102 protein-coding genes and 1 other RNA gene (2 of these 103 only partly in view) are annotated in these 115,343 nt (G+C 57.8%); 46 read left to right on the forward strand and 57 right to left on the reverse strand.

Going from position 1 to position 115,343, the window contains the following annotated elements; genetic code table 11:
- The 6 genes from folC to G5367_RS02450 form a co-directional block, all read right to left on the reverse strand.
- On the reverse strand, positions 1–106 hold the 5' end (the start) of the coding sequence (gene folC / locus G5367_RS02425; protein ID WP_337072092.1) for a bifunctional tetrahydrofolate synthase/dihydrofolate synthase. Its footprint begins 1,154 nt before the window's first position; only the first 106 of its 1,260 coding nucleotides appear in the window; its start codon is at positions 104–106; its stop codon lies beyond the left edge, outside the window.
- A gap of 2 nt (positions 107–108) precedes the next feature.
- Positions 109–972 (reverse strand): acetyl-CoA carboxylase, carboxyltransferase subunit beta, encoded by an 864-nt coding sequence (gene accD, locus G5367_RS02430; RefSeq protein ID WP_005344944.1) that lies wholly within the window; start codon positions 970–972, stop codon positions 109–111.
- 119 nt (positions 973–1,091) lie between these two features.
- Complete coding sequence (gene truA, locus G5367_RS02435; protein ID WP_421243730.1) at positions 1,092–1,901, reverse strand: tRNA pseudouridine(38-40) synthase TruA; 810 nt, start codon at positions 1,899–1,901, stop codon at positions 1,092–1,094.
- Positions 1,902–2,089: 188 nt separating this feature from the next.
- Entirely contained in the window at positions 2,090–4,282 is a 2,193-nt protein-coding gene (locus tag G5367_RS02440) for a FimV/HubP family polar landmark protein (RefSeq protein ID WP_216978585.1), read from the reverse strand.
- 271 nt (positions 4,283–4,553) lie between these two features.
- Positions 4,554–5,570, reverse strand: a complete 1,017-nt coding sequence (locus G5367_RS02445) for an aspartate-semialdehyde dehydrogenase (protein ID WP_216978584.1) — start codon at positions 5,568–5,570, stop codon at positions 4,554–4,556.
- Positions 5,571–5,763: 193 nt separating this feature from the next.
- Complete coding sequence (locus tag G5367_RS02450; RefSeq protein WP_421243731.1) at positions 5,764–6,885, reverse strand: 4-phosphoerythronate dehydrogenase; 1,122 nt, start codon at positions 6,883–6,885, stop codon at positions 5,764–5,766.
- 246 nt (positions 6,886–7,131) lie between these two features.
- Here G5367_RS02450 and G5367_RS02455 point away from each other — a divergent pair, with 246 nt between their 5' ends.
- From G5367_RS02455 to G5367_RS02580, 26 genes are all read left to right on the forward strand, one after another.
- Positions 7,132–7,875: a phosphatase PAP2 family protein gene (locus G5367_RS02455; RefSeq protein ID WP_216978582.1), complete on the forward strand. Its 744-nt coding sequence runs from the start codon at positions 7,132–7,134 to the stop codon at positions 7,873–7,875.
- Between the two features lie 99 nt (positions 7,876–7,974).
- Positions 7,975–8,652, forward strand: a complete 678-nt coding sequence (gene rnt / locus G5367_RS02460) for a ribonuclease T (RefSeq protein WP_005344934.1) — start codon at positions 7,975–7,977, stop codon at positions 8,650–8,652.
- Between the two features lie 262 nt (positions 8,653–8,914).
- A complete protein-coding gene (locus G5367_RS02465) occupies positions 8,915–10,237 on the forward strand; it encodes a Na+/H+ antiporter family protein (RefSeq protein WP_421243732.1) in 1,323 nt (440 codons plus the stop codon).
- 364 nt (positions 10,238–10,601) lie between these two features.
- Positions 10,602–11,360, forward strand: a complete 759-nt coding sequence (locus G5367_RS02470) for a flagellar motor protein (RefSeq protein ID WP_335843154.1) — start codon at positions 10,602–10,604, stop codon at positions 11,358–11,360.
- A complete protein-coding gene (locus tag G5367_RS02475) occupies positions 11,335–12,213 on the forward strand; it encodes a flagellar motor protein MotB (protein WP_421243733.1) in 879 nt (292 codons plus the stop codon). Before G5367_RS02470 ends, G5367_RS02475 begins: the two co-directional genes overlap by 26 nt.
- 162 nt (positions 12,214–12,375) lie before the next feature.
- Entirely contained in the window at positions 12,376–14,514 is a 2,139-nt protein-coding gene (locus tag G5367_RS02480; protein WP_421293811.1) for a TonB-dependent hemoglobin/transferrin/lactoferrin family receptor, read from the forward strand.
- On the forward strand, positions 14,514–16,520 hold the full coding sequence (locus tag G5367_RS02485; RefSeq protein ID WP_421293812.1) for a prolyl oligopeptidase family serine peptidase: 2,007 nt from the start codon (positions 14,514–14,516) through the stop codon (positions 16,518–16,520). The genes G5367_RS02480 and G5367_RS02485 overlap by 1 nt, the downstream gene beginning before the upstream one ends.
- Positions 16,517–18,964, forward strand: a complete 2,448-nt coding sequence (locus tag G5367_RS02490) for a proprotein convertase P-domain-containing protein (RefSeq protein WP_421293813.1) — start codon at positions 16,517–16,519, stop codon at positions 18,962–18,964. The genes G5367_RS02485 and G5367_RS02490 overlap by 4 nt, the downstream gene beginning before the upstream one ends.
- A 59-nt stretch (positions 18,965–19,023) precedes the next feature.
- A complete protein-coding gene (locus G5367_RS02495; protein WP_421249190.1) occupies positions 19,024–20,463 on the forward strand; it encodes a DUF1566 domain-containing protein in 1,440 nt (479 codons plus the stop codon).
- 13 nt (positions 20,464–20,476) lie between these two features.
- Positions 20,477–21,046, forward strand: coding sequence for a DUF1566 domain-containing protein (locus G5367_RS02500; RefSeq protein ID WP_270817114.1), 570 nt, complete (start codon positions 20,477–20,479; stop codon positions 21,044–21,046).
- A 376-nt stretch (positions 21,047–21,422) separates the two neighbouring features.
- Entirely contained in the window at positions 21,423–21,827 is a 405-nt protein-coding gene (locus G5367_RS02505; RefSeq protein ID WP_337072084.1) for an NADH-quinone oxidoreductase subunit A, read from the forward strand.
- Positions 21,828–21,856: 29 nt separating this feature from the next.
- A complete protein-coding gene (locus G5367_RS02510) occupies positions 21,857–22,531 on the forward strand; it encodes a NuoB/complex I 20 kDa subunit family protein (RefSeq protein ID WP_005344917.1) in 675 nt (224 codons plus the stop codon).
- A 2-nt stretch (positions 22,532–22,533) separates the two neighbouring features.
- Entirely contained in the window at positions 22,534–24,339 is a 1,806-nt protein-coding gene (gene nuoC / locus G5367_RS02515) for an NADH-quinone oxidoreductase subunit C/D (RefSeq protein WP_420924928.1), read from the forward strand.
- Between the two features lie 80 nt (positions 24,340–24,419).
- Positions 24,420–24,962 (forward strand): NADH-quinone oxidoreductase subunit NuoE, encoded by a 543-nt coding sequence (gene nuoE / locus G5367_RS02520; protein ID WP_005337236.1) that lies wholly within the window; start codon positions 24,420–24,422, stop codon positions 24,960–24,962.
- Positions 24,959–26,344 carry an NADH-quinone oxidoreductase subunit NuoF gene (nuoF, locus tag G5367_RS02525; protein WP_421243738.1) on the forward strand — a complete coding sequence of 462 codons (1,386 nt, stop codon included), beginning with the start codon at positions 24,959–24,961 and terminating at the stop codon, positions 26,342–26,344. Before nuoE ends, nuoF begins: the two co-directional genes overlap by 4 nt.
- 41 nt (positions 26,345–26,385) lie before the next feature.
- Positions 26,386–29,142 carry an NADH-quinone oxidoreductase subunit NuoG gene (nuoG, locus tag G5367_RS02530; RefSeq protein ID WP_421243739.1) on the forward strand — a complete coding sequence of 919 codons (2,757 nt, stop codon included), beginning with the start codon at positions 26,386–26,388 and terminating at the stop codon, positions 29,140–29,142.
- On the forward strand, positions 29,139–30,107 hold the full coding sequence (nuoH, locus tag G5367_RS02535; RefSeq protein ID WP_005337244.1) for an NADH-quinone oxidoreductase subunit NuoH: 969 nt from the start codon (positions 29,139–29,141) through the stop codon (positions 30,105–30,107). The genes nuoG and nuoH overlap by 4 nt, the downstream gene beginning before the upstream one ends.
- 10 nt (positions 30,108–30,117) lie before the next feature.
- Positions 30,118–30,660: an NADH-quinone oxidoreductase subunit NuoI gene (nuoI, locus tag G5367_RS02540; RefSeq protein WP_005337245.1), complete on the forward strand. Its 543-nt coding sequence runs from the start codon at positions 30,118–30,120 to the stop codon at positions 30,658–30,660.
- Between the two features lie 10 nt (positions 30,661–30,670).
- On the forward strand, positions 30,671–31,222 hold the full coding sequence (gene nuoJ / locus G5367_RS02545) for an NADH-quinone oxidoreductase subunit J (RefSeq protein ID WP_005359828.1): 552 nt from the start codon (positions 30,671–30,673) through the stop codon (positions 31,220–31,222).
- Complete coding sequence (nuoK, locus tag G5367_RS02550; RefSeq protein WP_005337247.1) at positions 31,219–31,527, forward strand: NADH-quinone oxidoreductase subunit NuoK; 309 nt, start codon at positions 31,219–31,221, stop codon at positions 31,525–31,527. Before nuoJ ends, nuoK begins: the two co-directional genes overlap by 4 nt.
- Positions 31,524–33,371 (forward strand): NADH-quinone oxidoreductase subunit L, encoded by a 1,848-nt coding sequence (nuoL, locus tag G5367_RS02555; protein ID WP_421243740.1) that lies wholly within the window; start codon positions 31,524–31,526, stop codon positions 33,369–33,371. Before nuoK ends, nuoL begins: the two co-directional genes overlap by 4 nt.
- A 99-nt stretch (positions 33,372–33,470) precedes the next feature.
- A complete protein-coding gene (gene nuoM / locus G5367_RS02560; protein ID WP_421243741.1) occupies positions 33,471–35,015 on the forward strand; it encodes an NADH-quinone oxidoreductase subunit M in 1,545 nt (514 codons plus the stop codon).
- Entirely contained in the window at positions 35,012–36,475 is a 1,464-nt protein-coding gene (gene nuoN / locus G5367_RS02565; protein ID WP_421243742.1) for an NADH-quinone oxidoreductase subunit NuoN, read from the forward strand. The genes nuoM and nuoN overlap by 4 nt, the downstream gene beginning before the upstream one ends.
- 191 nt (positions 36,476–36,666) lie before the next feature.
- Positions 36,667–37,797: an FIST signal transduction protein gene (locus G5367_RS02570; protein WP_421243743.1), complete on the forward strand. Its 1,131-nt coding sequence runs from the start codon at positions 36,667–36,669 to the stop codon at positions 37,795–37,797.
- Complete coding sequence (locus tag G5367_RS02575; protein WP_216978568.1) at positions 37,794–39,224, forward strand: HD domain-containing phosphohydrolase; 1,431 nt, start codon at positions 37,794–37,796, stop codon at positions 39,222–39,224. Before G5367_RS02570 ends, G5367_RS02575 begins: the two co-directional genes overlap by 4 nt.
- Before the next feature lie 16 nt (positions 39,225–39,240).
- The gene (locus G5367_RS02580; protein ID WP_421243744.1) at positions 39,241–40,776 is read left to right on the forward strand and encodes an HD domain-containing phosphohydrolase; all 1,536 of its coding nucleotides are present in this window, start codon (positions 39,241–39,243) and stop codon (positions 40,774–40,776) included.
- Positions 40,777–40,840: 64 nt separating this feature from the next.
- Here the strand turns inward: G5367_RS02580 and purL are convergent, their stop codons facing one another.
- Complete coding sequence (gene purL / locus G5367_RS02585) at positions 40,841–44,764, reverse strand: phosphoribosylformylglycinamidine synthase (RefSeq protein WP_421243745.1); 3,924 nt, start codon at positions 44,762–44,764, stop codon at positions 40,841–40,843.
- Positions 44,765–44,913: 149 nt separating this feature from the next.
- Here purL and mltF point away from each other — a divergent pair, with 149 nt between their 5' ends.
- Complete coding sequence (mltF, locus tag G5367_RS02590; RefSeq protein WP_421243746.1) at positions 44,914–46,398, forward strand: membrane-bound lytic murein transglycosylase MltF; 1,485 nt, start codon at positions 44,914–44,916, stop codon at positions 46,396–46,398.
- A gap of 176 nt (positions 46,399–46,574) precedes the next feature.
- A complete protein-coding gene (locus G5367_RS02595) occupies positions 46,575–46,721 on the forward strand; it encodes a hypothetical protein (protein ID WP_227273859.1) in 147 nt (48 codons plus the stop codon).
- Positions 46,722–46,771: 50 nt separating this feature from the next.
- On the opposite strand, the gene G5367_RS02600 is transcribed toward G5367_RS02595, so the two are convergent.
- The 20 genes from G5367_RS02600 to trmJ form a co-directional block, all read right to left on the reverse strand.
- The gene (locus G5367_RS02600; protein ID WP_139734364.1) at positions 46,772–46,996 is read right to left on the reverse strand and encodes a zinc ribbon domain-containing protein; all 225 of its coding nucleotides are present in this window, start codon (positions 46,994–46,996) and stop codon (positions 46,772–46,774) included.
- Between the two features lie 123 nt (positions 46,997–47,119).
- Positions 47,120–48,616 carry a ribosome biogenesis GTPase Der gene (gene der, locus G5367_RS02605; protein WP_421243747.1) on the reverse strand — a complete coding sequence of 499 codons (1,497 nt, stop codon included), beginning with the start codon at positions 48,614–48,616 and terminating at the stop codon, positions 47,120–47,122.
- A gap of 74 nt (positions 48,617–48,690) precedes the next feature.
- A complete protein-coding gene (gene bamB / locus G5367_RS02610; protein ID WP_216978565.1) occupies positions 48,691–49,875 on the reverse strand; it encodes an outer membrane protein assembly factor BamB in 1,185 nt (394 codons plus the stop codon).
- The gene (locus G5367_RS02615) at positions 49,868–50,518 is read right to left on the reverse strand and encodes a YfgM family protein (protein ID WP_421243748.1); all 651 of its coding nucleotides are present in this window, start codon (positions 50,516–50,518) and stop codon (positions 49,868–49,870) included. Before G5367_RS02615 ends, bamB begins: the two co-directional genes overlap by 8 nt.
- Before the next feature lie 3 nt (positions 50,519–50,521).
- Entirely contained in the window at positions 50,522–51,799 is a 1,278-nt protein-coding gene (gene hisS, locus G5367_RS02620) for a histidine--tRNA ligase (protein WP_421243749.1), read from the reverse strand.
- A gap of 138 nt (positions 51,800–51,937) precedes the next feature.
- Positions 51,938–53,053, reverse strand: a complete 1,116-nt coding sequence (gene ispG / locus G5367_RS02625) for a flavodoxin-dependent (E)-4-hydroxy-3-methylbut-2-enyl-diphosphate synthase (RefSeq protein WP_005333801.1) — start codon at positions 53,051–53,053, stop codon at positions 51,938–51,940.
- 10 nt (positions 53,054–53,063) lie between these two features.
- On the reverse strand, positions 53,064–54,035 hold the full coding sequence (rodZ, locus tag G5367_RS02630; protein WP_216977893.1) for a cytoskeleton protein RodZ: 972 nt from the start codon (positions 54,033–54,035) through the stop codon (positions 53,064–53,066).
- The gene (gene tapF, locus G5367_RS02635; protein ID WP_216953941.1) at positions 54,025–54,816 is read right to left on the reverse strand and encodes a type IV pilus biogenesis/stability protein PilW; all 792 of its coding nucleotides are present in this window, start codon (positions 54,814–54,816) and stop codon (positions 54,025–54,027) included. The genes rodZ and tapF overlap by 11 nt, the downstream gene beginning before the upstream one ends.
- 11 nt (positions 54,817–54,827) lie before the next feature.
- Entirely contained in the window at positions 54,828–55,931 is a 1,104-nt protein-coding gene (locus tag G5367_RS02640; RefSeq protein ID WP_005344856.1) for a bifunctional tRNA (adenosine(37)-C2)-methyltransferase TrmG/ribosomal RNA large subunit methyltransferase RlmN, read from the reverse strand.
- Between the two features lie 167 nt (positions 55,932–56,098).
- Positions 56,099–56,527: a nucleoside-diphosphate kinase gene (gene ndk / locus G5367_RS02645; RefSeq protein ID WP_005333805.1), complete on the reverse strand. Its 429-nt coding sequence runs from the start codon at positions 56,525–56,527 to the stop codon at positions 56,099–56,101.
- A gap of 267 nt (positions 56,528–56,794) precedes the next feature.
- Positions 56,795–58,078, reverse strand: coding sequence for an aminopeptidase PepB (gene pepB, locus G5367_RS02650; protein WP_005359802.1), 1,284 nt, complete (start codon positions 58,076–58,078; stop codon positions 56,795–56,797).
- Positions 58,075–59,379 (reverse strand): aminopeptidase PepB, encoded by a 1,305-nt coding sequence (gene pepB, locus G5367_RS02655; RefSeq protein ID WP_216978559.1) that lies wholly within the window; start codon positions 59,377–59,379, stop codon positions 58,075–58,077. The genes pepB (G5367_RS02650) and pepB (G5367_RS02655) overlap by 4 nt, the downstream gene beginning before the upstream one ends.
- 173 nt (positions 59,380–59,552) lie before the next feature.
- A complete protein-coding gene (gene fdx / locus G5367_RS02660) occupies positions 59,553–59,891 on the reverse strand; it encodes an ISC system 2Fe-2S type ferredoxin (protein ID WP_005333808.1) in 339 nt (112 codons plus the stop codon).
- A gap of 1 nt (position 59,892) precedes the next feature.
- Positions 59,893–61,740: a Fe-S protein assembly chaperone HscA gene (hscA, locus tag G5367_RS02665; RefSeq protein ID WP_288728017.1), complete on the reverse strand. Its 1,848-nt coding sequence runs from the start codon at positions 61,738–61,740 to the stop codon at positions 59,893–59,895.
- Between the two features lie 28 nt (positions 61,741–61,768).
- Entirely contained in the window at positions 61,769–62,287 is a 519-nt protein-coding gene (gene hscB, locus G5367_RS02670; protein ID WP_167569478.1) for a co-chaperone HscB, read from the reverse strand.
- A gap of 118 nt (positions 62,288–62,405) precedes the next feature.
- Complete coding sequence (gene iscA / locus G5367_RS02675) at positions 62,406–62,729, reverse strand: iron-sulfur cluster assembly protein IscA (RefSeq protein ID WP_005333812.1); 324 nt, start codon at positions 62,727–62,729, stop codon at positions 62,406–62,408.
- A gap of 15 nt (positions 62,730–62,744) precedes the next feature.
- The gene (gene iscU, locus G5367_RS02680) at positions 62,745–63,128 is read right to left on the reverse strand and encodes a Fe-S cluster assembly scaffold IscU (protein WP_005333813.1); all 384 of its coding nucleotides are present in this window, start codon (positions 63,126–63,128) and stop codon (positions 62,745–62,747) included.
- A gap of 41 nt (positions 63,129–63,169) precedes the next feature.
- Complete coding sequence (locus G5367_RS02685) at positions 63,170–64,384, reverse strand: IscS subfamily cysteine desulfurase (RefSeq protein ID WP_013723838.1); 1,215 nt, start codon at positions 64,382–64,384, stop codon at positions 63,170–63,172.
- Positions 64,385–64,437: 53 nt separating this feature from the next.
- Positions 64,438–64,941: a Fe-S cluster assembly transcriptional regulator IscR gene (iscR, locus tag G5367_RS02690; RefSeq protein WP_026035025.1), complete on the reverse strand. Its 504-nt coding sequence runs from the start codon at positions 64,939–64,941 to the stop codon at positions 64,438–64,440.
- A gap of 92 nt (positions 64,942–65,033) precedes the next feature.
- Positions 65,034–65,756, reverse strand: coding sequence for a tRNA (cytosine(32)/uridine(32)-2'-O)-methyltransferase TrmJ (gene trmJ / locus G5367_RS02695; RefSeq protein WP_421243750.1), 723 nt, complete (start codon positions 65,754–65,756; stop codon positions 65,034–65,036).
- Positions 65,757–65,943: 187 nt separating this feature from the next.
- Here trmJ and G5367_RS02700 point away from each other — a divergent pair, with 187 nt between their 5' ends.
- Positions 65,944–66,360 (forward strand): hypothetical protein, encoded by a 417-nt coding sequence (locus tag G5367_RS02700; protein ID WP_421243751.1) that lies wholly within the window; start codon positions 65,944–65,946, stop codon positions 66,358–66,360.
- On the opposite strand, the gene ubiT is transcribed toward G5367_RS02700, so the two are convergent.
- Positions 66,313–66,846: a ubiquinone anaerobic biosynthesis accessory factor UbiT gene (gene ubiT / locus G5367_RS02705; protein ID WP_421243752.1), complete on the reverse strand. Its 534-nt coding sequence runs from the start codon at positions 66,844–66,846 to the stop codon at positions 66,313–66,315. The genes G5367_RS02700 and ubiT overlap by 48 nt on opposite strands.
- A 189-nt stretch (positions 66,847–67,035) precedes the next feature.
- On the opposite strand from ubiT, the gene ubiU reads away from it, so the two are divergent.
- Together ubiU and G5367_RS02715 are read left to right on the forward strand one after the other, a co-directional pair.
- Positions 67,036–68,031, forward strand: a complete 996-nt coding sequence (gene ubiU / locus G5367_RS02710) for a ubiquinone anaerobic biosynthesis protein UbiU (protein WP_159143912.1) — start codon at positions 67,036–67,038, stop codon at positions 68,029–68,031.
- A gap of 11 nt (positions 68,032–68,042) precedes the next feature.
- A complete protein-coding gene (locus G5367_RS02715; RefSeq protein ID WP_421243753.1) occupies positions 68,043–68,915 on the forward strand; it encodes a U32 family peptidase in 873 nt (290 codons plus the stop codon).
- An 83-nt stretch (positions 68,916–68,998) separates the two neighbouring features.
- On the opposite strand, the gene ppsA is transcribed toward G5367_RS02715, so the two are convergent.
- Positions 68,999–71,371: a phosphoenolpyruvate synthase gene (gene ppsA, locus G5367_RS02720; RefSeq protein ID WP_421243754.1), complete on the reverse strand. Its 2,373-nt coding sequence runs from the start codon at positions 71,369–71,371 to the stop codon at positions 68,999–69,001.
- Between the two features lie 347 nt (positions 71,372–71,718).
- On the opposite strand from ppsA, the gene ppsR reads away from it, so the two are divergent.
- On the forward strand, positions 71,719–72,531 hold the full coding sequence (ppsR, locus tag G5367_RS02725) for a posphoenolpyruvate synthetase regulatory kinase/phosphorylase PpsR (RefSeq protein WP_421243755.1): 813 nt from the start codon (positions 71,719–71,721) through the stop codon (positions 72,529–72,531).
- Between the two features lie 239 nt (positions 72,532–72,770).
- Here the strand turns inward: ppsR and G5367_RS02730 are convergent, their stop codons facing one another.
- A complete protein-coding gene (locus G5367_RS02730) occupies positions 72,771–73,067 on the reverse strand; it encodes a hypothetical protein (protein ID WP_257492992.1) in 297 nt (98 codons plus the stop codon).
- A 386-nt stretch (positions 73,068–73,453) separates the two neighbouring features.
- Between G5367_RS02730 and G5367_RS02735 the strand changes: the two genes are divergently transcribed.
- Positions 73,454–74,836 (forward strand): amino acid permease, encoded by a 1,383-nt coding sequence (locus tag G5367_RS02735; protein WP_005352966.1) that lies wholly within the window; start codon positions 73,454–73,456, stop codon positions 74,834–74,836.
- Between the two features lie 100 nt (positions 74,837–74,936).
- Here G5367_RS02735 and G5367_RS02740 read toward each other — a convergent pair whose 3' ends face one another.
- Positions 74,937–75,263: an ArsR/SmtB family transcription factor gene (locus G5367_RS02740; RefSeq protein ID WP_128815807.1), complete on the reverse strand. Its 327-nt coding sequence runs from the start codon at positions 75,261–75,263 to the stop codon at positions 74,937–74,939.
- 105 nt (positions 75,264–75,368) lie between these two features.
- Here G5367_RS02740 and G5367_RS02745 point away from each other — a divergent pair, with 105 nt between their 5' ends.
- Complete coding sequence (locus G5367_RS02745) at positions 75,369–76,439, forward strand: permease (RefSeq protein ID WP_421243756.1); 1,071 nt, start codon at positions 75,369–75,371, stop codon at positions 76,437–76,439.
- Between the two features lie 126 nt (positions 76,440–76,565).
- On the opposite strand, the gene G5367_RS02750 is transcribed toward G5367_RS02745, so the two are convergent.
- A complete protein-coding gene (locus G5367_RS02750; RefSeq protein ID WP_421243757.1) occupies positions 76,566–77,276 on the reverse strand; it encodes an HAD family hydrolase in 711 nt (236 codons plus the stop codon).
- Between the two features lie 203 nt (positions 77,277–77,479).
- Here G5367_RS02750 and G5367_RS02755 point away from each other — a divergent pair, with 203 nt between their 5' ends.
- Positions 77,480–79,033: a methyl-accepting chemotaxis protein gene (locus tag G5367_RS02755; protein ID WP_421243758.1), complete on the forward strand. Its 1,554-nt coding sequence runs from the start codon at positions 77,480–77,482 to the stop codon at positions 79,031–79,033.
- A gap of 90 nt (positions 79,034–79,123) precedes the next feature.
- Here the strand turns inward: G5367_RS02755 and gcvP are convergent, their stop codons facing one another.
- From gcvP to gcvT, 3 genes are all read right to left on the reverse strand, one after another.
- Positions 79,124–82,000 carry an aminomethyl-transferring glycine dehydrogenase gene (gene gcvP, locus G5367_RS02760; RefSeq protein ID WP_421243759.1) on the reverse strand — a complete coding sequence of 959 codons (2,877 nt, stop codon included), beginning with the start codon at positions 81,998–82,000 and terminating at the stop codon, positions 79,124–79,126.
- A gap of 298 nt (positions 82,001–82,298) precedes the next feature.
- Positions 82,299–82,688 carry a glycine cleavage system protein GcvH gene (gcvH, locus tag G5367_RS02765; protein ID WP_005333898.1) on the reverse strand — a complete coding sequence of 130 codons (390 nt, stop codon included), beginning with the start codon at positions 82,686–82,688 and terminating at the stop codon, positions 82,299–82,301.
- 85 nt (positions 82,689–82,773) lie between these two features.
- Positions 82,774–83,871 carry a glycine cleavage system aminomethyltransferase GcvT gene (gcvT, locus tag G5367_RS02770; protein WP_201941542.1) on the reverse strand — a complete coding sequence of 366 codons (1,098 nt, stop codon included), beginning with the start codon at positions 83,869–83,871 and terminating at the stop codon, positions 82,774–82,776.
- On the opposite strand from gcvT, the gene G5367_RS02775 reads away from it, so the two are divergent.
- Positions 83,848–84,075, forward strand: coding sequence for a hypothetical protein (locus G5367_RS02775; RefSeq protein ID WP_265783502.1), 228 nt, complete (start codon positions 83,848–83,850; stop codon positions 84,073–84,075). The two genes, gcvT and G5367_RS02775, sit on opposite strands and share 24 nt — an antisense overlap.
- A 212-nt stretch (positions 84,076–84,287) precedes the next feature.
- Here the strand turns inward: G5367_RS02775 and G5367_RS02780 are convergent, their stop codons facing one another.
- From G5367_RS02780 to G5367_RS02790, 3 genes are all read right to left on the reverse strand, one after another.
- Positions 84,288–85,556 (reverse strand): FAD-dependent 2-octaprenylphenol hydroxylase, encoded by a 1,269-nt coding sequence (locus G5367_RS02780; RefSeq protein ID WP_421243792.1) that lies wholly within the window; start codon positions 85,554–85,556, stop codon positions 84,288–84,290.
- A gap of 136 nt (positions 85,557–85,692) precedes the next feature.
- Positions 85,693–86,916, reverse strand: coding sequence for a 2-octaprenyl-6-methoxyphenyl hydroxylase (gene ubiH / locus G5367_RS02785; RefSeq protein WP_421243760.1), 1,224 nt, complete (start codon positions 86,914–86,916; stop codon positions 85,693–85,695).
- A 177-nt stretch (positions 86,917–87,093) separates the two neighbouring features.
- Positions 87,094–87,663 carry a UPF0149 family protein gene (locus G5367_RS02790; protein ID WP_033138039.1) on the reverse strand — a complete coding sequence of 190 codons (570 nt, stop codon included), beginning with the start codon at positions 87,661–87,663 and terminating at the stop codon, positions 87,094–87,096.
- Between the two features lie 173 nt (positions 87,664–87,836).
- Between G5367_RS02790 and zapA the strand changes: the two genes are divergently transcribed.
- Positions 87,837–88,169: a cell division protein ZapA gene (gene zapA / locus G5367_RS02795; RefSeq protein WP_005333910.1), complete on the forward strand. Its 333-nt coding sequence runs from the start codon at positions 87,837–87,839 to the stop codon at positions 88,167–88,169.
- 16 nt (positions 88,170–88,185) lie between these two features.
- Positions 88,186–88,367: non-coding RNA, 6S RNA (gene ssrS, locus G5367_RS02800), on the forward strand.
- Positions 88,368–88,532: 165 nt separating this feature from the next.
- On the opposite strand, the gene G5367_RS02805 is transcribed toward ssrS, so the two are convergent.
- Together G5367_RS02805 and fdhD are read right to left on the reverse strand one after the other, a co-directional pair.
- The gene (locus G5367_RS02805; protein WP_421243761.1) at positions 88,533–90,824 is read right to left on the reverse strand and encodes an FdhF/YdeP family oxidoreductase; all 2,292 of its coding nucleotides are present in this window, start codon (positions 90,822–90,824) and stop codon (positions 88,533–88,535) included.
- Entirely contained in the window at positions 90,811–91,608 is a 798-nt protein-coding gene (gene fdhD, locus G5367_RS02810) for a formate dehydrogenase accessory sulfurtransferase FdhD (RefSeq protein ID WP_216978546.1), read from the reverse strand. Before fdhD ends, G5367_RS02805 begins: the two co-directional genes overlap by 14 nt.
- A gap of 161 nt (positions 91,609–91,769) precedes the next feature.
- On the opposite strand from fdhD, the gene G5367_RS02815 reads away from it, so the two are divergent.
- Positions 91,770–92,678, forward strand: coding sequence for a LysR family transcriptional regulator (locus G5367_RS02815; RefSeq protein WP_216978545.1), 909 nt, complete (start codon positions 91,770–91,772; stop codon positions 92,676–92,678).
- A gap of 84 nt (positions 92,679–92,762) precedes the next feature.
- Here G5367_RS02815 and emrD read toward each other — a convergent pair whose 3' ends face one another.
- The 3 genes from emrD to G5367_RS02830 form a co-directional block, all read right to left on the reverse strand.
- Entirely contained in the window at positions 92,763–93,959 is a 1,197-nt protein-coding gene (gene emrD, locus G5367_RS02820; RefSeq protein WP_005333920.1) for a multidrug efflux MFS transporter EmrD, read from the reverse strand.
- 261 nt (positions 93,960–94,220) lie between these two features.
- The gene (locus G5367_RS02825; protein WP_005333923.1) at positions 94,221–94,883 is read right to left on the reverse strand and encodes a glutathione S-transferase family protein; all 663 of its coding nucleotides are present in this window, start codon (positions 94,881–94,883) and stop codon (positions 94,221–94,223) included.
- Between the two features lie 148 nt (positions 94,884–95,031).
- A complete protein-coding gene (locus tag G5367_RS02830; RefSeq protein ID WP_042030005.1) occupies positions 95,032–95,487 on the reverse strand; it encodes a hypothetical protein in 456 nt (151 codons plus the stop codon).
- A 199-nt stretch (positions 95,488–95,686) separates the two neighbouring features.
- Here G5367_RS02830 and suhB point away from each other — a divergent pair, with 199 nt between their 5' ends.
- The 7 genes from suhB to pseC all read left to right on the forward strand — a co-directional run bounded on the left by suhB (position 95,687) and on the right by pseC (position 102,695).
- Positions 95,687–96,490 carry an inositol-1-monophosphatase gene (gene suhB, locus G5367_RS02835; protein WP_033137241.1) on the forward strand — a complete coding sequence of 268 codons (804 nt, stop codon included), beginning with the start codon at positions 95,687–95,689 and terminating at the stop codon, positions 96,488–96,490.
- 323 nt (positions 96,491–96,813) lie between these two features.
- Positions 96,814–97,746: a ZIP family metal transporter gene (locus G5367_RS02840; protein WP_005361496.1), complete on the forward strand. Its 933-nt coding sequence runs from the start codon at positions 96,814–96,816 to the stop codon at positions 97,744–97,746.
- Between the two features lie 166 nt (positions 97,747–97,912).
- Positions 97,913–98,605 carry a 5'-methylthioadenosine/S-adenosylhomocysteine nucleosidase gene (mtnN, locus tag G5367_RS02845; RefSeq protein ID WP_005333935.1) on the forward strand — a complete coding sequence of 231 codons (693 nt, stop codon included), beginning with the start codon at positions 97,913–97,915 and terminating at the stop codon, positions 98,603–98,605.
- Positions 98,602–99,564 (forward strand): cobalamin biosynthesis protein CobD/CbiB, encoded by a 963-nt coding sequence (locus G5367_RS02850; protein ID WP_421243762.1) that lies wholly within the window; start codon positions 98,602–98,604, stop codon positions 99,562–99,564. Before mtnN ends, G5367_RS02850 begins: the two co-directional genes overlap by 4 nt.
- Positions 99,557–100,402, forward strand: a complete 846-nt coding sequence (locus G5367_RS02855) for a cobalamin-binding protein (RefSeq protein WP_421243763.1) — start codon at positions 99,557–99,559, stop codon at positions 100,400–100,402. The genes G5367_RS02850 and G5367_RS02855 overlap by 8 nt, the downstream gene beginning before the upstream one ends.
- 155 nt (positions 100,403–100,557) lie before the next feature.
- Complete coding sequence (pseB, locus tag G5367_RS02860; protein ID WP_005346596.1) at positions 100,558–101,562, forward strand: UDP-N-acetylglucosamine 4,6-dehydratase (inverting); 1,005 nt, start codon at positions 100,558–100,560, stop codon at positions 101,560–101,562.
- Positions 101,559–102,695: a UDP-4-amino-4,6-dideoxy-N-acetyl-beta-L-altrosamine transaminase gene (gene pseC / locus G5367_RS02865; RefSeq protein ID WP_335832035.1), complete on the forward strand. Its 1,137-nt coding sequence runs from the start codon at positions 101,559–101,561 to the stop codon at positions 102,693–102,695. The genes pseB and pseC overlap by 4 nt, the downstream gene beginning before the upstream one ends.
- Positions 102,696–102,721: 26 nt before the next feature.
- Here the strand turns inward: pseC and G5367_RS02870 are convergent, their stop codons facing one another.
- The 14 genes from G5367_RS02870 to G5367_RS02935 all read right to left on the reverse strand — a co-directional run.
- Positions 102,722–103,996 carry a radical SAM protein gene (locus G5367_RS02870; protein WP_216978539.1) on the reverse strand — a complete coding sequence of 425 codons (1,275 nt, stop codon included), beginning with the start codon at positions 103,994–103,996 and terminating at the stop codon, positions 102,722–102,724.
- Between the two features lie 41 nt (positions 103,997–104,037).
- Positions 104,038–104,817, reverse strand: coding sequence for a cephalosporin hydroxylase family protein (locus tag G5367_RS02875; RefSeq protein ID WP_144715584.1), 780 nt, complete (start codon positions 104,815–104,817; stop codon positions 104,038–104,040).
- Positions 104,807–105,535 (reverse strand): WbqC family protein, encoded by a 729-nt coding sequence (locus G5367_RS02880; protein ID WP_216978538.1) that lies wholly within the window; start codon positions 105,533–105,535, stop codon positions 104,807–104,809. Before G5367_RS02880 ends, G5367_RS02875 begins: the two co-directional genes overlap by 11 nt.
- The gene (locus G5367_RS02885; RefSeq protein WP_216978537.1) at positions 105,535–106,221 is read right to left on the reverse strand and encodes a formyltransferase family protein; all 687 of its coding nucleotides are present in this window, start codon (positions 106,219–106,221) and stop codon (positions 105,535–105,537) included. The genes G5367_RS02880 and G5367_RS02885 overlap by 1 nt, the downstream gene beginning before the upstream one ends.
- The gene (locus G5367_RS02890; protein ID WP_337073744.1) at positions 106,218–106,910 is read right to left on the reverse strand and encodes a class I SAM-dependent methyltransferase; all 693 of its coding nucleotides are present in this window, start codon (positions 106,908–106,910) and stop codon (positions 106,218–106,220) included. The genes G5367_RS02885 and G5367_RS02890 overlap by 4 nt, the downstream gene beginning before the upstream one ends.
- Before the next feature lie 4 nt (positions 106,911–106,914).
- A complete protein-coding gene (locus G5367_RS02895; RefSeq protein ID WP_144715576.1) occupies positions 106,915–108,027 on the reverse strand; it encodes a DegT/DnrJ/EryC1/StrS family aminotransferase in 1,113 nt (370 codons plus the stop codon).
- The gene (locus G5367_RS02900; RefSeq protein ID WP_323930654.1) at positions 108,024–109,331 is read right to left on the reverse strand and encodes a class I SAM-dependent methyltransferase; all 1,308 of its coding nucleotides are present in this window, start codon (positions 109,329–109,331) and stop codon (positions 108,024–108,026) included. Before G5367_RS02900 ends, G5367_RS02895 begins: the two co-directional genes overlap by 4 nt.
- A complete protein-coding gene (locus G5367_RS02905; RefSeq protein WP_216978535.1) occupies positions 109,244–109,804 on the reverse strand; it encodes a dTDP-4-dehydrorhamnose 3,5-epimerase family protein in 561 nt (186 codons plus the stop codon). Before G5367_RS02905 ends, G5367_RS02900 begins: the two co-directional genes overlap by 88 nt.
- Positions 109,801–110,904 carry a CDP-glucose 4,6-dehydratase gene (gene rfbG, locus G5367_RS02910; RefSeq protein ID WP_319890029.1) on the reverse strand — a complete coding sequence of 368 codons (1,104 nt, stop codon included), beginning with the start codon at positions 110,902–110,904 and terminating at the stop codon, positions 109,801–109,803. The genes G5367_RS02905 and rfbG overlap by 4 nt, the downstream gene beginning before the upstream one ends.
- On the reverse strand, positions 110,865–111,638 hold the full coding sequence (gene rfbF, locus G5367_RS02915; RefSeq protein WP_216978533.1) for a glucose-1-phosphate cytidylyltransferase: 774 nt from the start codon (positions 111,636–111,638) through the stop codon (positions 110,865–110,867). The genes rfbG and rfbF overlap by 40 nt, the downstream gene beginning before the upstream one ends.
- A 5-nt stretch (positions 111,639–111,643) precedes the next feature.
- Complete coding sequence (locus tag G5367_RS02920) at positions 111,644–112,480, reverse strand: glycosyltransferase family 2 protein (RefSeq protein ID WP_216978532.1); 837 nt, start codon at positions 112,478–112,480, stop codon at positions 111,644–111,646.
- 57 nt (positions 112,481–112,537) lie between these two features.
- Positions 112,538–113,173, reverse strand: a complete 636-nt coding sequence (locus G5367_RS02925) for a class I SAM-dependent methyltransferase (protein ID WP_337073745.1) — start codon at positions 113,171–113,173, stop codon at positions 112,538–112,540.
- Positions 113,139–114,308: a glycosyltransferase gene (locus G5367_RS02930; protein WP_005346631.1), complete on the reverse strand. Its 1,170-nt coding sequence runs from the start codon at positions 114,306–114,308 to the stop codon at positions 113,139–113,141. The genes G5367_RS02925 and G5367_RS02930 overlap by 35 nt, the downstream gene beginning before the upstream one ends.
- Positions 114,309–114,386: 78 nt before the next feature.
- Positions 114,387–115,343, reverse strand: the 3' portion of a protein-coding gene (locus G5367_RS02935) for a glycosyltransferase family 2 protein (protein ID WP_421243764.1). Its footprint extends 231 nt past the window's final position; 957 of the gene's 1,188 nt are visible here — the last part of the coding sequence; its start codon lies beyond the right edge, outside the window; the stop codon is at positions 114,387–114,389.

Raw genomic sequence — 115,343 nt, forward strand, 5'->3', positions numbered from 1 at the left:
CGACCCGATCCAGTCCCATGTCGATATTGACCGGATGGATCTGCTCCAAATAAGAAAGCCAGTCGACAAGCGACCGGCTTTGGGATTGTTGCATGTTTGAACTCATCTTCACTCTTCGATGACGTGAGTATTCAGCATTTTGGCGAGCAGGCTGGCCAGACGGTTACGCATGTCGCGACGATCGATAATCAGGTCGATGGCACCCTTCTCCAGCAGAAACTCGGAACGCTGGAAGCCTTCCGGCAGTTTCTCGCGTACGGTCTGCTCGATAACCCGAGGGCCGGCAAAACCGATGAGCGCCTTGGGCTCGCCCACGTTGATGTCACCCAGCATCGCCAGACTTGCGGAGACCCCCCCCATGGTGGGGTCGGTCAGTACAGAGATAAAGGGCAGGCCAGCCTTGGAGAGTCTGTCCAGCGCCGCACTGGTCTTGGCCATCTGCATCAGGGAGAAGAGGGCTTCCTGCATGCGGGCACCACCAGAAGTGGAGAAACAGACCAGACCGCGGCCCTCCTTGATGCACTCCTCGACGGCGCGCACGAAGCGGGCACCGACCACGGAGGACATGGAGCCACCGATAAAGGAGAACTCAAAGGAACAGGCGACAACCGGCACTCCTTTGAGGGTCCCTTTCATTACCACCAGCGCATCTTTTTCTCCTGTCGCTTTCTGGGCGGCAGACAAACGATCCTTGTAGCGCTTGGAATCCTTGAATTTCAGTACATCCTGCGGCTCCAGCTCGGCACCGATCTCGGTACGACCCTGCTCGTCGAGGAAACTCTCGAGACGGGCGCGAGCGCTGATGCGCATATGATGATCACACTTGGGGCACACTTCGAGGTTGCGCTCCAACTCTGCCCGGTAGAGCACCTGTTCACAAGCACTGCACTTGGTCCACACCCCTTCCGGAATGTTGTGACGACGGGGTGCAGTGATCTTGCTCTTGGGAAGAATCTTCTCAAGCCAGCTCATGGAATTCCTTAATGCTTTTGTGCCTGACAAAACGCATCGAGCCTAGATTGTTCAATGACTTAATAGCTCGATGGCAACAAATGACGGGTCATTAAACCACAATTTTTCGGGCGCAGTTACTAAAAACTGGTCGTACCCGGTGCCGAGTCCGGCAGCCACAGCGGGCCGAGCGGCAACTGTGGCAGAGCAAACTCGGCCGGGTAATCCACGTCGACCAGATAGAGGCCACCGGCCTTGGCGGTCGGCCCGGCCAGATTGCGATCCTTGGCAGCCAGCACCTCGGCAATCCACTCCACCGGTTTGAGCCCCTGCCCCACCAGCAGCAGGGAGCCGGTGATGTTGCGCACCATATGGTGCAGGAAGGCGTTGGCCTTGATGTCGAGCACGATGTAGGGGCCGGAGCGGCTGACACACAGATGGGTCACATTGCGCCACGGGGTGTTGGATTGGCAGGCGACGGCACGGAAGGTGCTGAAGTCGTGCTCCCCGATCAGGCTCTGGCCCGCCTGGTGCATCAACTCGGCATCAATGGTCTCGTGATAATGACTGACGCCACTGCCCAGGATCGCCGGACGGAAGTTGTGGTTGTAGATGACATAGCGGTAGCGACGAGCGGTGGCACTGAAGCGGGCGTGGAACGTGTCGTCCACCTCCTTGACCCAGCGCACGGCGATATCAGGCGGCAGGTTGGAGTTGAGCCCCAGGGTCCAGGCACCTTCGGCACGGTTCGCCTCGGTATCGAAGTGGATCACCTGGCCGGTCGCATGGACACCGGCATCGGTGCGTCCGGCACACTGGATGGAAACAGGGTGGTTGGCGATCCGGCTGATGGCCTTCTCCAACTCCTCCTGCACGCTGATCACTTCACGCTGACGCTGCCAGCCGAAATACCGGCTGCCGTCATATTCAATACCTAGGGCAATTCGCATGGATAAACTTGTCTTGTTGTGAAACGCAGTGAAAGAAACGGGGCGGATTATACGCGCTCAGCTAGAAAAGTCCCATAAAGCGCACAATTGGCTGGCATGCCTGGCCTCAACCCCATCAAACATCACCATAAAGAAGAGGGCAGCCCACTGGCTGCCCTCGTCATGCTCATCTCGTTATGGAAGGTGACTCATCCCAGCCGTTTGAGCAGTTTCTCAGCCTCGGCACGCTGATGATCAGTTCCCTGCGCTGCCGCCTCTTGCAGCAATTCGCGGGCGCTGTCCTTGTCATCAATCTCGAGGTAGGCGCGGGCCAGATCCAGCTTGGCTCCCACACCACCGTCGTCGGCATCCACGTCAAACCCGGTGGATTCCGGCAGCACCTCGGGGAAGCCATCGAGCCCCACATCCAGCGAGAAGCCCTGATAAGGCTCCTGCTCAGTGGTGCTGGCATCGGCATCGGCCAGCAGCTTGTCGATCTCGACGTAGCCGCTCTCCTGCGCTTGCTCACGCGGCTGCACATCTGCCGGATGAGACTCCACTTCGGTAAAGGCATCCTCAAAATCGGAGAGCGCCAGTTCATTGGGATCCCACTCCAGATCCAGCTCGGTCTCCTTGCCTTTGGTTGACTCAAGCCCCAACTCGGCCAACATATCATCAGCCGAACCATCCACGCTCAAGTCGATGGCATTGTTGCCCTCGCCCGCAGCCGGTTCATCCACCTCGTGTTCAAAATCACCCAGATCAAAACTGGCCAGATCATCAGCAGCCGAACTCTTGCTGCTTGCACTCAACTCCGGTTCCAGATCAGCCGAAAGATCCGCATCAAGCTCGGCAAACAGGGCTGCCTGCAGCTCCTCTTCACTCATGAGCTCATCAGCCCCCCTGGACTTGGGGTTGAACTCGCTGGCCAGATCCATGTCGGGTTCATTGGCCAACGCGACAGGCTCATCCAGCGAGAGATCGAGATCCGGAACCAGATCAGGGTCGCGGCTGGTTGGCTGGGCAGCCATTCGCTCCGGCTCGAAACCTTGCAGATCTATCTCGCCATCGTCGCTGAAGACCAAGTCAACATCCGGCTTTTTAGCTGACGCATCGGGCTCGACCGGCATAAAACCATCAGGAGTATTGAGATCCGGCATCGGGCGCACCGGCTCGTTATCAGTCAAATCGACGCTTAACAGATCATCGAACTCGCTCTGCTCCTGATCCATCATCATGGCGGTGGATTCGGAGAGGCTCTTCTCCTGCTCCTCCAGCTCGCGACGAGCCCGAGCCCGCAGCCACAGGGTCACCAGCGCCAATACCAGCAGCACCGGCAACAGGATGATCATGGCGAGATTGAGCGGCGAGGATAGTAGCTCCATCAGCCAGTGCTGCTTGGGTTCAGGCTCTGCCACCACGGGGGGGACAGGTCTGGCCTTCAACTCGGCTAGCTCTTTTTGCAGCGCTGTCTGATCCTGCAACTGGGCCTTGAGGGTCTCGACCTCTTCGGTCAGGGATTGCAGGCGCAGTTTGAGCCTGTGGTTCATCTCGGTCACCTGACCGAGCTGGGCGTTGGCATCTTCCAGTGCCAACGCCATCTCGGTGGCCGGTTTGCCCACCGGTTTTTCAAGATCGGAAGGCAGAGGCGCCGGTGTGGTGTTTGCTGCGGCGCTCGTCGCCGGGACTGGGGCCACCGCCTCTTTTGACGCGGGCTCGCTCGCCTTGACAACATCTTTGGTTTCAGCAGACGGTTGCGGTGCTACAACAGGAGCAGGAATGGGGGCCGCTTTTGCCGCAGGCAACGGAGCTGGCGCGGTTTTCACCGGTTCGGCTTTGGCAGTCTCAACCTTCACGGGCTTGGCCGCCGGTTTGGCACCATGGGCCTGCTTCTCGGCGAGATACTTGGGACTCAGCCCCTTCCAGCTGGCGTTGTCACTGCGGAATCTGGCTCGCGCCTGGGCATCGGTGATGACGCTCGCTTCGGCCACGGTCGGCAGCAAAATGCGGGACCCCACCAGAATGTGGTTGATGTTGCCATCGGCAAAACTGCGGGGGTTTTTCTCGTAGATCGCTACCATGGTCTGGTAGACGCTGACATTACTGGAGGGGCGGTATTTGCTCGCCAGACTCCAGAGGGTATCGGTTGGACGAACAGGGCCATAACTACCGGCATTGGCCGTGACCTGACGAACCACAGGCTGGGCGGTTGCACGTACCGGTTGCGCAACGGGTCTGGCGACCGGCTGCGCCAGCGGTTGGGTATTGACGGCGGGAGGTACGGGCTCGTCAGGGCCTTTTAGCTCGACAAAAAAAGGCTCCCGCGCCGAATCTTCAGCCTGGACGTTGCCCAGCAGACCCAATGCGAAAAGCGTTGCCAATGTTATGCGGGAATGTCCCATATTCGTTCCTTCGTATGACGGCCCTATCACATTGAAAAATCTGGATAGTTACCCCAAAACAGTCGGTTCAATATAAATCAGGCTCGCGTCGCAAGCCAGTAGTCCGACACATTTAGCACCCGACTTGACTCTGAGTGTAGGAAAAAACTTAATCAGTTGATATCGCAACAGAATCTTGATGTAACGGAGTGCGGCATGGGTCACACCCCGGTTTGATCACAGGCCGGATGCGCAGCACTCCCTGCTGCGCATCTGTGACATCTCTCCAGCCTTACAGATAGTCGCGAACCAGCAGCTCGGCAATCTGTACACTGTTGGTTGCCGCGCCCTTACGAACGTTATCGGCCACGATCCACATATTGATACCACTCGGATGAGAAATATCCTGGCGCACCCGACCGACCAGCACCTCATCCTTGCCGGTGGCATCACGCACCGGGGTCGGATAGTCCCCTTCGTCATCAAACAGGGTCACGCCCGGTGCATTGCGCAGCAGGTCCTTGACCTGTTCGGCATCGAGCGGCTGGTGCAGTTCGACATGTACCGCCTCGGCGTGGCCGTAGAAGACCGGCACCCGCACGCAAGTCGGATTCACGGCAATGCTGGCATCGCCGAGGATCTTCTGGGTCTCCCACACCATCTTCATCTCTTCACGGGTGTAGCCGTTGTCGGTGAAGTTGTCGATCTGCGGGATCAGGTTAAAGGCGATCTGCTGCGGATAGAGGGTCGGTTCTACCGGACGACCGTTGAGCAGATGAGCGGTCTGTCCCGCCAGCTCGCTGATCCCCTCTTTGCCCGAGCCGGACACGGATTGATAGGTGGCAACATTGATACGGGCAATGCCCACTTCGTCATGCAGCGGCTTCAAGGCCACCAACATCTGGATAGTGGAGCAATTGGGGTTGGCGATGATGTTGCGATTGCGAAAATCGGCCAGCGCATCCGGGTTCACTTCCGGGATCACCAGCGGGATATCTTCGTCATAGCGGAAGCAGGAGGTATTGTCGATAACGATGCAGCCGTGCTCGGCAGCAATCGGTGCCCACTTGGCAGATGCCTCGGCACCGGCGGAGAAGAGTGCGATCTGCACCTGGCTCCAGTCAAACTCCTCCACATCGAGGATCTCGAGGTTCTTGCCGCCAAAACGCACGGTATCACCGGCACTGCGGCTGGAAGCCAGCGGATAGAGGGTCGCTACCGGAAATTCGCGCTCTTCCAGGATCTCGATCATCGCCTGACCCACGGCGCCGCTGGCACCCAATACCGCTACGTTAAACTGCTGGCTCATTCTGTTCTCCTCTGATAATGCTGCAATGGCGCCGACTGGCACCATGGTCGGCAGACTCTCGCGCTGCGAGATGACGCTGCCTGATATAGCTGAGTTGGCGCAGCAGGATCTGCGCCAACTCAGTAAAAAATGGTTTCAGTATGGCCAGTACGGCTCACCTCTTCCCGTTATCTTCCAACAGTTTGCCCCCTGTTCAGGAGCGTGACAGCGCAAATCCCAAGGCGCCGAGCGCCTGACAGGCAAAGGCCCCCTCAATCTGCAGGGAGGACAGTTCACGGCGCTCGGGATAGTGTTTGCGCTGCTCGTCAAAGCTGCCGGACTGGCCGAGTCGTACCCGAAAACGGGCATCATCGCGGCGCACGTCATAGACCAGATGCACCAGCTGCTTGATCAGCGCCTGATCCGGTATGCGGCCCGGCACCACTGCCTGCACATCGGGAGCTGGCAACAGCTGACTCAAATCCTGACGAGGCTCGCGCCCCAGCTGCTGGCAGAGCGCCTGATAGAGCATCCAGGTGCCACGCGCCTTCCCATCCAGGCTGTAACCGGCGATATGAGGGGTGGCAATCTCGGTATGGGGCACCAGCGCTGCCAGTGGCTCGGGCTCGTTCTCCCACACATCCATCACCAGTCGCAACGGCGCATCGCTCAACTGGCGTGCCAGCAGGGCCCGGTTATCCCACACCTCACCGCGGGATGCGTTGATCAGGATCTGCCCGGCAGGACGGACAGCTATCTGTTCTGCATCCAGCAGATGGTAGGTGGCATCCGGCCCTTCACGGGTAATGGGTACGTGAAAGCTGACAATATCGGCGTCAAGAGCGGTCTGATAGTCGACAAAACCCGCATCCGGATTATCCCGCGCCTTGGGCGGATCACAGCGCAGCACCTTCATGCCGAGCGCTTGGGCCTTGCCAGCCACGCACTCACCGGTATTGCCCGCGCCAATCACCGCCAGCGTCATCGCCGAGAGGTCGAGCTCGTAACGCTCCGCCAGTACCAGCAGAGCCGAGAGTACATAATCCCCCACCGAGTACTTGTTGCAACCGGGGGCGCTGAAGAAGGGAATATTGCGACTTGCCAGCAGGGCCTTGTCCACATGGTCGGTGCCGATGGTGGCGGTGCCGACAAACCCGAGTTTGGGGCTGGTTGCCAGCAAATCGCCGTTGACGCGGGTGACCGAACGCACCAGCAGCACATCAGCATCCAGCAGATCGCTAGCCTGCATCTGCCGTCCGGGCAAGGCGACTACCTCGCCAAATTCGGCAAACAGCTCAACGGCATGGGGCATATTCTCATCAACGACTATCTTCATCGGGCTCTCTTTGGTCACAACCGCCACGGGGGCGCCATTCTAGCGCAAAGCCGCCCGAGATTTCAGCCTGTGATGCAATCGGCAGAGAATCGGCATCCATTGCGCGGTGACGGCTCGATCCGACTGTTCAAACAGAATATTTCGCTACAAATGTGTAAGCAGAGGTAACAAACCCTCGGCTCGGCTTGGTCTGTACATGCCCCGATGGCACAATGCCTCCTCATTTTGCGATAGCCCATACTAGCCATGCCGCCACACTCATCATCGCTCTCAGCCCCAGTCCCATCACTCACGCGCAGTCAGGTGCTCGGGTTTAGCGCCCTATTGATCCTGCCGCTGCTGTTGCTCACTACGCTGCCCTGGCAGCCTTTTCTGATCGACTCCCTGCATTCAGGCTGGTTATGGTGGTCATACGCCCTGACCCGCATGGTCGATATTCCCGGGATCGGGGTCAGTGGCGCCCTCTTGCTGCTACTGACCCGCTACAAACTCAAACTGGAGTGGGCCTCCTTCATTGCGCTGGGGTGTGCACTGGCGGCCCTGCTTGCCAGCGACTGGGTGATCAAGAGCCTGGTCAAACACCTGACCGAAGAGCCCAGACCCTACCTGCTCTGGCTGGAGAGTCAGGGGCTGATCCCGGCCATTAAAAGCTTCTACGCCAGTAGCGTCGATGTACGCAGTGAGCAGGTGCATGCGGCCAGTCAGTTGCTGGCCCTGCCAGAGTGGCTCGGCCACCACTGGCAAAAGGAGGTGAATTACGCCTTCCCCTCTGGCCACAGTATCGCCGCCATCAGCCTGGCCCAATTCTTTGGCCTCATCTGGCTGGCCCGCGCCCCCACGGGCGTCTGGCTACTGCCACTGTGGGCCCTGGGGGTTGGTCTGTCGCGCATGGTAATGGGGATGCACTGGCCGGTGGATGTGCTGGCCAGCGCCCTGCTTGGCACTGTCACGGCGCTGATCGCCGCCCGCTGGTGGCTGCACAGATATTGAATCCAGCGCCATCTTGCACAGGCTTCCTGCGTGGGATGGGAGGACAAGCCAACGCTTTTTTGCCATAATGCCGCCTCATTTTATCCCGACCGAGATCCCATGACCGACGCAGTTCATACCCTCAAGGGCCGTTTCCGTGGTTTTTACCCCGTCGTCATCGATGTTGAAACAGCCGGGTTCAACGCCAAGACCGATGCTTTGCTCGAAATCGCGGCTTACACCCTGAAAATGGATGAGCAGGGCTGGCTCGTTCCCGACCAGGTGTTCCACTTTCATGTCGAGCCCTTCGAAGGGGCCAATCTGGAAAAGGCCGCGCTGGAGTTCACCGGCATAGACCCCTACAACCCGTTGCGTGGCGCAGTCTCGGAAAAAGAGGCATTGACCGAGATCTTCAAGGGGATCCGCAAGGGGATGAAGGAACAGGATTGCGGCCGCGCCATCATAGTGGCCCACAACGCCACCTTCGATCACGGCTTCGTGATGGCCGCCGCCGAACGAGCAGGCCTCAAGCGCAATCCGTTCCACCCGTTTGCCACCTTCGACACCGCCGCCCTCTCCGGGCTTGCGCTGGGTCAGACCGTGCTGGCCAAAGCGTGCCAGAGCGCCCGCATCCCGTTTGACAATAAAGAGGCGCACTCTGCCCTCTATGACACCGAGCGCACCACCGAGCTGTTCTGTCATATCGTCAACCGCTGGAAGAGCATGGGGGGCTGGCCGCCAGCGTATCCGGATGACGACACACCGGATACCCCTGCCGATGACGACGTGCAGACATAAACAAATGAAGGCTGCCACTGGCAGCCTTCGCTTTTTGCGAAACGGGTTTGAACGCACAGCGCACCGATAATCACTATCAACCGTTATGTATGCGATCTATGGAGACAAACAGGTCGGAAAGCCTCATGTTGATCAACCCGGCGCCACAAGCAGCAGTGATATGGCCGGCTTGACCGATTTTTTACTCGACATTTGTCACATTTTTCGCAAACTAACCCCCCTTCATATGACAGACAGCAATAACAAACTATAAGGAAATCAAATGAATCCTGTTGTTATCGCAGTCGGGCTGATGCTGGTGCTCAGTCTGCTGCGGATCAATGTGGTGGTCTCGCTGGCGCTGGGGGCCATTGCTGGCGGCCTGGTGGGCGGGCTGTCGTTGACCGATACCCTCACCACCTTCAGCGGTGGCCTGGGCGGTGGCGCCGAGATTGCTCTCTCCTACGCCATGCTGGGCGCCTTTGCGGTTGCCATCTCCCGCTCCGGGATCACCGACCTGCTGGCCCGCAAGGTGATCAGCCAGTTGGGCAAGGATGCCAGCTCGACCCGCATCATGTGGGTTAAAACCCTGCTGCTCTCTTCCGTGCTGGCCGTGGCCATCTCGTCCCAGAACCTGATCCCGGTTCATATCGCCTTTATTCCCATTCTGATCCCGCCGCTGCTGCATGTAATGGCGCAGATGCAGATCGACCGTCGTCAGGTGGCCTGTGTCATCACCTTTGGCCTGACCGCCACCTATATGGTGCTGCCGGTCGGCTTTGGCGGCATCTTCCTGAACAACATTCTGGCCAAGAACCTGATCGATAACGGCGTGCCCATCACCACCAGCCAGATCCCGCTGGCGATGGCCATTCCGGTTGCCGGTATGGTACTGGGCCTGCTGATTGCGGTATTCATCAGCTATCGCAAACCGCGCCAGTACGATCTGGCCAAGATCCTGGATGCCGAGCCCGAAGCGGTCGAGCTCAACCTCACTCATATCTGGGTGGCCCTGCTGGCCATTGGTGTAGCACTGGGGCTGCAGTTGATGACCAACAGCATCGTACTGGGTGCGCTGGCCGGTTTTGTCATCTTCACCTGCGGCGGCGTCATCAAGTTTCGCGAAAGCCAGGATGCTTTCACCCAGGGGGTGCGCATGATGTCGCTGATCGGCTTCATCATGATCTCCGCCGCCGGTTTTGCCGCGGTGATGAAGGCAACCCACGGGGTCGACTCTCTGGTAGAGGTGGTCGCCTCCGGCATCGGCCAGCACAAGGGGATCGCCGCCTTCCTGATGCTGCTGGTGGGCCTGCTCATCACCATGGGGATCGGCTCCTCCTTCTCCACCGTGCCCATCATCGCCACCATCTATGTGCCGCTCTGTCTGCAGCTCGGCTTCTCACCGATGGCGATCATCGCGCTGGTCGGTACCGCTGGCGCGCTGGGGGATGCGGGGTCACCGGCCTCCGACTCTACCCTGGGCCCGACATCCGGCCTCAACGCCGATGGCCAGCACGACCATATCTGGGACAGCGTGGTGCCCACCTTTATTCACTACAACATCCCGCTGGTGATCTTCGGCTGGATTGCAGCCATGGTGCTCTGATCGCCCCTCTGACATCGAGCCATATAATGCAAAATACGAAACAAGAAGGCGACCTGATGGTCGCCTTCTTGATGATGACGTCACCTAATCACCAGGATATGGTCCCGAGAGGAGAAGCTCTTTATTGTGCTTCATGGATTCCCGGCTCTGGATGATTGCGCACTATAGTAGCCGCAGACTGTTTCGCTCTTAGTCAGTCTCTCGCCACTGATGCCATAACAACGTTTGCCTCTCCCCGCTTTGTGCGCGACACCCGCAGCCACATACCACGCCGATTAATTGCTCAGCGATTGGATATCATTTTGAAAAACTGATACTTAACTAGCTACACTAGCCATTATCAACATACAGGGACGTGTAAAAAATGAGCTTGATTGGCTTGGTGCTGGCGTTGATCGCCATCCTTGGCGGCAACATGATCGAGGGTGGTCACCCCAGTGCACTGCTCGATCTGCCCGCATTCCTCATCGTGATCGGCGGCACCATAGGCGCTGCGCTGACCCAGTTCCCCTTCTCTGTCGTCGGTAGCACCATGAAGCGTTTCAAATGGCTGCTCTCTCCCCTCAAACTCGACATGCTGGAACAGGCCCAGTTGCTGGAGACCCTGGCAGGCAATGCTCGCCGCAGCGGCATGCTGGCGCTGGAAGGGATGATCGAGGAGATCAAGGATCCCTTCCTGAAGAAAGGGGTGCAGATGATGGTCGATGGCTACGAGAAGAACAAAATCCACGAGGTGCTGGAGAACGAGATCGAATTTGAACAGGAAGATCTCGAACAGACGGTCAAATTCTATGAAGCCATGGGAGGCTACTGCCCGACCATGGGGATCGTCGGCGCGGTATTTGGCCTGATCCACGCCATGGGTCTGCTGGATGCCCCCGACAAGCTGGGTGGCGCCATCGCGGTGGCTTTTATCGCCACCATCTACGGGGTATCCGCCGCCAACCTGATCTTCTTGCCGTTCGGCAACCGCTACAAGGGGTTTGCCCACCAGATCCGCCACTACAAGGAGATGACTCTGACCGGCATTCTCTGCATCGTGGATGGCGAGTCCCAAGCACGCCTGCAAGTGACCCTCGAACCTTATCTGGGAGGCCATGGTGGCGAAAAAGAAAAAGGCTGAAGCGCCGGAGAACCACGAACGCTGGCTGGTCTCCTATGCCGACTTCATGACATTGCTGTTCGCCCTGTTTGTGGTGCTCTACTCCTTTGCCATGGCCAAGCAGTCCGAAACCCGGGTGCTTATCCAGGGCTTTATCGAGTCGCTGGGTAAAATCGGCCTCATCTCCCCGCCTGCCGGCTCACCCTTGATGCAGGGGGGCACAGGGATTCTTGAACCGGAATCGAAGACCACGCCAAGCAGCCCGAAAGAAGAGACTGTGCTGGAGAAAGATGCCCCCATGGCGGCATCGGATCCATTCAACGAGACCATAGGTGCCTCGGAAAAGCCGAGCGCCACCGAATCCTGGCCCCACAAGACCCAGGAGCAGGAGTGGGTGCAGGTGACCAAGCAGAAGCTGGAGCAACAGCTCAAGGCCCAGATCGAATCGAAGGATCTGGAGGTCGAGCAGCTCGGTAGTCAGCTGGTGATCCGTATCGGCGAGAAAGCGCTGTTCCCCTCCGATTCGGCGTTCCTGCAGCCTCAGTTCGTCCCGCTGGTCCATAAGATCGCCGGCATTCTGGCCAATATCCCGGGGCAGGTAGTGGTCACCGGTCATACCGACAACTCCCAGGCGCCGGTGGAGCTCTATCGCAATAACTGGGAGCTCTCGGTGCTGCGGGCCTCTTCCATCGTGCAGACCATGCTGACCAACCCCCAGCTGGATGCCAGACGAGTCATCGCTCAGGGGGTTGCCGACACTCAACCCCGCTTTGCCAATGACACCCCTGAACATCGCCAGGCGAATCGCCGGGTCGATATCACCCTCTCTCAAGGCAAGGCCGCAGAAGAGTCGCTGCAACTGCTCAAGCCCTGATCCCCCCGCTCCTGCCTCGCGTGGGAGCCTCTTTTTAAAAACAAATAGCTCAATAATATCAACATCATAAGATCTTAATGATAATGATTGCCATTTATTGTCAAGTGGTCAGGCCTCTGCAATAATGCCGCCCCTCAGGCTTAAATAAAAACAATTATCATTATGAACAAACTGCTTCAGGCATGGCCGGCACTCCTTTGTGCCTCCGCTGGCGCGGCCGATCTTCCCCCTGTGGAGAAGGCTCGCAGCGACGACACCATCATTGTCACCGGGCAACGGGTACAACAGAAACTCTCCGATGTCTCCGGCTCCATCACCGTCATCACCCAGGAAGAGCTGGACCGTCAGGTCGCCAGCGAGCTGACTCATGTGTTTCGCAAGATCCCCGGTGTCTCGGTCACCGGCTCTGCCGGGCGACCGCAAAACATCAGCGTGCGCGGCATCGGTGGCAACCGTATCCTGCTGATCAAGGATGGGGTGCGCGTCAGTGACGGCTTTGGCGCCGACAACATCAATGACAAGGTGGGTCGCTTCAACTTCGATCTCGATGACATCAAACAGATTGAGGTGGCCAAGGGGGCGGGCTCCTCCCTGCATGGCTCCGATGCCATCGGCGGCACCGTGGTGATGAATACCAAGCAGCCAGAAGATTATCTGCAACAGCAAGATAGCTATCTGGCGGCCAAAACCCTCTACGGTGGCGACAGCAACAAGAAGAAGCTCAGCATGACCGGCGCGGTGCGGGCACTGGAGAGCGAACATCTGTTGCGCCTCTCCGGCTGGCGTGGCAACGAAACCGCCAACTTTGAGGAGAACCGCATTCCGGCTGATTTGGATGGCATGAGTGCCTCCACCAGCAGCCGCCTCCCCCTCAATGCCCATCACGCTCTGCGGCTGGAGCTGGACTATTACGAGGATCACGCCAAACGCCAGATGGGGCCCAAAGCGGTGCCCCAACCCGATGGCAGCTGGGACGTGGTCGGTTTTCAGGAAGATGGCGATCAGCGCACCCAGGGCGGCAAGTTCAGCTGGGAGGCCAGCAACCTGGGCATGGTCGATACCCTCAACTGGAGCCTGTTTGGCAACCAGTCACGCAACGAGGCCAACCAGCGCCAGCTGCTGCGCAACGATGCCCTGAGCGGCTATCCCAGATATCGCAGCCAGCGCACCCTCTCCACGTTCGAGGAGCTGCGCCTTGGCAGTGAGCTGGAGCTGCAGAGCAAGCTGAGCACCGGCTCGCTGGATCACACCTTCAGCTACGGTGTGGAGCTGGAGCAGGCCAACCACGAGCGGCCGGTCAGCAATCTGACACTGGAAGATGGCATCACCACCCAGGGACAGAAAGCTCCCTTCAGCAAGGCCGAGACCCGCCGCGATGGCATCTGGCTGAGCGATGTGATCGATCTGGGCAGCTGGCAGTTTACGCCGACCCTGCGCTTTGACCGCCAGCGCCTGCGCGCACCGGACAGCAATCTGGCCGAGAACCACAGCGATCACATCTCCCCCAGTGTGGCGGCCAGTTACCGCTTCAACGAAACATGGCGCAGCTGGCTCAGCTATGCCAACGGCTTCCGCGCTCCCGCTTACGATCAGGTTTACGGCAACATTCCTCACTACTTTGCCATGCCGCCGTTCGAGATCATTGCCAACCCCAACCTCAAGGAGGAGACCAGCCACAGTCTGGAGTGGGGAGTGAATGGCCAAAGCGACAACTGGAGCGTCAAACCGGCCGTTTTCTACAACCGCTACTACAACTTCATCGACTGGCGCCAGACCGGTTTTCGCCTCGATGACGGTGTCTTCCTGCGCCAATATCGCAACGTTGCCAAAGCAGAAACCTGGGGCGCCGAGCTGGCCGCCAGCCTCTGGCTGAGCGACGAGTGGGAGCTTTCGACCAATCTGGCCTGGATGGATGGCAAGGATCACCGCGGTGAGCCGCTGCGCACCCAGACACCGCTGGAAGGCAACACCACCCTGCGCTGGCAACAGCTCGACTGGGGGGTTGAGCTCAGTGGCAACTATGCCGCCGCCATGACCAAGGTGCCCCAGTGCGCCAATGCGCAGACTGGCTACAACGGAGCCTGCCAGAGCAGCGCAGGCTGGTTCAGCCTGGATCTCACCGGCGACTGGCAGATCACCGAGGCGCTCAAGGTCAATGCCACCATCGGCAACCTGCTCGATACCCGCTACGTCCGCTATCAGGATGTGGCCGGAATTCCGGCTGGCAGCGATACCTCCCTCTACAGCCAGAGCGGCCGCTACCTGTCAGCCAGCCTCAGCTACCGTTTCGTGGGGATGTGATGAAACATCATGCAATCATGGCAGCCCTGTTGGCCGCCCCGTTGGCGTGGGCGCAAGAGGCCCTGCCACCGCCGATCCCGTCCCAATCGCACCTGATTTCAGGCAATCCCGTACGCCAGGATCCCTACTTCTGGTTGCGGGACGAGAGCCGCAGCAACCCGGCCATTCTCGCCCTGCTCAAGCAGCAAAATCACTGGAGCGAGCAGCAACTCGCCGCGCAGCAGCCGCTGGAAGCAACCTTGCGCGCCGAATTTGCCCGTCATCCGGCGGGTGAACCCGTACCGGACAACTGGCTTGTCCGCGGCGATCAGGCATGGCAGCTGCGTCCGGATGGCTCACTCTGGCAACGCCACGGGGGCAAGGTGCAGCAGCGGCTTCCCGCCAGAGCGGTTGAGGGCTATTACGAAGCGGGCGGCTGGGCACTGAGCCCGGATAACCTCACACTGGCCATCGCCGAAGACAGGCGCGGCGATCTCGACTATCAGGTCACCCTGCTCGATCTCCAAAGCGGCAAGGCGCTGGCCAGTTTGGCGCAGCGCAGCGCTGATCTCGCCTGGTCACAAGATGGTCGCACCCTCTACACCATCGCCAACGAGCGTTACACCCTACGCCCCTGGCAGTTGCGCGGCTGGCAGGATGGCCAGGAGCAGACTCTCTATGAGGAGCAGGATCCCGCCTGGCTGCTCAGCCTCTATCGCACCACGGATGGCCAGCATCTGGTGTTGCAGGGCAACAACCACGACAGCTCGGAGCAGTACCTGCTCGACTCGGACAAGCCGCAGCAGATCAAACCCCGCCAGCGCGGGGTGGAATACTATCTGGACAGCCAGTCTGGCTGGGTGATCAAGAGCAACCGGGAGGGGGCATTTGCCCTCTACTCAGCCAACACGCCGCTCGGTGAGTGGCAGCGCCTGTGGCCCGCCAAAGGGGAGGATCTCGGCGATCCCGAGAAGTGGCGACTGTTTGATCGCCATCTGGTGGTGCAGTTTCGCCAGCAGGGGGAGGATTGGCTCGCCCTGCTCGACCGCAACGGCCATGAACGCCAGCGCCTGCCGCTGGCCAGTGGCGCAGGAACCGGCTGGCTGCAAGGAGAACATGACCCGGCCAGCGACCGCATTCTGGTGCGCAGTCAGGGCTTGAGCCAGCCCCCTGGCCAGCGCTGGCTGGATTTGACCAGCGGCCAGTGGATCAACGACCAGCACACCGCAGGCAATAAAGCATTGCCCTATCAGAGCGAGCGGCGCTGGATCACCTCTGCCGATGGCACCCGGGTGCCTGTCTCGCTGGTGTGGCGCAAGGATCTGGCCCCTCGCGCCGTGCTGCTCTACGGCTATGGTGCCTATGGCACGCCGATGCGCCCCTACTACCAGAAAGAGCTGTTAAGCCTGCTGGATCGGGGCTTTGTCTACGCCATCGCCCATGTGCGCGGCGGCGGCATGCTGGGGGAGCAGTGGACCCGCGACGGACGGGGCATACACAAGCAGAACGGCATCAGCGACTTTATTGCTGCCGGCAATACCCTGCGCCACTGGTCGCCCGACTCTGCTCCCCTGCCCCTGTTTGCCATGGGGGGCAGCGCGGGGGGCACGCTGGTTGCTGCGGCCCTCAACCAGCAACCGACGCTCTTTAGCGGCGCCGTGTTGCAGGTTCCCTTCGTCGATATGCTCGGCACCATGAGCGATCCCGCCCTCCCCCTGACCCGTCAGGAGTACCAGGAGTGGGGCAATCCGGCTAGGCCCGCAGAGTATCAGGCGATGCGTCGCATCAGCCCCTACGACAACCTGCACCGCGCCCCCTACCCGCCCCTGCTGGTCACTACCGCCCTGCACGATAGCCAGGTCCCCTACTGGGAGCCGGTCAAATGGCTGGCCCGCCTGCGGGAGCACAGCACGGGCTCCGGCCCCTACCTGCTGCTGACCGAACTGGAGGGAGGCCACCGCGCCGGTGGTGGCGATCGGGCTCGTGAATTTGCCTTCTTGTTGCATCTGGCGGGGATCAACCAATGACCCTGCCGCTGATTGGGAGTACCACTATGAAACCCCTGTTGCCCGCCCTCTTGCTGGGGCTGGCTGGCTTTGCCACCGAGGCCGCCGAACTGCGTTTTGTCGAACAGGACGCCCCGGCCGATCCCCGCCTCTGGCTCGAACAGCAGCTCGGCGTCACCCTGAGTGATGCCCCAGCCTACCAGCGCCAAGGCAAGCTGGGCCACTATCTGCATTATCGCCAGCAGCTCAATGGCGCACCGATCGCCGGTCTCATGGCTGCCGTCAGTCTCGATGAGCAGGGTCGCCCGTGGCGCCTTTATCACAATACCCGGCTGATGCAGGCACAGGCGGCTCCATGTGATGAAGCAAGCCGCGCCGGGGTGGATGCCTATACCGCCACGCTGGATGGCGCTGTGTGGCAATTCGCTGGCAGTGACGAAGCCCAGCCCTGGTACTGGCAGGATGGCGACACCCTGACCCCCGCCTGGCGCCTGCTGGCGGTGGAAAGCCAGCCGGGCAACAGCAAGAGCAGCCACTGGCAACTGTTTGTCACCTGCGATGGCAGCGCCCTGCTGGGGCGCACGCTGCAAGAGGCCAACACCCGTGCCGAAGCGGCACCGCTGGCAGGGGAAGCGGCCACGGTGCAGGCCCGCATCTTTGCCCTCGACCCACGCACTCAGCTGCAAGATGGCAATTTGCTGTGGCGCCACGATCTGGTACTGGACAACTGGGCCTATCGCACCGTGCCGCTCACGCTACAAAAGGTGGATGACACCTACCAGCTGAGTGGCCCACGCGCCCGGGTCGTGGATGGCACGGAGCCGGAAACTGCCCCCTTTAGCAGCCCTGATGCCGATGGCTTCCAGCTGGATCACCAGCAGCCCGCCTTCCTCGATATCAATGGCTACTACCATCTGGATCTGGCCCAGCGCCATGTGGAATCCCTTGGCTACCCGACGCTGATGGGCGGCCCCCTGGCCATCGATACCGATGCCGGGGAGCAGGACAACTCCCTCTATGACCCCTTCCTGCGCCGGTTGGAAATTGGCCGGATAGGGGTGCCCGACGCGGAAGATCCCATGGTGATCTGGCACGAGTTTGGCCATGCGGTGCAGCACCATATCCTGCCCGACATGGGAGAAGAGGGTGACTGGGGCGCCATCGGCGAGGGCTTTAGCGACTATCTGGCCGCCAGCTGGCGCCAGCGCAGTCCCGAAGCCCGCCAGTTCGAGCCTTTCATGGTCTTCAACTGGGATGCCAGGATCAGCGGCCGGACGCCCCGTCAGCTCGATGATCTGCGGGCGCGCTATCATCCGGGCTTCCTCTATCCGGCTCACCTCACCATCAACGGCAGCAACGGCGACCAGCTGTGGGGCACCCCGCTCTTCACCGCGCTGCGCCAGGCCGTTGAACAGTATGGCGAGGTAGCCCGTGACGAGTTCGATACCCTGCTGATTGAATCCCACTTCGGCCTCGGCCCGCAGGTGCGGATGCCCCAGCTGGCGCGGGTCACCGTGGATACCGCCAACCGCCTCTATCCGGATCGCAGTTATGGCAAGCTGCTGGAGCAGGCCTTCCGCCACCACGCCCTGCTGCCCACGCCCATCGCGGCCCGCCTTGCCGATGACAGCTACCTGTTGCCCGGGGAGAAAAAGAGCCTCGCCATCGAATTGACCAACCAGAGCGGCCGCCCCCTGACCGTGGCTGACGCCAGCCTGCTCCCGAGCAAGGGGCTCATGGGTGACGGTCACTGGCAGGGAGAGCTCAACGCCGATGGCAGCGCCCGCTGGACCCTGCCGCTGGAAGCGGCGAGCAACCTGACCTGTGGCGAGGCAGTCACCTTGCCGCTGCAGTTCCAGCTCACCCTGCCCAGCCCCACCGAGCGCCAGACCCGCCTTGACCTGCAACTGCCGATCGGTGAACCGCTCTGGCAGCGGGCCATCGGTCAGGGTGGCCAGATCAAGGATGCGGTGAGCGATGAGCGGCACGGCCTGTCCCGCTTCACTCTCACCCTGCCCGAGAGCAAGGCCCGCATCGACAGCGGATTCGTGGTTGCCCTCGATCTGGAGCACAGCAAGCTGGAGCAGCTGGAGATCTGGCTCACCTCCCCTTACGGCACCCGGATCAGCCTGTGGAACAAGGGCTACGCCAGTCATACCCGGCTTAAGGGGGAGTTTCCCCGTGAACTGGTACCGTTCGAATCGCTAGACAAGCTGCACGGCGAACCGCTCGCTGGCCGCTGGCTGCTGGAGATCAACGACACCAGCGCCGGTGACACCGGTCAGTTGCGCAACTGGCGGGTCGCCCAGCAAGTCGGCGCCCGCTGCGACAAGGATGAAGCCCTGCCCAACACCGGCATCATTCCCCTTGAGCAGGATGAAGGGGGTGGCGGCACGACTTCCCCCCTGCTGCTGTTGCTGACCCTCTGGCCCCGCCTCTGGCGCCGGAGCACCCCGCGCCGTTGAATCCTGTACCGCGGGGGTTACCGCCCCCGTGAACCTGTGACCGAATCAAGGAATGTGAAGTGAAACCATCCGTACTGGTTATTGCAACCCTCTCAGCCCTGCTCAGCGCCTGTGGCGGCGGGGAAGATAACGCACCACTGGCGATCCCGGACTACCGGGTCGATGTCGCCCTGCCGACTGCCGGTACCCTGTGCGCCGATCTGGATCAGAACTGGCAATGTGATCCTGCCGACCCTGCCGTCACCGGCGAAGGAGCTGTGGCCCTGGTCAGCCGTTCGGCCAACATCGTCAACTCGCCCCTGCTGTTCGTACCGAGGAGCGGAGGCCTTCTGCTGGCACACCCAGCCGCCAAAGGGGACCCACAACGGCTGCAACCGACCCTTCTCAGCACCCTATGGCAGAGCCGCATTGCCGAAGGGGTGGCCGCCGATCGCGCACTGACGCAGCTGCTGGCCGATCTCGCGCCGCTGCAACCGGGCAGCGACCGCGCGGCCCTCGCAGGTCTCGGCCAGTTTGATCAGGCGCTACAGCAGGTGGCGATCAGCTTGCAGCAACAGGCCCGCACACGCCTTGCCACCGCCAAGGAGACCCAGTTGCTCACCACCAGCTATCGCGCCATCAGCCTGATGCTGGCGCAATTGGCTCAGGAGTGGCAGCGTAACGGCCAGTTTGCCGAAGAGACCCAAAGCGAGCTACTGACCCTGCTGGTGCAGCAGCAGCCACGCAACCTGCTGACCGTCACCGGCGTCACCACCTTCAGCGATGGCAACGATCCGCTGCTGGAACAGGAGCCCGACGACTATCCGGGACAAGATGCCAGCTGGAATCGCACTCGTCCCCAGCTTGCCTATCGCAAACTCGATGATCGCGGTCAGGCGCTCCCTGACAACGCGCCGAGCTGGCAGTGCGTCAAGGATCTCAATACCGGTCTGGTGTGGGAGGTCAAATCGGACGATCCCTTGAGTCCGGCCTGGAAAAGCAGACCCTTTGCCTATGAGGATGAGCAGTTCAAGGCGACCGCAGGCGAGCAGCAAGCGGCCTACCAGCATATTCATAAGAGGATCGAACAGCTCACCGCCGAAGGAGATCTGGCGGCCCTCGCCCGGGCACAGGCGCTGACCACCATGCTGACCACCCGCGCGTATCAGCAGTGGCTCAATGGCGAGCAGCGCTGCGGCATCAGCCAGTGGCGGCTGCCCACCATGGGTGAACTGATGTCACTGATGCACTACGGTAGCCTGGCCAAGGACCCGCTGGGTCAGCGCATCATCGTGGATACCCGTTACTTCCCGGATATCGCCCCCTCGGAAGATGACACCTACCATGGCTACTACTGGAGCGCCACCAGCAACACAGCTCAGCGCTTCTCCGGTGGTCCCATCAGCAAACGCACAGTCCTGCTCCTGGGAGAAGATGCGGGCACCACCTATCCCGCGCTGGTGCAGCAAGATACCTATATCGAGCTGATGCAGGTACGACTGGTCGCCACTCCCCAATAACCCGAGGAATATCATGAGCCTTTATCGCTTTTCGTTCGCCATGCTGGCACTGATGGCCCCCCTGGCCCACGGTGCTGCCATCTGTGATGACACCATGGATCGCACCGCCCCCTCTGCCCGTTTTCTTGACCATGGCAACGGCACCGTCACGGATCAACAAACCGGCCTCACCTGGATGCGCTGCAAACTGGGACAGACATGGAGTGGCAGCAGTTGCCTGGGGGAACCGACCGTTTACTACTGGCAGCAGGGGCTGCAAGTGGCGGAGCGGATCCGCAGTGACAGCAGCCATGCTCTCTATCACTTCGGCGGTATCAGCCAGTGGCGCCTGCCCGACATCAAGGAGCTGGCGACCCTGGTCGAGCATGCCTGCTACAAGCCCTCTCTCAATGAAGCCATTTTCCCGCGCGCCATGGCGGGGGGCGGTAAAGAGGTCAATGAGGGTTATGTCTATCTGATGAGCAGCACGGTAACCTCCGCCAATGGTCAGCGGGCGTATCTGGATATTACCTCGGGAGATATCGGTCTTCGCTCCATTGGCGCCTACCCGGATCAGGTCTTGCTGGTCGCCAATAAACCCTGACCGCCCCACGCTCGAAACCGGAACGCGATGACAGGAGAGGCTTGAAAGCCTCTCTTTTTATTGCTCTTGCCGCCCCCTACCTCACCCGCCATCACGCTCTTCTCCCGCCTGTGCCCCCTGCCCGCGATACCGACCTGATCCTGCTCCGCACGCGACATACCCCTTTCAGGTGATGACGAGGTGCAGCTCTCTGCGCTTTCCAGGCCTTTCTCGCCCGCCATAACCAACAAAAAAGTGCGCTTCTTAACAAAATTTAATTACCAGTTAACCGATTAATAATTAACCCGTAAAAATGACATGTAAATCAGTGCGAAAGTGTCATAATGCGTAACATTATTGTTAAGTCGCTTGATTAATTTGGTTAGGAAAAACCTCTATGTTTGCTGATATTTCTGCTCAACATTGGGCTTTTGCCATTTATGTCATCGGTGCCATCACCATCTGTCTGGTGATGATAGGCCTTGCCGCCCTGCTGGGAGGTCGCGCCTACGGCCGCTCCAAGAACAAGCCATTTGAATCTGGTGTCGACTCGGTCGGCAGTGCCCGCCTGCGTTTTTCCGCCAAGTTCTATCTGGTCGCCATGTTCTTCGTCATCTTCGACGTCGAGGCGCTCTACCTCTTTGCCTGGTCTGTCTCCGTGCGGGAGAGCGGCTGGGTCGGCTTTATTGAAGCCACCATTTTCATCGGACTGCTGCTTATCGGCCTGATCTACCTCTGGCGCATCGGCGCACTGGACTGGTCACCGCGCAAACAGCAGTTGAACAACAAAAACAGTGATTGAACCACAGACCCTTTCCTTGAGGTTGCACCATGAAGTACACCCTGACCCGGATTGACCCGGATGCACCCGTTGAGCGCTACCCCCAGGAGCAGCGCCAGACCGTCGATGACCCACTGGCGCAAGAAGCGACGCGCGGCATCATGATGGGCCGCCTCGAGGAGGTGCTGCAAGACACAGTCAACTGGGGCCGCAAAAACTCCCTCTGGCCTTACAACTTCGGCATCTCCTGCTGCTACGTGGAGATGTGTACCGCCTTCACCTCCCCCCACGATGTGGCCCGCTTCGGCGCCGAAGTTATCCGCGCTTCGCCCCGTCAGGCCGATTTCATGGTGATTGCAGGGACCCCCTTCATCAAGATGGCGCCAGTCATCCAGCGCCTGTATGAACAGTTGCTCGAACCCAAGTGGGTGATCTCCATGGGGGCCTGTGCCAACTCCGGCGGCATGTATGACATCTATTCCGTGGTGCAGGGGGTAGACAAGTTCCTGCCGGTCGACGTCTACATTCCGGGTTGCCCGCCCCGTCCCGAAGCCTTTTTGCAAGCCCTGATGCTGCTGCAGGACTCCATCGGCAAAGAGCGCCGCCCCCTCTCCTGGGTAGTGGGCGATCAGGGGATCTACCGTCCCCAGATGCAGGCCGAAAAAGAGCGCAAGCGCGGCGAACGGATCAATGTGACCAACCTGCGCACGCCGGATGAGATCTGACCATGAAACTGACTCGTGATTTTCCCAGCAATTACGCCATGGCCCAGTGGCAGCCCAGCGACCACAAGGATGCCAAAGTCATTGGCGAACTGTTTGCCCACTTCGGGGCCGAGCACTTCACCGTGCAGACCACGCGCACCGGCGTGCCGGTGGTCTGGCTTCCCCGCAAACTGCTGCAGGATGTGATGGGCTTCTTGCGCAAGGTGCCCTCCCCGTTTGTGATGCTGTTTGATCTCAGCGCCACCGATGAGCGGCTGCGCAGCCATCGCGACGGTCTGCCCCAGAGCGATTTCACCGTCTTCTATCACCTCATCTCCATCGACCGTAACGCCGATGTGATGTTGAAAGTGGCGCTGGCCGAAAGTGACCTGCATCTGCCCACCATCACCAACCACTTCCCCAATGCCAACTGGTACGAGCGGGAAGTGTGGGATTTGATGGGCATCACCTTCGATGGCCACCCCCATCTGACCCGCATCATGATGCCCAAGAGCTGGCAGGGTCACCCGCTGCGCAAGGATTACCCGGCGCGCGCCACCGAATTCGATCCCTTCATGCTCGATGCCGCCAAACAGGACATGGAGCAGGAGAACCTGCTGTTCAAACCGGAAGAGTGGGGGCTGGCCCGCGGCAACGAGAATGAGGACTACATGTTCCTCAACCTCGGCCCCAACCACCCCTCGGCTCACGGCGCCTTCCGGTTGGTGTTGCAGCTCGATGGCGAAGAGATCCGCAACTGTGTGCCCGATATCGGCTATCACCATCGCGGTGCCGAGAAGATGGGCGAGCGCCAATCCTGGCACAGCTACATCCCCTATACCGACCGGGTCGAGTATCTGGGCGGGGTGATGAACAACCTCCCCTATGTGCTGGCGGTCGAGAAGCTGGCTGGCATCAAGGTGCCGCAGCGGGTCGATATGATCCGGGTGATGATGGCGGAGCTGTTCCGCATCCAGAGCCATCTCTTGTTCCTCGGTACCTATATCCAGGACGTGGGGGCCATGACCCCGGTCTTCTTTACCTTCACCGACCGGCAGAAGATCTACACCATCATCGAAGCGATCACCGGTGCCCGCATGCACCCGGCCTGGTTCCGTATCGGCGGTGTGGCCCACGACCTGCCGAAGGGATGGCAACGGCTGGTGCAGGACAACCTGCTGAGCTGGCTGCCCAAGCGGCTGATGGATTACGAAAAAGCGGCGATGCGCAACAGCATTCTGCGCGGTCGAACCATAGGCGTATCTGCCTACACCACCGAGCAGGCGTTGTCCTGGGGCACCACGGGGGCCGGATTGCGCGCCACCGGCCTTAACTTCGACATACGCAAGTGGCGCCCCTACTCCGGTTACGATCAGTTCGACTTTGAAGTGCCGGTCGGCAGCAATGGCGATGCCTACGACAGAGCTACCGTGCGGATCGAGGAGATCCGCCAGAGCATGTCGATCATCGAGCAATGCATGAAGAACATGCCGGAGGGTCCCTTCAAGGCGGATCACCCCCTCACCACGCCGCCGCCCAAAGAGCGCACGCTGCAGCACATCGAGACCCTGATCAACCACTTCCTGCAAGTGTCTTGGGGCCCGGTGATGCCCGCTGCCGAATCGTTCCAGATGATTGAGGCGACCAAGGGCGTCAACAGTTACTACCTGACCAGCGATGGCTCCACCATGAGCTACCGGACCCGGATCCGCACCCCGAGCTTTGCTCACCTGCAGCAGATCCCCTCGGTGATCAAGGGCAGCATGGTGTCGGACCTCATCGTCTATCTGGGCAGTATCGATTTTGTTATGTCGGATGTGGACCGTTAAGTGATCCGCCCTCCCGGCCATGGCCGGGAATCGGGATCGCCGGACGAGCAGTAAAAGGACAAGCCACCAAAGGTCAAGTCATGAGCCAGCAATGTCAGTGTCACAATAATCAGACCCCACAGGGGCAAGGGGCATGCAGCAGCAAGCAGGACGACTTCGTTCTGAGCCAGGCTGAACGCGATGCCATCGAACACGAGAAACACCACTACGAAGATCCCCGCGCCGCCAGCATCGAAGCGCTCAAGATCGTGCAGCAGGCCAGAGGCTGGGTACCCGACGGCGCCATTCACGCCATCGCGGCCGAGCTCGGCATTCCCGCCAGCGACGTGGAGGGGGTCGCCACCTTCTACAGCCAGATCTTCCGCCAGCCAGTAGGGCGTCACATCATCCGCGTCTGCGACAGCATGGTCTGCTACATCAATGGCCATGAAGATCTGCTGGCCGGTCTCAAGGAGGTGATGAACCTCGGCCCCGGTCAAACTACCCCGGATGGCCGCTTCACCCTGCTGCCGGTCTGCTGCCTTGGCAACTGCGACAAGGGGCCAGCCATCATGATCGATGACGATACCTATGGCGGCCTCGATCCGGTGACCTTGCTGAAAACCCTGGAGGCTTACCCATGAGCCTGCCGCAAAACAAGATCCTCGCCTCTCTTGGCACCGCCAACCGCACGGCCCGCACCGCCGAGACCCACCCGCTCACCTGGCGGCTGCGGGATGACGGCCAGCCGGTGTGGCTGGAGGAGTATCAGGCCAAACAGGGGTATGAAGCGGTGCGCAAGGCGCTCGGCCAGATGAGCCCGGACGAGATCGTCAGCACCGTCAAGGATGCCGGTCTCAAGGGGCGCGGCGGTGCGGGCTTCCCCACTGGTGTGAAGTGGGGGCTGATGCCCAAAGACGAGAGCATGAACATCCGTTACCTGCTCTGCAACGCCGACGAGATGGAGCCCAACACCTGGAAAGATCGCCTGCTGATGGAGCAACTGCCCCATCTGCTGATCGAGGGGATGATCATCAGTGCCCGGGCGCTCAAGGCCTATCGCGGCTATATCTTCCTGCGCGGCGAGTATGTGGATGCTGCCATCAACCTGCGCCGTGCGGTGGAAGAGGCCAAGGCCGCCGGTCTACTGGGCAAGAACATTCTGGGATCCGGTTTTGACTTCGAGCTGTTCGTCCACACCGGCGCCGGCCGCTACATCTGTGGTGAAGAGACGGCGTTGATCAATTCGCTGGAAGGGCGCCGCGCCAACCCGCGCGCCAAACCCCCCTTCCCCGCCGTCTCCGGCGTCTGGGGCAAACCCACCTGCGTCAACAACGTCGAAACCCTCTGCAACGTGCCCGCCATCATCGGCAACGGGGTCGCCTGGTATCACGGGCTGGCGCTGCCGGGCTCGGAAGATCACGGCACCAAGCTGATGGGCTTCTCCGGCAAGGTGAACAACCCCGGGGTCTGGGAGCTGCCCTTTGGCATCACCGCCCGCGAGCTGTTTGAAAATTACGCCGGCGGGATGAAGAGCGGCTATCGCCTGAAAGCCTGGCAACCGGGCGGCGCGGGCACCGGCTTCCTGCTGCCGGAGCACCTCGATGCCCAGATGTATACCGCCGGTATCGGCAAGGTCGGTACCCGGATGGGGACTGGCCTCGCCATGGCGGTGGATGACTCCATCAGCATGGTCTCCCTGCTGCGCAACATGGAGGAGTTCTTCGCCCGCGAGTCGTGTGGCTGGTGCACGCCCTGCCGCGACGGCCTGCCCTGGAGCGTCAAGCTGCTGCGGGCACTGGAGCGTGGCGAAGGGCAATCCGGCGATCTGGCGACCCTGGAGCAACTCTGCAGTTTCCTTGGCCCGGGCAAGACCTTCTGCGCCCACGCACCGGGCGCCGTCGAGCCGCTCGCCAGCGCCATCAAATATTTCCGCTCCGAATTCGAGGCCGGGCTCAAGGGAAGCGGTGACAACCGCAAGCCGGTCAAAGGGATCCAGCCCAATCTGCTGGGCGAGCGCTGGTAACGACACCACAGATTTCACAAAACAGGTTTCAGGGAAGTTGTATGGCAACCATTTATGTAGACGGCAAAGAGTACGAGGTAGACGGAGCAGATAACCTGCTGCAAGCCTGTCTGTCGCTGGGTCTGGACGTCCCCTATTTCTGCTGGCATCCGGCGCTGGGTAGCGTGGGAGCCTGCCGCCAGTGTGCGGTCAAACAGTATCAGAATGCCGATGACAAGCGCGGCCGTCTGGTCATGTCCTGCATGACCCCGGCCACCGATGGCAGCTACATCGCCATCGAAGATGAAGAGGCTAAAGAATTTCGCAAGAGCGTGGTGGAGTGGCTGATGACCAACCACCCCCACGACTGCCCGGTGTGTGAAGAGGGCGGCGCCTGCCACCTGCAGGATATGACGGTGATGACCGGCCACAACAGCCGTCGCTACCGCTTCACTAAACGCACCCACCAGAATCAGGAGCTGGGCCCCTTCATCGGTCACGAGATGAACCGCTGTATCGCCTGCTATCGCTGCGTCCGTTACTACAAGGATTATGCCGGTGGCGAGGATCTCGGGGTCTACGGTGCCCACGACAACGTCTATTTCGGGCGGGTCGAGGATGGCACCCTGGAGAGCGAATTTTCCGGCAACCTGGTGGAGGTCTGCCCCACCGGCGTCTTCACCGACAAGACCCACTCCGAGCGCTACAACCGCAAGTGGGACATGCAGTTTGCCCCCAGCATCTGCCAGCAATGCTCCGTGGGCTGCAACATCAGTCCGGGCGAGCGTTATGGCGAGCTGCGCCGGATTGAAAACCGCTTCCACGGCAGCGTCAACCACTACTTCCTCTGTGACCGTGGCCGCTTTGGCTATGGCTACGTCAATCTGGCGGACCGCCCGCGCCAACCGCTGCTCAAAGATGGCAACGACCAGCTGACCATCACGGTCGATGGCGCCCTCAACCGCGCCGCCGATGCCCTGCGCACGGCCTGCGGCCTCATCGGCATCGGCTCGCCCCGCGCCTCGCTGGAGAGCAACTTTGCCCTGCGCGAGCTGGTGGGCGAAGCCAACTTCTACGCAGGCGTCGAGCAGGCCGAGTGGGAATGCCAGCAGAAGATCCTGCAGATTTTGCAGCATGGCGGCGTATCAACACCAAGCCTGCGCGACATGGAAGAGGCCGACGCCATTCTGGTGCTCGGCGAAGATGTCACCATGAGCGCGGCTCGAATTGCACTGGCCCTGCGTCAAGCCGTCAAGGGCAAAGCCCGCGAGCTGGCCCGCAAGATGAAGGTCGACCTGTGGCAGGTTGCCGCGGTGCAGACTCTGGGTCAGAACGAGCGCTATCCGCTGCTCATCACCAGTCTCGACACCACCCGCCTTGACGATGTGGCGGCCGACAAGCTGCACGCCCCCTATGCCGATCAGGCGCGCCTTGGCTTTGCCATCGCCAACCTGCTCGACCCGGCCGCACCGGCCGTGAGCGACCTCTGCCCCGAACAGCAGGCACAAGCGGCTCGCTGGGCCGAGCTGCTCGGCAACGCCAGGAAGCCGCTCATCATTGCTGGCTCCAGTGCCCGCGATGTGGCGCTGCTTGAGGCGGCCAGCAACATTGCCCGCGCCCTGAAAGGCCGAGGTCTGGAAGCCAGCATCGCGCTGGTTGGCCAGGAGGCCAACTCGCTGGGGCTGGCCATGCTGGGCGCTCAAACCTTGTCAGACAAGCCACTCGAAGCCGCCCTTGCGCGTATCGAGGCCGAAGAGGGGTTGGCGCTGGTCACCCTGGAGAACGATCTTTACCGCCGCGCGCCGCGCAACCGGGTGGATGCTGCACTGGCACGGCTGCAGCACCTGCTGGTCATCGACCATCAGGCGACCCCGACCGCCAACAAGGCTGATCTGGTGCTGCCAGCGGCCAGTTTTGCCGAAGCCGATGGCACCCTGGTGAACATGGAAGGGCGCGCCCAGCGCTTCTTCCAGGTCTATGCGCCCGCCTTCTACAACGCCGATATTCAGGTGCGTGAAGGGTGGCGCTGGCTGGCGGCGCTGCAAGGGGTGATAGAACGCAAGCCGCTGCGCTGGCAGAACTTCGACCAGATCAACCATGACTGCGCCACCAGCAATCCGCTGCTGGCCACCATGCTGGAAGCTGCCCCCAATGCAGGCTTGCGGATCCGTGGCATGCGACTGGCCCGTGAGCCGCATCGTTACAGCGGTCGCACCTCCATGTTGGCGGATCAGAACGTCAGCGAGCCGCGGGTAGCGCAAGATCCCGACTCCCCCTTCAACTTCTCCATGGAAGGGTATGCCGGAGCCCGTCAGCCGCTGCCGCAAGTACCGTTCGCCTGGGCGCCGGGCTGGAACTCTCCCTCCGCCTGGAACAAGTTCCAGGATGAAGTGGGTGGCAAACTGCGTGCTGGCGATCCGGGTCGCCGTCTGTTGGAAGCAACAGACCCGCAGGCAGAAGGCAAGGAGCCGCTCGGTTGGTTCACCACCATCCCCGCCCCCTTCAAGGCCGCAGAGGCGCTGCAAGTGGTCAATTATGCCCAGCTGTTTGGCGGCGAGGAGCTCTCCGCTCGCAGCCCGGTTATTCAGGCCCGGATGAACGAACCCGAGCTGGTGCTCAATCCCCTTGATGCGCAGCGTCTGACCCTCCACGGGGGCAGTCAGGTCTCCTTCTCCTGGGGCGGTAACCACTGGCAACTGCGTCTGCGCCTGAGCGAGCAGCTGAGCGCCGGTCTGGTGGGGCTCCCCCTTGGGGTGAACGGCCTGCCGACGGCCCTGCAACAAGCCTCAATCACTAACCTGCAGGAGGTGATCGCATGAGCGAGTCGCTGATCGATCTGTTGCTGGAGGTGGGCAAGGCACTGATCGTGCTGGTGGGGATCGTAGGGGCTGGCGCCTTCATGAGCTTCATCGAGCGCCGTCTGCTGGCCCTGTGGCAGGATCGCTACGGCCCCAACCGGGTGGGGCCGTTTGGTCTGCTGCAGCTGGCCGCCGACATGATCAAGATGTTCTTCAAGGAGGACTGGATCCCGCCGTTCGCCGATCGCCGGATCTTTATCCTGGCCCCCATCATCGCCTTCACCGCCTTTATTCTGGCGTTTGCGGTGGTGCCCATCACCCCCACCTGGGGCGTGGCGGATCTCAATGTGGGGCTGCTCTACATCCTGGCCATCGCAGGGCTGGCGGTCTATGCGGTGCTGTTCGCCGGCTGGTCGAGCAACAACAAATACTCATTGCTTGGCAGCTTGCGCGCCTCGGCTCAGACCCTCTCCTACGAGGTGTTTCTCGGGCTCTCCCTGATGGGGATTGTGATCCAAACCGGCAGTTTCAACCTGCGGGATATCGTCGAGGCACAGGCAGACTTGTGGAACGTGGTGCCCCAGATTTTGGGCTTTGTCACCTTCCTGTTTGCCGGTGTCGCCGTCACCCACCGTCACCCGTTCGATCAGCCGGAAGCCGAGCAGGAGCTCGCCGACGGCTATCACATCGAGTATGCGGGGATGAAGTGGGGTCTCTTCTTCGTGGGCGAATATATCGGCATCGTGCTGATCTCCTCGCTCATCGTGACCCTCTTCTTCGGTGGCTGGCACGGCCCCTGGCTGCCCCCCTTCATCTGGTTTGCCCTGAAGACCGCCTGTTTCATGGTGTTCTTCATCCTGCTGCGGGCCTCCCTGCCTCGCCCGCGCTTTGACCAGGTGATGTCGTTTGGCTGGAAAGTCTGCTTGCCGCTGACCCTGATCAATATGCTGGTCACCGCGGCAGTTGTACTGATAAGTACGCAGTGAGGCACTCAATATGAAAATTGTTAGCATTATTCAGGGTGTCGGCACCCAGTTACGCAGTCTGGCCATGGTCTTCTCCCATGCCTGGCGGCCCCGTGAAACCCTCAACTATCCGGAGCAGGCAGTCTATGCGGCCCCCCGCTACCGCGGTCGCATCGTGCTGACCCGCGACCCCGACGGGGACGAGCGCTGCGTGGCCTGCAACCTCTGCGCAGTTGCCTGCCCGGTCGGCTGCATCTCGCTGCAAAAATCCGAGCGGGAAGATGGTCGCTGGTATCCGGAGTTCTTTCGCATCAACTTCTCTCGCTGCATCTTCTGCGGCCTGTGTGAAGAGGCTTGCCCCACCACCGCCATCCAGCTGACACCGGATTTCGAGATGGGTGAGTATCGCCGCCAGGATCTGGTGTACGAGAAGGAGGATCTGCTGATCAGCGGGCCCGGCAAATACCCGGACTACAACTTCTATCGCATGAGCGGGATGGCCATCGACGGTAAGCCGAAAGGGGATGCCGAAAACGAAGCCAAGCCCATCGATGTCAAGAGCCTGCTGCCCTGAGGAGTCAATCATGGAACTGGCATTTTATGCCTCGGCCCTGGTGGCCATTTACAGCACGCTGCGGGTGATCAGCACCAGCAATCCAATGCATGCGCTGCTCAATCTCATCATCTCCCTCATCGCCGTGGCCATGATCTTCTTCTGCCTGGGTGCCGCCTTTGCGGGCGCCCTGCAGGTGATCGTCTACGCCGGCGCCATCATGGTGCTGTTCGTGTTCGTGGTGATGATGCTGAACCTGGGGAGTGCCCAGGCACAGGAGAAAAAGTGGCTCACCCCCATGACCTGGGGGGGCCCAGCCCTGCTCTCGCTGATCCTGCTGGGCTTTCTGGCCCACGGCATTCTCGGGGTGACCGGGGGCCTGATCGGAGTGACCGAGGTGACCGCCAAGCAGGTAGGTGTCGAGCTCTTTGGCCCCTATGTGCTGGCGGTGGAGCTTGCCTCCATCCTGCTGCTGGCGGGTCTGGTAACCGCCTATCACCTGGGTCGGGAAGAGAAGAGCGGTGAAGTGCTCTCCGTCCCCCGCACAGCATCCCGCTCTGCACAAGAAGGAGGTCAGCAATGAATGGAATCCCTATGGAGCACGGCCTCCTGCTGGCCGCGGTGCTCTTCTGCATCGGCTTGTGCGGTCTGCTGATCCGCCGCAACCTGCTCTACATCCTGATGAGTATCGAGATCATGATGAATGCCTCGGCACTGGCGTTTGTGGTGGCGGGTAGCCGCTGGGCCCAGGCCGATGGCCAGATCATGTATATCTTGGTGATTTCTCTGGCGGCAGCGGAGGCCAGTATCGGCCTTGCCCTGTTACTGCTGCTCTATCGTCGTTACCACACCCTGAACGTGGACACTGTGAGTGAGATGCGCGGATGAGCCTCTTATATCTGACTTTTCTATTTCCGCTGCTGGGATGGCTGGTATTGGCCTTCTCCCTCGGCCGGTTTGGCGAGCGTACCTCGGCGCTGATCGGGGTGGGCTCCATTGGCCTGTCGGCCCTCACTACCCTGTGGGTGGGCATCGACTTTCTGGGCAACCCGCCCGAGGGGGGCGTCTATGTCCAGCGCCTGTGGCAATGGATGGCGGTGGGCAACTTTACCCCGAGCTTCTCGCTGGCACTGGATGGCCTGTCGCTGACCATGCTGGGGGTGGTGACCGGGGTGGGTTTCTTTATCCACCTGTTCGCCTCCTGGTATATGCGCGGTGAAGAGGGCTACTCCCGCTTCTTTACCTACACCAACCTCTTTATCGCCAGCATGCTGTTTCTGGTACTGGCCGATGACCTGCTGTTTGTCTACCTCGGCTGGGAAGGGGTAGGGCTGTGCAGCTATCTGCTGATCGGCTTCTACTACAAGGATCGCAACAACGGAGCGGCGGCCCTCAAGGCATTTGTCGTGACCCGGGTGGGTGATGTCTTCCTCGCCATCGGCCTGTTTATCCTCTATCGGGAACTGGGCACCCTCAATATCCACGAGCTGCTGGTTCGTGCCCCGACCCTGTTTGCCGAGGGCTCCCCTGCCCTGTCGCTGGCCTGCCTGATGCTCTTGGGCGGCGCAGTCGGCAAATCGGCCCAGCTGCCGCTGCAAACCTGGCTGGCGGATGCGATGGCAGGCCCGACCCCGGTCTCCGCGCTGATCCACGCCGCCACCATGGTGACCGCCGGTGTCTACCTGATTGCACGTACCCACGGCCTGTTCCTGCTGGCGCCAGAGATCCTCCATCTGGTCGGACTGGTTGGCGCCATCACGCTAGTGCTGGCAGGCTTTGCCGCGCTGGTTCAGACCGATATCAAGCGGATCCTCGCCTACTCCACCATGAGCCAGATTGGCTACATGTTTCTGGCACTGGGTGTCGGCGCATGGGAAGGGGCCATCTTCCACCTGATGACCCACGCCTTCTTCAAGGCGCTGCTGTTCCTCTCCGCCGGTGCCGTTATCGTTGCCTGCCACCATGAGCAGAACATCTTCAAGATGGGTGGCCTGCGCAAGAGTTTGCCGCTGGTCTATGCCTGCTTCCTGGTGGGGGGCTCGGCGCTGGCGGCGTTGCCGCTGGTCACTTCCGGTTTCTACAGTAAGGACGCCATCCTGTGGCAAGTAGAAGCCTCTGGCCAAAGCGCGCTGCTGTGGGCAGGTCTGGTAGGGGCATTCCTCACCTCGCTCTATACCTTCCGGCTGATCTTTATCGCCTTCCATGGCAAAGAGCAGACCAAAGCCCACGCTGGTCACGGTCTGGCTCACCATCTGCCGCTGCTGGTGCTGCTGGTGCTTTCTACCGGCATAGGCGCGCTGATCACCCCGCCACTGGCAGGTGTACTGCCCGCAGGCCCGGGGGACCATATCGAAGAGGGTCGCCATGCACTGGAGGTAGCCTCCGGCATCATCGCCATTGCGGGCATCACGCTGGCCGCGTTTCTGTTCCTTGGTGAGCGCCGTCTGGCCACCGCCATTGCCAACAGCGCGCCAGGCCATCTGCTCAGCACCCTCTGGTTCAACGCCTGGGGCTTTGACTGGCTCTATGACCAGCTGTGGGTCAAACCCTATCTGCTGGCGACCCGGCTGCTGGCCCGCGACCCGCTGGACTGGATGATGGGCCTGCCCGCTTGGTTCGCACTGCGTGGCAACCAGTTGCTGGCCTGGACAGTCACCGGCAAGTTGCGCTGGTATGCCGCTTCCATGGGGATCGGTGCCGCACTGGTACTGGCACTGCTGCTACTGGGGTAAACGCGATGAACAACACGAAAATCGTACAGCCGGGCTATTTGCTCTCCCTGATGGAACAGGGAGCGCAATCTCATATGAACTTGAACGAGAGCTGATACCGTGACCTTACTCTGGATCTTGCTAATTCCTTTTATCGGCGGCTTGCTCTGCTGGCAGATGGAGCGTCTCGGCGGGCAGTTTGTCCGCTGGGTAGCCCTGCTCTCCATGAGCGCCAGCCTGCTGCTCTCCTGTGCCATCTGGCTAAGTGGAGACTTCTCCCTTGCCACGACCGGCCTCGACAGCGCGGGCGTCTCCGGTGCTGCCTCCGCCTGGGCCGCCGAGTGGCGCCTGCCGTGGATCCCGCGCTTTGGCATCTCTTTGCATCTCGCGGTGGATGGCCTGTCGCTCTTGATGGTGATCCTCACCTGCTTTATCGGGGTACTGGCCATTCTCTGTTCGTGGAAAGAGATCGTGCAGCGCATCGGCTTCTTCCACCTCAACCTGCTCTGGATCCTGGGCGGCGTGCTCGGGGTCTTTATGGCGCTGGACCTGTTCCTCTTCTTCTTCTTCTGGGAGATGATGCTGGTCCCCATGTACTTCCTGATTGCGCTCTGGGGCCATTCGGTCACTGACGGCAAATCACGGATCAACGCCGCAACCAAGTTCTTTATCTACACCCAGGTGAGCGGCCTTATCATGCTGGTGGCCATCATCGGGCTGGTGCTGACCCACCAGCATGCCACCGGAGTCTTCACCTTCAACTATCTGGAGCTGCTCAATACCCCGATGAGCAAGGGCGTTCAGTGGCTGCTGATGCTGGGATTCTTTATCGCCTTCGCGGTCAAGATGCCGCTGGTACCGCTGCACGGCTGGCTGCCGGATGCCCACAGTCAGGCGCCGACCGCAGGTTCGGTGGATCTCGCCGGTATTTTGCTCAAAACCGCCGCCTACGGTCTGCTGCGCTTTGCCTTGCCGCTCTTCCCCGAAGCGTCCGCCGAATTTGCCCCCTACGCCATGGTGCTTGGCCTGATCGGTATCGTCTACGGTGCCATCGTGGCCTTTGCCCAGACCGACATCAAACGGCTGGTAGCCTACACCAGCATCTCCCACATGGGTTTTGTGATGATCGCTATCTACTCGGGTAGCGAGCTGGCCCTGCAGGGCGCCGTGGTGCAGATGATCGCCCACGGTCTCTCCGCTGCCGGCCTCTTTATCCTCTGCGGTCAGCTCTACGAGCGGTTGCACACCCGGGATCTGCGCCAGATGGGCGGCCTGTGGGGACGCCTGCGCTATCTGCCCGGCGTGATGCTCTTCTTCTCGGTAGCATCGCTCGGCATGCCGGGCACCGGCAACTTTGTCGGCGAGTTCCTGATCCTGGTCGGCAGCTTCCAGGTTGCCCCTGTCATCACGGCAGTCGCCACCTTCGGTCTGGTACTGGCCTCTGTCTACTCCCTCATCATGTTGCAGCGCGCCTGCTTTGGCCCCGCCAAGGATGAGAGCATGCTCAAGGGGCTGGATCGCCGCGAGCTGACCATGATGATGGTGATCGCGAGCCTGCTGGTTCTGCTTGGCCTCTATCCCCAACCCGTGATTGACACCGCCAGCAGCAGCCTTATCAACGTGCTGCACTGGTATCTGCTGCCGACTGCTGGAGCCCTGCAATGACTTTCTCCGCTTCCCAACTGCTGGCACTGCTTCCCCTGCTGTTGACCACCGGGGCCATGGCGGCCCTGATGCTGGCCATCGCCTGGCGCCGCTGTGTCACCACCGCCTTTACCGTGACCATTGTTGGCCTCAACCTTGCTCTGTTCTCGCTGCCCATCGTGATGGCGCAAGGGGATCAGGGGGTCACCCCGCTGCTGCAAGTGGACAGTTACGCCGTCTTCTATATGGGACTGGTGCTCATCGGCGCCCTGGCTACCTGTACCTTCGGTCAATCTTGGCTGAAAACCTACCCGGACAACCGGGAAGAGTTCTTCCTGCTGCTGCTGATCGCCACCGCTGGTGGTCTGGTGCTGGCCTGCTCCCGTCACCTCGCCTCTCTCTTTATCGGGATCGAGATGCTGACCCTGCCGATGTTCGGTCTGGTGGGTTACGCCTACCGCGAGCGCCACTCGCTGGAAGCCGCGGTGAAATACATGGTGCTCTCTGCCGCCGCCACCGCCTTCCTGTTGTTTGGCATGGCGCTGCTCTATGCGCAGGCAGGCAGCCTGAGCTTTGCAGCCCTGGGGCAGACCCTGGCCGAGAGCCCGGCTCACCACCCGCTGCTGATGGGCGGTTTGGGGTTAATGCTGGTCGGCTTTGCCTTTAAACTCTCCCTGGCCCCCTTCCACCTCTGGACCCCGGATGTCTACGAAGGTGCCCCGGCACCGGTCGCCACCTTCCTCGCCACCGTCAGCAAGGTGGCGGTCTTTGCCGTGCTGCTGCGTTTCTATCTGGCGGTACCGGCGGCGAGCGATCCCATGATCCACTGGCTGCTGGCAGCCATGGCGGTCATCTCCATCCTGGTCGGCAACCTGCTGGCCCTGGTGCAGACCAACGTCAAACGGATGCTGGGTTACTCCTCCATCTCCCACTTCGGCTACCTGCTGGCGGTGATCGTGGCGAGCCGATTCGGCCAGATGCCGGTGGAAGCAGCCGGGGTCTACCTGCTGATGTATCTGTTCACCAGCCTGGGTGCCTTTGGGGTGGTGAGCATGATGTCGAGCCCCTATCGCGGCAAGGATGCAGACTCCCTGCACAGCTATCGCGGCTTGTTCTGGAAGCGTCCTTACCTCACAGCCGTGCTGACGGTGATGATGCTCTCCTTGGCGGGCATCCCGATGACCCTCGGCTTTATCGGCAAGTTCTACCTCATCGGCGTCACCGTCGAGGCGCAGCTCTGGTGGCTCTCCGGTGCCATCGTGCTCGGCAGCGCACTGGGTCTCTACTACTACCTCAAGGTGATGGTAACCCTATATCTGCGCGAACCGGGTATGCAGCAGCGGGATGCCAGCGCCGACTGGGCACTCTCCTCCGGTGGCGTGGTGGTACTGCTCTCTGCCGCACTGGTGGTCTTGCTCGGCCTCTACCCACAACCCGTCATCTCTCTGGTACAGGGTTTCCAGAACGTGGTACTGCAGTAATATCAAACAACCTCTCAATCAAAACCGGTCCCTGTGGCCGGTTTTTTATTGCCACATAACCGATACCCCCTGCCACGACTCAAATTTGCCTTTCTTTAGAAAGGCTTATACTGACACATCAAATATTGATGGGTATTCAGCCAGCCCCCTTGCTGATATATTGACGACTGGCAGGAATGGAGTTCCGAGCGATGATGCAGCCTACTTTTCATCAATTTGATGCGCATCCACTGACCGATACACTGCTTCCCTACCGAGGGGGACGACTCGATGTGTTGCTGGCCGAGCGGGATGCCGCACGTGTTGCCGAACTGCAGCAGCAGTGTCAGCGCCTCGACATTCAGCTCTGTGGCGCCATCTTTCCAAGCCTGGTCAGCCGACATGGTTTCCACGAACGGGGGGCTTGGCTGTTGCCCAGATCCACATCTCACAACCCTCTGCTGATCCCGCTCTCTTCTACAGCCAGCGCCGATGAACTGGCCGCCATCATCTGCGAGCGACTGGCCTCCAGACTTTCCGAGTGGCCGGATGCACAGAAAATTCCTACCCTCTTTCTCACTTTCGACGCCATGATCCCCAATATCGCCTCCATTCTTGAAGGGCTCTATTTGCGGCTGGCAGATAGGGTCAACTATGCCGGCGTCAATGCGGGCAGCGGCCAGTTCACGGCCATGCCCTGCCTGTTTGATACCCAGACATTGCTGGATCATGGGGTCAGTTGTGTACTGCTTCCCCACCAAAGTTACTCCCTGCTCGAGCACGGCTACCAGCTCACTGCTCAACCCATGCTTGCCACCAGCAGCAAGGGCAACAAGATCTCCTTTATCGACTGGGAACCCGCCTTCAGCCGCTATCAATCCCTGATCCGGCAGCAATTCCAGCAGAACCTCACCCCGGAGCAGTTCTACCAGTACGGCGTCCACTTGCCGCTCGGGTTGCTCAGAGCCAATGGCGATGTAATCGTGCGGATCCCGGTCGCCGTCACCGAAGAGGGTGCCCTGCTCTGCGTGGGAGAGGTCCCTGACCACAGTATTCTCACGCTGCTCAAGGCGCCGCAAAGTCCGACAACCCATGCCATTGAGCTGGCCGGAAAACTCAGCCAGCATGGTGTGCCTGAATACATCGAGCTCTACTACTGCGCCGGGCGTCAGCAGCACTTCGGTACGCAGAGTGCGCTTGAGCTGGAAACCCTCTTCACTCACAGTGGGGCACATGAATTGGCTGGTGCCCTCTCCCTTGGTGAAATAGGGAGCCTGCGAGCAGGGGACTACCCGCTGTTTCACAACGGCGCCATTCTCTGCAACGGGGAGGGACCGCGGTGAACAACGATCACGCCATGGCCATTGTCTGCGATCTCGCCCTCTGTATTGGTCGGGAGGTCACACTCGATGCCCTGCTCACCAAGGTGTTGCAGCGTTTTATGTTTCACTGTGCCACACCGGTTGGTGTGGTATTGCAGCAGCAACGGGAAGGATATGAGCTGCTCAAGGTCATTGGTGATGATCAGCTATCCCGGCACTGTGGCTCTCGGCTCTCCTTGCCGACCTGGGTTGGTGAAGGAGATCAGTGTGCGCTGCAAACAACCGTGCCTCTCCCCGGTGGCCGGCCATACCACTTTGCCTATCGGCTCAGGGTTGACGGGGGATATCTCATCTTGCTGCTGGCACCCCACCCCCAGCAGCATACTGTACCGGTCTGCCATCTGTTCAGCCCGGTACTTGGTAATCTGGCTCGTGCCATCCAGCTATGCAAGGACAGCGAACAGCTCGCCAGGCGCCAGCAGGCCGAGCTGGTCGACATGCAGCGCCTCAACGAGTCCCTGCTCAAGGCCATCCCCATCCCGGTATTCTACAAGGATGTTGAAGGACGCTTTATCAGTTGCAACCCTGCCTTTACTCAAGTGACCGGGATCAGCAGGACCGATCTGCAGGGGAAGCGAGTAGACGAAATCCTGCCGCCAGAGATGGCGGACGAATATACCCAACGTGACATGGAGGTGCTGCGCAGCAGGCAGCCGCAATATTTCGAACATACGCTGTTTGATCGCAGCGGCCACCGCTACCAGGTGCTGAACTTCAAGGATCTCTTCTATGACCATCAGGGCGAGGTGGCAGGTATCATCGGCGCCCTGGTCGACATCACTCATATCAAGGAGAGCGAGCAGCGCCAACGCACCCTGCTGTTTCAGACCATAGCGGCCCTCTCCTCCGCGATTGCCCACAAAGATCCGGTCACGGCAGGACACGAACGGCGCGTGCACGATCTCGCGCTGGCCATCGGTCAACAGCTGCAACTGCCGCAGGAGCAGCTGGATGGGCTGGGCCTTGCGGCCATGGTGCACAACATCGGCCTGTTGCAGATCCCGGCAGAGATCCTCACCCGCCCACGGGAACTGAGACAGGTGGAGTTCGAACTGATCAAACAGCATCCGGAGACAGGTCGCGAGATCCTGCAACAAATTGACTTCCCCTGGCCCATCACCACCATAGTGCAGCAGCACCATGAAAACATGGATGGTAGTGGCTACCCGCAGGGGCTGCAGGGGGATGCCATCTCTCTGGAGGCGAGAATTATACGGGTCGCCGACTCCCTCGCCGCCATGACGGCCCACCGTCCGTTCCGGCGTGCCCTCCCCCTCACCGAAGCCTTCGCCGAGCTGACGCGCTATGCCGGAGTGCATTACGACGAACGGGTGGTCGATGCCTGTTTCGCCGTCTGGCAAGCGGGCTACCGCTTTACTACCACCTGACTCTGGTTGCACCAAGATGATGTTTAAAAATATACCGCCATCCACTCAGCCACCGGGCGTCAGCGATCACCCTACCGCAGCCCTGCTCCATCAGGTGATGGAACAGCTGCCCTATCGCGTCCTGCTGAAAGATACCCGTTCACACTTCATCGCCTGCAACCGTCTCTTGGCCAACGATCTTGCCCTCACCCCGGCAGAGCTGGTTGGCAAGTGTGATGCCGACTTTTTTCCGGCCGAACTGGCACAACGCTATCGGGATGATGATCTCCGGGTCATGGCCAGCGGCAAAACCCGGCATCACGAAGAACCCTATCTGAAGGGAGGGGAAGACCGCTGGCTCAGTACCACCAAGTTTCCCCTGTACGATGAGCTGGGCAAGGTGATCGGCGTCGGTGTCTTTTTCGAAGATATTACCGACCAGAAGCAGCAGCAGGAGCGTCTCCAGCAATATACCTGGACGCTTGAAGCCATTACCCGCGCCCACCATGCCATGCTCAAGCAGGGGGACGAGCAGACACTACTGCAGGAGATCTGCGATGCCATCACCTTCGATGGTCGCTTTCCTCTGGTGATCGTGCTGCAGGCCGCTGATCAGGACAGAATGCAGATCCTGGCGCAGGCAGGTCAGGCTATCTGGTTTGCCAGCGATGACTGGCTCACCCGGGATGTGGCCCTGATCCGGGCCATCAGCTCAGGCGAGATGCTTAACGAAGCACTCGGCATCGAACTGGTTCACCACTCCGCCACCCTGAGGGGCCGGCTGCTGCTGCCATTACCGTGGCAAGCCGCAGTGCCAGGCGGACTGCTTATTCACAGCACGCAGGCCAGAGCCTTCACCGATGAGGAAGTACACCTCTTCAACGGACTGGCTGACTACCTGACATATGGCCTGCAAGCTCGTCGTACCCAGCAAGCCTATCTCGCCGCTCAGCGAGAAAAAGCCATGCATGCCCGCCAACTGGAGCTGGCCCTGGAGGATGCGCTGGGAGCCATCGCTGCCGTGCTGGAACAACGCGATCCCTACACCGCTGGTCACCAGAAGCACGTCGCTACTCTGGCGTTGGCCATCGGTCGGGAACTGGGGCTGGGTGACAAACAGTTACGTGGTCTTTATCTGGGCGCCATGGTGCACGATATCGGTAAAATCCAGGTGCCTGTCGAGATCCTGACCAAACCGGGCAAGCTGACCCCCCAGGAGTTCAATCTGGTCAAGGAGCACCCGACGGCAGGTTATCTGGTACTCAAGGATATTGCTCTGCCCTGGCCCATCGCCCGGATGATCCACCAGCACCACGAGTATCTGGACGGTTCCGGCTATCCAGGGAAGCTAAAGGGGGATGAGATCCTGCTGGAGGCCCGCATCCTCACCGTCGCCGATATCGTCGAATCCATGTCCTCGGATCGTCCCTATCGCGCCGCCCTCGGCATTCCCCAAGCAAGGGAGCAGATCATCCAGATGCGTGGCCATCAGCTCGATGCGGACGTGGTGGATGCCTGTCTGCGGATCCTAGACCGGGGAGACTTTATCCCCCAACCGCTCGGCAAGCCGTAACGACACGGATAAAAAAACCGGCCAATTGGCCGGTTTCTGTTTTTATGCGCTGGTGCTGTCTCTATTAACCCAGACGAACCCGGGCGTTGCGGAACATCCGCATCCAGGCGCCATCCTCACCCCAGTTGTCAGGGTGCCAAGAGTTGGCCACGGTGCGGAACACCCGCTCCGGGTGCGGCATCATGATGGTGGCGCGCCCGTCGGTGGTGGTCACGGCGGTGATGCCCTCCGGCGAGCCATTCGGGTTGGCCGGGTACTGCTCGGTCACGCTACCGCGGTTATCGACAAAGCGCAGCCCCACCAGCCCGCTGGTTTGCAGTGCGTTCAGGTGAGCGGCATCGCGCACCTCGACACGCCCTTCCCCGTGGGAGACGGCAATCGGCATCACGGAGCCCGCCATGCCGGCGAAGAAGGCCGACGGTGACTCCTGTACCTGCACCAGACTGAAACGGGCCTCGAACCGCTCGGAGCGGTTGCGCACGAAACGCGGCCAGAGATCGGCGCCCGGGATGAGATCCCGCAGGTTGGACATCATCTGGCAACCGTTGCAGACACCTAGGGAGAGGGTGTCACCACGCTCGAAGAAGCGCTGGAACTGCTCGCGAGCGTTGTCATTGAACAGGATGGACTTGGCCCAGCCTTCACCCGCCCCCAGCACATCGCCGTAGGAGAAGCCGCCACAGGCCACCAGGGTCTGGAACTCCTCCAGCTTGATGCGACCGGAGAGAATGTCGCTCATATGGACGTCTACCGCCGCAAAGCCGGCGCGGTCAAACGCCGCCGCCATCTCCACGTGGGAGTTGACCCCCTGCTCGCGCAGCACCGCCAGACGGGGGGAGACCCCACGGGCAATGTAAGGTGCGGCCACATCTTCAGCCGGGTTGAAGCTGAGCTTGGCCTGCAGGCCCGGATCAGTGGCGTCCTGACGAGCAGCATGCTCCTGATCCGCGCACTCGGGGTTGTCGCGCAGGCGCTGCATCTGCCAGCTGGTCTCGCCCCAAATGGTGCGAAGTGCGGTACGGCTGGCACGATAGACCTCCTGACCGCCCCGCTGCAAGGTGATGAGATCCCCTTCGCGCACGGTACCGAGCACATGGGAGCAGGCTGCCAGACCGTGACCGGCCAGCAGGGTCATCACCGCCTCTTTATCTTCACGACGCACCTGAATGACGGCGCCCAGCTCTTCGTTGAACAGCGCAGGCAGCAGCTCACCGCCGATGCGATCGAGCTGGATGTCGAGGCCACAGTGACCGGCAAACGCCATTTCGGTCAGGGTGACGAACAGGCCACCGTCGGAGCGGTCGTGATAGGCGATCAGTTTGCGATCGGCCACCAGCGTCTGAATGGCGTTGAAGAAGCCCTTGAGCTGGACCGGGTTGTCGAGATCCGGCGCCTTGTCACCCAGCTGACGGTAGACCTGCGCTAGCGCCGAGGCGCCTAGGCGCTGCTTGCCATTGCCAAGGTCGATGAGGATAAGGTCGGTCTCACCGAGATCGGTACGCAGCTGCGGAGTAACCGTGTTGCGCACATCCTCGACCCGGGCAAACGCCGAGATGAGCAGGGAGAGCGGCGAAGTGACGCTTTGCTCCTTGCCATCCTGCTGCCAGCGGGTCTTCATGGACATGGAGTCCTTGCCCACCGGAATGGTGATGCCAAGGGCCGGGCAGAGCTCCTCGCCCACCGCTTTGACCGCCTCATAGAGACCGGCATCTTCACCCGGATGACCGGCAGCGGCCATCCAGTTGGCGGAGAGCTTGACCCGCTTGAGGGAACCGATGTGGGCCGGTGCCAGGTTGGTAAGCGCTTCCGCCACCGCCATGCGAGCGGAGGCGGCGTGGGAGAGCAGCGCCACCGGGGTACGCTCGCCCATGGACATGGCTTCGCCGTGATAGCTGTCATAGGTGGCAGCGGTGACGGCGCAATCGGCCACCGGGATCTGCCAGGGGCCAACCATCTGGTCGCGGTTGACGAGGCCCGTTACGCTGCGATCGCCGATGGTGATAAGGAAGGACTTCTCCGCCACGGTGGGCAGACGCAGCACCCGCTCAGCCGCCTCGCCCAGGGTGATGCCATCGAGTTGGAGCGCTTTGCCTTGTGCCGGCAGGGTCACCACATCGCGATGCATCTTGGGGGTCTTGCCCAGCAGCACATCCAGCGGCAGGTCGATGGGGTGGTTGTCAAAATGCGGATCGGAGAGCGTCAGGTGCTTCTCTTCGGTGGCAGTACCAATAACGGCATAGGGTGCGCGCTCGCGCTCGCACAGCGCCTTGAACAGCGGCAGCTTCTCCTTGGCCACTGCCAGCACGTAACGCTCCTGGGATTCGTTGCACCAGATCTCCAGCGGGCTCATGCCCGGCTCGTCGCTCTGGATGGCGCGCAGATCGAAACGACCGCCACGCTCACCGTCGTTGACCAGCTCCGGCATGGCGTTGGAGAGACCACCCGCCCCCACGTCGTGGATAAAGACGATAGGGTTGTCGTCACCCAGCTGCCAGCAGCGATCGATCACCTCCTGGCAACGGCGCTCCATCTCGGGGTTGTCACGCTGCACCGAGGCAAAGTCGAGATCTTCGGCTGACTGGCCGGAGGCCATGGAGGATGCGGCACCACCGCCCAGACCGATGTTCATCGCCGGGCCGCCCAGCACGATCAGCGCCGCGCCGACCGGGATCTCCCCTTTCTGGACATGTTCGGTGCGGATGTTGCCGATGCCACCTGCCAGCATGATGGGCTTGTGGTAGCCACGCACCTCGACGCCATTGTGGCTCGGCACCTCCTCTTCGAAGGTACGGAAGTAGCCGAGAATGGCCGGACGGCCGAACTCGTTGTTGAAGGCAGCGCCGCCGAGCGGCCCCTCCTGCATGATGTCGAAGGCACTGACGATACGGCTCGGCTTGCCGAAATCCTGCTCCCAGGGCTGCTCGAAGCCGGGAATGCGCAGGTTGGAGACGGAGAAACCGACCAGACCCGCCTTGGGCTTGGCACCACGACCGGTGGCTCCCTCGTCGCGGATTTCGCCGCCGGAGCCGGTGGCTGCCCCCGGGAACGGGGAGATGGCGGTCGGGTGGTTGTGGGTCTCCACCTTCATCAGGATGTCGACCTGTTCCTGGTGATACTGGTATTCGCCGTTGGCCGGGCTCGGGAAGAAGCGGCCACCCTGGCTCCCTTCCATCACGGCGGCGTTGTCTTTATAGGCAGAGAGGACATGATCCGGCGTCTGCTCGAAGGTGTTCTTGATCATCTTGAACAGCGACTTGGGCTGCTGCTCACCATCGATGGTCCAGTCGGCATTGAAGATCTTGTGACGGCAGTGTTCGGAGTTCGCCTGGGCGAACATGTAGAGCTCGATATCGTTGGGGTTGCGACCCAACTTGGTGAAGTTCTCCACCAGATAGTCGATTTCGTCGTCGGCCAGCGCCAGACCCAGCGCCACGTTGGCTTCGGCCAGGGCTGCGCGACCACCGCCCAGCACATCCACCTGGGTGAAGGGGCGAGGCTCGTGGTGAGCAAACAGGGCGGCAGCTTCGCTCATCTCGGCAAACACCACTTCCATCATCCGATCATGGAGCACGGCGGCAATGGCGCTGCGCTGGGCGGCACTCAGCTCACCCGGCCCCTTGATGGTCAGGTAATAGGCAATACCACGCTCCAGCCGCTTGACTTGTTTCAGGCCGCAGTTGTGGGCGATGTCGGTTGCTTTGGAAGACCAGGGGGAGATAGTGCCGGGGCGGGGGGTAACAAGAAACAGCTGACCGCTGGGGGTGTGTTCGGGGATGGTCGGGCCGTAGCGCAAGAGCTGGCCCAAGGTCGCTCGCTCGGGGGGAGAGAGGGGGCTTGTCAGCTCGGCAAAGTGCACATACTCGGCATAGACATCCTCTATCTCTACTCCGCTCTCTACTCCACTCTCGTTTCTCATCTGTGCGAAGCGTTGCAGCAGTTTTTGGACACGAAAATCAGACAGTGCTGGGGCACCACGCAAGATATCCATATGACCTTTCTCACCAAGTTTTAAAGTGGGGGGGAATTGAGACGCGCGTATTATAGGGATCTGGCTCACAGCGGACAAACGTTTTTCTCACTTCGTGCAGTGTGACTCTGCGCACACTCTCTGGTATAAAGGTGCCTCTTTTTTGACAAATGCCGATTTTTTCAACAAAGGTACTCACCTACTTGCGCTGCATTTTTCGACTGTTTATCGGGCTGTTGTTGACGCTGACGCAGGTTGGCTGCGACTTCTATAGCCCCTCCAGCCAGCTGGAGCAGATCCGCCAGCGAGGCGAGATCCGGGTTGGCACCATCTATGGTCCCACCTCCTATTACCAGCGTGACGACCTCGCCCAGGGGTTCGATTACGAGCTGGCGCAAAATTATGCCGACTGGTTGGGGGTGAAACTCACCATCATCCCGGTCGACACCACTGACCAACTGGTTACCCTGCTGAAAAAGGGTAAAGTCGATCTGGCGGCTGCCGCCATCATGGTCACCCCCGAACGGCGCGAGCTGTTTCGCTTCGGCCCGGGCTTCTACCAGGTCTCTCCCAAACTGGTCTATCGCAACGGCAAACCCAAGCCGGCTTCGTTGAACGATATCAAGGGCAAGCTGGTGGTGGCCGCCGGCTCCACCGGTGAAGATCTGCTCAAAGAGATGAGCAAAGAAAATCCGAAACTAGCCTGGAGCACCAGCGACAACGCCGATGTGGAGGAGCTGCTCAAGCAGGTGGTGGATGGCAAGATTGACTACACGGTGGTGCAGGATACCGTGCTGGCCCGTACCCAGCGCTACTACCCGGAGCTCACCGAGGGGCTGACCCTGGCCCAGAAGCAGACCGTTGCCTGGGCCATGAGCAAGCTGCCCGATGACAGCCTCTATGCCAGCGTGATCGACTTCTTCGGTCAGCGCTTTATGGATGGTGCCATCGCCAAGCTGGACGAGAAGTACTTCGGCCACGTGCAGAACTTCGACTTTGTCGATACCCGCACCTTCCTCAAGCGCGCCAAGAGCCTGCTGCCCAAGTACCAGCCGCTGTTCCAGACTCACGCCAAGAATATCGACTGGCGTCTGCTCGCAGCTATCAGCTATCAGGAGTCTCACTGGGACCCGCAGGCCCGCTCTTACACCGGCGTGCGCGGCATGATGATGCTGACCGAGCCCACCGCCAAGGCGATGGGAGTCAACGACCGGCTTCATCCGGAAGAGAGCATCAAAGGTGGCTCCCTCTATCTGCAACAGATGATGGAGAAGGTGCCGGATTCGGTGCCCGATGACGAGAAGGTGTGGTTTGCCCTCACCGCCTACAACATCGGTTACGGCCACATGATGGATGCCCGCCGCCTGACCAAAGAGCTCGGCAAGAATCCCGACGCCTGGAGCGACGTGAAAGAGGTGCTGCCGCTGCTGCAACAGGCGCGCTGGCACCGCAAGGTACGTTACGGCTATGCCCGTGGCAGCGAGGCGCGCAACTATGTCAACAACGTGCGTCAGTACTACCAGAGTCTGCTCTGGCTCGACAACGAGCAACAGAAGGCACATCAGCGGGAGAGTCTCGACAACGACAGCGAGCCCGAGCTGGCCGAGCGCCCCACCGCCATCGCCGAAGTGGTCAATCAGATCACCATGCGCTAACCAGCCATTATTCGGCTGTTTTCACGCAAACTTCTCTGTTACCATCGATTCACATCGGAGCCTATCCGAAATCGCATTGTTTTCATTATGTTGAGAGATTAAATAACAGCAATTTCGGATGGGCTCCATCAATGACCCAAGGCCTGGATGGCCACCTGAGTTGGGAGGAGACCAAGATGCAAAAACGTAGAAAAATCAGTCTGGTCAGAAAAGCGAAGTGCAGCTGGAGCCCCAGACGCAAACTCAAGCTTAATGACATCAAGCGCAACCTGTGGCGCAGAAATCGATCCTATACCCTGCTTATTGCAGAGCACACAGCATAAACCCGGCATTCGCCGGGTTTTTTTATCTTCTTTCTCACCTGAAAATCGTCTTACACCAGCGCAGCTTTGAACTGTACCGACCGCTTGGAGATCAGCGAGTTGCAGTGGTTGCAGAAGTAATCCACCGCGCCGCACGCCTTGAGACGCTCCAGCTCCTGCTGGCAGGTGGGGCAGATGGCCGTGACGCGGACATTGGCCTGACACTGGCCACAGGTTTGCTCCTTGCTGCGGGTATCCAGTTCAGCCTGGCATGATGGACAAAGCAGGACTTCCATAATCAACTCCTCGAAAGTGGATCTGCCATGGTCTTGTTCCATGGCCGATCCCCCTCCCCTTATTCCTCACCTTAACATGGCGAGGATAACAAAGCGGCTGCCGGTGAGGGCAGCCGCAAGGACTTATTTCTTCTTCATTTTCAGCAGGCGTTTGCGCTGACGTTCCTGACTCAGGGTCATGGTGTTCTTCTTGCCTTCAAACGGGTTGACCGACTCCTGGAACTCGACCCGGATCGGCGAGCCCATGATCTTGAGGGACTTGCGGAAGTAGTTGATGAGATACCGCTTGTAGGAGTCCGGCAAGTCGTTCAGCTGGTTGCCGTGGATCACGATGCGTGGCGGGTTGTAACCACCGGCGTGGGCATACTTGAGCTTGACGCGGCGACCATTGACCATCGGCGGCTGGTGATCTTCCTGCGCCATCTGCATGATGCGGGTCAGCATCGCCGTACTGGTACGACGGGTGGCGGACTGATAAGCCTCCTGAATGGATTCAAACAGGTGGCCTACACCGCTACCGTGCAGGGCGGAGATGAAGTGAACGCGGGCGAAGTCGATGAAGCCCAAGCGACGATCCAGCTCGTTCTTCACATCCTCTTTAACCTTCTGATCCAGGCCATCCCACTTGTTCACCACCAGCACCACGGAGCGACCGGCATGGAGCACATAGCCCAGAATGCTCAAGTCCTGATCGGTGATGGTCTCCTGAGCGTCGATCACCAGCAGGCAGACGTTGGCATCTTCGATGGCTTTCAGGGTCTTGATAACGGAGAACTTCTCCACCGTCTCGTGCACCTTGCCACGACGACGCACACCGGCGGTGTCGATGACCACATACTTCTGCTCGTCACGCTCCATCGGAATGTAAACGGAGTCACGAGTGGTACCGGGCATGTCATAGACGATGACCCGATCTTCACCCAGCATGCGGTTGGTCAGGGTCGATTTACCGACGTTGGGACGACCAACGATGGCGAACTTGATGGGCAGGTCGGCAAACGGGGTCTCCTTAGTGTCCTCTTTGGTATCGAGTTCACCGGCAGCCACCATGCGCAGCAGGGCTTCTTCGTCGAAGTCCTCCTCTTCCTCATCCTGCGCACCTTCATCGGTAGCGGAGTCGACCAGGGTCTCCAGATGGGGAGCCAGGGCCAGTTCCAGCAGGCTCAGCACGCCACGACCGTGGGCGGCCGCGATCTGGTAGACCTCGCCCAGGGCCAGACCGTAGAACTCGGAAACCGCGGAATCACCGTCGATACCATCGGTCTTGTTGGCCACCAGAAATACCTTCTTGTGGGCCTTGCGCAGGTGCTCGGCGATGGCTTGATCCGCCGCGGTCAGACCGGCACGGGCATCCACCATGAACAGCACGACGTCCGCTTCTTCGATGGCCAACAGGGATTGCTCGGCCATCTTCAGCTCGATCCCCTCTTCGGTACCATCGATACCACCGGTATCGACCACGATAAATTCCAGCTCGCCCAGCTTCGCCTGACCGTATTTGCGATCCCGGGTCAGACCGGGAAAATCGGCAACCAGGGCATCCCGGGTACGAGTCAGACGGTTAAACAGGGTGGATTTCCCCACATTTGGGCGGCCCACCAGGGCTACTACAGGAGTCATAAAAGCCTCATTCTCAAGACGACAAAGGCTCCGGGTCCGAAGACCAGGAGCCGTATATTCACATTAACGGACGATCAAGGACGCTTGAGGGCGTACAACTTGCCGCCACGGCTCTGTACATACAGGGTCTCGCCATCCACCAAGGGAGCGGCGTAGAGACCACTGCTATCGAGCTGCTGCATCGCCTTGATGGTACCGTCGGTACGATCAAGCCAATACAGGTATCCTTCCACATCGCCTACCACCACATAGTCACCGAAGATGACAGGTGCGGTGACGGTGCGGTTTTCCAGCTGGGTATTGGACCACAGCTCCAGACCGTTGCGGCGGTCCACGGCAAACAGGTGGCTGCGGCTGTCGGTCAGCACAATGGCATTACCGGTCATCGCCAGATCGCGATAGCCGGAATACTTGCGCTTCCACACCTCGTCACCACTCATCAGTTTGCGTGCCATCAACTGGCCATTGTAGGCGATGGCATAGAGCTCATCACCGGCAATCAGCGGGCTGGCATCGACGTCCACCATACGGTCAAGCTCGGTGGCACCGCGCGGGTCGGCGACCTTGGACTGGCGCACCGGTTGGCCGTTACCGAGCAGGGCAATGCCCACCTTGCCATCGGCGCGGCCGTAAATCACGGCACCATTGGTGATCACCGGCGCACCTGCACTGCGCAGGGTCAGCGGCGGCTGCTCTTCAGAGAGAGTCCACTGAACCTTGCCTTCGTCAGTATCGAGGGCAATCAGGCGACCGGAGGTAGTCAGCACTACCACGCGGCCATCTTCCACCGCAGGGCTCGCCACCACTTCGCCGGGCACATTGGTCTGCCACAGCACATCACCATTCTCTTCGTTCAGGGCGTATACCACTCCGTTCTCGGAGCCGAGGAACAGCTTGCCGTAACGGGATACCAAGCCACCCGAGAGGCGGGCGCTGCGCTTGTCGGCGTTGACCGGCAGGTCAGCCAGATCGACTGTCCAGAGGCGATCGCCACTGGCACGATCAAAGGCGCTGACATCGCCGTCGCGGGCAGCCGCGTAGATGCGGTCCTCTTCCACCACCGGCTTGAGCTGGGAGTAGAAGTCACCGATGCCATCACCCACGGTGGATGACCATGCGGTGTCGGCAGTGAAGGAAGATTCAACCTTGGGCAGCGGCGCCATCGGGTTGAGATCCTCTTCCGAACTGAACAGGGAGCAACCCTGCAGAGCGAAGGAGACCGCAGCCCCCAGCGCCACCATCTTGAATAGATTACGCATCCGGTGCCTCACCAGTCGCAACGGCCGGCAGGGCCAGATCATCCATTTTCAGCTTGAGCTCGGCGCTACCCTGCAGGCCGCCGGCATCCGCCGCCGCCTGATAGGCGTCGCGAGCCTCCTCAATCTTGCCCTGCTTTTGCAGGATGTCACCGCGCACTTCGGCCACCTGGGCCTTGAAGGCGTCGCTGTTGATCTTGCCAAGTTGGGCCAGCGCTTCATCTGCCTTGCCCTGATCATTCAGCACTCGGGCCAGACGCAACGCCGCGATGGGACGAATGCTCTCGTCACCTGTGGTCGCCACCAGCTCCAGCTGCTCGGCAGCCAGATCCAGCTTGCCCGCCTTGACGGCAGCAGCAGCCAGTTGCAAAGCGGCCAGTTCGCCGTAGGAGTCGCCCTTGTTGGCGGTGACAAACTGCTGTGCCTGCTCGAAACCGGCGGCATCGCCCTTGGCCAGCAGCTCAATCACCTGGTTGTAAGAGTTGGAGGAGGCCTCCATGGTCTCTTGCTGGTGCTGGTTGTAATAGCGCCAGCCGAACAGACCGACCAGACCGATCACGGTCCCGGCAATCACCGAGGTTCCGTTCTCTTTCCACCACTCCTTGATAACCTCAACCTGTTGTTCTTCGGTGGTATAGACTTCCACAGCTTACTCTCCTTTGGCTGCCAGCAGGGCAATGGCGGCGTCAACCTTGACGGTCTGTTGCTCGGCCTGACCACGCAGATATTTGATAGTGATCTCCCCGTTTTGCACCTCGGTTTCACCAAGGATCAGGGCGATTGCCGCACCGCTCTTGTCGGCACGCTTGAGTTGTTTCTTGAAGTTGCCACCGCCGCAGTGGCTCATGAGGCGCAGGTCAGGCAGGGCATCGCGCAGACGCTCGGCCAGCTGGAAGCCAGCCTGCTCGGTCCCCTCGCCCACCATCGCCAGATAAACATCCACCGCCGGGCGGATATCGGCGTTGAGCTCGAGGGTCTCCAGCATCAGCACCAGACGCTCCATGCCCATGGCAAAGCCCACGGCCGGGGTCGGTTGACCGCCCAACTGCTCTACCAGACCATCGTAGCGGCCACCGGCACAGACGGTGCCCTGGGCACCCAGACTGCTGGTGACCCACTCGAACACGGTCAGGTTGTAATAGTCAAGACCACGCACCAGACGCTCGTTCACTTCGTATTTGATCCCGGCAGACTCAAGCAGGCGCTTGAGCCCCTCGAAGTGGGCCAGGCTCTCTTCGCCCAGGTGATCGAACAGACGCGGGGCACCCGCCAGAATGGCCTGTACTTTTTCATCCTTGGAGTCGAGCACCCGCAACGGGTTGCTGTACATGCGGCGCTGGCTCTCTTCGTCCAGCTGGTCCTTGTACTGCTCCAGATAGGCTACCAGCGCATCACGGTAAGCGGCACGCTCTGCGCTCTGACCCAAGGTGTTGAGCTGCAGGGTGACATGCTCGCTGATGCCAAACATACGCCACAGACGGTGGGTCAGCATGATCAGCTCAGCATCGATGTCCGGCCCGTTGATGCCAAACAGCTCGACACCAAACTGGTGGAACTGGCGATAACGGCCCTTCTGGGGACGCTCGTGACGGAACATGGGGCCCATGTACCACATCCGGCGTTCCTGGTTGTAGAGCAGACCGTGTTCGATACCGGCACGGACGCAGCTGGCGGTCCCTTCCGGACGCAGGCTCAGGCTGTCGCCGTTACGGTCTTCAAAGGTGTACATCTCTTTTTCGACCACGTCGGTCACTTCACCGATGGCGCGCTTGAACAGATGAGTCTGCTCGACAATCGGCATGCGCACTTCGCTGTAGCCATAGCTGGCAACGACCTGGCGCAGGATCTGTTCAACCTTCTGCCATACCGGGCTCTGCTCCGGCAGGCAATCATTCATACCGCGAATAGCTTGGATCTGTTTTGCCACGTTGATACTCGAGAAAAAGAGGTAAAATTTGGCCGCATTATAGGGATTTTCCCCCCCAAGGTAAAATCAGGGAGTCCGGATGCGGGGTGTAAAATCAGTCACCTGGAAAAAGGGCCACCCAATGTGGCCCTGTTTCGCTCACTCCTTGTCCATCGGGATCCGGTTAGCGGGATCCAGCATGGCGGCGCGGGCGCGAATGCGGCGCTCCAGAGTTGGAATGAGATCCTTGTTGTCGAGCCGATCGACCCGCTGGCCCCCTTCATAGAAGGCACTCTTGTTGGCGGCACCCGCCAGACCAAGATCGGAGACCAGTGCTTCGCCCGGGCCATTCACCACGCAACCGATGATGGAGACATCCATCGGGGTGATGATATCTTCGAGCCGCTCTTCCAGAGCATTGACGGTGGCGATCACATCGAACTCCTGCCGTGAGCAGGATGGGCAAGCGATAAAGTTGATGCCACGGGAGCGAATACGCAGAGATTTGAGGATATCGAAACCGACCTTTACCTCCTCCACCGGATCCGCCGCCAGCGAGATACGCAGGGTATCGCCGATGCCGTCGGTAAGCAGCATGCCCAGACCGATGGCAGACTTCACCGCACCGGCACGGAAACCGCCCGCTTCGGTGATGCCAAGGTGCAGCGGCTGTTCAATCTGCTTGGCCAGCAGGCGATAGGCACCGACTGCCAGGAACACATCGGAGGCCTTGACGCTCACCTTGAAGTCCTGGAAATCGAGGCGATCGAGATAGTCCACGTGACGCATGGCGGACTCTACCAGCGCCTCTGGGGTCGGCTCGCCGTACTTCTCCTGGATATCTTTCTCCAGCGACCCGCCATTGACCCCGATACGGATCGGGATATTGAGGTCGCGTGCACAATCGACCACCGAGCGCACCCGCTGCTCGTTGCCGATGTTGCCCGGGTTGATACGCAGGCAGTCGGCACCGTACTCGGCCACTTTCAGGGCGATGCGATAGTCGAAGTGGATATCGGCAACGATGGGGATGCGGGTCTGCTGCTTGATGAGCCGGAACGCTTCCGCCGCTTCCATGGTGGGCACGGAGACACGGACGATATCGGCGCCGACCCGCTCGATCCGCTGGATCTGCTCGATGGTGGCGGCGACATCTGTGGTCTTGGTGTTGGTCATGGTCTGCACGGTAATGGGGGCATCGCCCCCAACCGGTACATTACCAACCATGATCTGTCTGGATTTACGACGAATGATGGGTGATTCGTGAGAAGACATGGGAAACAGATTACTCCTGCGGCAGTGAGAAGCGGGCTGTACGACCGTTGTTGTAACGGCTCATATCAAACGACTGCCCTTTGTAGTCAAGCTTGACGGCCATGGGCGCGCCAATGATGAACTTCAGGGGCTCGGCGCCTTCCAGCACCAGCTCGTCGTTGGCCTTCTTCAGACCGCTGAACAGGGTCTTGCCGTTGGCATCCTTCACATCCAGCCAGCAATCGGCGGTGAAGCTCATCTTCAGTTGCGGCGCAGTCGCCGGATCAACGACAGCCTCTTCAGATTCGGTGCCATTGGCGCCGGATACCGCAGCATCGGTCGCAGTGCCGACAGCCGCGCTGACATCGGTCGGGGCAACAGCCGCAGAAGCAGGCGCCAGGGTAGCAGTCGCATCGGAGACCACCGCGGGGGCAGTCACGTCAGTGGCGGCAGGTGCGATGGCAGCGCCTTCCACCGGGGCGGTGTTGATCGCATCGGGCGGCGTGATAGCCGGTTCAGCTGGAGTCGAACCGGTTGCACTCATCTCGGTGGCTGCCAGCGCTTCATCACCGGCGGAGCGACGGGAAGTACTCTGCCACCACCAGGCGACCGAGAGCGCAATCAACACCAGAATAACCAGCCAGGTGACTACCTTGAGCCGATTGTCGTTGGCTTGCTGGCGAGAGCGACGGGAGAAGCTCTGCATGTCGATATTGTCGGGAGGAGTCAGACCCAGCTTGTCGTAAGCGGCCAGAATGGTCTCTTCCGGGATCCCGACCAACTTGGCATAGGTACGCAGATAGCCCCGAATAAAGGTATGGGACGTATGTTTGTCGTAGGTATCCGATTCGATGGCGGCGATCAGGGTCAGACGAAGGTGAATGCGGGACGCAACCTGTTCTCGTGTCCAGCCAAGCTGTTCACGGGCATTGCGCAGCAGCTGGCCTGGACCTGCTGCCTGGGAATCGTCTTGTTGGAAATCGTGTGGCTGTTCAATAGTCATTGGCTAAATAACGCTTGGCTTGTTGCGAAGTGGGATATTGCCTTACCAGCTCAGTCCCGAATTGGTGAAGTAATGCCGGCTTGTCCATTGCCTGTGCCAATCTGAGTCTCAACCAGAGACTCTCCTCATTCTCGTCTGACACATCGGCAAAACGGGCGAGGTAGGACTGCACATCAGGCAGCTTGCCATCTTTCATGGAAAGCTCGGCCAAGTCCAGCAATAACCTTGGATTGCCCGGATTATACCCCAAGGCCAGGAGATAGTACTCGGTTGCTTTATCATTTCTGCGATTTTGCAGGGCACAAAGTGCCGCATTTTCATAGGTATCGGCAATCTTCACATAGCCTGGTTGAATAACAGCCTGGTTGAATGCCTTGTCTGCCTCATCATAACGGCCACGATCACAGAGGAAGGCGCCATAGTTGTTCATTGCGTCAGCATTGGACGGATCCATGGCAAGGGCGTTCTTGTAATGCTCTTCAGCCGCCTTGAAATCCCCCACCCTCTGGTAGAAGTAGGCAAAACCGATCTGCACTTGAGGATTGGAGGGGTCATACTGGAGGGCGCGATCAAGATTGAACTTGGCCTGCTCGGCATTGCCCTGACGCAGGTACTGGATACCCAGGTCGAGGCGGGTTTGGGCAGCCGCCTTGAGGTCAGGACCCACTTCACGCTGGGTCGAGTTCTGGCCAGCGTAAGTGGTCTCGGTCACACAGCCTGGCAGCGCGCAGAGCGCTGCCACTACGATCAATGTACGTGTATCCATTCCCTGTCTATACAATGGCTTAGCATTTAAACCATTTTGACGGAAATCCCATCCTGTTGCATCCGATTTTTGATAGTTCGCTTGGTACGGTCAATCACGTCACCCACCAGCTGACCACAGGCGGCATCGATGTCATCACCACGGGTCTTACGGACAATCACGGTGAAACCGTACTCCATCAGCACCTTGGAGAAGCGATCGATACGGCTATTGCTCGGCTTGCCATAAGGGTTGCCCGGGAAGGGGTTGAACGGGATCAGGTTGATCTTGCTCGGGGTATCCTTGAGCACCTTGGCCAGCTCGTGAGCATGCTGCATATCGTCATTGATATGATCGAGCAGCACATATTCGACGGTCACCCGACCACCGTTGGCATTGGATTTGGCCAGGTAACGACGGACACCGGCGAGGAACTCCTCGATGTTGTACTTGTCGTTGATCGGCATGATCTCTGAACGCAACTTGTCGTTCGGGGCGTGCAGGGAGATAGCCAGCGCCACGTCGATCTGGTCACCCAGCTTGTCCAGCGCAGGTACCACGCCAGAGGTGGAGATGGTCACCCGGCGCTTGGAGATGCCAAAGCCGTAGTCATCCATCATCAGACGCATGGCGGGCACCACGTTGGCGAGGTTGAGCAGCGGCTCGCCCATCCCCATCATCACCACGTTGGTGATGGGACGCTTGCCACCGACCACACGGGCAGCACGCCACACCTGACCGATGATCTCGGAGACTTTCAGATTGCGGTTGAAGCCTTGTTGAGCCGTGGAGCAGAACTTGCACTCCAGCGCACAGCCAACTTGAGAGGAGACGCAGAGGGTCGCGCGGTCATCTTCCGGGATGTAGACGGTCTCTACCTCCTGATCGCCCACCTGCAGAGCCCACTTGATGGTGCCATCGGCAGAGCGCTGCTCGCGGCTGATCTCGGGCGCCTTGATCTCGGCGATTGCCTTGAGGCGCTCTTTGAGCACCTTGTTGACGTTGGTCATCTGATCGAAATCATCACACCCAAAGTGATAGATCCACTTCATGACCTGATCTGCCCGGAATGGCTTCTCGCCCAGTTCGACGAAAAAGGCACGCATGGCATCCCGATCAAGATCCAGCAGGTTGATTTTTGTTTCGCTCATCAATGGCCTCAGTTCAAACACTTCATCAATTATTGGCTGACGACGTCAGGGGGCGGCATTGTACAAATAATGGGTCTGGCTTTCCACCTGGAGAATAGAGGGATATTGCGTAAACGGCGAAAACAACAAAGGGAGCCGAGGCTCCCTTGGGTCATCATCCACGTAAATCAGCCGCGCGGGCAGATCTCGTTGTCAGAGAAGAAGTAGGCGATTTCACGTGCAGCAGAGGCCGGTGCATCGGAGCCGTGGACGGCATTGCGATCGATGCTCTCGGCATAACAGGCACGCAAGGTACCAGCCAGGGCCTCTTTCGGGTTGGTAGCCCCCATGATCTCGCGATTGCGACGGATGGCGTCTTCCCCTTCCAGCACCTGCACCATGACAGGGCCAGAGGTCATGAAGCTGACCAGATTGTCATAAAAAGGCTTGCCCTGATGCTCGGCATAGAAACCGGCAGCCTGTTCACTGCTCATGTGCAGCATTTTGGATGCCACCACTTTCAAGCCTGCGCTTTCGAAACGGCTATAGATGGCACCGATCAGGTTCTTGCTGACAGCATCCGGTTTAACGATAGAGAAGGTACGTTCGATGGCCATTGATATCTTTCCTTAACTACAGAGTTTTATTGTTAGAATCCATGTTCGCTGGCGATTATACGTAAACAAAAACCGGAAAAACACACAAACAAGCAACTTTTTATTAAACATCACTCCCTTGCAATCAACATCCACACTCATCTTGACCGAGCAGAGCCGGAAAATATGTGCGCTTGCGCACGATAGTTACCTTAAGCCGCCAAAACCCCATCTTTTGTTCACAATTCGAACAGCATGAAAAAGGCACCCGAAGGTGCCTTGTCTCGCCTATTTGGCTTCCGCCAGCAGGGCCCGCGCTATGGTGCGCATCCCCAGGGTATTGGCCCCCGGCGCCCAGAGGGCATCGCCGTTGTCACTGAAGCAGGCGGCCAGATCGATATGCAACCAGCCCATCCCTTCGTTGGCAACGAAACGGGAGAGAAAACCCGCCGCGTTGGAGGCGCCACCCGGCCCGCCCCCCTTCACCGGACGGCTGTTGGCCGTGTCGGCGTAATGGGAGGGGCACTGCTGGCGGTGCCAGGGCTCCAGCGGCAGCGGCCAGGCAGGCTCATGCTCGGCATCGGCATAGGTCATTGCGCGGCTTACCAACCCTTTGTCGAGGCCGAACAGAGCATTGTAGCGCCCACCCAGCGCCATCACGGCTGCGCCGGTCAGGGTCGCGGCATCGATGATCAGCGGTGCGCCGGACTCGCTCGCCAGTTGCAGGCCGTCGGCCAGCACCAGCCGCCCCTCGGCATCGGTATTCACAATCTCGACCGTGGTGCCGTTCTTGTAGGTGAGGATGTCGCCCAGCTTGTAGGCGTGGCCGGAGACCAGGTTCTCGGCGCAACAGAGGATCAGCTTCACCCGCTTGTCGAGCCCGCGCAGCATAGCCAACGCCAGCGCACCGGTGACAATCGCCGCACCACCCATGTCGCACTTCATGGTGAGCATCCCCTCGGAGCTCTTCATGGAGTAGCCGCCGGAGTCAAAGGTGATCCCCTTGCCCACCAGCGCTGCCGCTACCGGCGCCTTGGGGTCACGCCCCGGGTTGAAGTCGAGCTCCAGCAATACCGGTTCGCGCGCACTGCCGCGGCCCACCTGATAGAGGCCGACCCAGCCCGCCTGTTGCAGCGCTTCGCCTTTCAAAATGCGATGACTAACCTTGTCCGGCGCCAGCTCGGTAATAAAGGAGGCAGCTTCCACCGCCAGCTCCAGCGGGCCCAACTGCTCCGGGGTGGCATTGGTCATCTCGCGCACCCAGCGGCCGCAGAGCCAACGCGCTTCCAGCTCCTCTCTGTCCTCTTCCGAGGACATGGCCCACTGCAGTTGCACCTCCGCCTTGGGGGTTTGCAGCCCTTGGGCAAAGGCCCACTGCTGTTCACGCTCCCAGTGACCAGCCAGGGTCACTTTCTGGATCCCCTGCTGGCAGAGGCGACGGGCCGCCTGCTGGATATCGAGCAGCGGATTGGCCGTCACCAGATGGATCACCATGCCGTCGGCACGGTGAGAGAGCAGCGCCCCCTCCCCCCACTCGGCCGGTGCAAATTCACGACTCAGCCAGACATTCATGCGGTCACCTCCTGCAGCCAGCGTGCGATGGTGCGCAGACCGTGACCCTTGGCGCCAGTTGCCCAGAGATCGTTGCCCGATTTCTGATAAGAGGCCGCCAGATCCAGGTGCACCCAACCCTTACCCTCATCACGTACGAAACGGGAAAGGAACGCAGCAGCCGTGGTGGCACCGGCCGTGCCTTCTGCCGAGGCGACGTTGCCCAGATCGGCAAAGGCCGAGGTGAGCTGGCTGGCATGCCAGGGCTCCAGCGGCAGCGCCCACGCCTGCTCGTTTTCCACCTTGGCGGCGGCCAGTGCGCGCTGCTGCTCGGTCTCATCGAGGGCAAACACCGCATTGTAGTCGCGCCCCAGCGCCATCTTGGCGGCGCCGGTCAGGGTGGCTGCGTCAAGGATAAAAGCTGCACCGCTGTCGGAGGCCGCCATCAGGCCATCGGCCAGCACCAGACGCCCTTCCGCATCGGTGTTCTGGATCTCGACCGAAATGCCGTTTTTGTAGGTAAGGATGTCGCCCAGCTTGAAAGCGTGGCCGGAGACCAGGTTCTCGGCGCAGCAGAGAATGAGCTTCACCCGCTGGTTCAAACCGCGGCTGATGGCCAGCGCCAGCGCGCCGGTGACCATGGCGGCGCCGCCCATGTCGGACTTCATCGGCAGCATGTTGTCAGAGGACTTCATGGAGTAGCCGCCAGAATCAAAAGTGATCCCCTTGCCCACCAGCGCCGCCACCACGGGCGCATGGCGATCACCGGTCGGGTTGTAGTCTAGCTCCAGCAGCACAGGCTCGCGCTCGCTGCCACGGCCAACCGACCAGATCCCGATATGGCCAGACTCACGTAGCGCTTCACCGGCGGTGATGCGGGCAGTAACCTGATCCCCGGCCAGACCACGAATAAGCAACAGGGCCGATTCCGCCAGACTCATGGGGTAGATCTCTTCCGGACAGCCATTGGTGATGTCACGTACCCAGCGAGCAGCCTTGAGCAGCGCATTCAGTTCACGGGCGTCCGCGTCGCTCTGCTGGCCGAAATCCAGTTCACGGGCTCCCTTGGCGGCGTAGAACCCCTGGGCGAACGCGTAGCGACGCTCCAGATCCCACCCCTCTCCAGCCAGCGTCACCCGCTTGATCCCGCTCGATTCGAGGCGACGGGCAGCGCGCTGAACGGTGCGCAGGACATCCTTCTCCTGACCGGCGGCACCGAGATGGATCAGTGCCTCGTCGCCATTGAAACTGAGCTGGGCGCCCTCGCCCCAATAGGCAGCCGCAGCCTGGGTGGATAACGCTACCTTCATCATGTCAGCCATCGTGTTTGCTTCCTTTTTACTGGCACTATGTATAAGCACTCTTTATGGGAAAGAGCTTATTAGCAAAGAGAGAATAACGAATACAAAAAAGGCCGTGCCCCCGAGGGTCACGGCCTTCCACCATATCACTGAAGCACCACAGGATGCTGCACGTGCAATTCACTCATGTGTAATTAATGGCGTTCAGAGGCAAGGTTCAGGGTGTACTTGGGCAATTCCACCACCAGATCCTCGTCCGCCAGTTTTGCCTGGCAGCTGAGACGGGATTCCGGCTCCAACCCCCACGCCTTGTCCAGCATGTCGTCTTCCAGCTCGTCGCTTGGCTCGAGCGAGTCAAAGCCCTCGCGCACCACGCAGTGGCAGGTAGTGCAGGCACAGGATTTCTCGCAGGCATGCTCGATTTCGATACCATTGCGCAGCGCCACATCCAGAATGGTCTCGCCGCTTTGCCCCTCGAGGGCGGCGCCATCCGGACAGAGTACGGGATGAGGAAGAATGATCAGTTTTGGCATATTACACCTTGTTGACGTTTTGTCCGGTCAGCACCTTGCGGATGGAAGCATCCATCCGGCGGGCTGCAAACTCGCCACTGACAGCATCGGCTGCCTCAATGGCTTCTTTGATTTGATGGGTTGCGCCGCTGTTGCGCATGATCAGCAGATGGGCGATGGCGGCATCAATCTCGGCACGCTCGGCTGCATTGAGCAGGGCATCACCATCGGCGGCAAGCGCCGCATTGAGACTCTCGACCACCCGATCGGCTTCAACCTGCTGCTCGGCCAGCATGCGGGCATCCATATCCTGCTGGGCGTTCTCGATGGAGGCACTCAGCATGTTGAGGATATCCTGCTCCGCCAGCCCGTAAGAGGGCTTGACCTGGATCTCGGCCTGCACGCCGGAGGATTTCTCCATGGCGCTCACCGAGAGCAGACCATCCGCATCCACCTGGAAGGTGACGCGAATATGGGCGGCACCGGCGGCCATCGGCGGAATACCGGTCAGGGTAAAGCGTGCCAGGGAGCGGCAATCGGCGACCAACTCGCGCTCACCCTGTACCACGTGAATGGCCATGGCGGTCTGACCATCCTTGAAGGTGGTGAACTCCTGGGCGCGGGCAACCGGAATGGTGGTGTTGCGCGGGATCACCTTCTCGGCGAGGCCACCCATGGTCTCCAGACCCAGCGACAGGGGGATAACGTCCAGCAACAGCATCTCGGCATCGGGCTTGTTGCCCACCAGAATATCGGCCTGGATGGCGGCGCCGATGGCGACCACCTTGTCCGGATCGATGCTGGTCAACGGCGTGCGCTGGAAGAACTCGCCCACCAGTTCGCGCACCAGCGGCACCCTGGTGGAGCCACCAACCATCACCACTTCCAGCACTTCCACCTGCTCAAGGCCCGCATCGCGCAGGGCGCGGCGACAAGCCAGCAAGGTCCGTTTCACCAGCGGGGTGATGAGCTCATCAAACTGGCTACGGCTCACTGAACCCTGCCAGCCCGCAAAGGTGCACGCCACCTGCTCGGCATCGGTCAGACCGTGCTTGACGGCAGCGGCCACATCCAGCAGCTCGCGCTGCAGATGGGCATCCAGCTCACCGGTGAGGCCCGCCTGTTCCTTGATCCAGTCCGCCAGCAGGTGATCGAAGTCATCACCGCCGAGGGCGGAATCACCGCCGGTCGCCATCACTTCAAACACACCGCGATGCAGACGCAGGATAGAGATATCGAAGGTACCGCCCCCCAGATCGTAAACCGCGATCACCCCTTCCTGACCGGAGTCAAGGCCATAGGCAATCGCGGCCGCAGTCGGCTCGTTGAGCAGGCGCAGCACGTGCAGACCAGCCAGACGGGCGGCATCCTTGGTGCCCTGACGCTGGGCATCATCGAAATAGGCCGGCACGGTAATGACCACGCCATCGAGATCGCCCCCGAGAGTCTGGGCGCCACGCTCGGCCAGCTTTTTGAGAATTTCGGCCGAGACCTGCACCGGATTGACCAGCCCCTGACGGGTTTGCAGTTGCGGCATGCCATTGTCGGCAGCAATGAACTGGTAGGGCTGCTGGCGGGTGTCGATATCGGCCAGCGCCTTGCCCATCATCCGTTTAACCGAGACGATGGTATTGTGAGGATCGAGTGCCGCTTCGCGCTTGGCATCAATCCCCACTCGAATGGCGTCGCTTTGATAGTGCACCACTGACGGGAGCAGGTCGCGCCCTTGCTCATCGCAAAGGGTATCGGCGTGACCGCTGCGAACCGCAGCGACGAGAGAGTTGGTGGTACCGAGATCGATGCCGACGGCACGTTTGTGCTGATGAGGAACAGCGCTCTGGCCGGGTTCGGCGATTTGCAGTAATGCCATGGGTAATGAAACTTCCAGCGTTAAAGGATCAAGACTCGAGAAGCGAGTCTTCGAATCGTTCCAGCTCTTCGAGGAGCTTGTCGACAAACTTGAGTTTGCGAACGCAATCAGCGGCAACGAGATCTTTGCCGGCGGCAAGAGACTCGGTCAGCTGCTGCATCAACATCTGGTGATCATGCCTGATCTCGCTGCGAAAATCCTTGATGGCGCGCTCAGGGTCTGCGTCATCTTTCAGATCGGCCAGACGCTCGCGCCACTCCAGCTGCTGCATCAGAAACGCGCTATCTTGCAGGGTCTGCTGTTCACCACGGATATCGGTGCCACGCAGGGAGAGCAGATATTCGGCACGGCGCAGCGGCGCCTTGAGGGTGGTGAATGCTTCGTTGATCTGGGCGGCACGTTGCACCGCAGCCAGCTGCTCCCGTTCGGGGGCAGTGGCAAAACGATCAGGATGGAATTGGGTTTGCAGCTGGCGGTAGGTATCAGCCAACTGACGGGTATCGAGCTCAAAGCCTTCAACCAGCCCAAACAGCTCGAAATGATTCATGCAAACCTCTTGGAAACGTTCGCCACTACCTCACTCGCCCCAGGCAAATGAGATGTGGTTGAACGGGTCATGGGCGACCCGTCCAACCACAGACGAAGGATCATTGACGTCAAACATCTCAGACACTGAAGCTTTCGCCGCAACCACACTCGCCTTTGGCGTTGGGATTGTTGAACTGGAAGCCCTCGTTGAGGCCCTCCTTGACGAAATCCAGCTCGGTGCCATCCAGATGGATCAGGCTCTTGGCATCAACAATAATCTTGACGCCTTGCTGCTCGAACACCTGATCCTCATCGGTCAGTTCATCAACGAACTCAAGCACGTAGGCCAGACCGGAGCAGCCGGTGGTTTTGACGCCGAGGCGCAGGCCAATGCCCTTACCCCGATTAGCCAGAAAAGAGGAAACCCGTGCCGCGGCGGCATCTGTCATGGTAATAGCCATACTGCTCTCCGGCGCTTAGAGACCTTTCTTCTGCTTGTAATCGGCGATGGCGGCCTTGATGGCGTCCTCAGCCAGAATGGAGCAGTGGATCTTCACCGGTGGCAGGGCCAACTCTTCAGCGATATCTGTGTTCTTGATGCCAGCCGCTTCGTCCAGGGTCTTGCCCTTGACCCATTCGGTCACCAGGGAGCTGGAGGCGATGGCGGAACCGCAGCCGTAGGTCTTGAACTTGGCATCTTCGATGATGCCTTCGTCGCTGATCTTCAATTGCAGCTTCATCACGTCGCCACAGGCGGGCGCACCGACCATGCCGGTTGCAACGCTGGGATCATTCTTGTCGAAACCACCGACGTTGCGAGGATTCTCGTAGTGGTCGATTACTTTTTCACTGTAAGCCATATCTCACTCCTGCTAATTCTGTTGCTCACTGACCAGATAGATCAGTGATGAGCCCATTCGACCGTGTTCAGATCGACGCCGTCTTTGTACATCTCCCACAGAGGGGACATCTCGCGCAGACGACCGATGGAGTCACGAATAAGCTTGACCGCGTAGTCAATCTCTTCCTCGGTGGTGAAGCGACCCATGCTGAAACGGATGGAGCTGTGTGCCAGCTCGTCGTTCAGGCCCAGTGCGCGCAGCACATAGGAAGGTTCCAGGCTGGCGGAGGTACAGGCCGAACCGGAAGAGACCGCCAAATCTTTCAGCGCCATGATGAGGGATTCCCCTTCCACATAGGCAAAGCTGACGTTGAGGTTGCCCGGAACACGCTGCTCAAGATCGCCATTGATGTAGACGGCTTCAATATCCTTGATGCCATTCCACAGACGCTGGCGCAGTGCCAAGATACGCTCGCCTTCACTCACCATCTCTTCTTTGGCGATGCGGAAAGCTTCGCCCATCCCGACGATCTGGTGGGTCGGCAGAGTACCGGAACGCATGCCGCGCTCGTGGCCACCGCCATGCATCTGGGCTTCCAGACGAACGCGGGGTTTGCGGCGAACAAACAGCGCACCGATCCCTTTCGGACCATACACCTTGTGCGCAGAGACGGAGAGCAGATCCACTTTCAGTGCTTCCACATCTACCGGGATCTTGCCCACACTCTGAACGGCATCCACGTGTAGCAGGATCTTGCGGGAACGGCACAACTCGCCGATGGCGGCAATGTTCTGAACCACGCCGATTTCGTTGTTCACATGCATGATGCTGACCAGGATGGTGTCATCACGCATGGCATTCTCGATCATCTCGATAGTGAACAGGCCGTTGGGCATCGGCTCAAGATAGGTCACCTCGAACCCTTCACGCTCCAGCTGGCGACAGGTATCGAGCACCGCCTTGTGTTCGGTCTTGGAGGTGATGATGTGCTTGCCCTTGCTGGCATAGAAGTGGGCAACACCCTTGATAGCCAGGTTATTGGATTCGGTCGCACCGGAAGTGAAGACGATCTCGCGGGGATCGGCACCGATCAGATCTGCCACTTGATTACGGGCCAGATCCACCGCCTCTTCGGCTTGCCAGCCAAAGCGGTGAGAACGGGAAGCCGGATTGCCGAACAGGCCATCCATGGTGAGACACTGCATCATTTTTTCTGCGACACGCGGGTCCACCGGACAGGTTGCCGAATAATCAAGGTAAATAGGCAGTTTCATGTTTTTCTCCGTCACAGTCCGGGTCATACAGAGTCCCGCTGTGGAAAGCACGTTTATAGTTGGACTTTCAAGCTCACATCGCCGTGTTCTGCCCGATCAACCAGGGACAACACGGTCTTCATTTGTTCATCTTGCTTGCCGGCAATCCGGCGTACATCGGCCTGGCGTACCAGCTCGGCCAGGGTGATATCCCCGAGGAAGCTGGAGATCCGCTCGCTCAGATCGCGCCACAGGGAGTGCGTCAGGCACTGGGTACCACCGTGGCAGCCGCCCTTGCCGAGGCACTTGGTGGCATCGACCGACTCATCGACCGCGGTGATCACCTGACCAACCGAAATCTCGCCTGGGGCCAACCCGAGGCGATAACCACCGCCCGGGCCACGCACGCTGCTCACCAGACCATGTTTACGCAGGCGGGCAAAGAGCTGCTCGAGATAGGACAACGAGATGCCCTGGCGCTCGGAAATATCGGCAAGGGGGACGGGCCCCTGCTCTGCATGCAGCGCCACGTCAAGCATGGCGGTTACAGCGTAACGTCCTTTTGAAGTCAGTCTCATGTGCCTTACCGTCTTGCGAAGCAATTTAATGGGGCACATGGTCACATACCCGACCAAATCAGTCAAGTATATGGTTGAGTAAATCAGTCGGATTAATCCGGTATGCGCGCTTTCTGCACCGAGGTCAGAATACCGCGCAGAATGTTGAGCTCCGCAGCTTCCGGCCGAGCCCGATTGAACAAGCGACGCAGCTTGCTCATCACATGACCCGGATGATCATCAGCAATAAAACCGGTCTTCATCAGGGTTTGTTCCAGGTGCTGATAAAACCCTTCCAGCTGGGCGGCACTCGGATAGGCCATCTCATCTTCAGGCTCGGCGGCCTGCCCCTGCAGCCAGCGCATCCGCACTTCGTAACAGAGGGTCTGTACCGCCATGGCCAGATTGAGAGAGCTGTAATCAGGATTGGCCGGAATGGCCACGTGGTAGTGGCACTTTTGCAACTCGTCGTTGGTGAGACCGGTGCGCTCACGACCAAACACCAACGCAACCGGGTGCTGCATCCCCTCAACCACCGACTTTTCGCCGGCCTCACGGGGATCGAGCATCGGCCAGCTCAGGGTTCGAGAGCGGGCGCTGGTGCCAATCACCAGACCACAATCGGCGATCGCGTCGTCCAGTGTCGGGACGATACGGGCATTTGCAAGCACATCGCTGGCACCAGCCGCCAGGGCGAAGGCATTGTCATCCGGCAAGGCTTGCGGATCAACCAATACCAGCTGGGTCAACCCCATGGTCTTCATGGCGCGTGCCGCAGACCCCATGTTGCCGGTATGAGAGGTGTTTACCAAAACGATACGAATCTGATCCAACATGCCCAGTCAATCTTCAGTCAAAAATGGCGCGCAATTGTAACATAAGAGTACGCAATGTTGGCACCGTAAAAGCCGAGCCATTTCAGAACAAAACCACCCGTTTGTATAACAAACCAGCATGAGAGAAGTGAGAGGGGGGGACTAAACTTGATGGATATCCGATAAACGGTACAGGAGACACAACGCCATGCTTCCTCCCTTTATCTATGAGAGATTGCCCAGCCTCTACCTGCTGGCAGCCATTGCCATTATTACGTTGAATGAACAGCCCCTGCTCTGGTTTGCAGGCGCCTTGCTGTTTATCGCCGGAGCGGTGACCTGGATGATGCGCTCCAGCTACCGGCGTACCGATCTAATTATATTTCCGAGCAAACGCTGGCTACAGCCGGAGTGGCTGTATGAAGCGCAACCCTTTATCTGGTTGGCTGCGGGGCTGGCCATGTCACAGCTGCCCGCCCCTGCGGCACTCATCGCCTTGCTGCCCTGTCTGTGGGCCTGTCGCTGCCTCTGGGCACGGCACCATTATCGTCGCCATGCCCATGGGGTGATTGTCCACTTAAGACGGGATCCCGCCCGGCGCCGTCCGCACCGGAGCCTGCGCTGACTCGGTGCGGGCGCGTTCGATAAACGTCGCCAGATCCATCAGGGGATACTTCATCAGGCTTGGCAAACCATCGATATCCAGACTGTCCATCAAGTTTTTCACCTCAAGACCCAGTTCGGTATCCCCTTCTATCTTCAGCTTGCGCTGAAAAAAGAGCGAATCCGGATCCTCTTTGCGACCAGCGATGAGGATCAGGTCGTTGGCGGTACCGCTGAAGCAGACATCGGCCTTGTCACACTCGCGAGCTACCACCAGCTGGCCATTCTGCTCACTGATAAACCAGCACAGCTCCAGATCAGAAACTTCGACTTTCAGCCACTTGTCTGCCAGAAACTCGAAATCGCCATCTTCGATAGCCTCTTTGAAAACCCGGGCCAGTAAACTCTCCATCAGCTGCTTTTGCAGATTGAAGGGAACCAGCTTGAGGGGATGGCGCAAGAAGCGCGGAGCCTGTTCGACCAGGCGACGTTGCAGTTGTTGAAACACGATAGACTCCCTTTTTTGCGCATTCAAACACAGGGAGAGTGGCAAGATCCTGTTGGAAATCAAACTTGTGCAGGGTTACCTCAAGAAGGGTAAAGCCACACAAAGCTGCCTCAGGTCAAAAAGCGGGAGTGCATGGCTGCATACAATCAGGGCTCGTTTGCCCTTCATATGCACTCTCGGAGCGTACCAATGGAATTACTCTGTCCGGCAGGCAGTTTGCCGGCACTGAAAACCGCCGTGGATAACGGGGCCGATGCCGTTTATATCGGTTTCAAGGATGACACCAATGCCCGCCACTTTGCCGGTCTCAACTTTACCGACAGCAAACTGGAGAAGGCGGTGGATTATGTGCATCAACATGGTCGCAAGCTGCATATTGCCATCAATACCTTTGCCCATCCCGGGGCCGATGCACGATGGAAACAGGCGGTTGATCGCGGAGTAGCCCTCGGCGCCGATGCGTTAATCATCGCTGACCTCGCCGTGCTGGAATATGCCAGCCGCCACTACCCCGAGATGGAACTCCATGTCTCGGTGCAGGCCAGCGCCACCAATGCCGCCGCCATTCGCTTCTATCAGCAGCAATTCAATGTCACACGGGTAGTGCTGCCCCGGGTGCTCTCCATGCATCAGGTCAAGCAACTGGCCCGTGAGACCGATGTTGGCCTCGAGGTATTCGCCTTTGGCAGCCTCTGCATCATGGCCGAGGGGCGCTGCTATCTCTCCTCCTACATGACTGGCGAAAGCCCCAACACAGTCGGCGCCTGCTCACCGGCCAAGTTCGTCCGTTGGGAAGAGACCGCGAACGGCCTCGAGTCGCGACTCAACGAAGTGCTGATCGACCGCTATGGCCCGGGCGAAAATGCCGGTTACCCGACCCTGTGCAAGGGGCGTTTCGACGTGGATGGCCAGACCTACCACGCGCTGGAAGAGCCCACCAGTCTCAATACCCTGGGTCTCCTGCCCGAGCTCTTCAAGACCGGGATCCAGTCGGTCAAGATTGAAGGGCGCCAACGCAGCCCTGCTTATGTGGAGCAAGTGACCCGAGTGTGGCGTGCGGCCATCGATGCCTATCAGGCCAATCCCGAGGCCTATCAGGTCAAAGCTGAGTGGGATGCCCAGCTCGCCCGCGTCTCCGAAGGTAGCCAGACTACCCTCGGCGCCTACCATCGTCAGTGGCAATAAGGAGTCCACCCATGCAATTTTCTCTCGGGCCTCTGCTCTTCTACTGGCCCAAAGCCGATACCGAAGCCTTTTACCATGCCGCTGCCGACAGTCAGGCCGACATCATCTATCTGGGGGAGACCGTCTGCAGCAAGCGGCGCGAACTCAAAGTCGATGACTGGATTGCGCTGGCCCGTCAGATGGCCTGCTCCGACAAGCAGGTGGTGCTCTCGACCCTCGCCCTTATCTCCGCCCCCTCCGAACTCAAAGAGGTGAAGCGGCTGGTCGACAATGGCGACCTGATGGTCGAAGCCAACGATCTCGGTACAGTGCAACTCGCCTGGGAGGCAGGGATCCCCTTCGTCTGTGGTCCCGCCATCAACGCCTATAACGCCGATGTGCTGCGCATGTTGCTCAAACAGGGGATGAAACGCTGGGTCATGCCGGTGGAGCTCTCCCGTGACTGGCTGATCCAGCTCAATCAGGATCTGGGCTCCCTGCGCGACCAATTTGAGGTGGAGGTGTTTGCCTACGGCCATCTGCCGCTCGCCTACTCGGCGCGCTGCTTCACTGCCCGCTCCCTCGACAAACCGAAAGACAACTGCGAGCTCGCCTGCATGAACTATCCCACCGGACGACTGGCCAACAGCCGCGAGGGGCAGCGGGTGTTCAATCTCAACGGGATCCAGACCCAGTCCGGCTACTGCTACAACCTGGGTAACGAGCTGGCTGGTATGGAGGGTCTGGTAGATGTGGTCAGGCTGTCGCCGCAAGGGATGGATACGTTGGAGATGCTGGCCCGCTTCAAGGCTAACCAGCAGGGCAATCAGCCCCTCGTTCTGCAGCAGGATCGCGATTGCAACGGCTACTGGCGCCAGATCCCCGGCATGAGCTTGGTGGAATAAGCCCAAGGGCAAAACATAAGATAATAACGATCAAAAGGGGGCAATTAGGGCCCCCTTTCTAATCTACTCATGTCGATAGTGGCTTACTTGGCGCCATGCTGCTCCGCCAGATAGATCCAGGTATCGACCACGGTATCGGGGTTGAGCGACACCGAGTCGATCCCCTGCTCCACCAGCCAGGCGGCAAAATCCGGGTGATCGGATGGCCCCTGGCCACAGATCCCCACGTACTTGCCCGCCTTGCGCGCAGCCTGGATCGCCATCGCCAGCAGCGCCTTGACCGCCTCGTTGCGCTCGTCGAACAGATGGGCGATGAGCCCGGAATCCCGATCCAGCCCAAGAGTAAGCTGGGTCATGTCGTTGGAACCGATGGAGAAACCGTCCACGTGCTCGAGGAACTTGTCTGCCAACAGGGCATTGCTCGGGATCTCGCACATCATGATCACCTTGAGCCCCCGCTCGCCGCGGCGCAGACCGTTCTCGGCCAGGATGTCGATCACCTGCTCCGCCTCGCCCACGGTGCGCACGAAGGGGATCATCACCTCGACGTTGGTCAGCCCCATCACATCACGCACCCGCTTGATCGCCTCGCACTCGAGGGCAAAGCAGGGGCGGAAGCTGTCGGCGATGTAGCGGGATGCGCCACGAAAACCGATCATCGGGTTCTCCTCGTGGGGCTCGTAGCCACGACCGCCCACCAGATTGGCGTACTCGTTGGACTTGAAGTCCGACATCCGCACGATCACCCGCTCCGGCCAGAAGGCGGCCCCCAGAGTGGCGATCCCCTCGGTCAGCTTGGCCACATAGAACTCCCGCGGGCTGTCGTAACCGGCGATCATCTTGCCGATGGTGGCCTTGAGCTCTGGCGTTTGCTGGTCAAACTCCAGCAAGGCCTTGGGGTGCACGCCGATCATCCGGTTGATGATGAATTCAAGGCGCGCCAGCCCCACCCCGGCGTTGGGCAACTGGGCAAAGTCGAAAGCGCGGTCCGGGTTGCCGACGTTCATCATGATCTTGATGGGCAGGCGCGGCATATTGCCCACCTCGGTCACCGCCACGTCGAAGTCCAGCTCGCCGTCATAGATAAAACCGGTATCCCCTTCCGCGCAGGAGACGGTGATCCGCTGGCCCGGCTGAATATGGTCGGTGGCGTTGCCACAGCCCACCACTGCCGGAATGCCCAGCTCGCGGGCGATAATGGCGGCGTGACAGGTGCGGCCACCCCGGTTGGTGACGATGGCGGAGGCCCGCTTCATGATGGGCTCCCAGTCCGGGTCGGTCATGTCGGTGACCAGCACATCGCCGGGCTGCACTTCGTCCATCTGGCTGATGGAAGAGATGACCCGCGCCGGGCCCGCGCCAATCTTGTGGCCGATGGCACGCCCCTCGATCAACACCTTGCCCGCTTGCTTGAGGGCAAAACGCTCGAGGGTGTTGGCCTCCTGACGGCTGCGCACGGTTTCCGGGCGCGCCTGCACTATGTAGAGTTGGCCATCCTGACCATCCTTGGCCCACTCGATGTCCATCGGGCGGCCATAGTGCTGCTCGATGATGAGGGCCTGTTTCGCCAGCGCCATCACCTCCTCATCGGTGATGCAGAAGCGGCTACGCTCGGCCTCGTTGGTGTCGACAATCTTCACCTGACGGCCGTGACCGGCATCGTCAGAGTAAGTCATCTTGATAAGCTTGGAGCCGAGGGTCTTGCGTACCACCGCTGGGCGGCCCCCCTTGAGGGTCGGCTTGTGCACATAGAATTCATCCGGGTTGACCGCGCCCTGCACCACCATCTCGCCAAGACCATGGGCGCCGGTGATAAAGACCACGTCGTTGAAACCGGACTCGGTATCCAGGGTAAACATGACGCCGGAGGCGGCGAGATCCGAGCGCACCATCCGCTGCACCCCGGCCGAGAGGGCAACGCCCTTGTGGTCATAGCCCTGATGCACCCGATAGGAGATGGCGCGATCGTTGAACAGGGAAGCAAACACATGCTTGACCGCCGTCATGACGGCATCGATGCCACGTACGTTGAGGAAGGTCTCCTGCTGACCGGCAAAGGAGGCGTCCGGCATATCCTCGGCGGTGGCGGAGGAGCGCACCGCAAACGAGGCCTCGACACCGGCACTCAACTTTTCATAGGCAACCCGGATAGCCTGCTCCAGCTCGGGCTGGAACGGGGCGTCGATCACCCAGTCGCGGATCTGCTGACCGGCCCGGTTGAGGGCGGCGATATCGTCCACGTCGAGATTGTCGAGCAGATGGTGGATCTTGCCGTTGAGGCCGCTTGACTCCAGAAACTCGTTAAACGCAAAGGCGGTGGTGGCAAAGCCCCCCGGCACGGATACGCCGGCGCCAGAGAGGTTGCTGATCATCTCGCCAAGGGATGCGTTCTTGCCGCCAACTCGTTCTACGTCCTGCATTCCGAGTTGTTCGTACCAGAGCACGTACTGTTGCACTTGGATGTCTCCAGGTTGGTGGGCACCGATGCCATAGCACCTCGTGCGCCCGATTTAATCGATGAGGTTATGGGTAAGTCAGGTGCGTTATTGTCTGTTTCTTCTGTTGCCAACGACCATGAAAACGTTTTCCATTGGTTTTCAAAAAAATCCCCGAGCAAGCGTTGGGGATGGTCGAATGACCGGAACATTCTACAATGGCGACACAAAAAGATAACGATTCAGGTTTGCAAGCCACTTCACAACTTGGGCACAGCAGACCGGTTGACAAAACTGGTATGGTTTCGGGAGATACTTCTCACCCTTTACCCCATGCGACCCCACCCGCGGTATCACAGGAGCCCTACGTGCACACCGTATTTTATGTTTCAGACGGCACCGCCATCACCGCCGAAGTGTTCGGCCACGCGGTACTGAGCCAGTTTCCGCTGGCCTTCGAGCAGATCACTATCCCCTTTGTGGAGACACTGGAGAAAGCCCGTCAGGTACGGATGCGGATCTACGAGCAGTTCCGCCAGACCGGGGTACGCCCCATCCTGTTTCACACCATCGTCGACCCGCTGGTACGGGAAGAGGTACTGAAATCGGAAGCGTGCGGCCACGACTTTCTCAATACCTTCGTCAGCCCGCTGGAGCAGGAGCTGGGGGTAAAAGCCGAGCCCCGCCTCCACCGCACCCACGGTATGGAGAACCGCAAGCTCTATGACGATCGCATCGAGGCGGTCAACTTTGCGCTGGCCAACGACGATGGCATCACCACCAAAGAGTACGATGAGGCGGACATCATCCTGATCGGGGTCTCCCGCTGCGGCAAGACCCCCACTAGTCTTTATCTGGCGCTGCAGTTTGGCATTCGCGCCGCCAACTACCCCTTTATCGAGCAGGACATGGGGATGCTGGAGCTGCCCGCCCCCCTCAAGGCCAACCGTCACAAGCTGTTTGGCCTCACCATAGCGCCGCAGCGGCTGCACGAGATCCGTAACCAGCGCCGCGCCAACAGCCGCTACTCCTCCATCGAACAGTGCGAGCAGGAGCTGGCCTGCGTGGAGAGGCTGTTCCGCCAGGAGGCGATCCGCTTCCTCGATACCAGCTCCCACTCGGTGGAGGAGATCAGCGCCAAGGTTCTCGAGGCAACCGGTCTGCGCCGCCAGCTCTGTTAAGCCAGCTTGACAGCTATCGGCATCAACAAAAGATAAAAATTACAGTGTCGCGGCGAAAGTCAGCTGTGGCGAACTGCAATTCACATAGATGACAGTGAAAAGCGTGGATAAAAAAGGGATAAGCACCACAAATGCTTATCCCTCTTCTTGTCGACCTTAGCGTTGTGCCCTTGTCACCTGCTGCCAGTTAGCCGCTATTCGATTCCGTTCTGCTGCGCTCGGCAAACACCCAGCGTTAACTAACGATTGTGCTCAGGGTTGTTCATCAACCGGGCATAGAAGGCCAGCAAACCGTGGCGCAGGCGAACCCGCTCCGCCAGCCAGCCGCCAACGAGCGCCCCCGTTACCCCACCCACCAGCAACAGCGACTGCCAGTAGTGCAGCAACTCCTGATCACCGAGTAACAGCCAACCCAGCAACATAATCGCGGCCACCAGCAACAACAGCGGACTGGCGGCAATCCCTAACCAGAGCGCCACCAGTACACCCCGGGCAACCCCTTGTTGCAGCACGCTTTCGCGCTCTCTGTACTCCAACTCCCTGCACTCTTCCCTGTACTCTCGCTTGTTTGGCATCATTTGCATCCATTTGTGGCCTGGCACCACAAAAGCACACCAACAATACAAAATGTCAATAAAACAGAATTCGATTGTGCAAACATCAACCAGAAACTACCAAGAAGCCTCTTCAGATCATGAAAAAGCTGCCTTTGGTACAAAACACGGCCATTAGAGATGGAAAACAGGTGCATTCATGGCGGATTATCACTATTCTGCTTCGGTTGCCAGCCAACACTAAAAATTGAAAATGGCATGGCGTAACGAAATAAATACAGCTTTCGTCAGGTTTTGGCTACGCACTGCGGCCTGCTCAGGATGAGCCCAACACCGACCAGAGACAACAGAGACGTAAGGACAGACCCATGGATTTGAAACAAGACGGTGAGGAGCTGAAGCGCGGCCTTAAAAACCGCCACATTCAGTTGATTGCTTTGGGCGGCGCCATCGGCACCGGCCTCTTTCTGGGCATTGCCCAAACCATCAAGATGGCAGGCCCCTCAGTCCTGCTGGGGTATGCCATCGGCGGCTTTATCGCCTTCCTGATCATGCGCCAGCTCGGTGAAATGGTGGTTGAAGAGCCGGTAGCTGGCTCCTTCAGCCACTTTGCCTACAAATACTGGGGCGAGTTTGCCGGTTTTGCGTCCGGCTGGAACTACTGGGTGCTCTACGTGCTGGTGAGCATGGCCGAGCTGACCGCAGTGGGCATCTATGTCCAGTACTGGTGGCCCGAGATCCCGACCTGGATGTCGGCAGCCTTCTTCTTCGTGCTGATCAACGCCATCAACCTCTCCAACGTCAAAGCGTTTGGCGAAATGGAGTTCTGGTTCGCCATCATCAAGGTGGTCGCCATTATCGGCATGATTGGCTTTGGCGGCTATCTGCTCCTCTCCGGTGCCGGCGGCCCCGAGGCGAGCGTCACCAACCTGTGGGCTCAGGGCGGTTTCTTCCCCAACGGCATCAGCGGTCTGGTGATGGCGATGGCGGTGATCATGTTCTCCTTCGGCGGTCTGGAGCTGGTGGGCATTACCGCCGCCGAAGCGGACAACCCAGAGAAGAGCATTCCCAAGGCCACCAATCAGGTGATCTACCGCATCCTCATCTTCTACATCGGCGCTCTGGCTATCCTGATGTCCCTCTACCCCTGGGGTAAAGTGGTGGAAGGCGGTAGCCCGTTCGTAATGATTTTCCACGCTCTGGACAGCAATCTGGTCGCCACCGTGCTCAACATCGTGGTACTGACGGCGGCACTGTCGGTCTACAACAGCTGCGTCTACTGCAACAGCCGGATGCTGTTCGGGCTGGCCAAACAGGGCAACGGCCCGAAAGCCCTGCTCAAGACCAACAAGAGCGGCGTGCCGCTGGTGGCCCTCTCGGTCTCGGCCATCGCCACCCTGCTCTGCGTGCTGATCAACTACCTGATGCCGGGCAAGGCGTTCGGTCTGCTGATGGCGCTGGTGGTCTCCGCACTGGTGATCAACTGGGCGATGATTAGCCTCGCGCACCTCAAGTTCCGCAAGGCCAAGGTCGCAGAAGGCGTCCAGCCCAAGTTCAAGGCGTTCTGGTATCCCTTCGGCAACTATCTCTGCCTCGCGTTCATGGCTGGCATTCTGGTGATCATGTATATGACCCCCGATTTCCGCATCTCGGTCGAACTGATCCCAGCCTGGCTGGTGGTACTGGGTATTGGCTTTGTCATCAAGCGCAAAGGACAAGCTCAAAGCAAGGTCGCAGCCAATCTGGGTTAATACCCGAATCTAGCGACATCAATGCAAAACGCCGATCACATGATCGGCGTTTTTTTATTGCGCTCAGCGCAACTGACCGCACTACTAGCAGCCATAGCCCTCAGGATGGCAGCTCTTGCCTTTGATCTTGCCGATGCTCCGGGCTGTTGACGCAACACTCATCGCGGAAAAAGGCGATGATCTCCTCCAACACCGCGTATTGAGAGACGCAAAGCAGGGTGCGACTCTCCCGGTTTTGCTTCACCAGCCCCACCGAGACCAGCGCCGCGATATGGTGGCTGAGGGTGGAAGCGGGGATCACCAGCTGCTTTTGCAGCTCACCCACCGGCAGCCCCTGCTCTCCCGCCTTGACCAGATGCTTGAAGATAAACAGCCGGGTCGGATGACCCAGCTCTTTCAATGCCTTGGCGACCTCTTCTAGTTGCATCTCTGCGCCCTCCACGAATTTGATATTTCGATAATACCAGAAATATCTTGACCGGCCACTCATTTCGATTATTTTGGAAATATAGAACCAAGTGAGGATACGACAATGAATGAGTGGTTAACCATGCTGACCGATGCAGCCCAGATGTTCCTGTTTCTGGCTGTCGAGCTGTCGGTTCTGTTTCTGGTCATTAGCGCCGGGGTCGGCCTGATCCGCCAGAAGATCCCCGACGAGAAGATCCAGCGGATGCTGGGGGCACGCCATGGCAAAGGCTATCTGCTCTCTGCCCTGCTCGGCGCCGTCACCCCCTTTTGCAGTTGCTCCACCATCCCCATGCTGAGAGGGCTGCTCTCGGCCAAGGCTGGCTTTGGCCCCACTCTCACTTTCCTGTTTATCTCGCCACTGCTGAACCCCATCATCGTCGGCTTGATGTGGGCCACCTTTGGCTGGAAAGTGACCCTGCTCTACGCCGTGATCGCCGCCAGCGTCTCCGTCATGGCGAGCATGCTGCTCGACAGATTGGGGTTCGAGCGCCATGTCATCGACCCCAAAGAGGCCACCCCCTCTTGCGGTAGCGGCTGTGGCCTGGCGACCCGCACCACCACTCAAGCACATTGCAGTGACAACCAACGCGGCGCCATTCGCGCAATCAAACCCCTCAACGGGGCAGCGTGCTGCCCGGCACCGCAACCAGAGATGGCAGACCAGGCCACCCTCTCCTGCTGCGGCGATGGCACGGCAACCCTTACCCGTGCACCACAGCTCCCCACCGCCTGGGTCAAAGCTCGCCTCGATGCCTGGCAGCAGTTCAAAGCGGTATTGCCCTTCCTGCTGCTGGGGGTGCTCATCGGCTCGTTTATTTACGGTTTTATTCCTGCCGAGTGGATCGCCACCCATGCTGGTGCCGACAACCCGCTGGCCATCCCCTTCAGCGCCATCGTCGGGATCCCGCTCTACATCCGTGCCGAGGCCGTGATCCCGCTGGCGTCGGTACTGCTGGGCAAAGGGATGGGAATGGGCGCCGTCATGGCGCTGATCATCGGCAGTGCCGGTGCCAGTCTGACCGAGGTGATCCTGCTCAAATCCATGTTCAGAACCCCGATGATTGCGGCCTTCCTTACCGTGATCCTCGGCATGGCGATCCTGATGGGCTACCTGACGCAACTGCTGTTTTAAGTCGCCCATCATTAAACAGACAGGGTGTTAAGCCAGCTGAGTGTGAAACCATCAGGCTTCCCATAGACAAAACGCCGATCAACTGATCGGCGTTTGTCTATTCCGTACGGCAATCTGCAACCGGCGTTACAGATATTGCCCGACGATGGGGAGCAGATCCTCGACGTCACGGGCGATATGGTCGGGTTGGTGTTCCCAGCGCTCCGGGGTCGCGCGGCTATAGGCGACAGCCACCGAGATCACACGGCTCTGCTCGCCAAGCGCCCTTTGCAAATGACGGGCAAACTGCACATCCGCTTCATGGTCACCGATATAGATCAGCGACTGGCACCTGGCTGGGCCGAAGATAGACTCCAGACATTTGAGGCCACCGAAAGGATGAGGTTTTTGCTGCTGTCCGGGCACGTCATCATAGCCGACCACAGCCTTGAACAGGCTGTTCACGCCATGCTGCTCCAGTACCCAGCGAATGTTCTTTTGGGAGTTCTGCGAACAAATTCCGTGGGGAATGGCAGAGAAATGGTCAATCACCGCCTCCAGCCCCGCAAAAAAACGCACCTCGGTCCGGTTCATCTCCTGATGCTTGGCCCACAGACTGCCAGCCAGCACCATCTCGTCCCGCGACAAACCGTAGTAATCCATATAGAGCGCCTGCCAGTTCTTGGCGGAGTGATTGGCATGGTGATACTCCGCTTCGCTGCGCAGATAGCGCGGCAGATGTTCTCCGGTCAGATGGGGGGCGACCTCAGCCAGGATCTGCTTGGTGATATCGATATTCTTCGGCACCGAATTGACCAGAGTACCGTCATAATCCCATAAAATCGCATCCAACTTCATTGCGTTACCTGTCTCGCTGCACAGCCATAAGTCACGCCATGTTACTTGGCTTGCCTTTCCTCGCCAAACCGCGCTGTAAAAATGTGAGACCCGTCCCGTCCCCACGCAGTAGCACAAGAGTTAATGTGTAACAACACAATAAATGAACATCCTCTGCCATACTCAGGCGAAGCATTCCGTTATGGCAAAACCGGAGCCTGAACATGGTAACCAGTACACTTCACACCACAGATACCGAGGTTGAATTTACCGATAATGTGCAGTTGGTATCGACGACCGATCTCAAAGGGGACATCACCTATGCCAATCCGGCATTCTGTCAGGTGGCAGGCTATCGTCTGGAAGAGATGCTAGGGCAGCATCACAACCTGGTGCGCCACCCCGACATGCCCAAAGCAGCATTTGCCGATCTCTGGGCCCACCTGAAGGCGGGCAAGCCATGGCGAGGCATGGTAAAGAACCGCTGCAAAGATGGTCGCTATTACTGGGTAGATGCCTACGTCACCCCGATTTATGAAGATGGCAAGATGGTGGGTTATCAATCCGTCCGTTGTCGCCCCACTGCGGAGCACAAAGAGCGGGCCAGCAAGATGTACAAGGCTCTTAAAGCCCGCGAAACCGGCTCTGCCATTCACATGGGACAGCGCCTGATCACGCCAACCATGATGACCATCCCCCTGCTGTTAGTTTGTGTTATCAGCGCAGGCTGGCTACTCCCACCACTGCAAGCGCTCTGGATCATCATTCCCCTGTTGACCGCCATCTGGTTCAACCGTAATTCTCTCTTCCGCACGCCGCGATACTTGCAGCAGCTCGAGCAAGACTACGACAGCATTAGCCGCCTCATCTTCTCGGGGGATGCACCCCATAGCATTGCCGATTTCCATATCAAGCTGTGGCAAGCCAGAATCCGTACCGTGCTGGGAAGGGTCGATGACACGACTGTCTCGCTCAACGCCATGGCCAACAACTTGAGCGGTTCGGCAGCATTGGCCAGCCAGGATATCTCCGCACAGGATATGCAAATTCAGCAAGTCGCCACCGCAGTCACCCAGATGGCATCGGCTGCCGAAGAGATTAGCCGCAACATTCAGGACAGCAGCCACCAGATCGAAGAGGCCCGCAGCCACTGCATCACCACCAGCGAGCAGCTTTCGGAAGCGGGAGAAGAAATGTCGGCGCTGGCAACCCAGGCGGAGCAAGCCTTCCAGTCAGCCGTCGAACTGGCGAGTGAATCTGAGCGTATCGGCAGCATAATGAGCGAAATTCGCGGTATTGCGGATCAAACCAACCTGCTGGCGCTCAATGCCTCCATCGAAGCTGCGCGGGCTGGCGATCAGGGGCGCGGCTTTGCGGTGGTGGCAGACGAGGTACGCAGCCTTTCGACCAGAACCCATAAGGCGACAGAGCAAATCCAGAACAGCATTGGCCATATCCAGCAAACCCTGGGGGAATGGAAAGAGATGATGCATCTCAATGTGACCAGAACCAACGCCTGCCTCGCCACCACCCAGGCAAGTACCGGCAACCTCAATCAGGTTGTGGTCGAGATAGACAAGGTCTCTGATTTTTCCAACCAGATAACCGCCGCAGCTACCGAGCAACAAGCGGTCATCGAGGAGATCAGCCGCAATATCAACCAGATATCCTCGCTCTCTCACGATAATAGCCTCAAAATCGATCAGGTCAGTGAAACCAGCGCCAACTTGCAGACCAAAGCGAGCCAGCTCAAGGACTTAAGCCGGACCTTTGGATAGCCGTAGCAATCAGATGACATATAAAAAGGGCCACCCGTTTGGGTGGCCCTGTTGTTTAGTATTGTTTAGTACGCGATTCTGAACACGCCTTTACTTGGCGTATTCCTCGGTCGGGATGCAGGAGCAGAACAGGTTGCGATCGCCGTAGACGTCGTCGATGCGGTTGACTGACGGCCACAGTTTGGCGGCACGCACGGCGTTGGACGGGAAGACCGCCTCGGCGCGGCTGTAGCCACGATTCCACTCTGCATCCATCACGTCATCCTGAGTGTGCGGTGCATGGACCAGCGGATTGTCGGTGAGGCTCCACTGCCCCTCCTGCACCTTGGCAATCTCGGCGCGGATGGAAGTCATCGCCTCGACGAAGCGGTCCAGCTCGCGCTTGGATTCCGACTCGGTCGGCTCGACCATCAGGGTACCCGCGACCGGGAAGCTCATGGTCGGTGCGTGGAAACCGTAGTCCATCAGCCGCTTGGCCACGTCCATCTCGCTGATGCCGGAGGCCTCCTTGAGCGGGCGGATATCCAGAATGCACTCGTGGGCGACACGACCGTTACGACCGGAGTAGAGCACCGGGAAGGAGTCACCCAGCTTCTTGGCCAGATAGTTGGCGTTGAGGATGGCCACCTGAGTGGATTTCTTCAGCCCCTCATCACCCAGCATGGCGATATACATCCAGCTGATGGGCAGGATGCTGGCCGAGCCGAACGGTGCGGCCGACACGGCGCCGTTGTTGCGGCTCTCCTTGTCGGTCTTGACCACGGCATGGCCGGCCACGAACGGCGCCAGGTGTTTCTTCACGCCGATGGGGCCCATGCCCGGGCCGCCACCGCCGTGAGGGATGGCGAAGGTCTTGTGCAGGTTGAGGTGGGAAACGTCCGCCCCGATAAAGCCCGGCGCCGTCAACCCAACTTGCGCGTTCATATTCGCACCGTCGAGGTAAACCTGACCACCGTGCTGGTGAACGATGTCGCACACCTCCTTGATGGTCTCCTCATACACCCCGTGGGTCGAGGGGTAGGTCACCATCAGACAGGAGAGCTGCTCCCCCGCCTCGGCCGCCTTGGCGCGCAGATCGTCGAGATCCACGTTGCCGGATTTGTCACAGGCGGTGACGATCACCTTGAGCCCCGCCATCTGGGCAGATGCCGGGTTGGTGCCGTGGGCAGAAGCCGGAATGAGGCAGATATCGCGATGCCCCTCACCACGAGACTCGTGGTACTTCTTGATGGCCAAGAGACCAGCGTACTCACCCTGCGCCCCGGAGTTGGGCTGCATGCAGACCGCATCGTAACCGGTCACTTTCACCAGCCAATCTTCGAGGTCGGCCAGCAGCAGCTGGTAGCCCTTGGCCTGCGCCAGCGGCGCAAACGGGTGCAACTTGCCAAACTCGGGCCAGGTCACCGGGATCATCTCGGCAGTGGCGTTGAGCTTCATGGTGCAGGAGCCCAAGGAGATCATGGCGTAGTTGAGGGCCAGATCTTTCGCTTCGAGACGATGGATATAACGCAGCATCTCGGTTTCGGAGTGGTACTTGTTGAACACCTCGTGGGTCAGCACGGCGTCGGTGCGCAGCAGATCCTGCGGGATGGCGTGATGGGTCTGGGCCGCCTTGTCGAGTGCCTCGATATCCAAGCCATGGCCTTGACCGAGGAACAGATCGAACAACTCGGCCACATCGCCGCGAGTGGTGGTTTCAGAGAGGGAGACCCCTACCGCACCGTCGAGGTCTGCACGCAGGTTGATGCCATTAGCTTCAGCCTTGGCAATGAGTGCTGCTTTATCTGCCGTCAGCACGGTCAGGGTATCGAACCAGCTGGCATGCTTGAGGGCCACACCCTTGGCCTTGAGGCCAAGCGCCAGAATGGTAGTGAGACGGTGCACGCGGGAGGCGATGGTTTTCAGCCCTACCGGACCGTGGTAAACGGCGTAGAAGCTCGCCATATTGGCCAGCAGCACCTGTGCGGTACAGATATTGGAGTTGGCCTTCTCGCGGCGGATATGCTGCTCGCGGGTCTGCATCGCCATACGCAGCGCGGCCTTGCCACGGGCATCCTTGGAAACGCCGATAATGCGGCCCGGCATGGAGCGCTTGTAGGCATCGCGGGTGGCGAAGAAGGCGGCGTGGGGGCCACCGTAGCCCATGGGCACACCAAAGCGCTGGGCGGAGCCCAACACCACGTCGGCCCCCAGCTCGCCTGGGGATTTGAGCAGCAGCAGGGAGAGCAGATCGGCGCTGACGCAGGCCAGTCCTTTCTGGGCCTGTACCGCGGCAATCAGGGCACGCAGATCTTTCACCTCACCTGTGGTGGTGGGGTACTGGAACAGGGCACCAAACACCTCTTCGCTCACCGCATCGCTCGCGGCGCCAACCGCCACGTCGAAACCGAAGTGAACCGCGCGCTCCTTGACCACGTCGATCACCTGCGGGTGCACATCATCGGCCACGAAGAAGAGGTTGGATTTTGACTTGGCCATCCGCTTGGCCAGCGCCATCGCCTCGGCGGCAGCGGTCGCTTCATCCAACAGGGAGGCACTGGCCAGATCCATGCCGGTGAGATCCAGCGTCAGCTGCTGGAAGTTGAGCAGGGCTTCGAGACGGCCCTGCGCCAGCTCGGGCTGGTACGGGGTGTAGGCGGTATACCAGCCCGGGTTTTCCAGCACGTTGCGCAAAATGACGTGGGGCACATGGGTATCGTGATAGCCCATGCCGATATAGCTCTTGGCAATCTTGTTCTGGGCGGCATAGCCCCTGAGCTTGGCCAGCGCCTCTACTTCGGTCATGCCGGCACCGATGCCGAGCGGGCCCGGCAGGCGAATGGCGGCGGGCACGGTCTGTTCAATCAAATCGTCCAGGCTTTCGGCCCCAACGGTCGCCAGCAGTTGGCGCAGCTCTTCCTCGCCCGGGCCGATATGGCGGCGGACAAAATCGGTTTTTTGCTCGAGTTCAAACAGTGACTGGGTCATTTCCCTATTTCCTGATAAATAAGTCCTGGCATGACATCCTGATAACCAAGACCTGATGTTCCTGATCGTCGGCTGATACCGACTCCACTCATGTTCTGGGTCCCGCAGACAGGGTGCGGCACCAGATGCTACGGCAGCATCAAGAGGGGATCGCCTTGTTGCGGACCGGCCCGTTTGCCCCCTAGGCACCTAGGCTGGCAAACGGCAGGCGCGGGCGACTTCACCCTTCCACCGGCCGGTGCTTGCCCGGCTGGCTGTCATACAAAGGGGCCCTGCTGTGTTGGCAGGGCCCGGGGCATTACTCTTCGTCCACCACGTTCTGGTAGCCTTCGGCATCCAGCAGGTTGGCCAGCTCGCTCTCGTCATCGAGCTTGATGCGGAACAGCCAGCCAGCGCTGTAGGGATCGGAGTTGACCAGCTCGGGGCTCCCTTCCAGCTCTTCGTTGACGGCAATGATCTCGCCGCTCACCGGGCTGTAGATGTCGGAGGCCGCCTTGACCGACTCGGCCACGGCGCAGTCGTCACCGGCACTGACCTGCTTGCCCACTTCCGGCAGCTCGACAAACACCATGTCACCCAGCAGCTCCTGGGCGTGCTCGGTGATACCGACCACGGCCTCGCCGTTGGCTTCAACACGGATCCACTCGTGGGAAGTGGCATATTTCAGTTCGCTCGGGATATGGCTCATTTGTGCTTCCTTTGATCTTTGAGTCGCGTTTAAAAACGAATATGAAAAGGGATGGGGGGAGGCACAGCCCTCCCCCAAGACGATGTTAAACCAGCTTCTGGCCGTTACGGACGAAAGCGGGCTTGGTGACCTTCACGGTGACCAGCTTCTTGCGGATCTCCACCTCGGCCAGCTCACCGATATCACGGGGCACCCGCGCCAGGGCAATACTGTAGCCCAGGGTGGGGGAGAAAGAGCCGGAGGTGATCACACCTTCCCGCTTCTCACCGTTTGCCGCGGTGAAGGTAACGGGCATACCGGCACGCAGCACCCCTTTCTCTTCCATCACCAGACCCACCAGCTTGGGCTGGTTGCCCGCCGCTTTCTGCGCTTCCAGCACGTCGCGGCCGATGAAGTTGCGATCGCTCGGCTCCCAGGCGATGGTCCAGGCCATGTTGGCAGCGAGTGGAGAGACTGACTCGTCCATATCCTGACCGTAGAGGTTCATCCCCGCCTCGAGGCGCAGGGTATCGCGGGCACCGAGGCCGCACGGGGCCACGCCGTTATCCAGCAGTGCCTGCCACAGCTCGCAGGCTTTCTCTTGCGGCACCACGATTTCATAACCATCCTCGCCGGTGTAGCCGGTGGTGGCGATAAAGAGATCGCCAGCCTGCACGCCGAAGAAGGGTTTCATCCCCACAACGGCGGTACGCTGGGCGGCGCTCAGCACGGCTGCGGCTTTGACCTTGGCGTTGGGGCCCTGCACCGCAATCATTGCGAGCTCGGGACGCTCGGTGACTGTGATATCGAAATCGATGGCGTGATGGCGGATCCAGGCCAGATCCTTCTCGCGGGTAGCGGAGTTGACCACCAGCCGGTAGAAGGTATCGGTCAGGTAATAGGTGATGAGGTCATCGATCACGCCGCCTTCCGGATTGAGCATGCCGCTGTAGAGGGCCTTGCCGGGGACAGTGAGTTTGGCCACGTCGTTGGCCAGCAGGTGTTGCAGAAAGGCTTTGACCCGTTCGCCGGTCAAATCGACGATGGTCATGTGGGAGACATCGAACATACCGGCATCGCTGCGCACCGCGTGGTGCTCTTCCAGCTGGGAGCCGTAGTTGATGGGCATTTCCCAACCGTGGAAGTCCACCATCTTGGCGCCGGCTTCCAGGTGTTTGGGATGCAGTACAGTAGTCTGGATCATCGCATTCTTTCCTTAGCAAAAAGCCTTTTCGCTTTAGCGACCACCCTTGCGACCCGCGCCACCGCACTGACTGCACCGCGTGCAGCAAAAAGCGACCGGATCCAAAAGTGTGTGCTCGCTCCTGCCCTTGCCAGGCAAGAGGGATTCCTTGAACGGAGCGGATTATATGATAAGCAGGCGAGCGTGCCGCTCAAAAAAAACTAATCCTCTCCTGTAAAACTGACTCCAGACACTAAGATAAATGCAGTGATAAAAACAGCCATAAGCCGACTCAGGCGAGATTAAATTTTGATTTTTACCGTTTCGTCACAATTTGCAGAAAAACGTTTCGCTCCAGAGCAAAATTAAAGGCTGACACCCAGAACGGGTCATCAGCCTTGTCGGATTACTTTTGTTGTCAAAAAGCGCGTGTAATATTAGTTTTTTTCACCCTTGGCCTGCATGGCACTGCCCTTGGTCGCCGCAACTGCCCAGTCAGGACGGGCCAATGCGGGCAACTCTCCCTCCAGCCCCATGGCTGCGCGGATCACCCCCTCCTTGAACGGCGTCAGCAGGTTGGCCGCGCGCAGTCCCACGCCCCGCACCAGCTTCTTGAGCGGGTTGGCCCCGCTGAACAGCCGCTTGAGCCCCTCCATCGCAGCGAGCATGCGAGCCGCTTCGCTCTTGCGCCAGCGCTCGTAGCTGCGCAGGTTGGCGAGCAGGCCGATATCCTCACCCGCGGCATGATTTTGCAAGATCTGCTCCGCCAGCGCGGCAGCATCCAGCAGGCCAAGGTTGACCCCCTGCCCCGCCAGCGGGTGGATGGTGTGGGCGGCATCTCCCACCAGCACCAGCCGCTCGCGGGCAAAGTCGCGAGCATAGCGGGCGGTAAGAGGAATCGCGCTGCGCGGCCCCTCCACCTTGCACAGACCGAGCCGTGCATCGAAGGCGGCGGTAAGCTGGCGATTGAACTGCTCGTCATCGCAGGCGCAGAGCGCCTCGGCGCGGGCCGCAGGCAGCGACCAGACGATGGAGCAGAGGTTATCTTGCCACAGCGGCAAAAAGGCGAGCGGGCCATCCGGGGTGAAGATCTGGCGTGCCACCGCCTCGTGGGGCTCGGCACAGCGCACCGTTGCCACCAGGGCGTGGTGGCCATAATCCCAGCTGGTGAGCGGGATATCGGCCTGACGGCGCACCCAGGAGTGGGCGCCATCGGCAGCCACCACCAGTTTGGCCGAGATGGCCTGACCATCTTCAAGGAGCAACAAGGCGCCCGCCGGGCCGCTCTGCAGGCTCTTGGCTCTGGCGGGGGTCAGCAACTGGATATTGCTGGCACCTTTAATCGCCTCAAGCAGCGCCAGCTGGATCACCCGATTCTCGACGATATGGCCGAGGTTGGCCTGACGCAGGCTGGCGGCATCGAAGTCGATATGGCCGAAACTGTCCTGCTCCCACACCGCCATCTTGTCATAGGCCTGCAGGCGGCGCGCTTCAATGCCGTCCCAGGCGCCAACATGGCGCAGGATCTGCTGGCTGGCCAGACTCAGGGCGCTGACCCGGTTATCGGCCACCTCCCCCAGCTGCGGGTCGGGCAGTTGTCCCTCCACCACCAGCACCTTGAGGGCGCTATGTTTCAAGGCCGCAGCGAGCCCCAGCCCCACCATGCCGCCACCGACAATCACCACATCCACATTTTGCATCTGCATCATCTCATCCTTTCAGGGCTGACCGGCTGGCCAGCGAGGGGACGCCCGCAGGCATCACCTCTTTATTCAATAGGTTTTGCTCAACGAATGGCGGTCACCATCTTCCGGTCAACAGGTTCCACTCAACAAGTGCTGGCTAGTTGCCGCACACATCGGCGACAAAGCCCAGGGTGCGCGAGGCAAGCGGCGCCTTGAGGCACGGGAATCGCCCCATCAGGGTGAGCGCCAGATTACGCCCCGCCACCAGCGGATCGTGACCATTGGAGAAGAGCTGGGCCAGCGAAGAGGTGAGCCAGACGGTCTGCTCCTGATCGCGCTGACGCTGCTGCCAGTAGCCACTCAGTACCTTGAAGCTGCCGATATCCTCCCCCTCTGCCAACGCCTTGGCTACGGCGCCGGTAAGCAGGTCGAGATCCCGCATCCCGAGGTTGAAGCCCTGTCCGGCAATCGGGTGCAGGGCGTGGGCGGCATTACCCACCAGCACGGTGCGCTGGGCCAGCGGGTAGTCGCAGGCGGTCAGAATGAGCGGATAGACGTTACGCACGCCGCATCGCTCGAAGCGACCGAGCCGCCAGCCAAAGGCCTGCTGCAGACGGGCAAGAAATGCCACCTCATCGAGGGCCATCAGCTCATCCACCTCATGCTGCCCGACGCTCCACACCAGTGAGGAGAGCCCCTCCTGCATCGGCAGCAGGGCCAGCGGCCCCCCTTCGGTAAAACGCTCGAAGGCGCGTCCCTCAGGGTCTTGCGCCGTTTTGACCGTGGCGATGATGGCGTGCTGCTCAAAGTCGTGGCGGGTCACCGGCAACTTGAAGTGCTGACGCACAAAGGAGTTGCCGCCGTCTGCCGCCACCAGCAGGCGGGTCTCAATCTGTTCACCGCTCTCGAGGGTGAGGGTCACCTTCTCCTCATCGGGCGCAATCTCGCTCACCCGGGCCGGACAACAGACCCGGATATTGGGAGAGGCCGCCATCGCCCGTTGCAGCTCCTTGCCAGCGGATGCAAGCTCGATCACCTGGCCCAGCGCGGGCAGACCGTATTCGGCAGCCGACAGGCGAGCCTGACCGAAGTGGCCCCGATCCGAGACATGGATCTGGGTAATGGGGGCGCAATGGGGGGCAAACAGCGGCCAGAGTCCGCGTCGCAACAGCGCATCACAGGTACCGGCCGAGAGCGCAATGGCGCGGGCGTCGAACCCTGAATGGGTGTGCTGTTCGGGGACGCTTGCCTCCAGCAGCAGGATCTCGAGGGGGGAGCCATCGGATCGAAGCTGGGCTGCCAGCGAGAGGGCCAGCACGGCGCCGCTCATTCCACCGCCGACCAGGGTGACATCGACCTGTCGCACATCAGATTGAGACATAAGCAGAGAGGAAGAAGTGAAAAAGGTGGCCTCATGCTATCACAAAGCCGCTGGCCGAATGCGAGGTCACCGGCAAAAAACTGGTTGCACCTCACAGGGTTAGCCACCACAAGGGAATAAAAAAGAGCGCAATCAGGCGCTCTTGCAGATTCAGTAAGGGTCTCGTTGACCCGCACCTCAATGAAGGGTCGGCGGTGCACTCGGGGTATCGGGGCGCTTGCCAAACTCTTCGAAGGCCATCATGACCCCCAGTTTGACGTGTTCGTAGAGCACTAGGAAGGAAGCTTCATTCTCGTCATCTTCCTGATCGAACTCGGCAGAGACCTGAGTGATGCTGGCGATATCCTGGATCATCTCCTGCAGCTCTTCCGACGCGCGGGAGAGCTCCTGCTGCACCACGCCAAAACCGGCCAGAAACGCCTGTGACCAGTCCACCAGCGAATCGATACGCTCGTCGAGGGGAGCATCATCGCTTGGCAGCAGCAGCTCGACCCCCTTCTGGGCCATCAGGCTCTCGACCACATTGTGATAAAGATCGGTCATCACCTGGCGCACCGGGGCCGGCAGGCCGAAACCGTCGTTCACCAGATCGTTGAAATGGGGGACCCAGCTCTTCTCATCCAGTGCCACACCACCACACACCAGACCGCAGATCACACCATGGGCCTCGACTGCACTGGCCATCAGCTCATGCTGCTCCATGATGTCGGCCACAGCCGCATATTTAAGGGGGTTTGTTTTGCTCATAGAGGATCCGCTCAAAGTTCAGGCAAATTTGCAGAATTAATGGTCAGGATCCTAGCATTCTCCCTCTTGCAGAGCCAGCAAGGCCTTGAAACTTATGCATCTGCGCTATATAGTCCCGCCCAGTTGTCCACGTGGATAAAGGCGGAAATCAGCTCCGCCGTATTGAGGAAGGCATGAGCACAGAGGCCGTAGAAATCGTCATTTTGGGACGTCCCTACAAGGTATCCTGTCCCTTGGGACAGCAGGATGCCCTGCGCCAGGCCGCCGAGCAGCTGACCGACAAGTTGATCGACCTGCGTCAACGTTCCAAAGTCTCCAGCAACGAGCAATTGGCTATCATGGCGGCGCTCAATTTCTGTCATGAGCTCTGCCTTGAAAAAGAGAAGAACCACCAATACTCTGAGACCATGGACAAGCGGATCAAGATGCTGCAGCGCACCATCGAAGCGGCCCTGATCGAGCACGGACAATATGGTGATTCCAGCGAAGAGGGGCAGCAGCCCTAATCGCAAACCGTTTTAAAATTCCCTGGGATGTTTGTCAGCCGGTTCAAGTCCCCGAGCCGATATTCATACCAAACAGGGGATCTGCCTTCTGGCTATTGCGCATGCTCGGCACGACCGAGAAGCCTGCGGTCAGATCCGATCCCCGCCTTGAACCGACGGTTCAAGGGCCCAAACCGGCAACGGCATCTCGGGGTACCAACAGCAAAAGCCCGTCACCAGCGTGACGGGCTTTTTCTTTGCCTGATGATCAACGCCCCCTACCCCTTTCAGAGCTGAAAAAATGCCCCGGATGAAAAGCTCACCCGGGGCATCACCGCATTCACAGTGCATGCTGTGTTAGCGCAGCCAGTCGCGTTAGCGCTTCTATTTGAGCAGCAACAAGTTCTCCTGCTGGCGGGAGGCCGTCACCAGCACCGGGATGGACTTGGAGGTGGGGGTAAACGACCCGGCCCCGATACTGTCGATGGGCACCAGCGGGTTGGTCTCCGGATAGTAGGCCGCGATGTTGCCACGCGGGATCTCGTAGATCACCACGTTGAATCCGGTAACAATGCGCTCGCGCCCATCGTTGCAGATGGCCGCCATGTCGACCCGATCCCCTTCGGCAAAGCCAAGCTGGCGAGCATCCGCCTCGTTCATGAACACCACGTTGCGCTGGCCCTTGATGCCGCGATAGCGGTCATCCATGCCGTAGATGGTGGTGTTGTACTGATCGTGGGAGCGCAGGCTCTGCAGCAGCAACACCGGCTGGTCGTTCATCTGTTCGGCATGGCGGGTACACTCCGGCAGCACTGATTGCGGCAGGGTGCTGGCACGAAACTCAGCGCAGCCACTGGCGGTATTCCAGGTCAGCAGCGCCGCGGAGTTATCGAGATGAAAACCGCACGGCTGCTGGATGCGGGCATTGAAATCGGCAAAGCCGGCGATGGTCTGCTCGATGAGATCACGGATACGGGCATAGTCATCGCGCAGGGCCAGCCAGTCGACCCGCTCACTGCCCACAGTGGCATGAGCCATCCGCGCAACTATGTCGGTCTCAGAGAGGCAGAGCGGCGACACAGGCTCGGCTGCGCCGGTCGAGGCGTGCACCATGCTGAAGGTGTCCTCCACCGTGATCTTCTGGTTGCCGCTGCGCTGGATATCGAGCTCGGTACGGCCGAGGCAGGGCAGGATCAGCGCAGCCTTACCCACCTGCAGATGGCTGCGGTTGAGCTTGGTGCTGATCTGCACGTTGAGCTCGGCCTTTTTTATCGCCCCGTAGGTGAAGTCGGTATCGGGCGCCGCTGCCGCCAGGTTGCCGCCCAGGCAGATAAGCACCTTGCTCTTGCCCTCGTCCAGCGCCTTGAGCGCTTCGTAAACATTGTGACCGCGGGCCCGCGGCAGGCTCACCTGCAGGTGACGCTCGAGCCGCTCGATAAAGGCGGCGGTGGGCTTTTCGTTGATACCCATGGTACGGTTGCCCTGCACGTTGCTGTGACCCCGAACCGGACAGAGCCCCGCACCCGGCTTGCCAATCTGGCCACGCATCAGGTGCAGGTTGACGATTTCGCGAATGGTATCAACCGAGTGCAGGTGCTGGGTCACCCCCATGGCCCAGCAACTGATAATGCGCTGGCTGGCGGCAAAGACCCGGGCAGCCTGCACGATGTCGGCGCGGGTCAGGCCGGATTGCTGCTCGATCATGGCCCAGTCGGTGGCACGCACCTGCGCCTCGTACTCGGCAAAGTGGCGGGTGTGGCGGGCGATAAAGTCGCGATCCACCGCCTCCGGCGCCTCTTCCAGGATGTACTTGGCCATGCCGCGGATGGCGGCCATGTCGCCACCCAGTTTCGGCGTCAGGTATTGGTGGCTGATGGTGGTGGCAGCCGGAGTCAGCAGCTCCAGCGGGCTCTGCGGGCTGGCGAAGCGCTCCAGCGCCACCTCTTTCAAGTTGTTGAAGCTGACGATCTTGCAGCCGCCGCGCGCCGCCTGGCGCAGGGCATTCATCATGCGCGGGTGGTTGGTACCCGGATTCTGTCCATAGACGAACACCGCATCGGCCTGGTCAAAGTCATCCAGCACCACAGTCCCCTTGCCGATGCCGACCGACTGGATCAGCGCCACCCCGCTCGCCTCGTGGCACATGTTGGAGCAGTCGGGGAAGTTGTTGGTACCAAACAGGCGGCCAAACAGCTGATAAAGATAAGAGGCCTCGTTGCTGGCACGCCCCGAAGTGTAGAACTCCACCTCATCCGGGCTGGCAAGCCCCTTGAGGGTGTCGGCAATCAGGGCAAAGGCGTCGTCCCAGTTTATCGGCTCGTAGTGATCGGTCGCCGGGTTGTAGCGCATCGGCTCGGTCAGCCGCCCCTGATACTCGAGCCAGTAGTCGCTCTGGCTGGCCAGCTGGCGCACCGAGTGGGCGGCGAAAAACTCGGCCCCTACCGTCTTGCCGGTAGACTCCCATGCCACCGCCTTGGCGCCGTTCTCACAGAACTGGAAGGTGCCGTGGTCGTTGTCACCCCAGGCACAACCCGGGCAGTCGAAGCCGTCGGTCTGGTTGACCCGCAGCAGGTTCTTGATGTTCTGACGGGTCTTCTGGCTGCGCAGCACCTGTTTCATGGTGGATTGCAGGGACGAAAAACCGCCGGCTTTGGCGGGCTTTTCAATATGACTCATGGCACTCTCCGATGGGATCCGCCGGGCGATAGCTCGAATAGCTGACCGGGGCATCAAACTTGGGAATATGAACGACGTTGAGGTTGTATTTGAGGGCCAGCCTGATCGCCAACTGGCTGGGCGATGCCAGGCAGATAAGATGACGGGCACCGAAACGGGCGGCTTTTTGCACCAGCTCGCTGCCGCAGCGGCTGGTCACCACCAGGGTGTCGCACACACTTTGCTGACGCAGCAGCAGGCCGATCAGCTTGTCGAGGGCATTGTGGCGCCCGATATCTTCCCGGCAGTGCAGGATCCGCCCCTCGGCATCCAGCGCCAGCGCCGCATGCAGGGCGCCGTGTTGCTGCCCCTTGAGCTGCCACTGGGCGATATGCGGACGCAGCCCCGCCAGCAAGGCCCCATCCAGCGGTGGCGTCAGAGGTAACACCGACAGTGCGGGCAACGCCTGTTCCACCGCCGCTACGCCGCAGATGCCGCAACCGGTCACCCCGGTCAGCCGGCGCTTGTGCTCGGTCAGGGCGGCCAGAGAGCGGTTGGCGATGGTCACATCCAGCACAATACCCTGTTCGGCTGGCGCGATCTCAATGTCGTGGACTTCGTGGTTATGCCGGATGATCCCCTCACCAAACAGAAAGCCGACGGCAAAGTCGTCGAGATCGTCCGGGGTCGCCATCATCACCGCATGGTTGATGCCATTGATGTTGATGGCGACGGCTACCTCTTCCACCAGATGATCCAGTGACGGCAAGTTGGCGGGGGTTGCGACGGGAGAATGGGCAGGCATGCAGGTTGGCCTAAAAATGCAAACTGCATTCAAGTTTAGAGATGCGACTGACGCAAAACCAATGAAATAAATCTATATCCTGATAGAGTTGTTCTATTGAAGATGTTTTTTCAATTGATTAATTCTTCAATAGCCGGTTCCACTGCCTCCACTACAACCAGATGAACATCAAGCAACTTCACTACTTTCACGAGCTGGCCAAACATCGGCATTTTGCCAAAGCGGCCAAAGCCTGCCACATCACCCAACCCACCCTCTCGGCCAGCATTACCGCGCTGGAAAAGAGTGTCGGCACCGATCTGGTGGTACGCACCAGCCAGTTTGTCGCCCTGACCGAGGCCGGCGAGCTGGTGCGCCAATATGCCGAACGGATGTTGCTGGAACAGGAGGCGCTCAAGCAGGAGCTGGCGCTGTTCCAGGGCGAACTCTCCGGCACCCTGCGCATCGGCATCGTGCCCCAGTCCAATCTCGACATCATGCCGTTTATCGCCCGCTGCAAGCAGCGCTATCCCGATATCGTCATTCGCCTGTCGGTGCTCAGCAACGAAGCCCTGCTATCACAGCTGGAGCTGCATCAGTGCGATATCGGACTGGGATTTGATGAGCCCGCCGGCGGAGCTGGCCGGCGCGCCTTTCATGTCTACCCGCAAGGCGCCAACCAGATGGCGGTGCTGATGAACCGTGACGAAGCGGATCTGTACCTGCACAGCGGCGACATTGCGCTTGCTGAACTGCAGCAACAGCCGTTGGTGCTGCCCAGCCGCACCATGCAATTTCGCCAATATCTGGATCGCGCCGCCGAGCAGGGTGGGCTCTCGCTCAACGTGGTACTGGAGACCGACTCGCTGTTCCATCTGGTCAGCGCCGTACGCCACCGGCTGGGCTGGGCCATCGTCAGCGCAGGCCTTGCCCGCTCTGCCAGCAAGCTCTCGGATCTCGTTTGCCTGCCACTCGCTCCGCTGAAGAATATCGGCCATACCGCCTTTCTGACCCGCCAGCAGAGCATCACTCCCGCCATGCGTGCCTTTCTTGAACTGGTAGCAGAAGGTGAACCGGCAAACGCGCCTTGACGCAGGCCGAGCAGTAGACTGCATCCGGTTCTGGCAAAGAAAAAGCCCGCCAGAAGGCGGGCTTTCAGAGAGCAAGCGCGGGCATCAAATCGCCATCTGCTCGTGCGGCGAGCCGTGGTGGCGCAGCCAGACAAAACTCAGCGCCACGATCAGCACCATCAGGGTCATGATGGCCCCCAGAGTCACCTGACCGGTCATCGGGAAACCGGCCGCCAGCAGGGTCACCACACCGGCTCCCAGATTCTGCATCCCGCCGAGAATGGCACCCGCGGTGCCGGCCTGACCCGGGAAGGGCTCGATGGCACAGGAAGTGGCGGTCGGGTAGAGAATGCCACTACCGATGAAGTAGACGGCCGCACCACCGACCAGCGAGGCGGCACTCACCACCCCGAACAACCCCGGCACCAGAATGATGAGAGAACCGAGCGCCAGAAAGGCGATGCCAAGACGCATCAGTTTGCCCTGAGTCAAACGGAAGCTCAGCTTGGCAGAGAGCCAGGCACCGAACAGATAGCCGGGCAGCGGCAGCACGAACAGCACGCTCACGGTACGGGCGCTCAGTTTCAGCACATCGCCGAGCAGCACACCGGCTGCTGCCTCGAATACCGCCAATCCGGCAAAGGTCGCCATCAGGCAGAGCAGGTTGCCCTGAAACTTGGGGTTGCCCAGCACATGGCGATAGGCAGCACCGACGCGCAGCGGCTGACGGGCAGCAGCAGGCAGCGTCTCACCAAACCAGGCCATGATCGCCAGAGTGGCTACGGCACCAAAACCGAACAAGAACCAGTAACCGGCGCGCCAGTTGAACAGCTCGGTCAGCCAGCCACCCAGCACCGGTGCCAGCAGCGGGGAGAAGATCACCCCCATGCTCACCAGACTGTTGGCGCGGTTGAGTTCGGCGCCGTTGTAGCGATCGCGCATCACGGTACGGCTCATGGCGCCACCGGCCCCGGTACCCAATCCTTGAATAAAGCTGCCCACCAGCAAGGCGGCAAAATGGGGGATGACCTGAATGATCAGGGTGCCCACCAGAAACACCATCATGCCGACGATCAGCACCGGACGACGACCGATGCGATCCGACAGCGGCCCGTAGACAAACTGGGAGAGGCCATAGGGGATCAGGTAACAGGCCATCACCGCCTGCAACTGGCCCGAGGCCACATTGAAGTCCCCCGCCATCATGGGAATGGAGGGGACATAGAGGGTCTGGGTCATCTGGCCCACAGCAACCATCAGAATGGTCAGTAAAAACAACGGATAAAAACTGTGCCGATCCATATCAGTCCCAAAAAATCGAAAAAATGCTGCCGCCCTCTGGCACAAAATGGCCCAGAGGAATCTGATCACAGAGGCTGTGATGCAATCAAAAACAGTGTTGGAAACAGTAGGCGGGGAGCCCGCCAGACCACCGCACAGGACGCTTGGTGGTATGGGGGCATCATAGTGATTCAGCTCACAAAAAACGAACGAATCTTTATAATCGGCTTGCCTTAGTTTTTCTAATATTACGGGGCGGCACGCCCCGTCTGTGGTTCAAAATCAACGTGTTACCATCTGTTGCGCCTGTTTGATCAGCTCATCCGGCTGCTCTTTGCGCGGCGGTATGGTGATCCCCTTCTGGCAGGCAGGCTTCTCGGCCATCCGATCCATCCAGGCTTGCAGATGGGGTAACCCCTCGATGGAGATGCCGCTCCAGTCATAAATCCGCACCCAGGGCCAGGTGGCGATATCGGCAATGCTGTACTCGTCCGCCAGATATTCGTGATGAGCCAGATGGCTATCGAGCACCTCGAACAGGCGGCGCCCCTCCTTCTGGTAGCGTTCGATGGCGGCGGGGATCTTCTCGGGGAAATAGCGATAGAAGACGTTGGCCTGCCCCATCATGGGCCCTACCCCGCCCATCTGGAACATCAACCACTGAATGGCCTGAGAGCGGCGTTTGGGATCGGCCGGCAACAATTTGCCCGCCTTCTCAGCCAGATAGATAAGGATAGCGCCCGACTCGAACACGGCGAAATCGTCGTTATCCCGATCGACGATGGCCGGAATACGGCCGTTGGGGTTGATGGCGAGAAACTCGGGCTTCTTCTGATCCAGTGCCGACAAATCGAGGGGAATGACCCGATAGGGTAATCCCAGCTCTTCCAGTGCAATGGCCACCTTGAAGCCATTGGGGGTTGCGGCGGTATAAAAGTCGATCATCCTTCACTCCTTGCTGATGTAGTCACACTCAAGAGAGAGCATCCTGATGCCCCCTCTTTCACCAAACATGGTTTTACCATAAAGAGTGCGGCGCGCTATCTGTCTGTGATGACAGATAGCGCGCCGCTTGCATAACTTGCCGGGGAAATCAGTTCAAGACGACGGCCGACTTGCGCTGACGCAGCAGGATAAGACGAGAGAGCAGCGGGAAGTAGGATTCCAGCTTGCGCAGCAGCACCCGGCTACATGAGGGATCTGCCAGCTCTGACTCCTCCAGCACGATGCCGTTGGAGACAAAGTAGAAACGGGGGTCGCGCACATCGGGACCGCAGATGGTGAGATCCTTGTCCCCCTTGCGGATCAACAGCGGCAGTACCGGCAATCCGATGGCATCGTCTTCGCCACGGATAAACCCGGCATCCTGCCAGGGGGTATCACCATCGATCAGCAGGATCGCCGCCTCGGCCTTGGCCGGTTGCCACTCGGTCAGTGGCGTCACGCTGATGTGCGCAAAATGGTCACCATACTCGGGTGATGACCGCAAAATGGCCAGCAGACCTTCACTGGCGCCAGACACGTTTTGACTCACTAATGACAAATTCATGGCTCATATCCCTATGCTCATGACAGCCTGTATCCGGCTGCCGGGATAAGACTAGCGCAGATCTGGTCTATATTGGAGCCGTCAGATCTGGCAGTCACAATCAATTGGTCGTAGGGTGATAACAGTTGCCATCGCACAAAATACTGGTACTATACCGCGTCCTTTTGTCCCCCGTTCTTTAACATCCAGTGGTGAACCTATGCATCCGATGCTGAATATCGCCGTGCGCGCTGCGCGCAACGCCGGTCAAGTTGTAGTAAAAGCCTTCTCCCAGCCCGAGAATATTGAGGCTATCCAAAAAGGCAGCAATGACTTCGTGACCAACGTTGACCGTGAAGCTGAAGCGGCCATCATTCACACCATCAAAAAATCTTACCCGGAGCACAGCATTGTTGCTGAAGAGTCTGGTGAGATTGCCGGTACCAATCCGGACTACCAATGGATCATTGACCCGCTGGATGGCACGACCAACCTTGTCAAAGGCATTCCGCACTTTGCCGTATCCATCGCCCTGCGTGTGAAAGGCAAAACAGAACAAGCCGTTGTTTACGATCCGATCCGTGACGAACTGTTTACTGCTACCCGTGGTAGCGGCGCCCAGCTGAACGGCTACCGTATCCGTGTCGGCAAAGCCAAAGAGCTGGCTGGCACCGTACTGGCCACCGGTTTCCCCTACAAGCAGAAGCACCACATCGAGCCGTACCTGAAGATGTTCCAGAGCATGTTCATCGAGTGTGCTGACATCCGTCGCTCCGGCTCTGCTGCACTGGATCTGGCCTACGTGGCTGCCGGTCGCGTCGACGGTTTCTGGGAAATTGGCCTGAAACCCTGGGACACCGCTGCTGGTGAACTGCTGGCCAAAGAAGCTGGCGCCATCGTCACCGACTTCGTCGGTGGTCATAACTACGAAAACTCAGGCAATATCGTGGTTGCCAACCCGCGTGTGTTGAAAGAGATGCTCGGCAAAATCCGTGAAGAGCTGCCGGAGTCCCTGGCCAAATAAGCCAGCTCCCCAGCATTCACCAAGACAAAAAAACCGGCGCAAGCCGGTTTTTTTGTCTCTGTTATCCGAACACCAAGGCAGACATCTACAGCTGATTTAAAAGAGTTAGCGATGCATCCCCACTTGCCACTCAACATCCACCTCAGTCATTTGCAGACCCCCTCTTGCCCCCGCCTTTGGCTTCCGATAAGAGTTCCCATGTGGTTGCTTGGATAAACTATTTCCAGATTTTCAGATAGTGGCAATCGCCTTGCAGGCATGGACAAGGGGCGGCCAAGTGGATGTAATGCCATTATCCGCTTTGCTCACCTTGAGGCCATGCCATGGACCATCTCTCTGCCCTTCCCCCGTTATCCTGGTCGCAGCAACTGCGCAGCCAGATGCAAAGCCGGCCACTCACTGCTCTCGGTCTCTTTATCGCGCTGGCTGCCGTCTTGTTGCTGCTGTTGCAGAGTCTCATCATGCTCGCTACCGGCGAGGTGACCAGCGGCGTGCGCTACGGCCTCATCGGTGGTGCCGCCGGGTTTGCCGCCACCGCCATCGGCGCCCTGCCCGCCCTGTTTCTGCGCTCGGTACCGCAAAAGGTTGAGGACACCATGCTGGGCTTTGCCGCCGGTATGATGCTGGCGGCCAGTGCCTTCTCCCTGCTGCTGCCGGGGCTGGAGGCCGCCGAGGGGATTACCGGCAACGGCTTTAGCGCCGCCGCCGTGGTGGTGGTCGGCATGACCCTCGGGGTGCTGTTGATGCTGGGGCTGGATCAGTTCACCCCGCACGAACATGACAAAACCGGCCCCTGCGGCCCCGGCCACGAGAGCTGCTCCCGGGTCTGGCTGTTCGTCTTTGCCATCGCCCTGCACAACCTGCCGGAGGGGATGGCCATCGGGGTCAGCTTCTCGCAGGGGGATATGTCGGTGGGACTGCCGCTCACCACCGCTATCGCACTGCAGGATATTCCCGAAGGACTGGCGGTGGCACTGGCCATGTGCGCCGCCGGTTTTCGCCCCTCGGTGGCGGTGCTGGTTGCTATCGCCAGTGGCCTGCTCGAACCGGTTGGAGCCCTGCTCGGGGTCGGGCTCTCCAGCGGCCTTGCCATCGCCTACCCCATCGGACTTGGGCTCGCCGCCGGCGCCATGTTGTTTGTGGTCTCGCACGAGGTGATCCCGGAGACCCACCGCAACGGTCACCAGACCTATGCCACCCTCGGTCTGATGGCAGGCTTTGCCCTGATGATGACGCTCGATACCGCGCTCGGCTAAAGGCTCTCTCCTCTCTCATCCATGCTTTTGTCACCTGCGGCGCTCCCATATTGAGCGCCGCACTTCATCTCTCCTTTCGCTTGCGCCTCTCGGCGCCGACGCCATCTTTTGTTATGATCTACAGCAACTTAAATTCAGCCACACGGCTATCAAGACGAGGTCAGCAATGAAAGTAGGTATTATCGGCGCCATGGAGCAAGAAGTAGCCCTGCTGCGCAGCCAGATGAGCAACCCCACCACCCTGCAACTGGGCGGCTGCGAGTTCTATCAAGGGATGCTGGCAGGCAAAGAGGTGATCCTGACCCGCTCCGGTATCGGTAAGGTCGCCGCCAGCGTGGCCACCAGCCTGCTGCTGGAAAAATTCGCCCCCGACTGCGTCATCAATACCGGCTCTGCGGGCGGCTTTGCCCAGGACCTGCACATCGGTGATGTGGTGATCGCCAGCGAGATGCGTTTTCACGATGTCGACGTGACCGCCTTTGGTTACGAGATGGGCCAGATGGCGCAGCAACCCGCCGCCTTCCCCTGCGACGAGAAGCTCATCGCGGTCGCTCAGGATTGCATCGCCGAGCAGGGCAAACACCAGACCAAGGTCGGCCTTATCTGCACCGGCGATCAGTTCATGTGCAAACCGGACGCCATCGCCAAGGCTCGCGCCGACTTCCCGCAGATGCTGGCGGTCGAGATGGAAGGTGCCGCCATCGGTCAGGTGTGCCACATGTTCAACGTGCCCTATCTGGTGGTGCGCGCCATGTCCGATATCGCTGGCAAGGAACAGGTTGAATCCTTCGATGCCTTCATCGAAGTGGCCGGCAAGCACTCCGCCGAAGTGATTATCAAGATGCTCGGCAAACTGTGAGCGAGACCGGCTCGCTTGATTTGATGGCCGACGCCCTCCTCTCGACGACGGCGGCCATTCTGGTGGGGGCAGCCCTGCTGGAGGCGGTGATCCCGTGGCCATCCCATCTGCGTCTTTCGGCCGTCACGCCCCTGCTGACCCGGCTGGGGCACAAGGTACACAGACCCGATGGCACGCCACGCCAGCAGCTACAAGCAGGTATGCTGGCGATGCTGGTGGTCTGGGTACCCTGCGCCGCCGGGCTCTGGTCATTACGCAATCTGGCCCTGAGCGAGCCGATCTTCGACCTGCTGTTCCTGCTGCTGATGCTCGAATCCCGCCCGCTGCGCGAACTCGCCCATGCCACCCGCTCGCTCGCCACCCAGGAGACCCTGCCGCTGGCACGATTGCAGTCCGCCCCCTGGCTCAAACGGGAGACAGGCAAACTCTCGGCCATGGGGCTCGCCAAAGCGGTGACGGAGAGCAGCGCCCTGCGTCTGGTCGGCCAATGGGCTGGCCCGCTGCTGGGATATGCCCTGGCTGGCGTACAGGGCGCCCTGCTCTGGCGGCTGGTACAGCTGATGAATCAGAGCTGGAGTCGCAAAGACCCCGCCTTCGACCACTTTGGTCACGCCGCCAGTGTCCTCTATCAGGTGCTCAATGCCTCCGTCATTTTGCTGCTGGGGCTGCCACTGCTGGCAAGCCGTCTCAAACAGGCAGCACAGCTGCTGCGCAGTGGCGCGCTCTGGCCCTATCCCGCCATGGGGATGCTGCTCACTCTGCTGGTAGACAAGTGCCGGATCCGACTTGGTGGCCCTCGCTACTATCAGGGGGCTCTCCAGCGTTGGCCCGTCATCGGCACTGGTGCTGATCCAGATAGCGAGACACCGCGCAAGGTGCTCAACATTCTGCAAGGGTGCGGCTGGGGCTGGTTGATACTGGCGCTGGTTGTCACGGTAGCGGGGTTATTTCATGGGTAGAGTGTTGCGCTTGGCTGTCTGGCTGCCCTGCGTGCTGCTTGCCTGGTTGCCCGGTGCCCTGCTTGCCGCCACACCGACCCGGGTGGTGAGCGTTGTTCCTCACCTGACCGAACTGCTTTATGACATCGGTGCCGGCGACAAACTGGTGGCCATTGACGATGCATCCGACTACCCAGCCGAGGTCAAAACCAAGCCAAAGGTAGCGAATTATCGCAGCATCAATGTCGAGGCAGTGCTGGCGCAAAAGCCGGACTTGATCCTCGGCTGGCGCTCGGCCCAGTCTCGCATGCTGGCCCCGCTGGAACAGCTCGGGATCCCGATCTTCTACTCGGAGCCTACCGATTTTGCATCGCTGGCCACCGAGATGCGGGCGCTGGGCAAATTGCTGGGTGTGGAAAAGAGTGCTAACGAGGCCGCCGAGCGCTATCTGGCGCGCCTGCATGAGCTACAACAGCGCTATGGCCAACCAACCGGCGTCAAGGTGTTCTACCAGCTCTGGTACCCTCCGCTCACCAGCGTCAGTGGCAATGCCTGGCCTGCTCAGGCCATCGAATTCTGCGGCGGGATCAACGTCATGGCGAATGCCAAGACCCCCTACCCTCAAGTGGACATGGAACAGGTGATCAGAGCGAACCCCGCGCTGATCCTGGCAGGGAGTCAAGATCCTGACGCCCTGCGTCACTGGCAGAAGTGGCCCAATCTCAATGCGGTGCAGCATCAACGACTCGATTTAATCAACTCGGATGAACTGCACCGCTTCACCCCAAGAGCCCTCAAGGGGGTTGAAGAGGTTTGCCAAGCTATTCAGCTAAGCACGCAGAGCTCCAGCACATCTTGATAAAGCTCTACTAATGCGAGCCAATCCGAGGTGGTCTGGTGCGCCCAAATCTTTAAAACTGTTTTTGTGAATGGATCACACTCTTTGCCAAAAAAGCTGGTACTTTATTTGCTAGCATATGATTCATCTACTGTTTTTATGACGAGATGCCCACAATGTTCAACGATAAAACGCTACTGATCACAGGTGGCACCGGCTCGTTTGGCCAACGATTGGTCAAGACAGTACTGGAACGTTATAAGCCGAAACGGCTCATCATCTATTCTCGTGACGAACTGAAACAGTTCGAGATGCAGCAGGAGTTTAACGACCCCTGCATGCGCTATTTTATCGGTGATGTCCGAGACGCCAACCGGCTCACCATGGCAATGCGTGGCGTCGATTACGTGGTTCATGCAGCAGCACTGAAACAGGTTCCAGCCGCTGAATACAACCCCATGGAGTGTATTAAGACCAATATCCATGGTGCTGAGAACGTCATCCAGGCCGCTTTGCTCAATCAAGTCAAAAAAGTTATTGCCCTCTCCACTGACAAAGCTGCCAATCCAATCAATCTCTACGGTGCCACCAAACTGGCATCAGACAAGCTCTTCGTGGCAGCAAACAATATCGCGGGGCAGGATCCCACCCGTTTTGCAGTGGTTCGTTACGGTAACGTGGTGGGTTCTCGCGGCTCTGTCGTCCCCTTCTTCCAGAAGCTGATTGACCAGGGTGCAGATGCGTTGCCCATCACCCATGAGGAGATGACGCGTTTCTGGATCACCTTGCAGCAAGGGGTGGATTTCGTGCTGGACAATTTTGGCCGCATGAAAGGAGGAGAGATTTTTGTTCCAAAATTGCCATCGGTCCGTATTACCGAGCTCGCCAGCGCCATGGCCCCTCACCTGCCACACAAGATCATCGGTATTCGTCCGGGAGAGAAGCTCCATGAAGTGATGTGTCCTGCCGATGACTCTTATCACACCTTCGAGTTTGATGACTTCTTCGTGATTGGCCCAACCATCAACTTCAATAATCGCAACAACGATTTCTCCAAAACAGCGGCGGGCGAAAAAGGAAAAATGGTAGAACAGGGCTTCGAATATAACTCTCGCAGCAACCCTCACTTTTTTACCATTGAACAGCTTTTGAAAATGAACCAAAAGGGGAGTGCTGAATGATCCCTTATGGCCGCCAATCCATCAGCCAGGCAGATATCGATGCTGTTGTGGATGTTCTCAAGTCCGACTTTCTGACCCAGGGGCCCGTTGTCCCCCGCTTTGAGCAAGCAGTAGCCGATTACTGTGGCGCTAAATTCGGGGTTGCGGTCAATTCAGGTACAGCAGCACTGCATATCGCCTGTCTGGCACTTGGCGTTGGCCCCGGCGACTGGGTCTGGACATCCCCCATCAGCTTTGTTGCATCCGCCAACTGTGCTCTCTACTGCGGTGCACAAGTCGACTTCGTCGATATTGAGCCAGATACCGGCAACATGTGCGCCTTGGAGCTGGAAAAGAAACTAATTGTTGCTAAAGCGGCGGGTAAGTTGCCCAAAGTCGTTATCCCGGTGCACTTTGCCGGCCTCCCCTGCGACATGCAGGAGATCCGCCGCCTGGGACAAGAGTATGGCTTTCGGATCATCGAAGATGCCTGCCACGCCTTGGGAGCTCGCTATCACGATGAACCAACCGGTAATGGTCGCTACAGCGATATAACCGTTTTCAGCTTCCACCCGGTGAAGATCATCACCACCGGTGAAGGGGGGATGGCCATGACCAACGACCCTGTGCTCGCCAAGACGATGCGCATGCTCCGCAGCCACGGCATCACCCGCGAACCGGAAGACTTCATCAATGAACCGGATGGCCCCTGGTACTACGAGCAGCAGATGCTCGGCTTCAACTACCGCATGACCGACATTCAGGCTGCACTGGGGGTGAGCCAGATGGTACGCTTGGAGGAATTTCTGACCAAGCGCCGCACCATTGCCGCACGTTATCAGGCCAAACTGCCTAGCCTGGGGCTTGAGATCCTAGCCAACCGAGAGGGGCGTCTCTCGGCATGGCATCTGTTTGTAATAAAGATACCCGCAGATGATCGAAAGGTTTTTTTTGAACAACTGCGTTCTGCAGGACTCGGAGTTAATGTGCACTACATGCCAATCTATTCTCAACCATTTCACCATATGGTAATCAAAAAACACCCAACATCCGAAATATTTTATCAACAAAGTATATCAATCCCTATCTATCCCGATTTGACCAAGCAACAGGAGAAGGTCATATACCATTTGAAAAATATCAAATCCAAATAAGTCGAATACCATCAAAAATATGAAAACTATATGTTGATTTCGAATTTTATAATAGGGTTAGTTATTTTAAATTCACGACGAAGCATATGATATATCTCATCGATTGACTTGGATGACAACGAAGCTATTAATACTTTTTGACTTGGATTATTTTTTAGCACATCAATATTTTCAACTTTATGACCTCTAAAAAATATATTTTTTTCTACAGACTGCCCATGAATTACACCATTCACATTAAACAATTTATTGTTCAAAAATGAGCCAAATAAGGCATCGGCAGTTTCACCCGTGCCATACACATATATATCCCCCCCCATCTGTTTCTCGTTGCTATCGTAATCAACAATGCTGAACAACTCGCCATACAGCCTGAGGAAATCAATAATCCCAATCGAATTATGGCCTATATAATCAATAGCAAGGGATGTACATTCATCACAAATGGTCATCTCTCTCTTTCGTTCTTGGATGTCGTTGAAATCCATCTTAAATAAATCACCAACGAGTCCCCTATCGCCACATGTTTTTTCCATCCCGCAACACATAAGTACATTGCAGCTTTCATCGATCGAAAGTCGTTCGAATTGTGGGCAAATATAATCGGTAGGTCTTTGTCGCTGCATCTTCCCCAGATGTTCTGTGAAAACTTCCGTCGAAATCACCTCAATTTGGTTAGGTTTCATAGCCTTTGTCAGAAAGTGGCGAAACATGTTGTAACCATTTAAATATGCAAGTGACGGAACGAAATTTATGCAAACTTCCTTTGCAAAATTTGCTGCCAAGCTTATTTCATGCAGATTAAACTTGTATATATGATAAGCAAGATTTATGGGGCCTGTATAGCGACTAGAACGAAGAGATAAAACCATATCAGAGATATTGTTTTTGATCCTGTCAAATTTGAAACCATGAATCCTATCGTATGAGTCCTGACTAAAGCCAGGCATTGAAAAGGTTATATTTTTTAGACGAGATATCTGTTCCTCATTAAATGATATACATATAGATGCATTAGTACTGAGGCTATAAAATAGCTCATTGCGATTTAAAATATCTATTATCATTTTTAGATCTTTGTGTAAGAATGGCTCCCCCCAGCTATATAGAATAACTTCACAGTCAGGAGCAATTATTTTTTTGCTCAGCATATGAGTGATGGCCCCAGAAAAGGTATCAATATCGATAAACTTTCCCTGCTTACGATGTTCAGAGCCAGATATTGAATCTTTACCACTCACACAATATCGACAGTGTGCATTACAAACCCCAGAAATGTCGAAATAAATTCTTTTATACATATAGCTCCTGTATTTTATATCTGATGTTGTAGTGTCGCTGATTATTTGAGTCGCTTCAAAAATCCACTTGGAGCTACAGTTATAAGCAGCTTATGGGCAATATTCTCGTCGATACAAAAATCAGAGCAGTTTTTCATAAACTCGAAAACAGCTGTTTTAGGATTATTACCTTTCCCCCACGGTCGGTCTGGAAACAGACTATCTGGCATATCTTCAATGATGGTATCAAATACAACACAGTAACTACCGACGCTGACCAATGATGCATACGCGTTTAACTCGGCAAGAACATGGTCATGCGTATGGTTGCTATCTAGACAAACGAGTACTCTGTTATATTTCCGTGCAAGCTCTCTGACTTCAGAAATCACCTTTTCATCCGTACTTGATCCTTGAATCATGTGAATCCTTGATGACATTGGATGTTTTTCAATCGCTTCTCGATTATGACTCCGAATATCAATATCAATTCCAATGACTTTCCGTTCTGATCGTTTAGCATCAAATTTTTCATCACGTTCAATGGCTTCGCACAAATCTAGTTGTGCCAGCATCGAAGCACTAAATATAAGTGATCCACCATGAGCAATGCCGGTCTCAATAATAAGATCTGGACGTATTTCCCAAATCAACTCCTGCATTGCCCATGCGTCATTCGGAAACTGTATAGCAGGCCTTCCCATCCATCGAAAGTTATATGACCATTTATGGGGGGCTATCTCCCTAATCCAGATCCTTGATAAAGCTTGTAGATCCATATCTGACGCGAGAGAGCGAATATTTGTCTCAACTTCTTCTTTGAATAGATCATTATGATTCATCAGCAAACTCCTGCCAAGGTATAGTTCCAGAATGGATAAATTTTTTCCCATGAGCCCCACAATTTGCAATCAGATCAAGAGCTGACACGTAAGGAGTAAAGTTTCCGAATAATTGGGGGTATGCTGCTTTCTGATAGTTCATATATTCAACAGAAATACCAGATGTTAAAAATTGCTCATGGTTTAAGTAATTTTTAGCACCGTGCCCAGTGACATATATATTTCCACCAAGTCTTTTAACAATTCCAAGTAATCTGTCAGTGCTATTGCCGGACACATTTAATTGGCTAGATTCATAAAAAATAGTGGATGGAACGAGTTCAAAGTACTCGGCCAATGCGATAGTCGAACGTCTTGATAGGTCATTTAATGTATTACAGGGTAAAGAGAAAACTCCATCTACAATATCCATAACATCTTGGCAATAGGGAGCAAATGAAAATGCCTCCTTGAGAAGGATTTTGTGTTGTCTTTGCCAATCTATTGAGTTGTCAATTTCTATTTCATTTATTTTTTCTTTCTGATGATGTTTTTTTAGAGGAACAGTCATCCAGACAATGCCTCTTGACGTTTTAATTTGTACACGGTTGAAAAAACCACGAGAAAACTGAACATCATCATAGTGTACAAAAATATCAGCTAGACGGATTTGCTCAAGCAATCCAACCCATGGGAAGTACATGGATTGTGATATGACAACTCGTTTGTTATCGACCATTACCGTATCCAATATATTTTCTCACTTTTCAAAAAGTCTTCGAAGGCATCTGCTAATTTTTTACTCCTGAGAGACTGGCTGTTCCATGAATGCGCGGGGTATGTGTTTAAGTTGTCTTTAGACTTGTATAAATAACTAACGCCATCCAGAAGTACTGACTCACACAAAACAAGAAATATATATAGCTTCTGCGCAAAAGAGAGCCGCTCTAATTGCTGTATATCATGCATATTGACTACAGAGCCAACCACTTGAGCCACGAGCTCGCCACCATCCGTACTTCCATCAACAAAGTGAGCTGTTGCGCCAACAAATCGGACCTTTTTTTCAAAGGCCCGCTGCAGAGAGTTAAATCCAGGAAACGCAGGCAACAAAGAAGGATGTATATTTATGCACGGTTTAAATGAATATATCGACGAGCTGATCAGCCTGGTAAAAAAAAGACAAACCCAGTCGACATTATTTTCAAAAAATAACCACTGGCTGGCTTTACATGAAAAGCCAACATTATCATTATCAATTATTCTAGTGTAAGAGACACCTAACTCGTCACAGGCTCTTTCTATCCCACATTCACGATCCGTAACCACATATGCAGATACTTCATAGCCACACGACTTTAGCAAGTTAATGCCTGTCGCGAATACAGAACCACCGCTTGAAGCAATAATACCAAGCCGCATCATACTGAACTTATCGCCGAATTATATTTCATATCACAATCCTTATCTTTATTATCCACATCCCGATATAAATAAATAGTGTATTCGAATAAAGGATAAGAATGATCAATTCTAACTTTCGATGATAACTCACTCATACACCAGGCGAGCAATTCCGCCGGGTTTCGGTAATACAAATTATCAACTTGAAAGTTAACATGGGTTGTCATGACATTGAAGGCAATCCCAACACGACACAAGCTAAACATTTTTTTTATTAGTTCATGAGCATAGCGATCCATTAGTTTATGACTGACATTCAGTTTTTGCGTCAAAATACCATTGCAAACGACATAATCATATTGCCCAGAACACGAATCATTCAATATATCAATACACCTCCATTCATCGTTAGGATGGAGGCTCTTTGCTGAATTAATCATGGGCAAACTGATATCGATTCCAGTGTATTTTACGGGCATTTTTTTTTGTCTGATCAACTCAAGCAAACTTCCATATCCGCAGCCGACATCCAAGATTGAGCTGGCGGTTGAAACACTAGTCACATCTATGACATTCAGCATTTTCTCAAGGCGCAATAAATGACCTGTTTTATTATCACCCCAATCAACCCCTTTGGAGTTTCGGCCATGCTTAATGAATGTATTTGAATAGTGTTCACATAACAACCGACTAATTTTTTGATTATTCATCTCTCTAATTACTCTTCAGCACGGAACGAATGATTTTGATGATTTTCTCTAGAGATTCATCGCTCATATCATGATAGCTTGGAAGATTTAGCGCACTTTTAGATATAAATTTCGCGAGAGCATTACAGTTATTTTGCATGAACATGGGCAGAGATGACAATGGATGAAAAAATACTCGCGCATCTATATTTTCAGTGCTGAATTTAAATTTCAGCTGTTCAACTGCCTCCGAACCTGATTTTTCAATCAGAATAGTTGGCATCCAGGCACCGTTAATCGTACCGCTCGGTTCTGGATTCATTTTGACTCCATCGACACACAATAATTCACGCCGATAGCAATCTAAAATATATCTCTTCCGCGAAACTAACTCTTCGATTCGTTCCATCTGGCCACAGCCAATCGCAGCCTGAATGTTCGACATCTTGTATTTATAACCCACAACGTCAGGCCAGAACTGACGAGTCTGTCCACGAGCCCGGCCGTGGTTGCTGAGCGTTAACACACGTTCATAGAGGTCAGCATCGTTGGTAACAAACATGCCGCCCTCCCCAGTAGTCAGGGTTTTGGTTCCATGGAATGAGAAAGCACCAAAACAACCCATGGAGCCAGCTCGCCGTCCGTGATACACAGAGCCAATCGCCTCAGCGGCATCTTCAATCACCGGAATGCCATATCTCTCACCAATAGCCAACAACTGATCCATATGGCAGAGATTACCATACAGATGTACTGCTAGGATGGCCTTGGTGCGTGGCGTAATTGCCGCCTCAACCAATTCAGGATCAAGGCACCAAGAGTCCGGCAAGATATCGACAAAAACAGGCGTCGCCCCCAGATGGACGACGGGTGCAACACTGGCAATCCAGTTGCTATCAGCCAATATTACTTCATCGCCAGCACCTATTCCTAACGCAGCCATCCCCATATGCAAGGCGCCGGTACAACTTGACGTGGCAATCGCATATTTCACCCCCAAATAGTCACGAAAAAGCAGTTCAAAGCGGTCAATATATTCGTAACAGCGCTCACCCCATCCGTTAGTCGCCGCATCTGTGGCGTAGCCAATTTCTAGCTCGGTGATAGATGGTTTGGTATATAAGATACGCTCACTCATAGGAACTCCAGATGAGGAACCGCAACGACAAAACGAGTTCCTGCTGCCCTCAGGTGCGCCAATTGATGGCTGATTTCATCAGCCAAATTCCAAGGTAAAATCAGGACAAAATCTGGTGGATTAGCCATCAGTACTTCTGGCGACAAGATTGGAATATGGCTGCCAGGCATAAATCGCCCCTGTTTCGAGCCGGCTGCATCGCAAACATAGGGCAGCAGATCTGGACGAATACCGGCATAGTTCAACAATGTATTGCCTTTAGCAGCAGCACCATAGGCTGCCACCGTCTTCCCCGCTTGATACTGTGTTAATAAGAAAGAAAGTAGTGAATTTTTTACTCTGTCCACATGCGCTTGAAATTCCAGATAGAGGTTCAACTGATGTAATCCAGCTACAGCCTCCTGATACAAACAATCTGCGACAGCCAGTGTATCCGGTCGTTGTTCATCGGCATGACAGGCAAATACCCGTAAACTTCCACCATGGGTCGCTAATGACTCGACATGAAACACTCTCAGGCCAACCGAAGCCAACATCCGCTGCACCGTCTGCAGCGACAGATACGAAAAATGCTCGTGATAAACCGTATCAAACTGAACCTGCAGCAGTAATTGCAGCAGATGAGGAAACTCCAGCGTCAGCGTTCCACCAGGATTAAGCAGATACTTCAAGCCACGACAAAAATCATTGATATCCGGCACATGAGCTAGAACATTATTACCGATCAGTAGATCCGCCCCTTGTCCTTTTCCTCTCATTTGTTGAGCTAACTCGGAACCAAAAAACTCCCGGATAATCGGAATATCCAGCGATTCAGCCGCAGCGGCAGTACCAGCGGTAGGTTCCACTCCTAGGCAAGGAATCTCTGCGGCGACAAAGTTCTTCAGCAAATACCCATCGTTGGCTGCAATCTCAACCACATGACTCTTGGACGTAAGAGACAATTCGTCAATCATACGCGCACAATAACGGGCTGCATGAGCTAACCAGCTGGTCGATGTACTTGAAAAATATGCATAATCTGCACAAAAAAGCTGATCTGCCGAAGCAAAATCCTCCGTTTGTACCAGCCAGCACCGGTCACACACGCACAAGCGTAATGGGTAGGTTACTTCTGGTCGGGAGAGATCGCTGGCAGACAGATAGGCATTCGATGGCGGAGCAAAGCCCAGATCGAGAAAACGATGGACCAGCAGGGTACCGCAGTGTCGGCATCTCATCGAACTATCACTCCCTGAAAACTGTCGTTTAATGCAGAATGCTGGCGATCTCGTGCGGAGATTTCTGTTATCGGCATCGGCCATGAAATCTGAAGATACGGATCCAACGGATCGAGTCCTCCTTCTGCTGCTGCAACATAGGCTGCCGAATGACAATAAAGCATTTCGACATCATCACTCAGAGCCTGAAAACCGTGCGCAAATCCTTCTGGAATCAGCAAAGAACGATGGTTATCACCCGAAAGCTCCTCCGCATGCCACATCAGAAAAGTCGGTGAACCAGCCCGAATGTCGACAATTACGTCCCAAACCCGACCTCGAGTACAAGTCACCAACTTTTTCTCGGCATGCGGTGGATATTGGAAGTGAAGACCACGGACAGTGCCGCAACGGGACGTACATGTCAGATTGACCTGTGCCACGCATGCCCCCCACCCCAGCACAAACAACTCTTCGACACAGAAGAGTCTGCTCAAAGCACCGCGTGAGTCACCATGCACTTCACGCTGCAACAATCTGGCACCAAGCGGCTCTGACAATAGGGTAAAACGATTCATGGCTGAGCCTCGTAGGCTTTAATTTGTTGCTCACACAAGTCTCGGGCCCTCCCCCCCTGATACCAGTCGCGATACCAAGACATGGTCTTCTCAACGGCCTGTGGCAATGACCACCGAGGTGAAATGTTCAGAGTATGTCGCGCCTTGGCTGTCTCCAGCGCCAGCCAACTGGTCTCATGAGGGCCTGGTTCACCCACCAAACGCCAAGCCTTATGACTGAGCCCATAACTTAAAGCCGCCAAATCCACCACCTGCGCCACACTCGCAGCATCCCGGCTATCTGGACCAAAGTTATAAGCCCCCGCCAACCGAGGCTCTTGATACAGACGTTGTGCCAACACCATATAGGCAGCAACAGGCTCCAAGACATGCTGCCACGGCCGAACAGCCTCAGGGCGCCGAATGGATAAAGTCTGACCGCCTTGCCAGGCCCGTATTGCGTCAGGAATCAAACGATCGACGGACCAGTCCCCTCCACCGATAACATTGCCTGCTCGCGCGGTTGCAATCGCAACGCCTCGTGCTGCCAGAAAAGCATCACGATAACTGGTAATAACCAGTTCGCTGGCCGCCTTACTCGCACTATAGGGATCATGTCCTCCCAATAGGTCGGTCTCGCGATACGGCCAGATGGACTCCTGGTTGTAATAGACTTTATCCGTGGTCACCATGACAACGCTCTTAACCGAATCCAACGTACGGAGCGCTTCTAATAGATAAACAGACCCCATCAAATTGGTTTCAAATGTCCGCGCAGGCTCACGATACCCCTCGCGCACTAATGACTGCGCCGCCAGATGGAATACCACTTCAGGTTGCGATTCCTGAACCAGTGGCACGAAATGTTCCGGTGCACAGACATCACAAATATGGTGTCGACATATCTTCGCAACCTCTGCAGCCTCGAACAGATTTGGCGTTGAATGGGGCAGCAAGCTAATTCCCGTCACATCCGCCCCGAGGCGATGCAACCATATAGTCAGCCAACTCCCCTTAAACCCTGTATGCCCGGTAACGAGCACTCTCTTTCCTGACCAAAAGGATGCATCGAGACCTCGTCTCATTCCCAAACCCTCCAGGGAGCCTTGTGACTGGCCCATAGCTCCTCCAGTTGATTTTTCTCGCGCAACGTATCCATCGGCTGCCAAAAACCTTGATGCTCAAATGACATCAACTGCGACATATCGGCCAACTCAACCAAAGGTTCTCCTTCCCAGCTACAGTGGTCGCTATCCAACAACTTGAACACGTCAGGAGAAAGCACAAAAAAACCGCCATTAATCAGGCCCCCATCACCGCGCGGTTTTTCAGAAAAACCTGTCACCAAATTTCCGTCTCGAGTCAAAGCCCCATAACGACCTGGCGGTGAAACAGCGGTAACAGTCGCCAGCTTGCCGTGGCTATGGTGAAACTCTATCAGTTTTCCAATATCAATATTGCTGAGACCATCACCATAGGTAAAGCAAAAAGCCGATTCACCTTTCACATACTCTTCGACACGCCGCAATCGTCCACCTGTAAGCGTATCTTCACCGGTGTCGACTAATGTCACTCGCCAGGGTTCTACATGGTTATGATGTACCTCCATTCGATTATTCGGCATATCAAACGTGACATCAGACATATGTAAAAAATAATTTGCGAAGTATTCTTTTATCACATAGCCTTTATAACCAAGACATATTATAAAATCATTAACACCATAGTGAGAATATATTTTCATAATATGCCAAAGGATCGGTTTACCACCAATTTCAATCATGGGTTTAGGTCGAAGATGAGACTCTTCGCTGATCCGGGTGCCTAAACCACCCGCTAGAATAATTGCTTTCATTATTTTCACCGATCATCGTTAATCATCAGGCTATGTATACCTCGGTATTGCTGCAAGGCATGGATGATTTCATATTCTAGATATTGCTTTATTCGCGGGTCTCCATCATATAAATTAGCTAATGAATCTAACTGGTAAATGATGAAATCATAATTACTCAAATATATATCTTTTTGACCAGTAACTCGCTCATCCGAGGTTTCCGACGTTGCAGAAAAAAAGCGGGCATAATATTTATGCCCTTCAACAAATTTAATATTTCCATACCAAAGCAAGTGACAAATCATTACGAAATCCGCACCAAGCTTCATTCTGAAATCAAAGTTTTGCAAAAGTTCTCGTCTAAATAAAGCCTGACACATAGCACACAGAGTTATGTTTTTTGTCGCTTGAAGAAAACGAGCAATTCGTCTTTTTGAAAACGTATGGATAGCCTTTTCCATTCGACCATAATCGATGCCATCCAGGATCTTATGTGGTATACCAAATGCCATTGACAGTGATTCATCATGATCGAGGGTTTCTTTCATCGCAGACAGGTAACCATCCGAAATATAGTCATGCCCCCCAAGCCACATAAAATATTGTGAGTCAGAAATATCATATAACTGTTTGAAGTTTTCAAATGCACCTACATTTTTCTCTTGCCTAGTCAGGATAAATCGTTTATCGCGAGCACAGATATCATTGATAATGTTCCATGTATTGTCGGTTGAACAATTATCAGACACGTGAAAGCAAACATTGTCTTCATCTTGCCTAATTAAAGAAAGTAGAGTCTGCTCTATATATTTTTCTTCGTTGAAAACAGGAACACCAACATAGCATTTGAATTTTGGCATCTTTCAACCACCATTTAACTTTAATAAGATTTAAATCTGTGCAAATGGAAAACAAACTCATCTACGTTGGTAGATGTAAAAGTCCGAGAACGAACCAGTTAAATGGTCTCCTGTATATGGATATATATTATTTATTTTATTAGTCTGCAACCAATTCGGGAAATGCCTGGAAATATATTTTTCAATGTTTCGATGCTTAATATGCTTCGGGGATGACTCGTTATCATCCGTATTGCTAGAATATATAACAACATATTTATCTGCTACACTAAAAAGCTGTTTCATGTAATTAAAGAACACAACATCCTCAACTAAATGAAATATTACATCAAGCGATATAGCCAAATCTGCCCGATGTTCTTTCAGCTCATCAGAGATTAAAAAACTTTTTCTTACATCATTTATGAATTTTTGCTTACAGATGTTTATAGCTGACGGACTGACGTCAACACCTATATAGAAATTATAATCTGCATACGACAATTGATTCCCATCGCCACACCCAAGTTCGATAACGCTATCAATATTGTTAACCTTTACGAATTCGTTCAATACTGCAGATTTGAACTCGGCAAATTTTTCATATGAACCAGCGCCAGAATTTCCACCAGTTGCATATCTTTTTTCCCAATATAGTTTTGAATTAAACTCCTCCATATCACCCCCGATTAAACTCACTAACAACGTCATCATAAAATGACTCTAGAATTTCGGTCTGCCTGACGATGTCAAAGTTATTCTTTACAAAAGCATACCCTTTTTTCCCCATGGCATGGGCTAGCTCATCATCCATCAGAAGCCGATATAAATATTCTGCTAACGATTTATCATCTCTTTCATCAAACGCATATCCGGTCTCCCCATGAATCAGTCCCTCCCCCTTCCCCCCTCTGGATGATGTGATGACAGGCACCCCTAAACTCTGAGCCTCCAACAAAACCAACCCGAATGCCTCCGATTCCCCATTACCGATAGTGATACTGGGCAAGCATAAAACCTTTGACTCTGATATTTCTCTCATCACATTAGCACTAGGTAGCACGCCTAAAAAAGAAACATTTAGATTGTATATTTTGGCAAATTCTTCCAATCCATTACGCAGAGGACCATCACCGATGATTCGCAGATGCACACCATCAATCCTTTTTTGCAAGATGCGCATGGCCCTTAACAAAAAAATACAGCCTTTATTTTCTGTCAGTCTACCAACAAATATAACTTCCTTGTTGTGCTGTTTGAACTTAAGATTAAATTTTTCAGCATACGAAACATCCACCCCTATCGGGATATGGGTCACTTTGGATGGAGATATACCAAACTCTATGGCTCTCTGATGGATAGCCTTTGAGACGGCAATAAACCTTACTTTGGGGTCTGTGGACATTTTCACCAGTTCTTCGGGATAAGTAATCATGCTCCGACCACCGAGCCCATTCTGCCACCAATCATGATTTCTATTAATATCATAACCATGTAGTGTTACAACCAACGGAACATCCATTTCCTTAGCTAATGGATAAACGCGCAGTGCATCGACAGCAAAATGCGCATGAATTAGCTTATAACCGGCATTCTTAAATGAATTAGCCTTTGACAACAGGGACGAACGAACAAATTCATTTACAGCCCGGTTCATTGATAAATTTTTATAATGCTCCTCGTTTTTCAGCAACGTATCAACCTCCAGCCCCTGAAGCGACAAGCCGTTATCTAATCTGACCTCTCCCAAGATGGCTGCATGCCAACGTTTCAAATGACAAACCTGAGCCAAGACAAATGTTTCAGAATATGGCAGAAGATGAGTTCTAAAAACCAGAAGCTTGTTCATTATCAATTAACCACCATAATTAAAATTCCGCCGCAATGGCTTAATCATGCAAGGGCATAAAAGTGACAATAAAATTCATCAAAAAGCAACAACAGGTATATTTTCTGCATATACCTTTATATCACCACTCATGCTTTCATGATGTTTATCAGTCATAGTTACCACGCAATCTAAACTTTCCCATAATACTGGAGCGAGATCTTTCACGGAAAATACACTCCAACCATAAAAAGACTCTCCATGCTTATTTTTATCAATCAGTCTTTGAATTGATAAATACGAAGCATAGTTTTTGATAAAAAAGCATGTGTAATCATTGCATCCCATTAACGCAATATTCTTTTTGTTGTGCCAGCGACACCACAAAACCAACCGTATACAGCGCCAATGTAGATGCAGCTGTTTTATTTTCCAGTTTCCGATCAAAATTGGGTAAAACAGCATAGCCAGCCATTCATAGCGATTAAATGCTTGAACATTAGCTGTCATTTTTTTAGGTAACAAGATATGGGCCGCATACCCGGCCTGAGCTTGCCATGAAAAATAGTGTTGGTTCTCACGTAGAAAGGCCAACGAGTATGCGTAGTCAAGAGAACGGGACACCATGCCAGTCGCTGCGTCAGCGACATGACGCAGCGTCAACACCTGATCGATAAACAAGAAGCGATCCGTTTCTGCGCCAAGCCGCAATGCAAAATCCCAGTCCTGATGCCCTCGCAACTTGTCATTGAAACGTACCCTCTGCGCGAGTTCACGCTTGACGATGAGACAGCTCGATTGAATACCCCCGACACGATTAGTACAGAACGAGTATTCAGCAACGCTCTCATCGGTGCGGCGGGCCTCCCGAGGAAAGGGTGCACTACGCTCACCATGGCTCACGTTCTGATACGGATGATGAATCACCTGCCAATGTGGCTCAATCGCTAATATCTGGTCGATGCGCTCCAGTTTCTCCGGTAACCACTCATCATCCGAATCCAAAAAACATAGATACTCGCCTCGAGCAACCTCGATGCCACGATTACGCGCATA

This window comes from Aeromonas sp. 604282 (assembly GCF_049170575.1).
Classification (GTDB): domain Bacteria; phylum Pseudomonadota; class Gammaproteobacteria; order Enterobacterales; family Aeromonadaceae; genus Aeromonas; species Aeromonas veronii_A.

What these genes read in the sequence shown, in the direction of transcription:
- accD (WP_005344944.1), bottom strand. Translation starts at nt 972, where the DNA reads ATGAGCTGGCTTGAGAAGATTCTTCCCAAGAGCAAGATCACTGCACCC.
- truA (WP_421243730.1), bottom strand. Translation starts at nt 1,901, where the DNA reads ATGCGAATTGCCCTAGGTATTGAATATGACGGCAGCCGGTATTTCGGC.
- G5367_RS02440 (WP_216978585.1), bottom strand. Translation starts at nt 4,282, where the DNA reads ATGGGACATTCCCGCATAACATTGGCAACGCTTTTCGCATTGGGTCTG.
- G5367_RS02445 (WP_216978584.1), bottom strand. Translation starts at nt 5,570, where the DNA reads ATGAGCCAGCAGTTTAACGTAGCGGTATTGGGTGCCAGCGGCGCCGTG.
- G5367_RS02450 (WP_421243731.1), bottom strand. Translation starts at nt 6,885, where the DNA reads ATGAAGATAGTCGTTGATGAGAATATGCCCCATGCCGTTGAGCTGTTT.
- G5367_RS02455 (WP_216978582.1), top strand. Translation starts at nt 7,132, where the DNA reads ATGCCGCCACACTCATCATCGCTCTCAGCCCCAGTCCCATCACTCACG.
- rnt (WP_005344934.1), top strand. Translation starts at nt 7,975, where the DNA reads ATGACCGACGCAGTTCATACCCTCAAGGGCCGTTTCCGTGGTTTTTAC.
- G5367_RS02465 (WP_421243732.1), top strand. Translation starts at nt 8,915, where the DNA reads ATGAATCCTGTTGTTATCGCAGTCGGGCTGATGCTGGTGCTCAGTCTG.
- G5367_RS02470 (WP_335843154.1), top strand. Translation starts at nt 10,602, where the DNA reads ATGAGCTTGATTGGCTTGGTGCTGGCGTTGATCGCCATCCTTGGCGGC.
- G5367_RS02475 (WP_421243733.1), top strand. Translation starts at nt 11,335, where the DNA reads ATGGTGGCGAAAAAGAAAAAGGCTGAAGCGCCGGAGAACCACGAACGC.
- G5367_RS02480 (WP_421293811.1), top strand. Translation starts at nt 12,376, where the DNA reads ATGAACAAACTGCTTCAGGCATGGCCGGCACTCCTTTGTGCCTCCGCT.
- G5367_RS02485 (WP_421293812.1), top strand. Translation starts at nt 14,514, where the DNA reads ATGAAACATCATGCAATCATGGCAGCCCTGTTGGCCGCCCCGTTGGCG.
- G5367_RS02490 (WP_421293813.1), top strand. Translation starts at nt 16,517, where the DNA reads ATGACCCTGCCGCTGATTGGGAGTACCACTATGAAACCCCTGTTGCCC.
- G5367_RS02500 (WP_270817114.1), top strand. Translation starts at nt 20,477, where the DNA reads ATGAGCCTTTATCGCTTTTCGTTCGCCATGCTGGCACTGATGGCCCCC.
- G5367_RS02505 (WP_337072084.1), top strand. Translation starts at nt 21,423, where the DNA reads ATGTTTGCTGATATTTCTGCTCAACATTGGGCTTTTGCCATTTATGTC.
- G5367_RS02510 (WP_005344917.1), top strand. Translation starts at nt 21,857, where the DNA reads ATGAAGTACACCCTGACCCGGATTGACCCGGATGCACCCGTTGAGCGC.
- nuoC (WP_420924928.1), top strand. Translation starts at nt 22,534, where the DNA reads ATGAAACTGACTCGTGATTTTCCCAGCAATTACGCCATGGCCCAGTGG.
- nuoE (WP_005337236.1), top strand. Translation starts at nt 24,420, where the DNA reads ATGAGCCAGCAATGTCAGTGTCACAATAATCAGACCCCACAGGGGCAA.
- nuoF (WP_421243738.1), top strand. Translation starts at nt 24,959, where the DNA reads ATGAGCCTGCCGCAAAACAAGATCCTCGCCTCTCTTGGCACCGCCAAC.
- nuoG (WP_421243739.1), top strand. Translation starts at nt 26,386, where the DNA reads ATGGCAACCATTTATGTAGACGGCAAAGAGTACGAGGTAGACGGAGCA.
- nuoH (WP_005337244.1), top strand. Translation starts at nt 29,139, where the DNA reads ATGAGCGAGTCGCTGATCGATCTGTTGCTGGAGGTGGGCAAGGCACTG.
- nuoI (WP_005337245.1), top strand. Translation starts at nt 30,118, where the DNA reads ATGAAAATTGTTAGCATTATTCAGGGTGTCGGCACCCAGTTACGCAGT.
- nuoJ (WP_005359828.1), top strand. Translation starts at nt 30,671, where the DNA reads ATGGAACTGGCATTTTATGCCTCGGCCCTGGTGGCCATTTACAGCACG.
- nuoK (WP_005337247.1), top strand. Translation starts at nt 31,219, where the DNA reads ATGAATGGAATCCCTATGGAGCACGGCCTCCTGCTGGCCGCGGTGCTC.
- nuoL (WP_421243740.1), top strand. Translation starts at nt 31,524, where the DNA reads ATGAGCCTCTTATATCTGACTTTTCTATTTCCGCTGCTGGGATGGCTG.
- nuoN (WP_421243742.1), top strand. Translation starts at nt 35,012, where the DNA reads ATGACTTTCTCCGCTTCCCAACTGCTGGCACTGCTTCCCCTGCTGTTG.
- G5367_RS02570 (WP_421243743.1), top strand. Translation starts at nt 36,667, where the DNA reads ATGATGCAGCCTACTTTTCATCAATTTGATGCGCATCCACTGACCGAT.
- G5367_RS02580 (WP_421243744.1), top strand. Translation starts at nt 39,241, where the DNA reads ATGATGTTTAAAAATATACCGCCATCCACTCAGCCACCGGGCGTCAGC.
- purL (WP_421243745.1), bottom strand. Translation starts at nt 44,764, where the DNA reads ATGGATATCTTGCGTGGTGCCCCAGCACTGTCTGATTTTCGTGTCCAA.
- mltF (WP_421243746.1), top strand. Translation starts at nt 44,914, where the DNA reads ATGCCGATTTTTTCAACAAAGGTACTCACCTACTTGCGCTGCATTTTT.
- G5367_RS02595 (WP_227273859.1), top strand. Translation starts at nt 46,575, where the DNA reads ATGCAAAAACGTAGAAAAATCAGTCTGGTCAGAAAAGCGAAGTGCAGC.
- G5367_RS02600 (WP_139734364.1), bottom strand. Translation starts at nt 46,996, where the DNA reads ATGGAAGTCCTGCTTTGTCCATCATGCCAGGCTGAACTGGATACCCGC.
- der (WP_421243747.1), bottom strand. Translation starts at nt 48,616, where the DNA reads ATGACTCCTGTAGTAGCCCTGGTGGGCCGCCCAAATGTGGGGAAATCC.
- bamB (WP_216978565.1), bottom strand. Translation starts at nt 49,875, where the DNA reads ATGCGTAATCTATTCAAGATGGTGGCGCTGGGGGCTGCGGTCTCCTTC.
- ispG (WP_005333801.1), bottom strand. Translation starts at nt 53,053, where the DNA reads ATGTCTTCTCACGAATCACCCATCATTCGTCGTAAATCCAGACAGATC.
- rodZ (WP_216977893.1), bottom strand. Translation starts at nt 54,035, where the DNA reads ATGACTATTGAACAGCCACACGATTTCCAACAAGACGATTCCCAGGCA.
- G5367_RS02640 (WP_005344856.1), bottom strand. Translation starts at nt 55,931, where the DNA reads ATGAGCGAAACAAAAATCAACCTGCTGGATCTTGATCGGGATGCCATG.
- ndk (WP_005333805.1), bottom strand. Translation starts at nt 56,527, where the DNA reads ATGGCCATCGAACGTACCTTCTCTATCGTTAAACCGGATGCTGTCAGC.
- pepB (WP_005359802.1), bottom strand. Translation starts at nt 58,078, where the DNA reads ATGAATGTCTGGCTGAGTCGTGAATTTGCACCGGCCGAGTGGGGGGAG.
- pepB (WP_216978559.1), bottom strand. Translation starts at nt 59,379, where the DNA reads ATGGCTGACATGATGAAGGTAGCGTTATCCACCCAGGCTGCGGCTGCC.
- fdx (WP_005333808.1), bottom strand. Translation starts at nt 59,891, where the DNA reads ATGCCAAAACTGATCATTCTTCCTCATCCCGTACTCTGTCCGGATGGC.
- hscA (WP_288728017.1), bottom strand. Translation starts at nt 61,740, where the DNA reads ATGGCATTACTGCAAATCGCCGAACCCGGCCAGAGCGCTGTTCCTCAT.
- hscB (WP_167569478.1), bottom strand. Translation starts at nt 62,287, where the DNA reads ATGAATCATTTCGAGCTGTTTGGGCTGGTTGAAGGCTTTGAGCTCGAT.
- iscA (WP_005333812.1), bottom strand. Translation starts at nt 62,729, where the DNA reads ATGGCTATTACCATGACAGATGCCGCCGCGGCACGGGTTTCCTCTTTT.
- iscU (WP_005333813.1), bottom strand. Translation starts at nt 63,128, where the DNA reads ATGGCTTACAGTGAAAAAGTAATCGACCACTACGAGAATCCTCGCAAC.
- G5367_RS02685 (WP_013723838.1), bottom strand. Translation starts at nt 64,384, where the DNA reads ATGAAACTGCCTATTTACCTTGATTATTCGGCAACCTGTCCGGTGGAC.
- iscR (WP_026035025.1), bottom strand. Translation starts at nt 64,941, where the DNA reads ATGAGACTGACTTCAAAAGGACGTTACGCTGTAACCGCCATGCTTGAC.
- trmJ (WP_421243750.1), bottom strand. Translation starts at nt 65,756, where the DNA reads ATGTTGGATCAGATTCGTATCGTTTTGGTAAACACCTCTCATACCGGC.
- G5367_RS02700 (WP_421243751.1), top strand. Translation starts at nt 65,944, where the DNA reads ATGCTTCCTCCCTTTATCTATGAGAGATTGCCCAGCCTCTACCTGCTG.
- ubiU (WP_159143912.1), top strand. Translation starts at nt 67,036, where the DNA reads ATGGAATTACTCTGTCCGGCAGGCAGTTTGCCGGCACTGAAAACCGCC.
- G5367_RS02715 (WP_421243753.1), top strand. Translation starts at nt 68,043, where the DNA reads ATGCAATTTTCTCTCGGGCCTCTGCTCTTCTACTGGCCCAAAGCCGAT.
- G5367_RS02735 (WP_005352966.1), top strand. Translation starts at nt 73,454, where the DNA reads ATGGATTTGAAACAAGACGGTGAGGAGCTGAAGCGCGGCCTTAAAAAC.
- G5367_RS02740 (WP_128815807.1), bottom strand. Translation starts at nt 75,263, where the DNA reads ATGCAACTAGAAGAGGTCGCCAAGGCATTGAAAGAGCTGGGTCATCCG.
- G5367_RS02745 (WP_421243756.1), top strand. Translation starts at nt 75,369, where the DNA reads ATGAATGAGTGGTTAACCATGCTGACCGATGCAGCCCAGATGTTCCTG.
- G5367_RS02750 (WP_421243757.1), bottom strand. Translation starts at nt 77,276, where the DNA reads ATGAAGTTGGATGCGATTTTATGGGATTATGACGGTACTCTGGTCAAT.
- G5367_RS02755 (WP_421243758.1), top strand. Translation starts at nt 77,480, where the DNA reads ATGGTAACCAGTACACTTCACACCACAGATACCGAGGTTGAATTTACC.
- gcvP (WP_421243759.1), bottom strand. Translation starts at nt 82,000, where the DNA reads ATGACCCAGTCACTGTTTGAACTCGAGCAAAAAACCGATTTTGTCCGC.
- gcvH (WP_005333898.1), bottom strand. Translation starts at nt 82,688, where the DNA reads ATGAGCCATATCCCGAGCGAACTGAAATATGCCACTTCCCACGAGTGG.
- G5367_RS02775 (WP_265783502.1), top strand. Translation starts at nt 83,848, where the DNA reads ATGCAGTACAGTAGTCTGGATCATCGCATTCTTTCCTTAGCAAAAAGC.
- gcvT (WP_201941542.1), bottom strand. Translation starts at nt 83,871, where the DNA reads ATGATCCAGACTACTGTACTGCATCCCAAACACCTGGAAGCCGGCGCC.
- G5367_RS02780 (WP_421243792.1), bottom strand. Translation starts at nt 85,556, where the DNA reads ATGCAGATGCAAAATGTGGATGTGGTGATTGTCGGTGGCGGCATGGTG.
- ubiH (WP_421243760.1), bottom strand. Translation starts at nt 86,916, where the DNA reads ATGTCTCAATCTGATGTGCGACAGGTCGATGTCACCCTGGTCGGCGGT.
- G5367_RS02790 (WP_033138039.1), bottom strand. Translation starts at nt 87,663, where the DNA reads ATGAGCAAAACAAACCCCCTTAAATATGCGGCTGTGGCCGACATCATG.
- zapA (WP_005333910.1), top strand. Translation starts at nt 87,837, where the DNA reads ATGAGCACAGAGGCCGTAGAAATCGTCATTTTGGGACGTCCCTACAAG.
- G5367_RS02805 (WP_421243761.1), bottom strand. Translation starts at nt 90,824, where the DNA reads ATGAGTCATATTGAAAAGCCCGCCAAAGCCGGCGGTTTTTCGTCCCTG.
- fdhD (WP_216978546.1), bottom strand. Translation starts at nt 91,608, where the DNA reads ATGCCTGCCCATTCTCCCGTCGCAACCCCCGCCAACTTGCCGTCACTG.
- G5367_RS02815 (WP_216978545.1), top strand. Translation starts at nt 91,770, where the DNA reads ATGAACATCAAGCAACTTCACTACTTTCACGAGCTGGCCAAACATCGG.
- emrD (WP_005333920.1), bottom strand. Translation starts at nt 93,959, where the DNA reads ATGGATCGGCACAGTTTTTATCCGTTGTTTTTACTGACCATTCTGATG.
- G5367_RS02825 (WP_005333923.1), bottom strand. Translation starts at nt 94,883, where the DNA reads ATGATCGACTTTTATACCGCCGCAACCCCCAATGGCTTCAAGGTGGCC.
- G5367_RS02830 (WP_042030005.1), bottom strand. Translation starts at nt 95,487, where the DNA reads ATGAATTTGTCATTAGTGAGTCAAAACGTGTCTGGCGCCAGTGAAGGT.
- suhB (WP_033137241.1), top strand. Translation starts at nt 95,687, where the DNA reads ATGCATCCGATGCTGAATATCGCCGTGCGCGCTGCGCGCAACGCCGGT.
- G5367_RS02840 (WP_005361496.1), top strand. Translation starts at nt 96,814, where the DNA reads ATGGACCATCTCTCTGCCCTTCCCCCGTTATCCTGGTCGCAGCAACTG.
- mtnN (WP_005333935.1), top strand. Translation starts at nt 97,913, where the DNA reads ATGAAAGTAGGTATTATCGGCGCCATGGAGCAAGAAGTAGCCCTGCTG.
- G5367_RS02855 (WP_421243763.1), top strand. Translation starts at nt 99,557, where the DNA reads ATGGGTAGAGTGTTGCGCTTGGCTGTCTGGCTGCCCTGCGTGCTGCTT.
- pseB (WP_005346596.1), top strand. Translation starts at nt 100,558, where the DNA reads ATGTTCAACGATAAAACGCTACTGATCACAGGTGGCACCGGCTCGTTT.
- pseC (WP_335832035.1), top strand. Translation starts at nt 101,559, where the DNA reads ATGATCCCTTATGGCCGCCAATCCATCAGCCAGGCAGATATCGATGCT.
- G5367_RS02870 (WP_216978539.1), bottom strand. Translation starts at nt 103,996, where the DNA reads ATGTATAAAAGAATTTATTTCGACATTTCTGGGGTTTGTAATGCACAC.
- G5367_RS02875 (WP_144715584.1), bottom strand. Translation starts at nt 104,817, where the DNA reads ATGAATCATAATGATCTATTCAAAGAAGAAGTTGAGACAAATATTCGC.
- G5367_RS02880 (WP_216978538.1), bottom strand. Translation starts at nt 105,535, where the DNA reads ATGGTCGATAACAAACGAGTTGTCATATCACAATCCATGTACTTCCCA.
- G5367_RS02885 (WP_216978537.1), bottom strand. Translation starts at nt 106,221, where the DNA reads ATGATGCGGCTTGGTATTATTGCTTCAAGCGGTGGTTCTGTATTCGCG.
- G5367_RS02890 (WP_337073744.1), bottom strand. Translation starts at nt 106,910, where the DNA reads ATGAATAATCAAAAAATTAGTCGGTTGTTATGTGAACACTATTCAAAT.
- G5367_RS02895 (WP_144715576.1), bottom strand. Translation starts at nt 108,027, where the DNA reads ATGAGTGAGCGTATCTTATATACCAAACCATCTATCACCGAGCTAGAA.
- G5367_RS02900 (WP_323930654.1), bottom strand. Translation starts at nt 109,331, where the DNA reads ATGGCCGATGCCGATAACAGAAATCTCCGCACGAGATCGCCAGCATTC.
- G5367_RS02905 (WP_216978535.1), bottom strand. Translation starts at nt 109,804, where the DNA reads ATGAATCGTTTTACCCTATTGTCAGAGCCGCTTGGTGCCAGATTGTTG.
- rfbG (WP_319890029.1), bottom strand. Translation starts at nt 110,904, where the DNA reads ATGGGCCAGTCACAAGGCTCCCTGGAGGGTTTGGGAATGAGACGAGGT.
- rfbF (WP_216978533.1), bottom strand. Translation starts at nt 111,638, where the DNA reads ATGAAAGCAATTATTCTAGCGGGTGGTTTAGGCACCCGGATCAGCGAA.
- G5367_RS02920 (WP_216978532.1), bottom strand. Translation starts at nt 112,480, where the DNA reads ATGCCAAAATTCAAATGCTATGTTGGTGTTCCTGTTTTCAACGAAGAA.
- G5367_RS02925 (WP_337073745.1), bottom strand. Translation starts at nt 113,173, where the DNA reads ATGATGACGTTGTTAGTGAGTTTAATCGGGGGTGATATGGAGGAGTTT.
- G5367_RS02930 (WP_005346631.1), bottom strand. Translation starts at nt 114,308, where the DNA reads ATGAACAAGCTTCTGGTTTTTAGAACTCATCTTCTGCCATATTCTGAA.